102 protein-coding genes and 2 pseudogenes are annotated in these 115,343 nt (G+C 48.4%); 27 read left to right on the top strand and 77 right to left on the bottom strand.

Annotated elements, in window-relative coordinates:
- Window positions 1–96: 96 nt before the first annotated feature.
- From B4V02_RS11230 to B4V02_RS11145, 18 genes and pseudogenes are all read right to left on the bottom strand, one after another.
- Window positions 97–897 (bottom strand): discoidin domain-containing protein, encoded by an 801-nt coding sequence (locus B4V02_RS11230; protein WP_094154824.1) that lies wholly within the window; start codon window positions 895–897, stop codon window positions 97–99.
- Window positions 898–1,070: 173 nt separating this feature from the next.
- Window positions 1,071–1,386: pseudogene (locus B4V02_RS11225) on the bottom strand (NucA/NucB deoxyribonuclease domain-containing protein); the annotation flags it as partial.
- Between the two features lie 56 nt (window positions 1,387–1,442).
- Window positions 1,443–2,771, bottom strand: coding sequence for a type I glutamate--ammonia ligase (gene glnA, locus B4V02_RS11220; protein ID WP_007430682.1), 1,329 nt, complete (start codon window positions 2,769–2,771; stop codon window positions 1,443–1,445).
- Window positions 2,772–2,855: 84 nt separating this feature from the next.
- On the bottom strand, window positions 2,856–3,269 hold the full coding sequence (locus B4V02_RS11215) for a MerR family transcriptional regulator (protein ID WP_007430683.1): 414 nt from the start codon (window positions 3,267–3,269) through the stop codon (window positions 2,856–2,858).
- 83 nt (window positions 3,270–3,352) lie between these two features.
- The gene (locus B4V02_RS11210; RefSeq protein WP_094154823.1) at window positions 3,353–4,606 is read right to left on the bottom strand and encodes a methionine gamma-lyase family protein; all 1,254 of its coding nucleotides are present in this window, start codon (window positions 4,604–4,606) and stop codon (window positions 3,353–3,355) included.
- Between the two features lie 112 nt (window positions 4,607–4,718).
- Window positions 4,719–6,005 (bottom strand): GTPase HflX, encoded by a 1,287-nt coding sequence (gene hflX / locus B4V02_RS11205; RefSeq protein ID WP_010345913.1) that lies wholly within the window; start codon window positions 6,003–6,005, stop codon window positions 4,719–4,721.
- A 120-nt stretch (window positions 6,006–6,125) separates the two neighbouring features.
- Window positions 6,126–7,109 (bottom strand): AAA family ATPase, encoded by a 984-nt coding sequence (locus B4V02_RS11200; protein WP_094154822.1) that lies wholly within the window; start codon window positions 7,107–7,109, stop codon window positions 6,126–6,128.
- Between the two features lie 114 nt (window positions 7,110–7,223).
- Entirely contained in the window at window positions 7,224–7,919 is a 696-nt protein-coding gene (locus B4V02_RS11195) for a YdcF family protein (RefSeq protein ID WP_167383754.1), read from the bottom strand.
- Window positions 7,916–8,473 (bottom strand): ribonuclease FAU-1 family protein, encoded by a 558-nt coding sequence (locus B4V02_RS11190; protein ID WP_007430688.1) that lies wholly within the window; start codon window positions 8,471–8,473, stop codon window positions 7,916–7,918. The genes B4V02_RS11195 and B4V02_RS11190 overlap by 4 nt, the downstream gene beginning before the upstream one ends.
- Before the next feature lie 164 nt (window positions 8,474–8,637).
- Window positions 8,638–11,298, bottom strand: coding sequence for a penicillin-binding protein 1A (locus tag B4V02_RS11185; protein ID WP_094154821.1), 2,661 nt, complete (start codon window positions 11,296–11,298; stop codon window positions 8,638–8,640).
- A gap of 185 nt (window positions 11,299–11,483) precedes the next feature.
- Window positions 11,484–11,729, bottom strand: a complete 246-nt coding sequence (gene hfq, locus B4V02_RS11180; RefSeq protein WP_094154820.1) for an RNA chaperone Hfq — start codon at window positions 11,727–11,729, stop codon at window positions 11,484–11,486.
- Between the two features lie 20 nt (window positions 11,730–11,749).
- Complete coding sequence (gene miaA, locus B4V02_RS11175) at window positions 11,750–12,730, bottom strand: tRNA (adenosine(37)-N6)-dimethylallyltransferase MiaA (protein WP_094154819.1); 981 nt, start codon at window positions 12,728–12,730, stop codon at window positions 11,750–11,752.
- Window positions 12,714–13,565: a class I SAM-dependent methyltransferase gene (locus tag B4V02_RS11170; protein WP_094154818.1), complete on the bottom strand. Its 852-nt coding sequence runs from the start codon at window positions 13,563–13,565 to the stop codon at window positions 12,714–12,716. The genes miaA and B4V02_RS11170 overlap by 17 nt, the downstream gene beginning before the upstream one ends.
- A 12-nt stretch (window positions 13,566–13,577) precedes the next feature.
- Window positions 13,578–15,779, bottom strand: coding sequence for a DNA mismatch repair endonuclease MutL (gene mutL, locus B4V02_RS11165; RefSeq protein ID WP_094154817.1), 2,202 nt, complete (start codon window positions 15,777–15,779; stop codon window positions 13,578–13,580).
- 67 nt (window positions 15,780–15,846) lie between these two features.
- Window positions 15,847–18,681 (bottom strand): DNA mismatch repair protein MutS, encoded by a 2,835-nt coding sequence (mutS, locus tag B4V02_RS11160; RefSeq protein WP_094154816.1) that lies wholly within the window; start codon window positions 18,679–18,681, stop codon window positions 15,847–15,849.
- A 105-nt stretch (window positions 18,682–18,786) separates the two neighbouring features.
- A complete protein-coding gene (locus B4V02_RS11155) occupies window positions 18,787–20,052 on the bottom strand; it encodes a putative amidoligase domain-containing protein (RefSeq protein WP_094154815.1) in 1,266 nt (421 codons plus the stop codon).
- A 124-nt stretch (window positions 20,053–20,176) separates the two neighbouring features.
- The gene (locus B4V02_RS11150) at window positions 20,177–20,734 is read right to left on the bottom strand and encodes an outer spore coat protein CotE (protein ID WP_007430697.1); all 558 of its coding nucleotides are present in this window, start codon (window positions 20,732–20,734) and stop codon (window positions 20,177–20,179) included.
- A gap of 126 nt (window positions 20,735–20,860) precedes the next feature.
- Window positions 20,861–21,757 (bottom strand): LysR family transcriptional regulator, encoded by an 897-nt coding sequence (locus tag B4V02_RS11145; RefSeq protein ID WP_007430698.1) that lies wholly within the window; start codon window positions 21,755–21,757, stop codon window positions 20,861–20,863.
- Between the two features lie 115 nt (window positions 21,758–21,872).
- On the opposite strand from B4V02_RS11145, the gene B4V02_RS11140 reads away from it, so the two are divergent.
- Window positions 21,873–23,186, top strand: coding sequence for an amino acid permease (locus B4V02_RS11140; protein ID WP_094154814.1), 1,314 nt, complete (start codon window positions 21,873–21,875; stop codon window positions 23,184–23,186).
- Window positions 23,187–23,211: 25 nt separating this feature from the next.
- Here B4V02_RS11140 and B4V02_RS11135 read toward each other — a convergent pair whose 3' ends face one another.
- The 5 genes from B4V02_RS11135 to B4V02_RS11115 form a co-directional block, all read right to left on the bottom strand.
- Entirely contained in the window at window positions 23,212–24,168 is a 957-nt protein-coding gene (locus B4V02_RS11135) for an aromatic acid exporter family protein (RefSeq protein ID WP_094154813.1), read from the bottom strand.
- 230 nt (window positions 24,169–24,398) lie between these two features.
- The gene (locus B4V02_RS11130) at window positions 24,399–25,232 is read right to left on the bottom strand and encodes an ABC transporter permease (RefSeq protein WP_094154812.1); all 834 of its coding nucleotides are present in this window, start codon (window positions 25,230–25,232) and stop codon (window positions 24,399–24,401) included.
- An 8-nt stretch (window positions 25,233–25,240) separates the two neighbouring features.
- Window positions 25,241–26,017 carry an ABC transporter ATP-binding protein gene (locus B4V02_RS11125; RefSeq protein ID WP_094156985.1) on the bottom strand — a complete coding sequence of 259 codons (777 nt, stop codon included), beginning with the start codon at window positions 26,015–26,017 and terminating at the stop codon, window positions 25,241–25,243.
- Window positions 26,018–26,049: 32 nt separating this feature from the next.
- Window positions 26,050–27,135: an ABC transporter substrate-binding protein gene (locus tag B4V02_RS11120; protein ID WP_094154811.1), complete on the bottom strand. Its 1,086-nt coding sequence runs from the start codon at window positions 27,133–27,135 to the stop codon at window positions 26,050–26,052.
- A gap of 130 nt (window positions 27,136–27,265) precedes the next feature.
- Entirely contained in the window at window positions 27,266–28,783 is a 1,518-nt protein-coding gene (locus tag B4V02_RS11115; RefSeq protein WP_094154810.1) for a carboxypeptidase M32, read from the bottom strand.
- A 261-nt stretch (window positions 28,784–29,044) separates the two neighbouring features.
- Here B4V02_RS11115 and B4V02_RS11110 point away from each other — a divergent pair, with 261 nt between their 5' ends.
- The 4 genes from B4V02_RS11110 (at window position 29,045) to B4V02_RS11095 (ending at window position 31,341) form a co-directional block, all read left to right on the top strand.
- Entirely contained in the window at window positions 29,045–29,608 is a 564-nt protein-coding gene (locus B4V02_RS11110) for a beta-class carbonic anhydrase (RefSeq protein ID WP_094154809.1), read from the top strand.
- A 263-nt stretch (window positions 29,609–29,871) separates the two neighbouring features.
- Window positions 29,872–30,444: a PadR family transcriptional regulator gene (locus tag B4V02_RS11105; RefSeq protein ID WP_007430707.1), complete on the top strand. Its 573-nt coding sequence runs from the start codon at window positions 29,872–29,874 to the stop codon at window positions 30,442–30,444.
- A 156-nt stretch (window positions 30,445–30,600) separates the two neighbouring features.
- Window positions 30,601–31,059 carry a hypothetical protein gene (locus B4V02_RS11100; protein ID WP_094154808.1) on the top strand — a complete coding sequence of 153 codons (459 nt, stop codon included), beginning with the start codon at window positions 30,601–30,603 and terminating at the stop codon, window positions 31,057–31,059.
- A 3-nt stretch (window positions 31,060–31,062) separates the two neighbouring features.
- Window positions 31,063–31,341 (top strand): YxcD family protein, encoded by a 279-nt coding sequence (locus B4V02_RS11095; protein ID WP_094154807.1) that lies wholly within the window; start codon window positions 31,063–31,065, stop codon window positions 31,339–31,341.
- 94 nt (window positions 31,342–31,435) lie between these two features.
- Here B4V02_RS11095 and B4V02_RS11090 read toward each other — a convergent pair whose 3' ends face one another.
- From B4V02_RS11090 to araA, 11 genes are all read right to left on the bottom strand, one after another.
- On the bottom strand, window positions 31,436–32,290 hold the full coding sequence (locus tag B4V02_RS11090) for an STM4011 family radical SAM protein (protein ID WP_094154806.1): 855 nt from the start codon (window positions 32,288–32,290) through the stop codon (window positions 31,436–31,438).
- Complete coding sequence (locus B4V02_RS11085; protein ID WP_094154805.1) at window positions 32,287–33,714, bottom strand: STM4012 family radical SAM protein; 1,428 nt, start codon at window positions 33,712–33,714, stop codon at window positions 32,287–32,289. The genes B4V02_RS11090 and B4V02_RS11085 overlap by 4 nt, the downstream gene beginning before the upstream one ends.
- 46 nt (window positions 33,715–33,760) lie before the next feature.
- Window positions 33,761–34,543 carry an STM4013/SEN3800 family hydrolase gene (locus B4V02_RS11080; RefSeq protein ID WP_007430712.1) on the bottom strand — a complete coding sequence of 261 codons (783 nt, stop codon included), beginning with the start codon at window positions 34,541–34,543 and terminating at the stop codon, window positions 33,761–33,763.
- Window positions 34,536–35,876 (bottom strand): STM4014 family protein, encoded by a 1,341-nt coding sequence (locus B4V02_RS11075; protein ID WP_094154804.1) that lies wholly within the window; start codon window positions 35,874–35,876, stop codon window positions 34,536–34,538. Before B4V02_RS11075 ends, B4V02_RS11080 begins: the two co-directional genes overlap by 8 nt.
- Window positions 35,877–35,893: 17 nt before the next feature.
- Window positions 35,894–36,736, bottom strand: a complete 843-nt coding sequence (locus B4V02_RS11070; protein WP_094154803.1) for an STM4015 family protein — start codon at window positions 36,734–36,736, stop codon at window positions 35,894–35,896.
- Window positions 36,737–37,014: 278 nt separating this feature from the next.
- On the bottom strand, window positions 37,015–38,481 hold the full coding sequence (locus tag B4V02_RS11065) for an efflux RND transporter periplasmic adaptor subunit (RefSeq protein ID WP_094156984.1): 1,467 nt from the start codon (window positions 38,479–38,481) through the stop codon (window positions 37,015–37,017).
- 71 nt (window positions 38,482–38,552) lie between these two features.
- Window positions 38,553–40,070, bottom strand: coding sequence for a DHA2 family efflux MFS transporter permease subunit (locus B4V02_RS11060; RefSeq protein ID WP_094154802.1), 1,518 nt, complete (start codon window positions 40,068–40,070; stop codon window positions 38,553–38,555).
- Window positions 40,071–40,085: 15 nt separating this feature from the next.
- On the bottom strand, window positions 40,086–40,739 hold the full coding sequence (locus B4V02_RS11055) for an HlyD family secretion protein (RefSeq protein ID WP_094154801.1): 654 nt from the start codon (window positions 40,737–40,739) through the stop codon (window positions 40,086–40,088).
- Between the two features lie 357 nt (window positions 40,740–41,096).
- On the bottom strand, window positions 41,097–41,909 hold the full coding sequence (locus B4V02_RS11050; RefSeq protein WP_094154800.1) for a hypothetical protein: 813 nt from the start codon (window positions 41,907–41,909) through the stop codon (window positions 41,097–41,099).
- A gap of 20 nt (window positions 41,910–41,929) precedes the next feature.
- Window positions 41,930–42,388, bottom strand: coding sequence for a flavodoxin (locus B4V02_RS11045; protein WP_043891056.1), 459 nt, complete (start codon window positions 42,386–42,388; stop codon window positions 41,930–41,932).
- Between the two features lie 212 nt (window positions 42,389–42,600).
- On the bottom strand, window positions 42,601–44,082 hold the full coding sequence (gene araA / locus B4V02_RS11040; RefSeq protein WP_094154799.1) for an L-arabinose isomerase: 1,482 nt from the start codon (window positions 44,080–44,082) through the stop codon (window positions 42,601–42,603).
- A 333-nt stretch (window positions 44,083–44,415) separates the two neighbouring features.
- On the opposite strand from araA, the gene B4V02_RS11035 reads away from it, so the two are divergent.
- Entirely contained in the window at window positions 44,416–45,279 is an 864-nt protein-coding gene (locus B4V02_RS11035; protein ID WP_094154798.1) for a class I SAM-dependent methyltransferase, read from the top strand.
- Between the two features lie 8 nt (window positions 45,280–45,287).
- Window positions 45,288–46,034 carry an RluA family pseudouridine synthase gene (locus B4V02_RS11030; RefSeq protein ID WP_094154797.1) on the top strand — a complete coding sequence of 249 codons (747 nt, stop codon included), beginning with the start codon at window positions 45,288–45,290 and terminating at the stop codon, window positions 46,032–46,034.
- Window positions 46,035–46,164: 130 nt separating this feature from the next.
- Here the strand turns inward: B4V02_RS11030 and B4V02_RS11025 are convergent, their stop codons facing one another.
- From B4V02_RS11025 to leuC, 22 genes are all read right to left on the bottom strand, one after another.
- Window positions 46,165–47,667, bottom strand: a complete 1,503-nt coding sequence (locus tag B4V02_RS11025) for a DHA2 family efflux MFS transporter permease subunit (protein ID WP_094154796.1) — start codon at window positions 47,665–47,667, stop codon at window positions 46,165–46,167.
- The gene (locus B4V02_RS11020; protein ID WP_007430724.1) at window positions 47,651–48,136 is read right to left on the bottom strand and encodes a MarR family winged helix-turn-helix transcriptional regulator; all 486 of its coding nucleotides are present in this window, start codon (window positions 48,134–48,136) and stop codon (window positions 47,651–47,653) included. Before B4V02_RS11020 ends, B4V02_RS11025 begins: the two co-directional genes overlap by 17 nt.
- Window positions 48,137–48,357: 221 nt before the next feature.
- Complete coding sequence (locus B4V02_RS11015) at window positions 48,358–48,828, bottom strand: MarR family winged helix-turn-helix transcriptional regulator (protein ID WP_094154795.1); 471 nt, start codon at window positions 48,826–48,828, stop codon at window positions 48,358–48,360.
- A gap of 274 nt (window positions 48,829–49,102) precedes the next feature.
- Window positions 49,103–51,565 (bottom strand): DNA gyrase subunit A, encoded by a 2,463-nt coding sequence (gyrA, locus tag B4V02_RS11010; protein WP_094154794.1) that lies wholly within the window; start codon window positions 51,563–51,565, stop codon window positions 49,103–49,105.
- Window positions 51,566–51,587: 22 nt separating this feature from the next.
- A complete protein-coding gene (gene parE, locus B4V02_RS11005) occupies window positions 51,588–53,567 on the bottom strand; it encodes a DNA topoisomerase IV subunit B (protein ID WP_094154793.1) in 1,980 nt (659 codons plus the stop codon).
- A 98-nt stretch (window positions 53,568–53,665) separates the two neighbouring features.
- Window positions 53,666–54,655 carry an ABC transporter permease gene (locus B4V02_RS11000; RefSeq protein ID WP_007430728.1) on the bottom strand — a complete coding sequence of 330 codons (990 nt, stop codon included), beginning with the start codon at window positions 54,653–54,655 and terminating at the stop codon, window positions 53,666–53,668.
- On the bottom strand, window positions 54,648–55,724 hold the full coding sequence (locus tag B4V02_RS10995; RefSeq protein WP_094154792.1) for an ABC transporter ATP-binding protein: 1,077 nt from the start codon (window positions 55,722–55,724) through the stop codon (window positions 54,648–54,650). Before B4V02_RS10995 ends, B4V02_RS11000 begins: the two co-directional genes overlap by 8 nt.
- Window positions 55,721–56,671 (bottom strand): GDSL-type esterase/lipase family protein, encoded by a 951-nt coding sequence (locus B4V02_RS10990; RefSeq protein ID WP_094156983.1) that lies wholly within the window; start codon window positions 56,669–56,671, stop codon window positions 55,721–55,723. The genes B4V02_RS10995 and B4V02_RS10990 overlap by 4 nt, the downstream gene beginning before the upstream one ends.
- Before the next feature lie 206 nt (window positions 56,672–56,877).
- On the bottom strand, window positions 56,878–57,558 hold the full coding sequence (locus tag B4V02_RS10985) for a TIGR00266 family protein (RefSeq protein WP_007430731.1): 681 nt from the start codon (window positions 57,556–57,558) through the stop codon (window positions 56,878–56,880).
- A gap of 228 nt (window positions 57,559–57,786) precedes the next feature.
- The gene (locus tag B4V02_RS10980; RefSeq protein ID WP_007430732.1) at window positions 57,787–58,521 is read right to left on the bottom strand and encodes a CAP domain-containing protein; all 735 of its coding nucleotides are present in this window, start codon (window positions 58,519–58,521) and stop codon (window positions 57,787–57,789) included.
- A gap of 221 nt (window positions 58,522–58,742) precedes the next feature.
- A complete protein-coding gene (locus B4V02_RS10975; RefSeq protein ID WP_007430733.1) occupies window positions 58,743–59,204 on the bottom strand; it encodes a GNAT family N-acetyltransferase in 462 nt (153 codons plus the stop codon).
- Window positions 59,197–60,381 (bottom strand): formate-dependent phosphoribosylglycinamide formyltransferase, encoded by a 1,185-nt coding sequence (purT, locus tag B4V02_RS10970; protein ID WP_094154791.1) that lies wholly within the window; start codon window positions 60,379–60,381, stop codon window positions 59,197–59,199. The genes B4V02_RS10975 and purT overlap by 8 nt, the downstream gene beginning before the upstream one ends.
- Before the next feature lie 129 nt (window positions 60,382–60,510).
- The gene (locus tag B4V02_RS10965; RefSeq protein WP_094154790.1) at window positions 60,511–62,349 is read right to left on the bottom strand and encodes an ABC transporter ATP-binding protein; all 1,839 of its coding nucleotides are present in this window, start codon (window positions 62,347–62,349) and stop codon (window positions 60,511–60,513) included.
- Window positions 62,346–64,121, bottom strand: coding sequence for an ABC transporter ATP-binding protein (locus B4V02_RS10960; protein ID WP_007430736.1), 1,776 nt, complete (start codon window positions 64,119–64,121; stop codon window positions 62,346–62,348). Before B4V02_RS10960 ends, B4V02_RS10965 begins: the two co-directional genes overlap by 4 nt.
- A gap of 284 nt (window positions 64,122–64,405) precedes the next feature.
- Window positions 64,406–68,083, bottom strand: coding sequence for a dynamin family protein (locus B4V02_RS10955; protein WP_094154789.1), 3,678 nt, complete (start codon window positions 68,081–68,083; stop codon window positions 64,406–64,408).
- A 367-nt stretch (window positions 68,084–68,450) separates the two neighbouring features.
- Complete coding sequence (locus B4V02_RS10945; RefSeq protein ID WP_007430739.1) at window positions 68,451–68,723, bottom strand: hypothetical protein; 273 nt, start codon at window positions 68,721–68,723, stop codon at window positions 68,451–68,453.
- 58 nt (window positions 68,724–68,781) lie between these two features.
- Complete coding sequence (nth, locus tag B4V02_RS10940) at window positions 68,782–69,456, bottom strand: endonuclease III (protein WP_010345856.1); 675 nt, start codon at window positions 69,454–69,456, stop codon at window positions 68,782–68,784.
- A gap of 213 nt (window positions 69,457–69,669) precedes the next feature.
- Window positions 69,670–70,320 (bottom strand): GerMN domain-containing protein, encoded by a 651-nt coding sequence (locus B4V02_RS10935; protein WP_094154788.1) that lies wholly within the window; start codon window positions 70,318–70,320, stop codon window positions 69,670–69,672.
- A gap of 45 nt (window positions 70,321–70,365) precedes the next feature.
- On the bottom strand, window positions 70,366–71,865 hold the full coding sequence (locus B4V02_RS10930; protein ID WP_094154787.1) for an N-acetylmuramoyl-L-alanine amidase family protein: 1,500 nt from the start codon (window positions 71,863–71,865) through the stop codon (window positions 70,366–70,368).
- 301 nt (window positions 71,866–72,166) lie between these two features.
- A complete protein-coding gene (locus tag B4V02_RS10925; protein ID WP_094154786.1) occupies window positions 72,167–73,738 on the bottom strand; it encodes an N-acetylmuramoyl-L-alanine amidase family protein in 1,572 nt (523 codons plus the stop codon).
- A gap of 189 nt (window positions 73,739–73,927) precedes the next feature.
- Complete coding sequence (leuD, locus tag B4V02_RS10920; RefSeq protein ID WP_007430744.1) at window positions 73,928–74,530, bottom strand: 3-isopropylmalate dehydratase small subunit; 603 nt, start codon at window positions 74,528–74,530, stop codon at window positions 73,928–73,930.
- Window positions 74,531–74,551: 21 nt separating this feature from the next.
- Entirely contained in the window at window positions 74,552–75,976 is a 1,425-nt protein-coding gene (gene leuC, locus B4V02_RS10915) for a 3-isopropylmalate dehydratase large subunit (protein ID WP_094154785.1), read from the bottom strand.
- Between the two features lie 509 nt (window positions 75,977–76,485).
- Here leuC and B4V02_RS26115 point away from each other — a divergent pair.
- On the top strand, window positions 76,486–76,647 hold the full coding sequence (locus B4V02_RS26115) for a hypothetical protein (protein ID WP_007430746.1): 162 nt from the start codon (window positions 76,486–76,488) through the stop codon (window positions 76,645–76,647).
- A 41-nt stretch (window positions 76,648–76,688) separates the two neighbouring features.
- Window positions 76,689–76,823, top strand: coding sequence for a hypothetical protein (locus B4V02_RS26980; protein ID WP_279628273.1), 135 nt, complete (start codon window positions 76,689–76,691; stop codon window positions 76,821–76,823).
- A 228-nt stretch (window positions 76,824–77,051) separates the two neighbouring features.
- Here the strand turns inward: B4V02_RS26980 and B4V02_RS10910 are convergent, their stop codons facing one another.
- The gene (locus B4V02_RS10910) at window positions 77,052–77,168 is read right to left on the bottom strand and encodes a YjcZ family sporulation protein (RefSeq protein ID WP_094154784.1); all 117 of its coding nucleotides are present in this window, start codon (window positions 77,166–77,168) and stop codon (window positions 77,052–77,054) included.
- Window positions 77,169–77,525: 357 nt separating this feature from the next.
- Here B4V02_RS10910 and B4V02_RS10905 point away from each other — a divergent pair, with 357 nt between their 5' ends.
- The 7 genes from B4V02_RS10905 to hydF all read left to right on the top strand — a co-directional run bounded on the left by B4V02_RS10905 (window position 77,526) and on the right by hydF (window position 85,797).
- Window positions 77,526–77,888, top strand: a complete 363-nt coding sequence (locus B4V02_RS10905; RefSeq protein WP_007430749.1) for a Na-translocating system protein MpsC family protein — start codon at window positions 77,526–77,528, stop codon at window positions 77,886–77,888.
- Between the two features lie 128 nt (window positions 77,889–78,016).
- The gene (fdhF, locus tag B4V02_RS10900; protein ID WP_094154783.1) at window positions 78,017–80,182 is read left to right on the top strand and encodes a formate dehydrogenase subunit alpha; all 2,166 of its coding nucleotides are present in this window, start codon (window positions 78,017–78,019) and stop codon (window positions 80,180–80,182) included.
- Window positions 80,179–80,808 (top strand): 4Fe-4S dicluster domain-containing protein, encoded by a 630-nt coding sequence (locus B4V02_RS26975; RefSeq protein WP_094154782.1) that lies wholly within the window; start codon window positions 80,179–80,181, stop codon window positions 80,806–80,808. Before fdhF ends, B4V02_RS26975 begins: the two co-directional genes overlap by 4 nt.
- 34 nt (window positions 80,809–80,842) lie before the next feature.
- The gene (locus B4V02_RS10890) at window positions 80,843–82,354 is read left to right on the top strand and encodes a [FeFe] hydrogenase, group A (RefSeq protein WP_244188496.1); all 1,512 of its coding nucleotides are present in this window, start codon (window positions 80,843–80,845) and stop codon (window positions 82,352–82,354) included.
- A gap of 152 nt (window positions 82,355–82,506) precedes the next feature.
- A complete protein-coding gene (locus B4V02_RS10885; RefSeq protein ID WP_094154780.1) occupies window positions 82,507–83,097 on the top strand; it encodes a 4Fe-4S dicluster domain-containing protein in 591 nt (196 codons plus the stop codon).
- A gap of 56 nt (window positions 83,098–83,153) precedes the next feature.
- Window positions 83,154–84,542, top strand: coding sequence for an aspartate ammonia-lyase (locus tag B4V02_RS10880; protein WP_244188495.1), 1,389 nt, complete (start codon window positions 83,154–83,156; stop codon window positions 84,540–84,542).
- Window positions 84,529–85,797 (top strand): [FeFe] hydrogenase H-cluster maturation GTPase HydF, encoded by a 1,269-nt coding sequence (hydF, locus tag B4V02_RS10875; RefSeq protein WP_094154778.1) that lies wholly within the window; start codon window positions 84,529–84,531, stop codon window positions 85,795–85,797. The genes B4V02_RS10880 and hydF overlap by 14 nt, the downstream gene beginning before the upstream one ends.
- Window positions 85,798–85,928: 131 nt before the next feature.
- On the opposite strand, the gene hydG is transcribed toward hydF, so the two are convergent.
- The 3 genes from hydG to B4V02_RS10860 all read right to left on the bottom strand — a co-directional run bounded on the left by hydG (window position 85,929) and on the right by B4V02_RS10860 (window position 90,350).
- Window positions 85,929–87,341 (bottom strand): [FeFe] hydrogenase H-cluster radical SAM maturase HydG, encoded by a 1,413-nt coding sequence (gene hydG / locus B4V02_RS10870; RefSeq protein WP_094154777.1) that lies wholly within the window; start codon window positions 87,339–87,341, stop codon window positions 85,929–85,931.
- Window positions 87,342–87,393: 52 nt separating this feature from the next.
- Window positions 87,394–88,410 carry a [FeFe] hydrogenase H-cluster radical SAM maturase HydE gene (gene hydE / locus B4V02_RS10865; protein WP_094154776.1) on the bottom strand — a complete coding sequence of 339 codons (1,017 nt, stop codon included), beginning with the start codon at window positions 88,408–88,410 and terminating at the stop codon, window positions 87,394–87,396.
- A gap of 323 nt (window positions 88,411–88,733) precedes the next feature.
- Window positions 88,734–90,350 carry an alkaline phosphatase gene (locus B4V02_RS10860; RefSeq protein WP_094154775.1) on the bottom strand — a complete coding sequence of 539 codons (1,617 nt, stop codon included), beginning with the start codon at window positions 90,348–90,350 and terminating at the stop codon, window positions 88,734–88,736.
- Window positions 90,351–90,588: 238 nt separating this feature from the next.
- On the opposite strand from B4V02_RS10860, the gene B4V02_RS10855 reads away from it, so the two are divergent.
- The gene (locus B4V02_RS10855) at window positions 90,589–91,506 is read left to right on the top strand and encodes a LysR family transcriptional regulator (protein WP_094154774.1); all 918 of its coding nucleotides are present in this window, start codon (window positions 90,589–90,591) and stop codon (window positions 91,504–91,506) included.
- A gap of 290 nt (window positions 91,507–91,796) precedes the next feature.
- On the opposite strand, the gene B4V02_RS26110 is transcribed toward B4V02_RS10855, so the two are convergent.
- Both B4V02_RS26110 and B4V02_RS10850 read right to left on the bottom strand, forming a co-directional pair.
- Window positions 91,797–91,937: a hypothetical protein gene (locus B4V02_RS26110; RefSeq protein WP_167383753.1), complete on the bottom strand. Its 141-nt coding sequence runs from the start codon at window positions 91,935–91,937 to the stop codon at window positions 91,797–91,799.
- A gap of 119 nt (window positions 91,938–92,056) precedes the next feature.
- Window positions 92,057–92,218 carry a hypothetical protein gene (locus B4V02_RS10850; RefSeq protein ID WP_179032724.1) on the bottom strand — a complete coding sequence of 54 codons (162 nt, stop codon included), beginning with the start codon at window positions 92,216–92,218 and terminating at the stop codon, window positions 92,057–92,059.
- 261 nt (window positions 92,219–92,479) lie between these two features.
- Here B4V02_RS10850 and B4V02_RS10845 point away from each other — a divergent pair, with 261 nt between their 5' ends.
- Window positions 92,480–93,250, top strand: coding sequence for a YukJ family protein (locus B4V02_RS10845; RefSeq protein ID WP_094154773.1), 771 nt, complete (start codon window positions 92,480–92,482; stop codon window positions 93,248–93,250).
- 199 nt (window positions 93,251–93,449) lie between these two features.
- Here the strand turns inward: B4V02_RS10845 and B4V02_RS26575 are convergent, their stop codons facing one another.
- Entirely contained in the window at window positions 93,450–93,623 is a 174-nt protein-coding gene (locus tag B4V02_RS26575) for a hypothetical protein (RefSeq protein ID WP_244188494.1), read from the bottom strand.
- Between the two features lie 165 nt (window positions 93,624–93,788).
- Complete coding sequence (locus tag B4V02_RS10830; RefSeq protein ID WP_094154771.1) at window positions 93,789–94,607, bottom strand: carbon-nitrogen family hydrolase; 819 nt, start codon at window positions 94,605–94,607, stop codon at window positions 93,789–93,791.
- Between the two features lie 175 nt (window positions 94,608–94,782).
- Here B4V02_RS10830 and B4V02_RS10825 point away from each other — a divergent pair, with 175 nt between their 5' ends.
- The 8 genes from B4V02_RS10825 to B4V02_RS10790 all read left to right on the top strand — a co-directional run bounded on the left by B4V02_RS10825 (window position 94,783) and on the right by B4V02_RS10790 (window position 102,589).
- Window positions 94,783–95,964 (top strand): pyridoxal phosphate-dependent aminotransferase, encoded by a 1,182-nt coding sequence (locus B4V02_RS10825; protein WP_094154770.1) that lies wholly within the window; start codon window positions 94,783–94,785, stop codon window positions 95,962–95,964.
- Window positions 95,965–96,204: 240 nt separating this feature from the next.
- Entirely contained in the window at window positions 96,205–97,413 is a 1,209-nt protein-coding gene (proB, locus tag B4V02_RS10820) for a glutamate 5-kinase (RefSeq protein WP_094154769.1), read from the top strand.
- A gap of 12 nt (window positions 97,414–97,425) precedes the next feature.
- Window positions 97,426–98,718 (top strand): glutamate-5-semialdehyde dehydrogenase, encoded by a 1,293-nt coding sequence (locus tag B4V02_RS10815; protein ID WP_094154768.1) that lies wholly within the window; start codon window positions 97,426–97,428, stop codon window positions 98,716–98,718.
- A gap of 39 nt (window positions 98,719–98,757) precedes the next feature.
- Entirely contained in the window at window positions 98,758–99,624 is an 867-nt protein-coding gene (proC, locus tag B4V02_RS10810; protein ID WP_094154767.1) for a pyrroline-5-carboxylate reductase, read from the top strand.
- On the top strand, window positions 99,621–100,832 hold the full coding sequence (locus B4V02_RS10805; protein ID WP_094154766.1) for a 2,3-diketo-5-methylthiopentyl-1-phosphate enolase: 1,212 nt from the start codon (window positions 99,621–99,623) through the stop codon (window positions 100,830–100,832). Before proC ends, B4V02_RS10805 begins: the two co-directional genes overlap by 4 nt.
- Window positions 100,829–101,506, top strand: coding sequence for a 2-hydroxy-3-keto-5-methylthiopentenyl-1-phosphate phosphatase (locus tag B4V02_RS10800; protein WP_094154765.1), 678 nt, complete (start codon window positions 100,829–100,831; stop codon window positions 101,504–101,506). The genes B4V02_RS10805 and B4V02_RS10800 overlap by 4 nt, the downstream gene beginning before the upstream one ends.
- Window positions 101,507–102,163, top strand: a complete 657-nt coding sequence (locus tag B4V02_RS10795) for a methylthioribulose 1-phosphate dehydratase (RefSeq protein ID WP_094154764.1) — start codon at window positions 101,507–101,509, stop codon at window positions 102,161–102,163. It abuts the gene before it with no gap.
- Window positions 102,164–102,235: 72 nt separating this feature from the next.
- A complete protein-coding gene (locus tag B4V02_RS10790) occupies window positions 102,236–102,589 on the top strand; it encodes a winged helix-turn-helix transcriptional regulator (protein ID WP_043891072.1) in 354 nt (117 codons plus the stop codon).
- A 65-nt stretch (window positions 102,590–102,654) separates the two neighbouring features.
- Here B4V02_RS10790 and B4V02_RS10785 read toward each other — a convergent pair whose 3' ends face one another.
- Entirely contained in the window at window positions 102,655–103,182 is a 528-nt protein-coding gene (locus B4V02_RS10785) for an NAD(P)H-dependent oxidoreductase (protein ID WP_094154763.1), read from the bottom strand.
- Window positions 103,183–103,445: 263 nt separating this feature from the next.
- Window positions 103,446–104,606, bottom strand: coding sequence for an epoxide hydrolase family protein (locus B4V02_RS10780; RefSeq protein ID WP_094154762.1), 1,161 nt, complete (start codon window positions 104,604–104,606; stop codon window positions 103,446–103,448).
- Between the two features lie 111 nt (window positions 104,607–104,717).
- Here B4V02_RS10780 and B4V02_RS10775 point away from each other — a divergent pair, with 111 nt between their 5' ends.
- Window positions 104,718–105,572, top strand: coding sequence for a helix-turn-helix domain-containing protein (locus tag B4V02_RS10775; protein ID WP_094154761.1), 855 nt, complete (start codon window positions 104,718–104,720; stop codon window positions 105,570–105,572).
- Window positions 105,573–105,941: 369 nt separating this feature from the next.
- Here B4V02_RS10775 and B4V02_RS10770 read toward each other — a convergent pair.
- The 11 genes and pseudogenes from B4V02_RS10770 to B4V02_RS10720 all read right to left on the bottom strand — a co-directional run.
- A pseudogene (locus B4V02_RS10770) lies at window positions 105,942–106,077 on the bottom strand (transposase); the annotation flags it as partial.
- A 41-nt stretch (window positions 106,078–106,118) separates the two neighbouring features.
- A complete protein-coding gene (locus B4V02_RS10765; protein ID WP_094154760.1) occupies window positions 106,119–106,892 on the bottom strand; it encodes an acetoin reductase in 774 nt (257 codons plus the stop codon).
- A gap of 149 nt (window positions 106,893–107,041) precedes the next feature.
- Window positions 107,042–107,653, bottom strand: coding sequence for a flavin reductase family protein (locus B4V02_RS10760; protein ID WP_094154759.1), 612 nt, complete (start codon window positions 107,651–107,653; stop codon window positions 107,042–107,044).
- 157 nt (window positions 107,654–107,810) lie between these two features.
- The gene (locus B4V02_RS10755) at window positions 107,811–108,554 is read right to left on the bottom strand and encodes a hypothetical protein (RefSeq protein WP_094154758.1); all 744 of its coding nucleotides are present in this window, start codon (window positions 108,552–108,554) and stop codon (window positions 107,811–107,813) included.
- Window position 108,555: 1 nt separating this feature from the next.
- A complete protein-coding gene (locus B4V02_RS10750) occupies window positions 108,556–109,830 on the bottom strand; it encodes a multi-tm2 domain protein (RefSeq protein ID WP_094154757.1) in 1,275 nt (424 codons plus the stop codon).
- Window positions 109,831–109,875: 45 nt separating this feature from the next.
- Entirely contained in the window at window positions 109,876–110,343 is a 468-nt protein-coding gene (locus B4V02_RS10745) for a hypothetical protein (RefSeq protein ID WP_007430780.1), read from the bottom strand.
- Window positions 110,340–111,005 carry an RNA polymerase sigma factor gene (locus B4V02_RS10740; protein ID WP_094154756.1) on the bottom strand — a complete coding sequence of 222 codons (666 nt, stop codon included), beginning with the start codon at window positions 111,003–111,005 and terminating at the stop codon, window positions 110,340–110,342. Before B4V02_RS10740 ends, B4V02_RS10745 begins: the two co-directional genes overlap by 4 nt.
- 69 nt (window positions 111,006–111,074) lie before the next feature.
- Window positions 111,075–111,803, bottom strand: coding sequence for a DnaD domain-containing protein (locus tag B4V02_RS10735; RefSeq protein WP_094154755.1), 729 nt, complete (start codon window positions 111,801–111,803; stop codon window positions 111,075–111,077).
- Between the two features lie 3 nt (window positions 111,804–111,806).
- Window positions 111,807–113,102 carry an asparagine--tRNA ligase gene (gene asnS, locus B4V02_RS10730; protein ID WP_094154754.1) on the bottom strand — a complete coding sequence of 432 codons (1,296 nt, stop codon included), beginning with the start codon at window positions 113,100–113,102 and terminating at the stop codon, window positions 111,807–111,809.
- A 128-nt stretch (window positions 113,103–113,230) separates the two neighbouring features.
- Complete coding sequence (locus B4V02_RS10725) at window positions 113,231–114,427, bottom strand: acetate/propionate family kinase (RefSeq protein ID WP_007430785.1); 1,197 nt, start codon at window positions 114,425–114,427, stop codon at window positions 113,231–113,233.
- Entirely contained in the window at window positions 114,424–115,296 is an 873-nt protein-coding gene (locus tag B4V02_RS10720) for a 3-hydroxyacyl-CoA dehydrogenase family protein (RefSeq protein WP_068499573.1), read from the bottom strand. The genes B4V02_RS10725 and B4V02_RS10720 overlap by 4 nt, the downstream gene beginning before the upstream one ends.
- Window positions 115,297–115,343 lie beyond the last annotated feature (47 nt).

Here is a 115,343-nt window from a genome sequence, read left to right as displayed (position 1 = left end):
ACACCCTACCTGTCGGGGTTATTACGGTCCGATGTTCACGGAGTTTACCGTCTAAAAAAATCCCGCCGACCAATTAAGGTTAGCAGGGATTTCATTTTATTTAGAGTATTCACTTACTTCAAACGTCAGGATACGATCAAACAGCATATAGTCCTTCCGACTGCTGAATGGACCTTTATTGTTATCGTGCTTGTTGATCGCGTATGAAGATCCAGAACCAGCCTGCTTGCTTTCGTACCATGCAATGAAGTCATTGACTTCTTTTATACTTAGGTCAAATTCCTTCTCCAAGCCGGTAGTCATAGTAACTACCAGAATTGCACGGTCTCCGCTTGGAACCGGTTCAGTTGGCTCTGGATTAGGAGTGGAGCTTGATACCTTAGACATCATCTCTAATTCGCTAAGAGCTAGATACTGACTTCCATTGTTGGCTGTAATATTAATTCTATAATTCTTATATGAATTAGAATTAGAAAAAGAGAATTTTTTTGGAGTGCTATTTACCCATCCAGTTATATTTGACTGAGTGTCTAGAACGTTCCAAGTAATCCCATCATTTGAGCCTTCGAAAGTCCAATCTTTAGGAGCTCGGTCAGTCGCTGTCGTCTGTGGGTATATAACATATTGCTCAATAACTACAGGATTGGAAAAGTCATATCTTAACCAAGCAGAAGTTGTACTTGATGTCCACGCACTAGAAATAGTAACAAATCCCTTGTTAAATGCCTCATATGCGTACGAATACTCATTGCTTGCACTTGCCACTCCAGATGGCAAAGTGTTAGATGTCATTTTGGGAATTAAATTTTCTGAATACTCTGCTTCAGCAGCAAAAACATTTGATAACGGAAGAGATAAAAGGACTAAAAATAAAATTGTAATACATGTTTTCTTCATTAGGATAATCCTCCAATACTTTTAATAGAACTAAGAATAATTTAATTGAGGAATTGTGTTTAAACATAAACTTGCTAATCTATAAATATGACCCAAATATTTGCATATTTATTTTTTATTGGGTACGAAAAAAAGACTCTATCAGCCAAACACACCTGTAGAGTCCCTCATCCTTATTTCACTATGAATCTTACCTTTGTTCCATCTAAATATTTATCCAACTGATGGCTTTACCCATGATCCAGCTCCTCTATTATCTATAGGGCTTATGTATCTTATATCTGCACCTGCGCCACCCTCAGAACACATAGCCATCGGCCATTCGTCACGATCATATCCCTTTTTAGTCGGATAGCAATTCAAAGACTCTCTGCGATTCTCCTCGGCTCCATCCCGGTCAATCGTACATACCGCAGAATGTCCGGCCGCAATAGCATCCCTAATGTGCACTCCGGTTTCAGGGTAGCATGAACTTGGGAACTTTAGCATATCCCCCCCCAAAGCAAAAATCCCTCAACGCTTAGAGCGCCAAGGGATTCTACCTTTTAATACAACGTCAGATATTGATCACGTTCCCACTGGTGAACCTGTGTTCTGTACATGTCCCATTCAATTTCTTTAAGCTCGTAGAAGTATGCCAGAGCATGGTCGCCCAGTGCGTCAGAGATGACTTCGCTCCGAATGAGCTCCGACAAGGCTTCCTTCAAGTCTGCAGGCAGGCTTGGAATGCCTTCTTCGATGCGCTCTTCCTCGGACATAACGTAGATGTTACGATCAATTGGAGCTGGCAGAGGCAGTTGGCGTTTGATGCCATCCAAACCAGCTCTCAGCATCACAGCCAAGGCCAAATACGGATTCGCAGCCGGGTCAGGGTTACGAACTTCGACGCGAGTGCTCAGGCCACGAGATGCAGGAATCCGAATCATCGGGCTGCGGTTACTTGCGGACCAGGCAACATAACAAGGCGCTTCATAGCCTGGTACGAGACGCTTATATGAATTTACCGTCGGATTCGTGATTGCGGCCATTGCACGTGCGTGCTTGAGAATACCAGCCATATAGTGGCGGGCTGTTTGACTCAATCCGAGTTCGTCCGTTTCATCATAAAATACGTTCTCATTTTCCTTGAACAATGACTGGTTGCAGTGCATACCGGAGCCATTCACACCAAACAAAGGTTTTGGCATAAAGGTAGCATGCAGACCATGCTGACGTGCAATCGTCTTAACAACGAGCTTGAATGTTTGAATCTGATCCGCTGCTTTGATCGCATCCGCATATTTAAAGTCAATCTCATGCTGACCAGGTGCAACCTCATGGTGGGATGCTTCAATTTCAAAGCCCATTTCTTCAAGCTTAAGAACAATTTCACGACGGCAGTTTTCACCGAGATCCATTGGTGCCAGGTCAAAATATCCGCCTTGGTCATTCAGCTCTGTGGTCGGCTCGCCCTTTTCATCTGTTTTGAACAGGAAGAATTCCGGTTCAGGTCCAACATTCATCGAAGTGTATCCCAGCTCTTCCGCTTCCTTAAGTACACGCTTCAAAATACCGCGCGGGTCACCTGCAAACGGAACTCCGTCCGGCTTGTAAATATCACAGATCAAACGAGCTACACGATCTGAGGTTACCCAAGGGAATACAACCCATGTGTCCAAATCCGGATATAAGTACATGTCAGATTCTTCAATGCGCACATAACCTTCAATGGAAGAACCGTCAAACATCATTTTATTGTCCAATGCTTTTTCCAGTTGGCTAACTGGAATTTCAACGTTTTTAATAGTGCCCAGCAAATCTGTGAACTGCAAACGAATAAAACGAACATTTTCTTCTTTCGCAATCCGAAGAATATCTTCTCTGGTATAACTCACACTAACCTCTCCCTTTCTGTAGCGACAGTAATCAGCTGTTCCATAAATTCCTTAAATGATGAGTCCAAAATGTAGAATACAGTATTATCTTTTATTGAAAAACCGTGATAGTTCACCTTGGATCAGGGATACCTGTCCTGGTCTTTTGCCTGCCACAAGCTGTTGCTTCAACAAGCGGTGAAGCTGAGTATCAGACATTTCACGGCGTTTGACTTCCGTGTCTGCAGTAATAACCGTAGCCTCCTCCGATTCTTTGGTGACCGGATTCATGACTTGTTTAATTCCCGCAATGTTAACACCCTTTTCAATCAACGCCTTGATTTCAAGCAGTCGCTCGACGTCATTAAAAGAAAAAAGGCGTTGGTTTCCCGATGTACGGGCAGGAACTATCAAGTTATGCTGCTCATAATAACGAATCTGACGTGCTGACAAGTCCGTTAGCTTCATGACAATACCTATTGGAAATAAGGCCATATTTCTGCGAATTTCATCGCCCATTTGTCATCAACCTTCCAGTGATCTTTTATTCACCTTATTGTACATTTAGCTGATGCAAAGTGTCAATGACATGTTAGAAAAACTCACAATAATTTACGATCTTTCATCGTTTGCAGGGCCATAAGCACTCCATATTTCACATGAGAGTAGGTTAAGCCCCCTTGCATGTAACCAATATAAGGTTCACGAATCGGTGCATCTGCAGATAACTCCAAACTTCCCCCTTGTATAAATGTACCGGCCGCCATGATAACCGGATGCTCGTAGCCCGGCATATCCCACGGCTCAGGTACCACATGGCTATCCACGGCGGCAGCGCGCTGAATTCCCTGCACAAAAGCAATGAGATGCTCTGGTCCGCTAAAAGAGATGGCCTGAATCAAATCCGTGCGCTCCTCATGCCAAGCCGGCTTAGTCTCAAAGCCCATTTCTTCAAAAACCGCAGCTGCAAATACACTGCCTTTAACTGCCTGCCCGACCAGTGTTGGAGCGAGGAATAAGCCCTGAAAGATACCTCGCGTGGTCCCCAACATGGCTCCTACTTCTCCGCCAATTCCTGGTGCTGTTAGTCGATAGGCTGCCAGTTCCACATACTCTTGTTTACCACAGATATACCCACCGGTTTCGGCAATGCCGCCACCGGGATTTTTAATTAGTGAACCTGCCATCAAATCGACCCCGACCTGAGTCGGCTCCTGCTTTTCTGTAAATTCGCCATAGCAATTGTCCACAAAGACAATAACGTCCGGTTTTATCGCCTTAACACGCGCTGTCATTTCCTCAATGTCGGCTACACTAAAGGAAGCTCTCCAATCGTAGCCGCGAGAGCGCTGGATACCGACCACCTTGGTATTGGCATGGATTGCGGCCTCTACCGCTTCCCAGTCCACTTTGCCTTCTGCTGTTAATGCTGTTTCTCCATAGGTAACACCAAAATCCTGTAATGATCCTGTTCCGTCGCCGGGCTTGCCAATCACCTTGTGCAGCGTATCATAAGGCCGCCCGGTGATATACAACAGTTCATCTCCCGGACGCAACACACCAAACAAAGCAGTGGCGATTGTATGAGTGCCCGAAGCAAAATGCGGACGCACCAACGCTGCCTCCGCACCGAATACATCGGCATAGACCTCCTCCAGCACCTCACGTCCCCGGTCATTGTATGCATATCCGGTAGAACCTGCAAAATGAAAATCGCTTACTTGCTTCCGCTGAAAAGACTGAATAACCTTCCACTGATTTGTATCTACAATCTGATCTATATGCCGTATACGTTCCTGTATTTTTTGTTCTACCATTCCCTGAATTTGTTGAATTTCCGGACTGAAAACTACCATTTTCCCCTCTTGACCCTCTCTCTTACGCAGCCTTAGGCTATTGATGTTATATTATTGTTCGCTTTGAACGATGATCCTTATCATTTTATTGACCCAAAAACGTCATCAGATGTTAAGCTTCTGTGAACTCACTAAGCGCATGACCATATTTTTCATACTCGCCTCTTTGAATTTCCACCTCATATATGACGTCATTGCCGTCATACTCCGTCAGCAGCACATCCCCGATACGATAAAGCACCGATGTCAGGTCGCCACGTCCCGCAGGAATACGGAATCTCAGTGTATCACCGCTCAAATGCTCTTGAACCAGCTCACGGATGCGCAGCAAATCCCCTTCATCAAATGAACTGATTTTTAAATATCCCTCCCCGGAAGGAAGCATTTCCAACTGCTCAGGGGTACAAGCATCTTTTTTGTTAAATAATACAATCTGAGGCTTGTCCGCAGCACCCAGCTGTTGCAAGATCGTCTCTACAACTTTCATCTGTTCGTCACGCATATCGGAAGAAGCATCCACGACATGTAAAATAAGATGAGCTTCATTAGCTTCCTCCAGAGTAGCCCGGAAGGAAGCTACCAAATCATGTGGCAGATTTTGAATAAATCCGACCGTATCTGTAAGAATAACCTCTTTGCCACTCGGCAGCTCCATCGTTCTGGAAGTAGGGTCCAGCGTTGCAAACAGCTGGTTTTCAATATATACGTCAGCAGCCGTCAGTTGCTTTAACAGCGTTGATTTGCCCGCATTGGTATAGCCGACCAGCGCTACCTGTACAATACCGCTCTTTTGTCTGCGCTCCCTGTGCAAATAGCGGTGACGGGTCACCTCTTCCAGCTGGCGTTTCAGATCACTGATACGGTCACGGATATGACGACGGTCTGTTTCCAGCTTGCTTTCACCAGGACCACGCGTTCCGATTCCGCCCCCGAGCCGTGACAGGTTCTTACCGTGTCCGGACAGACGCGGCAGCAAATATGACAGCTGTGCCAGCTCAACCTGAATAATGCCTTCACGCGTTTTCGCACGCTGGGCAAAAATGTCCAAAATAAGCTGTGTCCGGTCAATAATCTTGAGATCCAGACTTTCTTCCAGATTTCGTACCTGAGCTCCCGATAGCTCCTGGTCAAAAATAGCTGTATTCGCTCCCAATTCCTCGGCAACCGCACGTAATTCCTCTACTTTACCTTTACCAATAAACCATTTGGAGTCTTTGGTCTCCCTATTCTGGGTCAGGACGCTCAGCACTTCAACTCCCGCTGTCTCAGCCAGCTTCACCAGCTCATCCAGCGAATATTCCGTATTGATGCCAGAACGTTTGACTTCATCTGTAATCAGACTGACCAGTACCGCCTTGTCCTGCATTTCGGTTTGTGTATCATGAGTGGAGTTCGCCATATTGTTTGCTCCTTTATTTTCATATCAACCCTCGAACAGAGACCGACCTGATATTCAGGCCGGCCCCGTTCAATGTCGTGCAATTCGATGTGATTCAGAGATTCAGATTCCTATTATCGCCTATCTTTTGTCCAATTTCAAATCCTCTGGCCGCAGCGTCATCAATTCTTGCTTTCCGGGCTGCCCGCTTCTGTACTGATTGAGGAGTCTGACGGCCTGATGCCGAATCGCTTTTTCAATCACGTTACGGACATAACGCGCATTACTGAATGCATGAAGACTGTCATTGCGCTCGTTCAGCAAATGCTCTTTCATTTTGAGTATGGATTGGGGCATAAGAATATAATCCCGTTCCTTAGCCATCATCTCGGAAATTTGGATAAGCTGATCGACGGTATAGTCGGGAAAATCCAGCTGGATCGGAAAGCGAGAAGGCAGACCTGGATTTGTTCGCAAAAAAAAGTCCATTTCTCCTGAATACCCAGCGAGAATCAAAATAAATTGATTTTTTTGGTCTTCCATAGCCTTTACCAAGGTATCAATCGCCTCTTTGCCGAAATCCTTTTCCCCTCCGCGTGCCAAGCTGTAGGCCTCATCAATGAACAGCACACCGCCTAGAGATTTTTTAACCAGATCCCGCGTTTTTTGCGCTGTGTGCCCAATATACTCCCCTACCAGATCAGCTCTTTCCACCTCAATCAGATGACCTTTGCTCAGTACTCCCATTTTTTGCAGCATTTTAGCGATAATGCGGGCTACCGTCGTTTTCCCCGTACCTGGATTTCCTTTGAAAATCATGTGATATACATGGGCATTACTCAGCAATCCCGCATCCGTGCGCATATGGGTGATTTGCAGAAAAGCATATACTTCAAATACCAGGTCTTTGATGTTATCCAAGCCAACGAGATGATCGAGCTCTTTCTGAATTTCCTGATAAAGACTGAGATACTGCGGTAGCGCCTGCGACTTGGTTGAAGCTGCTGCTTCCTTTTCGTCCACAATCACCGAAGCTGTCGGCTCCGGGCTACGCAGCACGACATTGATTTGTCTGGAAGGTCTCTCCTCCGACCGCTTGCCCGCGGCAATTCCCCGTCCGTTCATGCATCCATCACCTCAACATTTCTTCAGGCACAGCTTACCCTATTAATGTATTCGGTCCGGCATGTCCTTATTAGCACAAAAGCAACGGAATGCACACAGGGCATTCCTCCCCGTTCAGGCCAGCCAAGTTTGAGCGCTGATCCACCACCGTTGCAGCGTCCATTTAGCGTAAGCCAATACTTCTCTCGATTGATGAAGCGGCATATTCAATACTCTGGATTCCGTCAGAGCCATCTGAGGATGAGCGAAATTCAAAAATTGAGCGATCTCCAGCGCGCGAGGGCCATGATAGCTATGTGTAATGATCACAGTCGAGGTCCAGCCATACTCTCTCATGATTCGCTGGCTATACAGCAAATTTTCGTAGGTGCTGGTAGCATGGTTCTCCAGTACAATATGCTGGACAGGGATACCCCTTTCTACCAGATAGCGTTGCATTCCTTCGGCCTCTGTATACGGAAAATCAGGCTTATCCAGCCCTCCACTTACAATCAGACGCTTGACGGTCCCATTGCGGTATAGCCGCAAGGCTTCTTCCAGCCTCTCCTTTAATCCGGGGCTTGGCTCTGCACCCCACATGGAAGCCCCCAGCACGATTCCGATTTGTGCTTGCTGGAGCGGAGAGGTAGAGGCGGCTGTATTCATGTTCCAAACTCGGAAACCTGCCCATACCAATCCGATCAATATAACCATCAGCAAGCAAAGTACGAGACGCTTGAGCAAGATACATCTTTTCCCCGGGCGACTTGGCCTATTCTGAGGATCAGGGCATTTTGGCCCGATGTTACCCATCCACTGCAAAACATTCACCGATCCCTTTTGAAATCACCGTTATGAAACCATTCCGCACGGTGTTTCAGCGACATTTTAAAATAGGGGAACATGTGGGCATCTATCCGATGTAGCACATCAGCCGCTGTACGATTAGCCAATTCTGCCTCTTGCGTTGAGATATGCCCGCGTTGTAGCGCTTCCTCCAGCTCATCCTCATCCACCAAGAAGATTTCACCATTTTTGAGCACCACGACATCCAGATACAAATCGTCAAACCAAGGGACACCCTGATCGGTTACACCCTGATTTCGGCAGGTATCAATGTACCATTCCACGATCTGCTCCCGATTGTCAAACATAGCTGTCACCACATAATGCTCACCTTTTGGATAATACTGCAGCCAGGAATAACCTTTATCGGCTATGCAAAACGTATGACCACCGTAGCTTTTCCATAACGGCTCCTTGAGACTCAAAATGGTATACAGGGTCACATATCCTGTAAACGCGTCACTTTCTACATAGCGGCAAGCAAACTTGCGATTCGTTATTCTGCGCCAGTTGGCCCGGTCTCCGAATTTGCGCTTCATAATGATGTTCCTCTCCAACATTGGTAAAACCAGCTTACCATATTTAAACTGTACACTCAAAAAAGAGACCCCAAGCTACAACAAAAAAAGGTATTCTCAGACCGTAAAACGGTCTGAAAATACCTTAAGGTTAAAAACAAGCCAATTTACATAAAGCGAAGTTACTAATTCCGGTTGCGGTGTCCACGATTGGAGTTCGAATGGTCGTTGAAATTGTTTTCCTGACCTCCATCCCCCAGGGTTCCTGTAGTAGATGTACTGATATCATTCGGATTCACCGTTGTCTCACCATTGACAGTCCCTGTATCCGGTATAGTTGTCTGACCATTCCCCTGGTTCGTATCAATTCCGTTACCGGAGCTTCCATTGTCGTTGCCTGTACCCCCAGTGCCATTTCCACTGGTATCCCCAGGAGTCATCGGAACTTGATCCGTGCCAGTGCCGTTATCGGCGCCACCAGGATTTGTATTTCCCTGATCCGTACCATTTTGGCCATCTGTAACTCCACCGTTGTCCGGTAAGGTTCCATCCTGATTCGGATCAGTTCCCTGTTGTGGATCCACCGGAGTGGTGTCTGCCGGAACTTCCACACTAATTGTATTGGAACGTTCGGATTCCTTACCATCCGGTCCATAAGCGACTACATAATATTCATACGTATTTCCTGGCACAGGAGACGTATCTTCACCGCTTGTGCCCTTCATTGCCTCCATAATCGGCGTAAAGTCTGGATCGGAAGACCCTTTGCGATACACACGATATTGTACATTATCACCCGCCGATGCAGTCCATGATAGAGATACAATTTGCGTATCCTGACTATAAGATCCGTTCAAACCGCTTGGAGCAGTAGCCTGAACAGTCTCAACCGGTTTCTCAACTACCGGCGGCTCATATCCCTTCGGCTGAGAGAATTGCGTAACCGGATGTCCCTTGAGCGCATCGCCCATGACTCTGCCGAAAAAGGCTGCCGACTGTCCGCTGTAGTTCCTCAGCATATGCTTGCCGTCAGGCTTGTCATATCCCATCCATACGGCTCCGGTATACTCCGGCGTATAACCGACAAACCAGATGTCCCGGTTGCCGCTGTTACCGCTGATTCCACTTTGCGTCGTACCTGTCTTACCGGCTACAGGCCAGTCAATACGCGCTTTGCGGCCTGTGCCACTATTGACTACATTTTGCATCATCTGTGTCATTTCATAAGCTGTTTTCTCACTCATTACAGGCTTGAATGCCTCTTCATGAGTATAAATCACTTGATCATCACTATTATTAATTTGCTTAATGGAATAAGCCTTTTGGAATTGTCCCTTATTGGCAAAAGCGCTGTACGCCTGTGCCATTTCAAGGGTATTTGTCCCTTTGCTTAATCCACCCAATGCGATAGCAAGCGAGTGATCATTCTTATCCATCGGAATGCCCAGGCTTTCCGCGAACTGAACCCCTTTTTCCACGCCGATTTGGTTCAGCAACCATACTGGCGGGATATTTTCAGACTTTGTAATCGCATCGGTCATACTGATGGTCGAAGAGTAACCATGCAAGTTTTTCGGGCTGTACCCATTAAAGCTCTGCCGTTCGTTACTTAAAGGGGTATCCATCGTAAATTTGCCGGATTCGAGAGCCGGCGCATACGCCGCAATAGGTTTAAAGGCCGAGCCTGGCTGTCTGCGGCTTTGTGTTGCACGGTTAAAGGTTCCCCTCTTGTAATCCCGTCCGGGTGCCATTGCGGCTATTCCGCCCGTTTGGTTGTTAATAATAACCATAGAGGCTTGAACAGGCTGATCGTCCGGGCTTTTTTCGAACATATCATCATCTGCCATCGCCTGATCCAGTGCATTTTGAGCCTGAGCATCCATGGTCGTATGAATTTGATAACCGCCAATGATCAGATCATTCCCGCTGACTCCTGGCAAGGCATCCTCTGCCTCATTCATCACATATTCCATAAAATTCTGATACTTTTGCACTTTTTCCGGCTGCTTGTAATCGTAATTTACAGCTTTGGCTGCTTCCATCTCCTGCTTGCCAATCATCCCCTGCTCGAACATCAGCTGAAGAACCACCGCACGCCGGGCCTTCGAGTCTTCCGGGTTACTGATCGGATTGTATTTGGAAGGTCCTTTCGGAATGGCGGCCAGTGTAGCAATCTGCCACAACTTTAATTGTTTTAAATCTGTCACTCCAAAATAACCTTCCGATGCTGCTTTAATACCGGAATACGAACGTCCAAACCAAATCCGGTTTAGATAAAGTGTGATAATCTCATCTTTTGTCAAATTCCGTTCCAAAGCCATGGCAATAGATACCTCGGTCGCTTTACGGAAAAAGGTTTTGTCACGCGACAAAAACAGGTTTTTGGCCAACTGCTGGGTCAGCGTACTGCCGCCCTCCACCGCTGAACGGGCTACGATATCCTTGACAGCCGCCCGCCCAATGGACCAAATATCGACACCCTGATGCTCGTAAAATCGTTTATCCTCCGTTGCTACAAAAGCTTTTTTAAGCAAATCCGGAATTTCTTCACTTGTGACAGGATCGCTTTTTTGTACAGACAGCTCACCCATAAGCACACCGTTGCGGTCATAAACCTTCGATGTCCCATTCACGTTAATTTTATCCTTGTTGGCTTTGTAAATCTGCTCGCCATTGACCATGACGAACAAGTATCCGGCAAGTGCGCAGAATATGGCTAACGCTGCCGTAATAAACAGCGTCCATCCAATTCGCTTACCTGTAATTTTCTTTTTCTTGCCCTTCGGCTTCTCTTTAGGTGTGTTTCTATTGCGATTGCCGGATCTGGACAATGAATCGTTTGGCATTCCCCTGACTCCCTTTCGCGAATAATCATATGTTGCCGAACATGTACCTTGCTTTCGGTAACATGAAATCAAAACGGAATGAAAAGAACAACCCTGTTCAGGTTGCTCTCGGTCACATTCCTATACAGTTAGACGAGACGGACGCTCGAAAAGTTTCATCAACCTGGCGACCGTCAAGCCTCTAATCAGTTATCGCCGATATGATCCTGTTGCTGTACAAGCGATACATTACGTTGCGGTGTAAAGGTGGATATAGCATGCTTGTAAATCAGCTGTTGCTTCCCATCGGAATCAATAACAATTGTGAAATTGTCAAAGGCCTTAATCGTTCCCCGCACCTGAAATCCATTGATGAGGTATACCGTGACAGGTATAGAATCCTTCCGCAATTGATTCAGAAACGTATCTTGGATATTAATAGACTTGTTCATTTTAGCCGTACCCCCAATAATCATTTGGATTGTTTTGAAGTATATTCAAGGTCTGTTCGGAACTTTCCTGCTATAATTTCGTGTATTTGGGCTGCATGAGCAGAAAAATTTCCGAAATCAGTGACATCTACCCACTGGATATCCTTCATATGGCGAAACCACGAGAGCTGTCGCTTCGCAAAATGACGCGTATCCCGTTTTAGCCAAGTCACCGCTTCTTCCAAAGACACCTCTCCCCGCAGGTAGGAGGATATCTCTTTATAGCCTAGACCTTGCATGGAGATGGCATCGCTTCGCACTCCCCGTTCTATTAAGGAGGCTACCTCAGCAACAAGCCCTTGATCGAGCATCCCGTCGATTCGGTCTTCAATACGTTTATAAAGCATTTGCCTATCCATTGTCAAACCTACGATGCACAATTGGTAGGGAGACTCCTTCTTTTGACTGGCCAGTTGCGAGCTAAGTGTCCTTCCGCTAACATGGTAAATTTCCAATGCCCGAACGACACGACGACGATCATTAGGGTGCAGACGAAGCGCACTTTCGGGATCAACCGCCTGCAGTCGCGCATGAAGCGCTTCGGCCCCAAACTGTTCGGCAAAATCAAGCTGTTCCTGACGAAAAGCTTCATCAGCTCCTACCTCGGAAAACTGGTATTCATAGCAGACCGATTCCACGTATAAACCTGTTCCGCCTACGATAAACGGCAATTTTCCTCTGGAATGAATATCCGGTATGAGGCGACGGCAATCTTCCTGAAATGCAGCTACTGAATATGGGTATTCAGGCTCATGAATATCAATTAAATGGTGCTTGATTCCTTCCATTTCCTGTTTGGAAATTTTGGCTGTTCCAATGTCCATATGACGGTACACCTGCATGGAATCACCGGAAATAATTTCCGCGTCCCATTGCCGTGCCATCTCAATGCTTAGTTTCGTCTTGCCGACTGCAGTCGGGCCAACAAGAACAAGTAATTTAGGCTTAGATCCCGCTGTCAATATCAATCACTCCGTACACTGTTTTCGTTGTGCCCCGTTGCTCCACACGGAAGCCGAGGCGGGCAAATTCCCCGCTGCCCCGTTTTTCCTTCAATACAATTGTTTTCCGTGCAATCCGCTTGGCCTGAACAATGCTTTCCTCAGCTAATGCGTCCGGGTTAGCCAACCCTCTCAATGGACCGATTGCGCTGGAATCGAGCAACGGATCACGGAACATCGGGTCAAAATAAACAATATCTATACTGCGATCCGGCAAGCTGCGCAAAAAGTCCAGATGGTGACCAAAACAAACATCAATGCTGGAAAATGCCTCATCCACCGCGGAGTTACCGGAACGGTAATGCCTCATTCCATCCTTGATTAACGCATAGACGGGAAAAGAACTTTCCACAGCCGTTACTTGTCCAGAACTTCCCGTTCCAATGGAAAACAGGAGGGAATCCGTTCCGAGTCCTGCGGTACAATCCAGCACGGTATCGCCCGGAACGAGCCTGGCGGCAGTCAACATCGGATCAGGCTCACCTTTTAATACCCGCTTGGCACGAATGAAGCCCATACTCGGGTGAAAAGCCATCGTTGTCTGCTCCGGGCCAATCAGCCTCACTCCACCCTGCACCAGTACCAGAGCCTGACGGACTCTATGAGCAGCGATTAGCTTAGCTACTGATATGCCACGACGGGGGGCGTACAGCACCCCCAGCTCGGCTGCAAGCAGCTCCGCTCGCTGCACAACCTCAGCCGAGGGAGCATCCCCTGTCGTCACCAGTAATTCAGCTTGCTGCTCACGAAGCGTCATCTGCTTTTCTTCTTCACGGTTTTCCCAATCCTGCAACATATTTATACTCCCTTACATTACTCTTTTAAACAACTTCTCCAAATCATATGTGGAAAAGGAAACGACGATAGGACGCCCATGGGGGCAAGTGTACGGTTGTTTGCACGCTGCCAAACGCTCCAGCAGGACGACAGCCTGTCGATCGGTCAGCTTCTGATTGGCTTTAATCGAAGCTCTGCAGGAACACATAATCGAGGCCGCCTCGCGCAGCTTGGCAAGATCAATGGCTTTTTCCTCCAGTACCCATCCGGCCATTTCCTCAATGACATCCGCTTCTTCCCCTTTCGGGAGCCAATATGGATAAGAGCTGACACGGAAGGTTTGACCGCCAAAATGCTCCAAGTACACTCCCGCCTGTTCAAACCAGTGTAGCCTCGTTTTTAACTTTTCCGTCTCAGAAGGCGTAAAATCGAGTGTAATCGGCAGGAGGAGTTCCTGCGATACGGACTCGGGATTGCCGAATTTCTCATAATAAAACTCGTAATTGACCCGTTCATGCGCAGCATGCTGATCAATTAAATACAAGCCCTGATCGTTCTGCGCAATCAGATAAGTTCCATGATGCTGACCGATCAAATTCAGCTCAGGAAAAGTAGGCAGCTCGGGAGCTTCACCAGACATCGCTGCCAGCTGCTCGGCATTCAGGCGTGGCTGACGAGGCTTCTCGTCGGCGAAATAGCGCGAGTCCGCAGCATTTCCTGCACTCGGAGCCATAGAAGAGCGATAGGCGGCAGAAGCGGCCGTTTCCTGAGCAGCTTCGCTGTAAACAGAAGATGTGCCTACTGCAGCCTCGTCTCCTTGCACCTCTTGAGCACCGGACGACTGCCTATGAGCACCAGGGAGTGACATACCTCCGCTCCCATTGTTTTCATCCACAAAATCTGCATTCAATTCCTCATCGCTGACACTTGTCCCTGAAAGAGCGCTTGCCCGGTCAATGGCAGTTACACCCTCCCTGCGCGTACGTTGTTCACGCTCCGAGCTAACCCTGCGGTTCTCTTCATTCCCGTTCAAACGATTGGATTGACGCGGGTCCTGCCCCTTTAGAGAGGCCACGGAAAGCGGCTCTGCCAGTCCCCGGTCTTCGCCGGAAGAAACAGCACCTTCCGTTCTATTTCCCGTATCATATCCAGTATCATGTCCCTTCGAAAAGTGAAACTGCTCCTGTACAAACGAGCCACTATCCTTGCCGCCGATTTCGCGCTTGACGGCCTTCGGAATCAGCACCTGCTGCCCCAAAACAGCTTTTATCGAATCCTCAACCAGCTGAAACAGTTCGGTCTCCTTGCTGAACCTCACCTCCAGCTTGGCGGGATGAACATTAACATCCACCAATGAAGGATGCATTTCCAGCTGGATCACTGCCAGCGGAAAACGATTAATCGGCAGCAACGTATGATATGCCTTAAGCAGCGCCTGATTGAGCCCGTAGCTGCGCACAAAGCGACCATTCACTACGGTTGAAATCGCATTCCGATTCGATCTGGTCCACTCCGGTCGACTGACAAAGCCGCTAATGCGGTAATCGAGGCTCTCTCCTTCCAGCGGCAGCATGGACTTCGCCGCAGAAGTTCCGTAAATCGCGGCAATCACCTGCAGCAAATCTCCATTGCCCAGCGTTTGCAGCAATGTATTGCCGTTATGTCGCAAGGTAAACGCAACTTCCGGGTGTGAGAGCGCCATCCGGTACAGCACATCCGAAATGTGCCCCAGCTCCGTCTGGATCGTTTTCATATATTTCAGCCGTGCCGGCGTATTATAAAAAAGCTCCCGAACGGTAAAATCCGTGCCTTGCCGGGCGGCCGCATCCTCGTGAAGCATCAGCTTGCCGCCCTCAATCACCAATTTACGCGCACGCCCATCGTCTCCGGCTGCCGTAAGCAGCTCCACTTTCGATACAGCGGCGATACTCGGAAGCGCCTCACCCCGAAAGCCCAGACTCGTAATCTGAAACAGATCGCGGCCATGTCCGATTTTGCTGGTTGCATGGCGATAGAACGCCGTTTCCACGTCTTCAGGCTCAATACCGCTGCCGTTATCCGTAACCCGGATACTTTGCAGCCCGCCTTCTTCAACAGATACGTCTACACGCGTACCGCCTGCATCAATCGCATTTTCCACCAGTTCCTTCACGACGGAGGACGGACGTTCCACAACCTCGCCAGCAGCAATCTGGTTCGCAATATGCTCATCCAGTACCCGAATTTTAGACATCCTTTGCACCTCCTCCTGACTTCAAAGTGTGATGAAAAACAAGAAACTAATCACGTCATTTATTTTACTACAGGCCGTTGGCCTTGTTTTTTAATTCGTTTAACAGCTGCATCGCCTGCAAGGGAGTCATGTTCATGACATCAGCATTTTTCACCTTGCGCAAAATTTGGCGTACAACCGGATTAGCCTCAGCCGTCTCTGACTCGGACTGCGACTTAACGGGAGCAAGCTCCTGCTCTCCGAAAATAGACAGCTGTATCACTCCGGTCGCCCCCTGCTCTAACACACTGGAATCTTCCGCAGCCTGTACAGTATCCTCTTTTACAAGGGTGGCTTGCTGCGATAAAGGCTGGGCTTGTGATGCAGCTGCTCCCTGTTCTCGCAACATCTGGGGTGAATTGTCCCGGTTCTCCGTGTTCAGAGAAGAAGCGGCTCCTGTCCCTGAGCGTGTACGATGGGCTGTTGCTTCCTTCGCTCCCGCTACGTTCTCAGTGCCTGCCGTTACTTGGGCTGCCGCTTGTTCAAAGCCATGCAATAGCCCATTTGCACGCTCAATAATGTTACTTGGCAGCCCTGCCAGGCGGGCACAATAAATGCCATAGCTGCTGCTAGCCGCGCCCTGTATGAGCTTGCGCAGGAAATTTACCTTGTCGCCGCTTTCCTGAACTGCCATGGAATAATTCCGCAGCGAGGACAGACTTTGCTCCAAATGAGCCAGCTCATGAAAGTGCGTAGACACCAGTGCTTTACAGCCGATGATATCATGGACAAATTCGATAACCGCCTGCGCAATCGCCATCCCCTCACTTGTGGACGTACCGCGTCCCAGCTCATCGATAATGATCAAGCTTCGCGGGGTTGCCTTGTCCGTCATCACTTGGATATCAGCCATTTCCACCATAAACGTACTCTGCCCACCGATGAGATCATCCGCTGCGCCGATACGTGTGAAAATACGGTCCAGCATCGGTACTTTTGCACGTGCAGCCGGGACGAAGCAACCAATTTGAGCCATAATTGCAATGAGTGCAACCTGACGCATATACGTACTTTTACCAGCCATATTTGGACCCGTGATCAGTAAAATATGCGCATCCGATTCCTCCAATGCAGTGCCGTTGGCGATAAAACTGCCATCCTTCATTACAGCCTCCACAACGGGATGCCGTCCCTGCTCGACCACAAAATCGTAGCCCGTTGTCAGTTCAGGCTTCACAAAGCCGCGCTCTGCGCTCACGGATGCCATGGACTGATATACGTCAATTTCAGCTACCTGCTCTGCCAGCTTTTGCAGACGGGGAATTTCAGCGTTCAGCTTACTGCGCAGCTCGGAGAAAAGCGTGTACTCCAGATCGACCATTTTATCTTCAGCTTCCAAAATCAAGGATTCCTTTTCCTTCAGCTCTGGTGTAATATACCGTTCCGCATTCGCCAGCGTCTGTTTGCGCTCATACCGCCCTTCCGGTAATGAGGCCAAATTGGATTTGGTCACCTCGATATAATAACCAAATACTTTGTTATATCCGATTTTGAGCGACCGGATGCCCGTTGCAGCACGTTCCTTGGCCTCCAACTCGGCGATCCAGCGCTTGCCGTTCACACTCGCCTCCCGCAGCTCATCCAGACGCTGATGGTAGCCTTCCTTAATGATCCCCCCGTCCCTTACGGAGATTGGCGGTTCATCCGCTACCGCTTCCTCGATCAACGCACACAAATCTGTACAGCTATCCAGCGTTTGGGCAATTCGTCTCAGCGTCTGTGAAGGCGATTCGGCGCACAGTTCGCGCAAACCCGGAATCCGGGCCAGCGACAGCTTAAGAGCGATCAGATCGCGTGCATTAGCGCTGCCAAAGGCAATTCGTCCAACCAGTCGCTCCAGATCGTAAATCTCTTTGAGCTGAGCACGCACATCTTCACGGAAAATGAACTGATGGTATAGCCTGTCCACTGCCTCCAGCCGCTCCTCGATCATATGACTGTTCAGCAGCGGCTTGTCGATCCAGCGACGCAGCAGACGCGCTCCCATCGATGTCTCCGTCCGATCCAGCAGCCACAGCAGCGAGCCTTTCTTCGAGCGTTCACGGACCGTCTCCACCAGTTCCAGGTTCCTACGGGTAAATGGATCCAAAATCATAAAATGGTTCGGCTCATACACCGAGATTTGGGTTAACTGGCCGAGCGATCTTTTTTGCGTTTCATTCAAATAAGCAATCAGACGCGATACACACTGTCTGCGTTCTTCTGTAAGCCTTGCCCACGCAGCCTCGCCAAATTGATCTCGCACAAGATCATCCTTGGACTTGTCCCAAGCGGTATAGACAACACGCCGCCCAACGGGCGACAGACGGGACGTCACGAAATCGAGCAGATGACCGTCCCCTAGCATTTCGGATGGCTCATAAATGTTGATTTCATCCAGCAGCCATTCTTTCGAATCTGGCACGGAGGTCACATACAGCTCACCTGTTGACAAGTCGCACGCCGCCAATGCCAGCATCCCGTCCGTCTCCGTAACACAGACCATGTAGTTGTTGGACTTGTCGCCCAGCGCCTTGCCTTCCATGACCGTACCCGGAGTCACAACGCGGACGATATCCCGCCGTACCATTCCCTTCGTAGCTGAGGCTTCTTCCATTTGTTCACAGATGGCTACCTTATAGCCCTTCTCAATAAGGCGCTGTATGTAATTTTCCGCCGAATGGTAAGGCACGCCGCACATCGGAATTTTTTCCGTGGCGCCACCCTCACGACCTGTAAGTGTAATTTCCAGCTCTTTGGATGCAAGAATGGCATCGTCAAAAAACATCTCGTAAAAATCTCCCAGGCGAAAAAACAAAAATGCGTCTTTGGCCTGCTCTTTTATAGATAAATATTGCTGAATCATCGGTGTATAATTGGACATCGTCTGCTAACCCCCACACTTTTCCGTTAAAACTTGCATTACCTATCATTATAACAAAAATGACAGTCGATAACATAAAAGCATCCCGGCCGTCGCCGACTGATTTTACGAAAGTTTCCAAAATGGACGCAGATCCCGCGACTCATCCCACTGCTTCCCCTTGTGGAGGCTATCCAGCAAAGGCCCGATATAAGCTTCATATTGCGGATATACCTCTAGTGAAACGATATCGGGAATAAGAGGCTCCATATACTTCTTAAGTAAAATCTGGTTTCCTTCATAAAAGGCTCGGTGAGCCTCCTCCTCATCCAGCGGTCTACGCTGTAAACGAGGGTATTGAGACGCGATAAGAAAAGCCATTCCAATCACACCTTTTGCCAGTTGGGGCGAGACCAGAAAGCTGGGCAGGGTTCGATATTCGAAGCCTCCGTACGACTGACGGCGAAAGTCTCCCAAATTGCCATAATGTGGTCTGCGCCGAGCCGCGCGCTTGTCTTCCAGCAGCGCCAAAGGCAGCGCCAAATAATTGTCCAGCGTCCGCAGCAGCGCCCCGTTTAGCGGCACCCCGCTAAAATGCAGATGTCCGCCCAGTGGAAAGCCCGGTTGTGGCATCCCGCCTGCCTGCCAGATGAGCGTTCGGTCGCCAATACGCCGGGCAGCTGTTGCAAAAGCTTGACGCAGGTGCTTCAGCAGAAGGGTCGGATCGCTGCTCGGTGCAGGACGTAGCTCAGCTACCGGATATAGCGTCCGTCCTCGGCGCGATACGGCATCGCAGCCTGCCACGCCAATGCGGCTCAAATACCTTGAGGCCGGAACTATCCGCCCCTCGGGCATCCGAACCAGTAAAAATTCGGGGTCCATGCCGATCAGCAGTCGGTTTCTCCCGCGTTCCGCTAGAAAGTCCTCCTCCTGAGCCTCTTCTTCACGCGCTGCAGCTTCATAAAGCGCATCCAAGCGTCTGTCGTTCAGCCATGGCTGTGCCGCAACATCACGCACCTGACAGCTGCGTTCCCCCAGCAGCGTCAGCACTACCTCACCGCTGTCCAAACCAAGTGTGTACAGCGTACGCACTGCCAGCCGCTCCATCCGGATATATAGCTGTGAATTACGATCCAGCGCAGACGGATCATATGCGCGGACTTCGGGACGGCCTTCATGGAAACGGTCTTCATGGAAACGCCCTTCAATGATACGTCTTCGAATTTCCAGCACCTGCAATTGATGGATTTGTACTGCATAGCCTATCGCAAAATCCGCTGTGCTGCCATCCATCCAACGAACCGATATACCCGAACGCTCCAGCCTGCGCTTTTTTTCATCATTCGGCATCTGTCTAAAGCGTCTGAGCGCCTGTCCCGGCTGCTGCATCATGCTTCCCTCCCTACGGATTACGTATGGATTATGTCTGCATAACAACAAAAAGGAGGGCCTTTGCCCCCTGCGCAGAATCAGACCGGCGCAAAGAGTAAAGCGGCCCTCTTTTTGTTTACCTCCGTCAGAGCTCGTCGTCAATGAGGTCGGGGTCGAGCTCCTCATAGTCCCCTTCTTCCGCTCCAAAATCATAATCCTTGTCAAAATCATCACTGCTGCCATTCGGGAATACTTCCACAACAATTTTCGTTTCCGCCACCAGCTCCACCGCAAATTCCCGCTCGACCCGGATCATTACGCTGCCGCCCCCGGAAGATACACTGGCCTCAACGCAGCTCGGCTCCTGTGTAGCTTCGGCGGATACTTCCACTGTAGATGCCCGATGCTTCGGATCAAGATACGAAAGCGGCACATGTTCCACGTACGACACCGTTTCCTTAGCCACATCGGTCTGCGAGTTTTTATCGTATGAGTACCAAATATTGATGTCATACGTCCCGACGACCTCAATGCCGTCCCCGGCCGCCACAGCTTCATACTGGTGGTTAATAATCCATGCCCCCAAAATGCTGGTTGGATTATTGGGCGGAGTTACGGTATGGGTTACGGTAGAGAATCTGCGACCTTTTCCACAGATCGCTTTAGTAATAATCTCTCTACGATTTTTATGACTCAATGCCATTCTTGAACCTCCTCCATACAATCAATCATTCCATACATATGTATGCAGGTTGTGGGCGAATGTTGAGTGAATAGGCGAAAAGGAAAAAATATTATTTGTATAAGCTTATGCCGCAATGGCTTGAACTCATGCACGCCAATGTGCTACGTGCTGCTCTACAATCTGTAAAAATTCGCTGAGAGCCGGAGATCTCCATTTTTTCGTATGATAAGTGACCTGAGTAGCCACCTGTTGCTCACTGTCATCCCACGCTAAGCGTGTCATTTTCCCTTCACGCAGCTCATTTTGTACCGTGACCAGCGGAAGCAGCGCAATCCCCAAGCCTGCCATGACACATTGCTTGATGGCTTCAATGCTCCAAAACTCCAGACTCGGGTCCGCAAAAATACCGTGTCTGTTCAAATACTGCTCAAACAGAATACGGTACGTACAGCCAGACTCCGTATGCAAAATAGTTTCATCCTTTAAATCACAAGGCTCTACCCTTGAATAAGCAGCCAGTGAATGCTCAAGTGGCGCAACCAGTGCCATCGGCTCGTGGATGAGCGTGGTCACATGCAGCTCCCTGTCCTCCGTCTCAGGCTGAAGCAAAAAAGCCAAATCCAGCTCGCCGGAGCGAACCATATCGCGCAATTCCCAGCATTCGCCGGGCTTAAGGACGATTTTAACCTTCGAATACCTCTCCCTGTACTCACGAATCAAACCCGGCAATCGAAAAGCAGCCAGCGACTCCGGTGCTCCAATTTTCAGCGTACCAGTCAGCTCCGATGCTGAACAAAGCGCATCCTTGGCCATCGCATGCATCTTGGAAATTTCCTGCGCATAGGGCAGCAGGCGTCGTCCGGCGTCCGTCAGCATAATTTTCTTGCCGATACGGTCAAATAGCGGCGTACCCAGCTCGGCTTCCAGCGATTGGATTTGAGCCGTGATACTTGACTGTGCATAATCCAATATACGCGCCGCTCGTGTAAAACTGCCGGCTTCCACCACATTTAAAAACGTAAATAAATGGCGCGATTCCATAATCCGCTCCTTCCATCGTTTTTTTCGATGCAATCTATCATTATATTCCGTTTTTCCGATAGATTGATTATCTGATAAGCTGGAGGAAATGACAAGAGAAAGAAGGATTTTCTGCATGACAAGTCAACACAAGCTGCAATCCACCATTGGTCTTCCACAGGCCATTGCGCTCTATATCGGAGCTGTGCTGGGTTCGGGCATATTGATTGTACCCGGTCTTGCCGCCCAAATGGCGGGGCCGGCATCACTGCTGGCATGGGGCTTTATGACCCTGCTCATCTTGCCAATGGCACTGTCCATGGGCCTCCTGTCCGCTAAATTTCCGAATGCAGGAGGGGTATCACATTTTGTCACGCTGGCCTTTTCACCACGTGCCGGTTCATATATTGGATGGTTTTTTCTCATGTCCGTTCCGATCGGGGCACCTGTTGCCGCACTCACCGGAGCTGGCTATATGACCGCTGCCATGGGCTGGGGAGAGGAAAACCGCATTATGCTAGCCGCTGCCATGCTGGCTGTGGGACTGGTGATCAACTGGATCGGCATGAAGGTGGCTGGACGCATTCAGATTGCTGTCGTCATTGCTATTGTAGCTGTCCTTATTTTCGCCATTGCCGCAGCACTTCCCGAGATGAAAACCGTGCACTTCATCCCCTTCGCTCCTCATGGCTGGCTCCCTGTCGGTCAGGCAGCCGCGATTCTGTTCTGGTGCTTCATCGGCTGGGAGGCCGTATCCCATATGTCAGAGGAATTCACCAATCCCCAGCGGGCGGCTGTTAAAGGTGTAACCATTGCAGCTATCATCGTTGGGCTGCTGTATTTCCTGACTGCATTGGCTACGATCGGGACACAAAGCTACCTTGCGGGAGGGTCAGATGCTTCCCTTGTATGGGTGATCAGCCGAGCTATCGGTCCATGGGGCGCAGTCATCGCGGGCTTGACGGGAATCTTTATTTGTACTGCAACGATTATTGCTTATGTTGGTGCCGCTTCACGGGTCGCGTATGCTTTATCCCGACAAGGACACGCCTTCGGCTGGATGGGGATATTATCCCGGCGTTTCCATACACCTATCGGGGGCATCGCTTTTCTTGCCGTTTGCTTCGTGATCATTATGTCTCTGTACAGTAGTGGCGCCGTTTCACTCACCAACCTCATCCAGTTCCCGAACGCCACCTTCATTCTGACCTATCTCGGCGGCTGTGCGGCGGGAATTAAGCTTCTACGAGGCAGTCGCTGGGGTGTCGCGATCAGCTCAGTGTCATTCTTCTCAACAGCGGCCGTTTTTCCCTTTGTCGGGTGGGCCATGCTCTATCCTGGACTGATCAGCATTGCCCTATGGATCACAGGACGTATTCGGCGCAAGCATTCCCTGCCTGCTACGGCCTCTGCCGTTATTGAACAAGAAAAGGCCACTGTCCATCACTAGACAGCAGCCGCTCAAGGCTTTTACTCTAATTTTTCACCGGAGTAGGGGCCTTGTCCTTTTTGGCGATTTTCAAATACTGGTACAGCTCATGCGTAAGCTGCAAGAGTGCCGAACGAATCTCGAACTCCTCCCTTGTCGCGGGAAGCTCCATTTCTTTAAATTCCTCACGAACCTGTTCCAGCAGCTTCTCGGTCTGACCTGTATAATGTCCGGCCAAAACGTCATGGCTAAGCTGGTCGAACAGCTCGGCCAGAAGCTTGGCCTGCGGCATGTGTTGGTACATTTGCGCGATCAGCTGCATCATATTTTGAATCGAATCCAGTTGCTCCCTGCGCATATAAAAATACACATTCCAGCCCTCTTGGGGACGGAGCATCTGATTTTCCAATGAACGCCCCGCTTCGGTCACCCCCTTGGCGATGATACTGTTCGCTTCGATAACTTCCTTGCCATCCCATATGTATGCCGGACTACGCAGTGTATTGGCTATGTTTCTGAATATGACGGAAAATGTCCGATCAACCTCGTGCCGAATTTGCTGCATCGTGTTATCGGAACGCGGCATATAGGCCAAATTGACGACCATGGCGGAGCCCAGTCCAATAACGAGCAGAGCCAGCTGGGTCAGAAGCACCTCCATATCAATCACACCGCCGCTAAATACACGGAAAACAACAACCGATCCCGTGACGATCCCTTCCTTAAAGCCTACGCGTACAATGACCGGGAACGCCGTCAAAATATATAATGCCAGAACCCAATCATGGAATCCGAAAACAACAAACAAAACACAAGCAAAAAGAAGCCCCACAACGGATGCAAAAAATCTCGCTGAAATGGTACGGAGGCTTCTCTTGCGTGTGACATCCACCCCCAAAATAGCCAAAAGTCCTGCCGAGGTAGCTCCATGAATGCCAAAACCATCCGCAATGAGTACGGCCATTAATGCGGCAATAGCCGTTTTAATTGTACGAAAGCCCATGAAAAAACTCTGTCCTCTCTAGGTGAAATCTGTGTCAGCATTCTGCATTGTTCGATTTCCGACACTCAAAAGAACAATATCATAGATGAACTAAACCGTTCCACTCTATATATTGCAGATTTAAATCGCTCTTTGGATTTATGCAAAATGCTCGTTTTCATAAATTTTAAGTAATTTCATTTTCATGGTACTTTATTTTCACGTTTTACACAAATATTCAGAAATTTATATTACCGATGAGGACGACCGGACAACAGACGATGCTCGACATACACAACCGCCTGATACATCAGTGTAGCTACGATGGCAATGATCAGCAGACTGGACATCACCAGCGTAAAATTGAATACCTGAAAACCATAAATAATCAAATAGCCCAGCCCGTTTTTGGCCACCAGAAATTCACCAACAATCACACCAATCCATGCCATACCGACATTGACTTTCAGCGTAGAGACGATAGCGGGGAAGGATGCAGGCAAGATCACCTTTTGGAACGTATCACGCCGCGATCCCCCAAACGTCCGTACTACCTTGATCAGATTCGAGTCAACTTCCTGAAAGCTGTTATACACGACCAGCGTCGTAATGATGACTATAATGGAGAGAGTCGTCATAAGGATAGCCGTAAAGCCCGCCCCAAACATGACGATAAAAATCGGACCCAGTGCCACCTTGGGCATACTGTTGAACACGACCATATAGGGGTCCAGCACCTTCGACAAAAACGGCGACCACCAAATAAGTACAGCCAGCAGTGTGCCTAACAGCGTTCCGAGTAAAAAACCTGCTATAGTCTCTCCCACCGTAACGCCGACATGCCCCCATAGCTCACCACTGATCGCATCCTTGCCAATCTGAGTGAATATTTTGCTCGGGTAGCTGAACAATAGTACATCAATCCACTTCATCCGGCCCGCAATTTCCCATAGTACAAATAAAAGCAATAAAATAGCTGTCTGTACACCTGTCACCAATCGCCGCTGCGAACGCCTGCCACGCCGATACTCCTGATGCAGCTCTTGAATCCAGCGTTGCTCAAGCCGATCCGCTTCATCCCTCATGGTCTAACTCACTCCTTTACTCCCGAAGCCTCCAGTTCACCCCATATTTCATGAAAAAGCTCATTAAAGCCCGGCTGATCACGTGCATAAAAAGGTTGAGCTTCTCGAATGGATTTTGGAATGTCGAAGGTACGCCGAATGTGGCCGGGATTACGGCCCAGCACAATGATCCGGTCGCTGACCGCAATCGCCTCGGCCAAATCGTGTGTAACCAAAATAGCCGTCTTCCCCCGCTCGCGCAAGGTTTCGGCAATCAGGTCTTCCAACTGCAGCTTGGTCTGATAATCCAGCGCAGAGAACGGCTCATCCAGCAGCAGCAGTCCCGGATTGGTCGCCAGCGTTCTCACCAGCGCCACACGCTGGCGCATTCCTCCGGACAGCTGGGACGGATGCAAATGCTCCTTGCCTTCCAGGCCCATGCTCTCCAGCAGCAGACGTGTCCGCTCGCGCGAAGCCTCATTTACCCTCTTGCCTAGCTCCAGACCCAGCAAGGCGTTATCCATAATCGTCCGCCATGGGAACAGATAGTCCTGCTGCAGCATATAGCCGACCTCCGGGCTCGGGCCGCTCACTGGCCGTCCTTGCAGCAGCACCTGGCCCGCTGCTGGCCGCAGCAGCCCGGCGATCATGGACAGAATCGTCGTTTTGCCACAACCACTCGGGCCGACCAAGCTGACGAACTCCCCTGTCGCCACGGAAAAATCAATATTTTCAACCGCCAGCGAAGCTTCCCGATCCGTTACATACACATGCGTTACTTGCTGCAGCCTCACCATCGGGACCATTACATCCGAAGGAGATCCGCTTCGTGCCCCGATCATGGCGAACCTCCGGTGTTCACATCTGCATCCGTAGTTTGGTTTGTGCTCGCTTTCGCAGGCGAGTTGGTGTTATTGGTAGATGCCGAAATTGCCTGCTGGGCAAAGCTCGCATTCACCAGCTTACCCAGTACAACGGGACTTTTCAGCTCTCCTGCCGAGGTCATGATATCCTGTAAATTCTTCCATTCCTTTTCTTCAATCATCGGGTTCAAAGCATAGGTACCTTGTTCCTTGTAGCGCTTGATGCTGGTCGTCAGAATCGCCAAATCTATATCCTTAAAATAAGGCGTAATCGCCTCAGCAATCTGTTCAGGTGAATGTGCAGCAATCCACTGCTGGGCCCGGTATACAGCGTTTGTAAATTTTTTCGCGGTCGCGGCATTCGTGTTCAGATAGCTTTGTTTTGCCATATATACCGTATATGGCAGCTCGCCACTCTCCACACCAATGGAGGCAACTACCCGTCCACGGCCTTCCTTTTCAAAAATAGATGCCTGTGGCTCAAACAACTGTACATAATCCCCTGTCCCGGAGCCGAATGCAGAGGCCACGTTGGCAAAATCAATATTTTGAATCAGCTTCAGATCCTGATGAGGATCAATGCCGTGCTTGCGCAGGCTAAATTCCAGCGACATTTGTGGCATTCCGCCCTTGCGTTGACCTAGAAAATTTTGCTTTTTCAGCTTTTCCCAGTCAAAGCTGCCCTGCGTTTGACGAGCAAACAGAAACGTTCCGTCCTTCTGTGTCAGTTGGGCAAAATTAATAACGGGGTCCTCCGCCCCTTGCTGATACACATAAATGGATGTTTCCGCGCCGATCAGTGCAATATCCGCCTGATTCGACAGCAACGCCGTCATTGCCTTATCACCTCCAGGAATGGTCGCCAATTGGACATCCAGTCCCTCCTGAGCAAACATCCCCTGGCTCAAGGCTACATACTGCGGCGCATAAAAGACCGTGCGGGCTACCTCGCCCAGTCTGATCTCAATCATCTGCTCTCCTTTGGGTGCGCACCCGCTGAGCAGCAGCAATCCGAGCAGTGCAGCAGCCACCACAGCTTTGCAACGAGCGCCGGTTTTCATCCTTGTTCCCTCCCCACCTTTTACATCGTTGACTTCATATATTGTTATGCAACTGTCTATATAATGGTTAATCGCATACAAAAAAACCGCGTTCACCCAGGAACGCGGGGCAGATGCACATGCAATCACATTATAGTTTGTATATGGATATATATTTTTCTTCCAGATAGTCGGCGAGATAATCCGGGTTCAGATCCTCACCCGTAATAGCTACAATCAGCTCGGACGGCGTCCGGCTCTTGCCATAACGGTAAATCCGTTCGGTCAGCCATTGCTTGATCGGCTCAAGTTCTCCGGCAGCAATCAGCTCATCCAGGTTCGGCAGCTCCTTGCGCAGCGTCGCCAAAATTTGCGCCGCATACATGTTCCCCAGTGAGTAAGAGGCAAAATAGCCAAAATCACCACCGGACCAGTGAACGTCCTGAAGTACGCCCAGCCCGTCATTCGGCGGGACAAGCCCCAGATACTCCTTATATTTCGCATTCCATACCTCTGGAAGACGCTTCACATCCAGCTTTTCATTAAATAACATTTTTTCAATTTCATAGCGGATAATGATATGTAAATTATATGTCAGCTCATCCGCTTCAATCCGAATTAATGAATTTTCCACACGGTTAACGGCCCGATAGAATTGCTCTGCCGTAACCTTCGCCAAGCGCTCAGGAAAATACTTTTGCAAGTCATCGTAATATCGATCCCAGAAAGCACGACTGCGTCCGATTTTATTTTCCCACAACCGGGACTGGGATTCATGAATCCCCATAGAGGTTCCTCCAGACAGGAGCGAGCCTGCCAGTTCAGGGGCAATATTTTGCTCATACAGTGCATGACCGCCTTCATGCAACGAGCTGAAAATAGCACTGGTCACCTCATCTTGCAAATAATGTGTTGTTATGCGCACATCACCCGGATTTAATCCTGTTGCAAAAGGATGTACACTTTCATCCAAACGACCTGCATCAAAGTCATAACCCATTTGTCTCAAAATAAACAGACTGAACTTCTCCTGCTGCTTGACATCAAACACACCGTCCAGAAAGCTCCTATCCGGCTGGTTGGGTGAAGCCTGGATTTTGGACAATAGCGGCACAAGGCGCTTTTTAAGCCGATCAAACACGGCATCCAGCTTATCAACGGTCATACCCGGCTCATATTGATCCAAAAGCGTGTCATATTCCGTGTCCTTGATTCCCCAGTAGCCGATGAACTCACGTTTCATATCCACGATTTTTGACAAATACGGTTCGAATCCAGCAAAATCGCTATGTTCCTTCGCTTCTTCCCATTTGCTCTCGGCCTGTGCAGCAAGCGTGCTGTATTCCCGGTAACGATCTGCCGGAACCGAACGATTCAGATCATAATTTTTACGGCATTCCTCCACCAATCTGCGATCATTGTCCTCCAATTGCTCCAACTTGTCCGCGGCGGCAAAAAATTGCAGCAATTGCCCTATTTCATCCGAGATCATCAGCTTGAACATTTCAGTGGACAGTATCCCCAGCGTTTCCGAACGAATGTCAACACCCTTACGCGGAGCACCTGTGCGTAAATCCCAGTGCAGCAGGCCCACTGCTTCGCCATAGCTGCTGATTTTGTGAGAAAGCTCCTTTAATGCCGTCAATTGATCTAACGTCTGTTGCTCCATTATTGAAGTCACCTCTTTAACTAAAAATGGATAAAACTTTACAATGCTTATTACTTGATGATAATGATAATAAAAAGTATAATCAACACACAACACGCACAGCCAGCTTCTGATACACATTTAAAAGTCGTCAGAACTACATATCCACCAAGGAGTAAAGCTTGATTTACGGCCTGTGCTGACCGGAAATTAGGCTTCTTCTATGCTGGTCTGTCGCCAATCATTATTCATAAAAATAAAATGTATACGGAGGGAACAATCGTGAATCACCTCAAAGAGATACTGGATTACAACCGTGTTTTCGTAGAAAACAAAGAATACGAGGCCTATCGTACAGGCAAGTTCCCTAACAAAAGAATGGTCATCATTACGTGTATGGATACACGGCTAACTGAGCTGTTGCCTAAAGCCATGAACCTGCGCAATGGTGATGTCAAAATTATTAAAAATGCGGGTGCGATTATCTCCCAGCCTTTCGGAAGCGTAATGCGTAGCGTACTGGTTGCCCTGTATGAGCTGGAAGCGGACGAGGTACTCGTTGTAGGTCACTATGAATGCGGTATGGCTGCGCTGAACGCCGACCATATGGTCAATGAAATGCTGGATCGCGGTATTTCGCAAGAAGTGTTGAACACACTGGAAAACTCGGGAATCAAACTAAACAAATGGCTGAAAGGTTTTGACAATATTGAGGAAGGGGTCGGCAGTACAGTAAAGCTTATTAAAAACCACCCGCTCCTCCCGCCCAATACACCTGTTCACGGGATGGTCATTCATCCGGACACCGGAGAGTTAACGCTTGTCGTTGACGGAAACCAGCAGTAAGCTTTTCAAAAGCCAGAAAATATCCTTCTCTAAATCAAAGGGGTGCCCTATAGCCATTTTTATGGCTTTTGGGGCACCTCCTTTTTATGAAAAAAGCGCATATGCAGGCCAAATGATCAGAGCAATTGGAGACTAATCTATGAACACTCTGTGTGAAAGTTGTCAAACCATACAGTTTCAGTGTACACTTTTTATGAAGCTGCAGAATATCTGCCACAGGGCTGTTACAACCGTTACTATAATGGATGAAGGAGATAAGATCGATGAATTTACTATCGTATGGTCTGTTGGGGCTTCTCGCCAGAGAGGAATCCTCCGGTTATGATCTGATGTTGCGTATCCAGCCTTTTTGGCAGGCCAAGCACAGCCAGATTTATCCGCTGCTGTCCCGTATGGAGAGCAAGGAACTGCTAGCCTCCCGCTGGATTCAACAGTCCGACAAACCTGATAAAAAAATGTATACCATTACCGACAAGGGAATCCATATGCTTCAGCAATGGTCTCAGGAATCGGTGGCTGCTCCAATCACACGGGATGAATTAAGTCTTCGACTGTTCTGCCTTTGGTTGACAGACAAAAGCAGTGCCAACCGCATGCTGGAGGAACGCAAACGCCATTTCATTCAGAAAATCCGGCATTTGGAGGATATACTGGAGCGCATTCCTGCAGAAGATTTACATTTTGGCAGTAAGAACTTTGGTGACTACATCTTAGTGCAAAAAGGTCTTATGAACGCCAAAGCAGGCTTGGAATGGTGTCAGTTAGTTTTGCGCATGCTGCTTGCCGGGGACGTCAGACCGGACACAAATCCGTTTGCGCTTAAATCGCAAGGCTGAATGGATTAGTCAATTCAAGCATGGGATTCAGGTATCGTTATCATTAAATTTTAAAAAATTCAAATTCTTTGAAACCCTTTTCCATTCATTGCGTAATACGGGTAAGCGGTTGTTTGACCTATTTCAAACCAATTTACTGAGGGGGATTATATTTACATGAAGAAGGCATTTACTTTGAAAAATATGATGATGCTGATGATGGCTTTTACATTGTTGATTGCCATGATTGCGCCGTCTACAGCTGATGCAAGGCGAGGTGGCGGATTTAAATCCGGACCAAGATCTTATCAATCTACACCAAGCAAGGCAAATGACAGCAGCAGCGGCATCAATAAGTCTGATAGCGGAACCAAATCTAGTGCAGCTACGGCTAACACAAGCAGAACCGGTGGATTTCTCGGCGGTGGCGGCGGATTCCTCAAAGGTATGATGCTGGGTGGCTTGGCAGGCATGCTCTTTGGCGGACTGTTCGGCAACATGGGTGCACTGGGCAGCTTGCTCGGCCTTGCCGTCAACGTTCTTGCCATATACGTCCTGATTATGGTTGGTGTAGGTATCTACCGTGCCATCAAAAACCGCCGCAGACCTGATGACTCCCGTGGAGGACGTTACTAAGCTATGATTTTGAGTATGGATGAAATTATTAACTCCATTTGTTTGCATATGGCTGAACGCAAGGGTGTTCAGCCCACCGATGTGGTTGTGGAGCTAAGCTGGGATGAGGATACAGGCTATACAGCCGAAGTTCATGTACAGGGCCGCAGTCAGTATCTGGTAGAGGCGAACATGATTGAGGCTATCCTGCGTTACCTGCATTCCGAATACAATATTCGTGCTTATCGCGAGCAGGTCAGATTGGATCTGGATGAAGAAATTACGGCTATTGTCCAGGTCTGAGCGTATATCGCACAGATTAGTTGTGCTAAGCACGTTATGCAACAGCAGAACCGACCTTCGCTTGATGCAAGGGTCGGTTCTTTTTTGAATTCATCTACCTGTGCGGCACCCTTTCGAGCAAGCCACGACCGTATATTTCCCGAAACGGCTGTTCCTCCATATGGATATATCCGATATAGCAGCCGCATTCCTTCATCCGGCACGGGCGCTTGGCGCTCAGACCTTCCAGACCATCCCTGTACAGGTGCCCAATCACACGTCGATCCTGATAGCAATGCTTAACTCGTCCATCGCCTTGGACATAAAATACATCCTCCCCGGCACGACATGCTCGCCCCAAGCTGCTGTAATCCTGCAAATTCCATTGAAAATAGGGGTCGATCACAGCCAATTCAGCCTTCTCGGCATCGGTATAATAATGGGGACGATCCTTGTAGGCGTTGATCCACAAATAAACATCCTTTGGAAGCTGCGATCGTAAGGAACGAATAGCCGGAAATGCTTGTCTTAATCCGACTGTACCGACACTATAGGAAATCCCAAGCTCATACAGCTTCATAGCCTGTGATATAAAAGCCTGCTCTTTCGTCTCTCCAGGGTGATATGTAGCCCACAGCGCAGCCGTTGCCGGATTCAGCTCCTTCGCCCAATCCAGCTTAGCCGACAGATTCGTCTGTACTGCCACTTTTTCCACATGCGCCATGTGGGAGAATTCAACCATGGTTCTGCGATACCAGGAATGAATCAAGGCTTCTCCATACGGATTAAAAAAAATGGAAAGTCGGTGCCCCAAAGCCCCCTGTTCCCGTACCCAATCGGCAAAACGCTCCAACTGGACCCGATCCTTGTCCAGCGTCTCCCGACTATCCACGTTTTTACTGAACGGACAGTAAGGGCAGGCATAGTTGCAGGAAGTCAACGAACCACGATAATATAGGGTTGCTCTCATGCTCCTGCGTACCCTTCCATACGTTCCCGTACAGCCGTGGAGATCATCCAGTCCCCAATCGCATCCGAATAGGCCATTCCTTCCTCCGTGAGCCGCAGCGAGCCCTCCTCAACGACCGCCATACCCGATTTCAGCAACAACGACATTCCTGTAAAATCGTCGGGCAGGGGTACACCAAAGCGCTCTGCGTAGGCTGATAAGTTCAAGCCTTCCCGATGGAGAAGCGCTTTTAGAATAAAACGCCGTTTGCTCTCATCCGCATTTAAAATAAAACCGTAGTCTGCCAGATCATGACGCTCCGCAGCAACGTAATCTGCAATAATACTGCGGGTAGCTGCGGCGCTAACACCGTATCGACTCGCATAGTGTACATTGCGCGTATAAGAGCGTGCACCACAGCCCAGACCCGCCATGCCTTCCTCCTGACAGCTATATGGCAAAAGCTCCTTGTCAGACGCACCCTCATTTTTAGCAAAACGGCGCATGGAATATTGTACATATCCTGCCTGCTTAAGTCTTTCGCGTGCTGCTTCATACAAACTTAGCCGGATATCATGCTCCAGCCCGGTATAACCCGGCTTCAAAATCGTATTTTCTCGAATATAAAGTGGATAGAGAAAAATCTCTCCCGGCGAGTAAGACAGGGCTTCCTCCAGGGAATACAGCCAGGTTTCCAGCGTTTGCCCAGGCAGTCCATAGATCAGATCCACATTTAGCAAAGGAAAATTATATTCCACCAGCCGTGCGAGCGCTTCACGCACAAGCTTGGGCTTCTGCGGTCGGTAAATGGCCGCACTCTCTGATTCCACAAAGCTCTGGATGCCCATACTGACACGGTCTGTCCCACGGCGCTTGAGCACCTCCAGCCGATCCTCAGTCACCGTATCGGGAGAGGTTTCCACTGAAATGGAGGCACGCTTAGGGTTCAGTCCCATAATATTCTCTGCAATGTCAAACAACCGTTCGACCAAAGGCGCCTCCAGTAAGGTCGGTGTGCCTCCCCCAATGGCAAAACGTGAAAAAGGCCGCCCGCCCATAATAGGCGCCCATTGCCGGGCTTGTCTTTCAAGCGCATCCACATACTCCTTATGTACATCCAGCCGCTTGTCTGGCAAGGTGAACAGGTTGCAAAATCCACAGCGAGCCGCGCAAAACGGAATATGCATATACAAAAAGTAGCTTTCCAGCTCCTCCTGCTCCCACAATTCCCGTAATGAAAGCGGAGTATCCAACGCCCGATAAGCTGTTTTGTGCGGGTAAGAATACAAGTAGGAGCGGTAGGGAGCTTCACGGATCGTACGTGCCCATTCATCAGGGTTCTCAGGCCACAAAAACCTGGATGATACCAGGCTTAGGTCCTTCCCCGAAGAGGTATCGGCAGTTGCTCCTGTTGGGTATGGATGATTTGGATTCATGGCTTTCATTTCTGCTCCCTCCTCGCGCTGGATTGATTTCTACATTTCTTTTGTCTTACAAAATAAATTCGCGATAAGGTACATTCCATACGACCTCATGTGCCAGACGATGCCCTTCGTAGCCATCCTCCCCGTAAGCCGTACCATGATCGGAAAAAGCCATACAAAACGTCTTGCCCCGCTTCCGCAAAGCATCAAACAAACGTCCAAGCTGCCCATCCACATACCGCAAGGCCGCTCGCTGGGACTCTACTGAATCCTTCACGGCACCCTCCACAAAATAATGATTAGGCCCATGAATCGCTGATACATTCAGAAACAAAAACAGTCGTTGTGCCGGGTCCGTCTTCTCCAGCAGCTTCAAGGCATGATTCACCTGATGCTCCGTCGAACGGGGATTCGTCACACCAAAGGTCATACGCCAGTAGCTTTCTTGAAAATACCCCGGCAGCACCTTGGCCAGCTTATTTTTTTTCGTAAAAAAAATAACGCCACCGATACAAATAGTCCGATAGCCCTCGTTTTCCAGCCCGGACACGATATCCGGAGCATCAAACAGCCAGGTGTTTGGATGTGTGCGCAGTCCTGTATCCTTGGTGTGAAACAATCGGATATGTGAAGCCTTATCCGTATTCGCAGGCGTTGGCAAAAATCCGCCAAAAAAAGCATGATGTGCGGCATAGGTAAAGCTGCCGGGTGTATGGCGTTTTTCCCAAGGTCCAGAGCCGCATAAATTCGGGCAGTTCTCTTCCTCCAGCTTCGCTACATCATATCGCAGCGTATCAAGCGTAATCATGACAATATCATGAGAGCCGACAATTTGGTTCATATCAGTCATCATCCGTCTTTCCTTTCAAAACCGCATTTCCATTGGTGAGCTGAAGCATTTCCCATTCATACGGATTCCAGCCCTGATGCTTCACCCGGTACAGCAAGTCACCGAACGGGTTTACGTCCAGAATGTAAGGATGACCGCCATGAGCCGGAACCAGCACGTCTAGTCCAGCGACGCTGGAAGCTGGAAAAACACTCATGGCGGCTTCCGCAGTAAGCTGGATCGATTCCACCGTACCCGGTGACAAGCCAGCCTCCTCCAGCAAAAGCCGCTCATTACGTAAATGCAGATTCGTGATGGGGCTGCGGCTCAAACGTAAAACCGCATGGCAAGCCTCTCCTCCGCACACGAGCTGGCGCACATCATACACGCGCCTGTTCAGGGTTGCTTTGGGAATCCAGCGCTCCACATGTACCCCTTCCATGCATAGCCAGCCCAGGATGGCATGAATGTCCTGCTTGTCCGTATAACGGCGCAGGCGTCCCGCATTGTAATATACACGCTGACCTTGAACAATTTCCGTTCCAATTGTGGTCACCGCCAGCTCTGCCTGTGTCTGGGGATGTATCTGATAAGCCATGACTCCAGATGCTCCGGAGCCACAAAATATTTTCACAAATACGCGGTGAAATCCGCTCACCTTCATTATCGTATGCAGATCGGCAGGGTCACAAAATGCTCCATCTGATGGTAAAAGCACTGGCGGGACCTTTATGCCCGCCTTGCTTAATACGACGCTGCAACGCCGCTTATCAAACATCACAGCCACTTCTGCTGGATCATTCATCCAGTGTGCCAAGGGCCAAAGCAGCGTCGCTTCATTCCGCAGCCAGGCCAGCAGACGACAATAGCCCCGGAACCATTGTGCCGGGTGCCAAATACGGCCGTGCTGCTCCTGCAGACACCGCGCTTCTGCCGCCGAAATCCTTTTGCCTTGTGTCCATTCCGAGCATGGCAACAGTGAATCATCCCCTTCAGCATCCGGGGCGCCAAGAGCGATCAGCTCACGCTCTACCTCAAAGCTTTCCCCTGGTGCATCCAGTCGGAGCAGCGGACTACTGCCCGCATGCCCCGCCAGTACTCGAACGAGGCTTTGTTGCACATACACACTGCCATGCACGTGATCTGATGTAGCTTGTGCTGCTATTTGAGCCATCAGCTCACCCAGACTGCGGTTCTCCCGAATGGCTCGCAGCACATCTCTATAGGAAACCTCCACCGCGGGTGGAAGCTTCAATTTGCTACGCGCCGCTTGTAGTCCCGTGGTCCGTCGATTTCCCGGATTTCCGAACAAAATAAACGGCTCGCTGCCACTACTGTCTGGTATCCTAACCATAAAGCCACCTCATCAGATTACTCGGTCAATGAAGGATAACGCCAATCATCTTCCTCATCTGCTTCCTGCTGATCATCCACGTTCACAGATAATCCAGAGTTTTTCCAACGCTCTACCATTTCACTGGACATATAATGATAGCTCAAATCCAGATGCTTTAGCCCCTTGATGCTTTCACTTGCCAGCAGAGCCTCTGCTCCTTGATCTGACAACGTACCCTGAGACAGATCCAGCACTTCAAGTTGTCCGATCACTGGGGCATTCGCTGCTGCAATCGCAATTTCATCCTGTATTTCGCTATCCTTTAGCCCCAAATATGTAAGCTTGGGAAAAGGATTGTTGTCCAAAAACGGTAAAACATCTTCCAAACCCCCGTCAAAACCGTATTCATCTACCCCCAAATACAGCTCCAGCTTGCGCAGCTCAGGCAGCTCGGCATGATATATTTGCTGAAGGACGCTGGCAGGCAGACCACCGCAAATAATTACCAATTCCTGAAGATGGCTATGACGAAGCGGCTCCAAGCTCAGGTCCTGGCTCCCTTTGACATAAAAAGACTCCAATGCTGGAAACGCTTCTAGCAGCGGGGACAGATTTGTTTGATTGATCCATGAAACCTCACACTCATCATATTCCATATCGCCGATAAACAGCTTGCGCAGCTTCGGAAATTGATCTTTATGCTGCACCAGCACCGGGATAAAATCCTCAGGCGAATTTTCATAGGCTCCGCCCCAATCCCCAATAATCAGATCTGTAATTTCCGCGCTATCCGGCTTGGCTGCCAGCTCTTCAATCAATTTAGCCATCGTTTGTCCACTCTCATAAGCATCAAAATCCACTACTAATTTTACTTCCATTTTTACAATTCCTCCGATCGTTCACCTGAGAATGTAATATACCCCTATCTAGTAGACTATCTATTTCCAATTTAGTCTATCCTATCATACCAATGTTCGTCAAAAATAGCCTCTTTCCGACATTAATCCTATGTAAAATATGCGTCATAACATAAAAACAGGACAGACCGATAAGCTGCATCGGTCTGTCCTGCTCATGTACTTCATCATAAATCTCTACCATTTATATAGTAAGAATATATAGTACGAAAAACAAAACTTAGATCTCAGAAACCAAGTTACTGGCTGATTGTAATTGGTGAATTGTCGGATAGCAGCGCCAGGTTATTCACAATTACATTCTCATCATTGCTCAAGCCGCTGGCAACCAGCGTTTGCGAGCCTGTCGTTTGAACGGTTTTCACTTCCTTGCGTTTTGCATGGTCTCCGTTTACAACATATACATATTCTTTACCTTGATCCTTTTGAACTGCTGCGGTAGGAACAACAATGCCTTCTTGCGCATTAGCAGCGACGAAGCTGATATCAGCCAACATACCTGATTTCAATTTCATATCCGGGTTCGCAACCGAGATTTTCACAGGGTAGCCTTTGCCGCTGGCATCTAGCGGGCTTACACTTTTAACTGTACCTGCTGTTACAATATTGGATGCTGCTACACGAACCTGTACCTTGTCACCCACTTTAACATTGTTGATCTGTTCAGCTGGAACATAGATCAGTGTATTGACTGTACTCAGATTGGCAATGACCAGCGCAGGAGCCTGAGCGGATACCATTTCGCCAACTTCTGCATTCTTTGTACCTACAATACCGTTAATCGGTGATGTAATTACGGTGTCGTCCAGTGCATCTTGCGCAATACTAACATTCAGTTGGGCCTGTTTGAGAGATTGCTGACTGGACTCAATGACCGCAGTATTTTGAGATACCTTAAGCTGATTTTGCGCATTGCTATAGCCGCTGTTGGCATTACTGTAGCTATTTTTTGCCGTATCATAGCTGTTGCGAGCTGTAGTGAGTGCCTTTTGGGCAGCTACCAACTGATCTTGAGCATTAGCTTGTGCATTTTGTGCATTTTCGTAAGCCGCTTGCGCGTTCACGACAGCTGTTTTTGCTTGTTCTAATTGAGCTTGCGTGCTTGCACCTGCATCAAACAGGCTTTGTGTACGTGTCACATTTTTCTGAGCATCTGCCAAAGCTTGTCGTGTTTGTTTCACCGTATTGGCGGCCGAGGAGACACCATGTGTCGCCTGTTCTACTGCTGTAGTAGCCTGATTAATTGCACCCTGCGCCTGATTGATTGCACTTTGGGATTGAATCACACCGCTCTTGGACTGTACCACGCCAGAGTTGGCTTGAACCAAGGATGATTCGTGGGATGCCTGAGCGCTGCTTACCCCGGCTGCCGCTGCTGCTGCTGCTGCACGGGCTTTCGCAACATTGTTCCGCATATCCTTATCATCAAGTTTGAACAGCACCTGACCTTTTTGGACCTCCGAGCCGATATCTACAGGCAGTTCAACCACTTTACCGCCTACTTTAGGCACGATATTCACCGTCTCCGAAGGTGTGACAGTACCTGTATAGATGTTCCCCTGTCCGATGATACCCTGCTGTGCTTGGCTGATCTTAACCGGAACAACCATGTCCTGCGCTGCTCCGGTATTACTGGAGCAGCCTGCCAGCACTGCGCCGCCGAGGACCAAAGCCGCTAATGTACTTTCTACTCTCAATATTTTCATGATAATTCCCTTTCTTTCTGTCCGTGGAAATAATGTAAGCCATCCAGTCGATATTTTTGTACTTCTCATGATTAAGCTTCCGGCTGTGTCTTTGCTTTCTTCCTTTGAATAAACAAAAAGATGAGTGGAATCGTGCAAAACAGCGGTATGGATGAAATGAGGAACGTATCCCCAATTCCTCTCGATGTAGCATCCAGTGTGATTAAACTACTGATGGATGACATCCATGAGCTGCCCAGTGTCGCTTGCAGCGTATGAGCCGAGTCTTGTGTAATGGACTCGGATATTTGCTGGGCGTGAGCTGCCGAGCGGCTTTGCATAATCGCGGTCAGCACCGCAATCGCCATAGATGCAGCCACGGTGCGAACCAGATTGGATGCTGTAGATGCATTGGCTACCTTGCTTGGATGAACAGCGTTCATGCCGACTGTGGATAACGGCATCATACAGATACCAATTCCCAGTCCCCGTAACGTCATGACCGTTTCCAGCCAGGCATGCGAAGTATCTGGGGTAAGCTGATGAAGGTGATACGTCATAAAGCTGGTTAGCGTCAGACCTACAAGACCCAGAGGCACAATACCGAACTTATCGAACAGCCGCCCGGCAATAGGCATCATTGCCGCCATGGCAATGGCCTGTGGAATGAGGATAATACCGGTATCAATCGGCGACACACGCTGAATATTTTGCAAAAATAGCGGTGTTAAGAACGTTCCTCCGTACATCCCCATCATGACCAGACTGGAGGCAATAACACTAATCGTATATTTTGAATTCTTGAATAATGAAATTTCAATTACAGCATTATCCTTGCCGCTTTCTATATAGATGAGAAAGACAAGTGCCCAGAAAGCAATAAACAGCAGGGACACAATTCCAAAAGAAGTCCAGCCATCACGCTGCCCGTTTGTCAATGCGTACAAAAGCGTGCCAGCGCAAGTTGCGGCCAGCAAAAAGCCCGGTAGATCAAACGGCTTCGGCTTTACTTTAGGCGGCTCTTTGATGAGGAGGATGACCATTAAAATGGCAAATAAAGCAACAGGCAAACTGACAATAAACAAGAAACGCCAGTTAAACCATTCAATTAAGTAGCCGCTCAGCGTAGGTCCTACAGCTGGTGCCGCCATTGCGGCGATCCCCCATATACCAAGGGACATCCCAATTTGTTCACGCGGCATGATTTTGTAAATAATCGTCATACTCAGCGGCATAATGACACCGCCGCCCAGACCAGCCAGTACACGCGCCGCGATCAGGGAAGAATCACTCCATGCAAAAATACATATTCCTGTTCCCAGCGAGAACACGCTGAGGGCAAGAATCAAAAACTTTTTGTATCCGATACGCTGCTCCATATATCCGGTAATCGGGACGATTACGCCGGATGCAAGCGTGTAACCTGTAATAACCCACTGAATACGTGTCGTCGTTGATCCTAAGTCCGTCGTCAATCGTGGAATGGCGACATTGATCAGACTGTTGTTCAGAATGGCGACAAAGGCGCCTAAAACGATAGCAAAAAAGGCAAGCCAGCGTTCTTTGGAAGAATCTGTCGAAGGAGCAGCAGCAGTTTCATTGGCAGCCACATGGACCCCTCCTTTTTAAGATGTATGAATTTTTACTTCCACGTTCGTTCCAGGAATGAGCTTCAAATCCTTTGGCTTGTTCACGGCAATTTCTACAGGCACACGTTGAGTGACCTTATTAAAGTTGCCACTTGTGTTCACAGCAGGAACGAGCGAAAACACTGCATTTGAAGCCTCGCCCACTTTGCGAACCTTACCTTGAATGACCTGGTCACCTGCTGCATCAAGCGTAATGTCAACAAGCTGCCCTGGTTTAATACGGTTAATATCGGTTTCTTCAATATTCGTGGACACATACAGGCTGTTCATATCAGCCATAGTCGCTACAGCACTACCCGGTGTTCCGATTTCGTGCTCCTTCGAATAAATCTTAATCACAGTTCCGTTAATCGGCGCACGCAGTACAGACTTGCTAATCATACTTGCATCCAGCCCCGATACATCCTGCTCGGCAATCGGTTCGTTGCGCTGCAGTACATCGCCTTCTTCCACATCAATGTGGCTAATCTCTCCGGAGATTTGCGGCATCACCTTATACTGATCGGCTTGAATACGTGCATCGTCACTTTTAACAAAGTGTGTTGCCTGATACCAATAATAGTAGCCAATAGCTCCGCCGCTCAGAATGAGCAGTACGATGAGAATCGGCAATACAGTTTTCTTACTCACTTGTTCCACCCCTGTTGTCCAAAAAATTTTTATTATTCAACGCTAATATTTTAAAATTGAAATATTAGGCCATTAAACCAAATTTAGAACGTAAAATAACGCATGGCTACATACCATGCAAAAGACAGGACTTATTTTATGTACATAAAACAAGCTAACCCATGCTTACAAACTGCCTTCTCTATATTTAAATATTTTCATATAACTATCGTACATTGAAATATTATAGATACATTTATCTATTCAGGCAATACAAATTTTCATTTTTTTCATAATTTTTTTCACAAAAAAAGAACCTTGTCCCCAAGGCCCTTTTCGAAATAAAATAATTTGAATTTTAAATATTTTCTAAGCACACTAAGAGAAAAGCACAGGCCCAAATGACCGTTCTTTGCGATTTTTAGACTCCTGCTCCTCTTTTTTGTTTTTGGTGGTTCCATTATCCCGGGATCGTTGCTGTCCCATGCAATTTCCGCAACGGCAGCGTGCTGTGCTCCTATGCACATCGTCTCTGGAATCACGCAAAAGCTGTACGTAGTCCAAAGATTGCTGCAAAGAAGCGGGCCCCGGAACAAAGCGAACCTTCTTGCCGTCCAGCAGACAATATACCTCAATAAGCTGTGGTAGCGCTCCAAATGCATAATGACAAAATACATTCGTCAAATGTTGAAATGTATGAATGACATTAGGATTATAGTCCACCATATACTTTTGAATCAGTAAGGAATCGGCACCAGCTGATAGCTGCCAGGCAGCCTGAACAATCAGCGAAATATCGACCTTGAGTTCAGGCACTGGCGTACAAAATTGTTCATACAGCATCACCGGCGTGAGCAGATCCTTGTTTAAGGCACATATTTTTGACAGCTCGCCTGACACTTTATTTTTGATATCCCAATAGTGGAACAACGATTCAAAGCCGTTTGCCTGCTTGGGCCACCATTTCTCCAGCACATACTGGACGGGGACTTCCCGCCGCACCTCTACTTCCATTCCAAAGTATTCGTTCAACGCATGGCCTACCGCATATTGAACCCGCTGCCGCCAATTCCAGCCCTCACGCCCGCGCTTTGCCTGTGACGGATGGATTGGCTGCGGCGTTCTCCACATCTCCTCAAGCTGATAGTCGTGCAGAAGAGGATAACCGCTTAAGCTATCGCTATTACGCATACCTATCCCTCACTCTCATCTCAGGAGACTCCAATACCCGCCTGTGCAAACTGTCTTCCATAGGCCCGGCAATTTTCCTTGTCATCATCCAATGGATTGAATTCAATCTTCAGGCTCTCCTGAATCACTGAGGCGCCGCGTTCTTTAACTTTTTCCTCCACTAAATCAACCGCACCACAGAATTGCTCATAAGAAGTATCTCCACTGCCAAATATAGCCGTCTTTTTGCCTGACAGATCAAGTTCGTCCATTTCCTCATAAAAATCTAAAAATTCATCAGGAAGCTCACCATCTCCCCAAGTATATACCCCTAACAGGAACCCATCATAATCGAGCAGCTCTTGCGCGTTGCAATCATATGAAGCCTTTAATTCTGCCTCATGTCCTGCTTGGCGAACGCCCTCGGCAATCAATTCCGCAATTTCCTCTGTATTACCGGTCAAACTGGCATAAGCAATCAATATTTTACCCAAGTTCATCCCTCACCTTTACTTGAAATATGGGATGCTTTCATTCCCTATTACTCAAATAATATTTGATAATGATTCTCATTGTCAAATATTAATTTCGAACAAGGCTTTTATCCATGGTAAAAACATACGCAAAACAGCCGCATCACATGCGGCTGTTCGCTGATCAAACCTATGAGTAAGCAGCTTTTATAAGGAGCCTGCTTATTGATCGTTTTTACTTATTGGTTGCGCCAGTACAGCTCATTCCATTGCAGCTCCTGGCGGAACTGGCGGATATTCGTGTTGTTATCAATAACAACAGCCTCTATGCCTGTCAATTCAGCATAATCCAACAATTGCTCAGTGGTTACAGCATAGGATAATACCGTATGATGTGCTCCCCCCGCATGAATCCATGCTTCTGCGGATACTTCGAGCGAAGGCTCTGGCTTCCACAAAACGCTGGCTACAGGCAGCTTAGGCATATTATTTTTATTTTCCACAGCCTGAATTTGGTTAATGATCAGACGGAAACGGCCTTTCAGTTCAACAATGGACGCTACAAGTGCGTTGCCTGGTTTACCTTCAAAAATGAGACGAGCCGGGTCGGCTTTACCGCCAATCCCCAATGGTTGAACGTCAATACGTGGTTTGTTTACAGCAATGGTAGGACATATCTCCAGCATATGTGAACCCATAATTAGTTCATTACCTGCTGCTAGATGGTAGGTATAGTCTTCCATAAAGGAAGTATCCACATTGTTAGCCATCAGCTTCATCAGGCGCGTCAATGCTGCTGTTTTCCAGTCACCTTCACCACCAAAGCCGTAGCCTTGAGCCATCAAGCGTTGAGCAGCCAAACCAGGCAGCTGCTTCAGTCCATGCAGATCCTCGAATGTTGTGGTAAAAGCTCCGAAGTCCCCCGCCTCCAAAAACTTCTTCATGCCTAATTCAATACGAGCCTGTTCCAGAATGGAATCACGAACTGCTCCTGGCTGCTTCGCTGCTGCAGACAATTCATACAATTCATTGTATTCTTCGAACAATGAACTGATTTCGCCTTCCGTCACGTTGTTAACGATTTCAACCAGATCACCCACGCCGTAGCCGTTGATCGACCAGCCTAATTGGGCTTGAGCAGTTACTTTGTTGCCTTCAGTAACCGCAACTTCACGCATATTATCACCAAAACGTGCTACTTTGAGATTTTGGCTTTCGCTATAAGCAGCCGCTGTGGACATCCAGCTACCAATACGTTTTTGGACCCCTTCTTCCTCCCAATAGCCAACAACGACTTTGCGCGCTACACCCAAACGGGCACCAATAAAGCCAAATTCGCGGTCACCGTGTGCGGATTGGTTCAGGTTCATAAAATCCATATCGATACTATCCCAAGGGATATCACGGTTAAATTGAGTGTGCAGATGCAGCAAAGGCTTCGCCAAACGAGTCAAGCCGGCAATCCACATCTTCGCTGGAGAAAACGTATGCATCCAGGTAATAATCCCTGCACACAGGTCATCCCCATTCGCATCAATGATCAAACGACGGATTGCGTCGGAATTCGTCAGTACAGGTTTCAATACAACTTCAAACGGCAGATGACCGCTACGGTTCAATCCTTCTACAATTTTGCGGGAATGCTCTTGTACCTGATCAAGCGTTTCGGGTCCATACAAATGCTGGCTTCCTGTAGCAAACCAAAATTTAAACGGTTTCATAATTCAAAATTCCTCCTGTCAGGAAATAAGTATAATTGCTTGCAGCTGTGTCATAAAAAAATTATTATGTACGTACAATCCATTCTATTTTTCATTAATGTACTGAAAAACGGAATAGTTGTACGTACAAGTGGGATTGACTTCATTTTAATATGGAAGCGCTCTAATTACAAGTACATCTGAAAAAAATATTTTTGTTCTGTCCCTCCGCCCTGCTACTTTGATGGAATCATTCGATTGTTGTTAAGCTTTGTTGTACAATAGATTCCATATGGGGATTTTGTGCAGCCTGCTGCCGTAATCCTGAAATGACTGCTGAAGGATGGATTGTACATGTATGTAGCACAAGGATGGAAAGACTATGAAGTTATGGATACAGGCGGTGGCGAAAAGCTGGAGCGCTGGGGCGATATTGTCCTGCGTCGTCCCGATCCGCAAATTATATGGCCTTTGACCCAGGAAACAGCCGAATGGCGCAATGTTCATGGGCATTACCGCCGCAGCTCTTCCGGGGGCGGCCAATGGGATATGAAAAAGCCTATTCCTGAGCGCTGGACGATCAGCTACGGACCGCTTAAATTCCACATTAAACCGACCAGCTTCAAGCATACCGGTCTTTTTCCGGAGCAAGCAGCGAACTGGAGCTGGATGATGGATAAAATCAAAGGAGCAGGCAGACCGATTTCCGTACTGAACCTGTTTGCTTACACAGGGGGAGCCACTACGGCCGCAGCGTATGCCGGAGCGAGCGTAGTGCACGTGGATGCTGCCAAAGGCATGGTACAGTGGGCAAAGGAAAATGTACATTTGTCCGGCTTGGCTGACCGTCCGGTACGCTTTATTACAGACGACGTGTTTAAGTTCGTGCAACGGGAACAGCGCAGAGGCAACCGTTATGATGCGATTATTATGGACCCTCCTTCTTACGGACGCGGACCAAACGGAGAAACTTGGAAGCTTGAAGAAAGCCTGTATCCGTTTCTGGAATCCTGCATGAACATCATCTCGGATCAACCGTTGTTTGTGCTGATCAACTCCTATACCACCGGTATTTCCCCTACCGTACTGCATAACATGCTGAGCATGACCATGCAACAAAAATACGGCGGGCAAATTAGCGCTGGTGAAATCGGATTACCAATCACACGCTCGGGATTGAATTTACCTTGCGGTATTCTCGGACGCTGGGAGGCTTAATTCCCTTTATGACTCCAGATGAACTTACCCGACACGGGCATGCAGAATCGAAGATTCCTGTTTTATATGAGGACAATCATGTTTTGGCAGTTGTAAAGCCCGTCAATGTTCCGACACAAGAGGATGCCAGCGGAGACCCTGATCTGCTATCGTTACTGAAGGAAGACCTTAAAATCAGACACAATAAGCCTGGCAACGTCTTTTTGGGTCTGGTTCACAGATTGGATCGCCCTGTAGGCGGAGCTATGATCTTTGCCAAGACGTCCAAAGCTGCTTCGCGGCTGTCAGAGTCGGTTCGAGGCCACCATTTCCGCAAAATGTATACAGCCGTCCTGAATGGTGTTCCCGCGGCTCCGCAAGGTCGTCTGACCCATTACCTGCTAAAGGATAGCCGTACGAATACCGTTCAAGCTGTTCGGCCCGGCACGGCAGGCGCCAAGGAAGCTGTTTTGGAGTATCGCGTGCTTGGGCAAGTAGATGGGCTCAGTCTGGTGCAGATTCAACTGCATACCGGACGCTCGCACCAGATTCGTGTGCAAATGCAGGCGATCGGCTGTCCTCTCTACGGGGATCAAAAATATGGCGGCAGCCTGAGCCGTCCCGGTCAACAGCTCGCACTCTGGTCCTTGCTTGCCGGAGCACCGCATCCAGTCAGCAAGGAGGATATGAGCTTTCACTCGCTGCCTCCCGCCCAATTTCCGTGGAGCGAGTGGCCTGTGTCGCTTTATGAGAGCATGATTATGCCTGGAAATTAAGTGGACAAGCTCTGTCCCATTTAGCTTTCGACATCGTCAAGCCATACGCAAAAATAACCCGCAGTGCATGTATCAAACAAACATGCATTGCGGGTTATTTTGTGCAAAAAATTTTCAGTAACTCTCATCCTTATGACGAGGAAGCCACGGTTTGCCCTTGCTTGCTGTTCACCAGTTGTTGGCGTGGTCGAGCGTTTTGAACATTTGTATTTTTGATGAAAAACGCTAAAATCAGAGCTGTCACACTCAGCAGAGTTGCAATAATAAAGGCCGAGTTAATACCATAAATCGTAGCCTGATTGCCTGCAGCCAGCATCTCCGCTTTGTTCGTAACGTTGAGTCCTTCGGATGCAACAATCGTTGTCAGACGGTTGCTGGTTTGAGTCGACATCACCGTCACCAGAATTGCCGTCCCTATGGAGCCGGAAATCATACGCAGCGTGTTGCTCATCGCCGTACCATGCGCATTTAATCGTTGCGGAAGCTGATTCAATCCGGCTGTCTGGATCGGCATCATCAGCAATGACATCCCAAACATCCGTACTGTGTAATTTATTAATAGTGCCAAATAGGTGGTTGATTCGGTTAACCGTGTAAACTCCCAAGTCGTTACAACCATAATCAACAGGCCAATGACAGACAACCAGCGCGCTCCGATTCGGTCAAAGATCACTCCCGTCACCGGAGACATAATCCCCATCAGAATCGCTCCCGGCAACATGAGCATACCGGACTGGAGCGGCGAAAAACCGCGAATATTTTGCAAATAAATCGGCAGCAATATCATACCAGCGTACAAAGCCATCGTCACAATGACATTAATAATCGTCGTCAGGCTGTACACATCGTATTTAAAAATACGGAACTCCAGCATCGGTTCATCGACCTTCAGCTGGCGGGCAATAAACAGGATAAGCGCAATCGTCCCAACGATAAGCGTAGACAACACCGGGATACTTCCCCAGCCTGATGTTCCCGCATCACTAAAGCCATATAACAATCCGCCGAACCCGAGTGTAGATAAAATGATGCTTGGAATATCCAGCTTAGGCTTAGACTGCTCCGTTACATTTTTCAGAAAAATAGCCCCAATGATCACTGAAAGGATTGAAATCGGCAAAATGATCCAGAATAATACCCGCCAATCATAATTTTGAACAATATAACCTGATAGGGTTGGTCCAATGGCTGGGGCAAAGCCCATCGCAATCCCGAGTGTGCCCATCGCCCGTCCACGACGCTCTATCGGAAAGATGTTCAAGATCACGACCATCATCAAAGGCATCATAATACCTGCACCCGCGGCCTGAATAAGCCGTCCGATCAGCAGAATGCTAAAGCTTGGTGCGATAGCACACAACAGCGTACCTATTGAAAAAATAATCATCGCGCTAATAAACAATTTGCGAGTGGAGAAACGGGCAATCAAAAATGCGGTCACCGGGATCAACACTCCGTTCACGAGCATAAAACCCGTGCTAAGCCACTGAGCCACGTTGGCATCTACATTCAGATCATTCATCATTTTGGGTAGAGCCACACTAATTAATGTCTGGTTTAAAATGGCAACAAACGCGCCAATCAACAGAGCGGCCACAATCGGTGCCCTGCGCACGTTACCTGCTAGTGTCATTTGAGGACTGCTCAAGTTGATTCATTCCCTTCGATGTCAGCTTCATAATCATTTGCTTGTGGATATCCAAGACCATGTCCAGTTGCTCCTTTGGAATATCCAAAATAGGCAGGATGCGTTCCATCCACATGGCATCCACTTTTTGCATGGTATCTTTTCCTTCGGGCGTCAGGGATAGCACCAATGATCTGCGATCATGCTCATCTCGTTCACGAGCGACATATCCTGCCTTCGCCAGACGATCAATCACGCCGCTCATGGAACTGCATCCCATACGAGCGATGTCCGCCAGCTCGGATAGCCCAATGCTGGGGCGTTCATTCAAAACTGACAGCACCAAATGCTGAATGGCAGTCAGATCCAAATGCCGTTCTTCATTCCAGAAGGCGTGAAATATCGTTTTGTTAACCTCCCTTATCGACTGAATAATCCGGTACACCTCAAGTCTTTCCTTCTCTCTGTCCTCCATTGGAACCATCCTTCTTCCCATTTCCCAGTCACATTCCATATACATAATCAAGCAACTATTCGTATACAAAATGTTATTAAGTTATAACTAATTTTATCACTTTCTATGTACATGTCAACTTTAACCCAATGCCCCCTTGTTTGTAGTACAAAAAATGCGGATAGGAATGCCCTGATGGACATATCTATCCGCACGGTCGTAATTGCTATCAGGGATGTGTGTTACTCTGCTTGCTCGATTTGTTCCTTTTCTCCCGCTGCTTCACTTGTCGATACTGTAGTTTTCGTCTTTGTTGTGATTTTACCCAACAAATAGACCAGCAAATTTTGATTATGCTGAGAAATCCGGTTTAGTGCGGAGCCCAAAAAATCATCACGGATCTGCAAACCGCGTTCCGCCTCTTCTCTGCCTTGATCTGATATGACAATCCATACAATTCTGCGGTCCTTTACGTCTCTGAAACGGGTGACCAGTCGATTCCGCTCCATTCGATCCAGCAGCATCGTAATCGCCGCAGGGGTGGTCGCCAGATACGGGATCAACTGAGACGGCTTCATGCGGCCGTATTCGTTCAGAACCTCCAGCACTGTGAGCTGAGCCTCAGTTAGTGATGGAGCCAACTGCTGCTCCATATGAACCTTGTAATCCTTAGCCATTCTGGACCAGATTTTCGCAAATTCGGTCGTTTGCATTTTGCCTCACTCCTTTGAATAACAGGATCGGTAAAAAAACAAAGTTACCGCATCGGCCACCGTCCGGATTGTATTTCATCACATTAAATTTTCGCCATTTCCCCCTGGTTTCCTGCTGTTTTTGGGGCATTCATTGAAAACGGGAAGGAAGTCTCACTCCGGTTTTGAAGGCTTTTCAAGGTTCGACAGCATGACGGCAAAAAGGTCCTCATTCGTGCCGGATTGGCACGTGAGGACCTCTCTTTTTCGAGCTAAACAGCGCTTGACTTCACAATTATTCTACGGACTGTGAAATCTGCGGCTCACTATGCTGCAGTTCATTCACAATTTCGTCTTTCTTTTCCACAGGAGCCAGCAGCTTACCCGTATCCTTGCGGTCGGCCAGCGGAGCTTTTTCTGAAAGGAACGACAGCATTTGTCCTTCTGCAGTGATGACCTGCAGTTGAACAGCTTCACGGCAATAGAAGGCAGCCACGATTCGAGTTCCGTTCGAACGCACCCGCTTGCCTTCCTTGAATTCGAAGGTGGCGATTCCTTTACCGCCTCTTCCCTGAGAAGGATAATCGAGCAGAAGCGTACGCTTGCCGTAACCGGATTCGGTCAATACCAGCACCTCTCCTTCATCCTCTTCCACCCACAGCGCTGCCACAATTTCATCGCCTTCCGCCAGTTGTATACCTTTGACACCAGCCGAGACGCGGCCCATGGCATTAACCTCTTGCTCCTTGAAGCGTATGCTCATCCCCGCACGGGTAATCAGCATAATATCTTTGGTACTGTCGCTCAACGTTACTGATATTATCTCATCGTCCCCTACCACCTTGCAGGCGGCTACGGCACTGGAGCGCTTTGTAGCATATTCTGCCAGTTCTGTTCGCTTGACTTGCCCTTTTTTGGTTACAAACACCAGACTTTTGCCGATTTCCTCCATGTTTTTGATCGGAATAACGCTTACGATACGATCTTCCTTCGATAGCGAAATAACATTGACAATCGGAGTGCCTGGCTCCTTCCACTTATACTCCGGTACCTGATGCACAGGCAGCAAAAAGTATTGTCCACGCTGGGTGAAGACGAGCAGCACATCCAGTGTATTCACGTCAAGGAATTGGGTAATGTAGTCCCCTTCTTTAACGCCGGAATTGGAACGCTCCCCGCCGGAACGAGTGAACGACAGCATACTTGTACGCTTCACATAGCCATCTTTCGAGAGGGTCAGCAGCACATCCTCTGCCGCAACCATGACCTCCAGATTTACCTTAATCTCTTCTACCTCACCCTGTATCTCGGAGCGGCGATCCATGCCGTACTTTTCACGAATTTCCAGCAGTTCCTTGCGGATCAGACTGATCAGCTTGCGGTCACTTTCCAGAATAGCGCGGTATTGAGCGATTTTTTTCTGAATGTCAGCCAGCTCTTTTTCAAGAGTGGTAATTTCGAGATTCGTAAGACGGTACAATTGCAAGGTCAAGATCGAATCCGCTTGACGTTCGCTAAAGCCAAACATCCATTGCAAATTATTTTGCGCATCCTGGCGATTTTTAGACGCCTTGATAGCCGCAATGACCTCGTCCAGAATGTTCAGCGCCTTGACTAAACCTTCCAGTACATGTGCACGGTCCTCCGCCTTTTCCAGTTCAAACTTGATACGGTTTGTGACAACTTCGCGCTGGTGTGCAATATACGCCTCCAAAATGGACTTTAATCCAAGCTGGTGCGGCGCTTTGTTCACAATAGCAACCATATTGAAATTATATGCCACCTGGAGATCGGTTTTTTTCAGCAGATACGCCAAAATCCCTTCCGCATCAGCTTCCTTTTTCAGTTCCACAACAATACGCAGGCCATTTCGTCCACTCTCGTCACGAACCTCAGCAATTCCTTCTACCTTTTTCTCCAGACGGATATTTTCCATTGCGGTCACAAGTCTGGATTTGACAATCTGGTAAGGAATCTCTGTAATGACCAGCTGCTGCTTACCTCCACGCAAGGATTGAATTTCCGTTTTGGAACGGATATAAATACGTCCTTTACCTGTTCTGTAAGCCTCCTTGATGCCTTCGCCACCCATAATCAGTCCGCCAGTCGGGAAATCCGGACCCTTAATAAAGGTCATAATCTCTTCCAGCTCAATCTCCGGCTTTTCCATCACTGCAATGGTGGCGTCAATGACCTCACGCAAACTATGCGTTGGTATCTCAGTCGCAAATCCCGCCGAGATGCCACTGGAGCCGTTCACCAACAGATTGGGATAACGGGACGGAAGTACAACCGGTTCCTTTGCCGAGTTATCAAAGTTATCCTTGAACAAAACCGTACGTTTTTCGATATCCCGCAGCAATTCCATAGCGATCGGAGACAGACGTGCCTCCGTATACCGCATAGCTGCTGCCGGATCATCATCCTGTGAGCCCCAGTTGCCGTGGCCATCCACCAGCACGTGACTCATTTTCCAAGGCTGTGCCATCCGCACCATACCATCGTAAATCGAAGCGTCACCGTGGGGGTGGTAATTCCCCATAACGTCCCCGACCGTTTTCGCAGATTTACGATATGCTTTATCCGGTGTATTGCCCGAATCGTACATCGCGTAAAGTATACGGCGCTGCACAGGTTTTAATCCGTCCCTTACATCGGGTATCGCCCGGTCCTGAATAATATATTTGGAATATCGGCCAAAGCGGTCACCGACCACTTCCTCCAGAAAAGCTGGCAAAAATTGCTCCGATAAGCTCATGTCTACACCTCATTTAATAGCACTACTCTACGTATTCCGTGAAATCTACGTTTTCCACGATCCAGCGCTTACGCGGATCCACCTTATCACCCATCAAGGTAGACACACGACGCTCAGCCTTAGCTGCATCCTCTATCTGAACGCGCAGCAAGGTACGTGAATCGGGATTCATCGTTGTTTCCCATAACTGATCAGGGTTCATCTCCCCAAGTCCTTTATAGCGTTGAAGCTCAAAATTCCGTCCAAATTCTTTCAAGTAATTTTCAAGCTGCTCATCAGTCCAGGCATAACGTACTGTTTCGAGTTTGCCCGACTTGCGTGTTATTTTATATAACGGCGGCTGAGCAATATATATGCGTCCTGCGTCAATCAGCTCTTTCATGTATCGATAAAAGAACGTCAACAGCAGCACCTGAATATGCGCGCCATCTGTATCAGCATCGGTCATAATAATGATTTTGGAATAATTGCTATCTTCGAGCGAAAACTCGGTTCCTACCCCCGCACCAATCGCTGCTGTAATAGCACGGTACTCATCATTTTTCATAATATCCGCCAGCCTGGATTTTTCCGGATTCATCGGCTTGCCCTTTAGCGGCAAAATGGCCTGAATTTTGGAATCCCGCCCCTGCTTGGCTGATCCCCCGGCCGAATCGCCTTCCACGATAAACAATTCATTGCGCGTAAAATCCTTGGACTGCGCAGGCGACAGCTTGCCATTCAGATTCGAGCTTTCACTACGCTTCTTGCCTGAACGCATTTCGTCCCGCGCCTTACGTGCAGCCTCGCGCGCTCTGGAGGCCTGAATGGCCTTCTTGATCAAGGTCTGCGCGATCTGCGGATTCTCTTCCAGAAAACGCTGCATCTGCTCAGATACGATGGCATCCACTGTACTCCGTGCCGAGGCGCTGCCCAGTTGGTCCTTGGTCTGACCGACAAATTCAACCTCCGCCATTTTGACACTGATGACAGCCATCATGCCCTCACGCAGATCATTGCCCTCCAGATTTTTATCCTTTTCCTTCAGCATCACGGTTCGGCGGGCATAGTCATTCATGACCCGAGTGTAAGCGGTTTTGAATCCTGTCTCATGCGTACCCCCGCCACGTGTCGGAATAGAGTTAACAAACGAAGCAATCGTCTCTGTATAACCCGCATTATACTGAATGGCAATTTCCACTTCAATGTCTTCTTTTTCAGCAATAAAGTGAATAACATCATGCAGTACATCCTTGCCCTCATTCAGAAAAGCAACAAACTGGCTTGCTCCACCCTCATAATAATATTCATCTGACTTCCCGCTGCGTTCATCTTTAAGCTGAATACGAAGTCCCGAATTCAGAAAAGCAATTTCCTGAAGACGCTCAGCCAGCGTATCGTAGTTAAAGTGAATGCCTGCCTGGAAAACGCGAATATCTGGTTTAAATGTAATTTTCGTGCCTGTCTTGTTGGTATTGCCCAGCACTTCAAGGCCTGTGGTCGGTTCTCCGACATGCTCCACGCCCTTCTTGTCCTGCCAATATTCAAACCGCTGACGGTGAATCTTGCCGTCCCGGTAAATTTCCACTTCAAGCCATTCCGAAAGAGCGTTCGTTACAGACGCACCCACACCGTGCAGACCTCCGGACTTTTTGTATCCCGAACCGCCAAACTTACCTCCGGCGTGCAAAATGGTGAATACAACCTGAGGCGTCGGGATTCCCGTTTTGTGCATTCCAGTCGGAATACCGCGCCCGTTGTCTGTTACCGTAACAGAACCGTCCTTATGCATTGTGATATCAATGCGAGAGCAAAACTTGGCAAGATGTTCATCCACCGCGTTGTCTACAATTTCCCATACCAAATGATGCAGCCCCGAAGAACTGGTGCTCCCAATATACATGCCCGGCCGTTTGCGAACTGCCACAAGCCCTTCGAGCACTTGAATGTCGTCCGCGCCATATTCTAAAGCTCCGTTCTGAGTGCCGGACGCTTCCGCAGACAAGTCGATTTTGTCGACCATTCATGCTCCCCCTTTGTCTAATCATAACCGTGTTTTGCCTTATTTCTGATGATTTTCACCAGAAATGCAAACAGATGTTTTCTTTTACCTTGTCCATTTTAATTCAATATATCCCGTTTCGTAAAGACGGCGAATGAAACAATCAACGCCGCTCCCCCCCAAATGCCCAGTACAGTTAAAGAAAAGGGCAAGGTCATTCCCTCAATCGGAGCGGGGCTTCCAGATAAATAATCGGTTAATTCGAGGTTAACCATAAATAAATATTTTGCGCTCTGCCAAGATGAAGCCATATTGGTTAAAATAGTGCCGGAAATAAGCGCAGCCATCATGACCACGATGCTTGCCGCCGTACTGCGTACCAAAACAGATACCATAAAGGCCAGCGATGCCACCACGAGACTGACAAACCAGATCAATCCGGCTTGCAGCATTAAATAATGCCATTGTGGAATCGCATGAACCGCAGATACATCCACCGTCTGGCCAACAATTTGGAAGCCGGTAAATACAGGCACGTTAAAACCGCGATAGCCAAAAAACAAGCCTGAAATGAGATAACTAATCACGAATACACTCAAAATGATGAGCGAAACGAACATATACAGTGTCAGCAGCTTGCTCAGCAATATTTTCCACCGCCTGACAGGACGGGTCAGCAGCATTTTTATCGTGCCTGTCGTCCGTTCTCCTGAAACCAGGTCCGAGGCAATCGCCATAATCAGCAATGGGACAAACAGATTAATGGAATTATCCATAAACTCTCTCGTAAAGGTTACGCCACTTGGCTCATTCGGATTCACGTCATTTTCGAGATAATATTGCATCTGCTGGACAAAAACCCGGCGGTAGGTCTTCCATTCCTCGGGAACCCGGTCGCTGCCAAGCGAGTTTTGGTTATCGGTAATCGCCTGACGCAGCTCCAGCCGCCAATCATTGCCGAATTTTTCACGATTATTTTCTGCTACTTTCAATTGAGCGTACGTAAAAATCGGCACTAACACAAGTAAAACAAGTAAAATGACATAAAATCGTTTTTTCTTGATAATTTTTAGTGTTTCATTTTGTATGAGCGGTAAAATGTTATTCAAGTATCTCACCTTCCGTCATTTTCAGGAATAGCTGCTCCAGTGTAGGGTTGATTTTGGTTACACCTTTAACGGAAATACCGGAAGCTATCATTTGTGAGACTAGCCCCGCAATATGCTCTTCATCCATTTCTGTAAAAATGGCCTTGTCTCCGCTGGCTGCAACAATGCTGTCATCAATTAATTCATCGGCATTTGTAATGATTCTCACAAATGGAGATTTTTGCAATAGGGCCAATCCCTGATCATAAGGTTCCAATTGCCATACGGCCATGCGCGAATGCGTTTCGACTAAATCCCGCACACCACCGACAGCCAGCACCTTTCCCCGACTAATAATAGCCACACGATCACACAATAACTGGATTTCGCTGAGCAAATGACTGGAAACAAACACAGCCATGCCCTCGGAAGCCAGCAGACGGATAAAAGCTCGCATTTCCTTAATTCCCTTGGGGTCCAGGCCATTCGTCGGTTCATCCAAAATAAGCAGCTTCGGTCTGCCAAGCAAGGCTTGAGCTATGCCGAGACGCTGGCGCATCCCCAGTGAATACGTACTTACCTTATCATGAATACGACGGTCGAGACGAACCAGTTCAACCACCTCGCGGATACGCTGTTCGTCTACATCAGGCTGCATCCGGGCAAAATGCTCCAGGTTCTCCCAACCTGTCAAATAGCTGTATACCTCTGGATTTTCCACGATCGAGCCGATATGCCGTAAAGCCTGCTCCGGATCACGGTTCACATTGTGGCCGCATACCGTAATCGTCCCTTCCGTAGGCTTAATTAAGTCGACCAGCATACGAATCGTCGTCGTTTTTCCGGCGCCATTCGGGCCGAGAAAACCAAAAATCTCACCCGCACGAACGTCGAATGTCACATCATGAATAATCATTTTACGTTTGATACGTTTCTTGACGTGTTGAACAGAGAGAACCGTTTCGTTGTCGCTTCTGCCTCGGTCTGCGCTGCCAGGCTGGCTAGCGGAATGGAGGCTGGACGCTGTATCTGTAGCTGTCGAATCCTGTGTTGCTTCAGCTCCGGTCTTGTCGACAGATTGGATGCTCATTCCTTGTTCCCTCCCTTCTTCACTTCAGCCGGCTGGCTGCTGGCGGATTGTTGTTCACGATCTGCTTGATCGGTATCTTTCGTCGCTGCAACTGCAAATCCCTGCGCTATCCGTTCAGCGATCGCCTGATAGCCCTGTCCGTTGGGATGAAAATGATCTGATGATAAATAGACTGAAAGATTTTGCTGGAATAAATCGAATGTTGGAATCAGCGTCATATTGCTGTTTTGGTTGGTAATAGCCATGGCTGCCAAATTCCATTCTGTTACAACAAGGTTGCCGGGCACCTTCATTTCAGGCAGATCACTGAATGGATTATATAAGCCCACATAAATAATTTTAGCTTTCGGATTGATCTTTCCGACCTTGGTCAGTACTTTTTGCAGACGTTTGGAGGCTTCAGGCAATGCTTTGCGCAAGCCGATAAGTGTTGGTGGCTCTTTACCAGTCTGGGCAGCTTGTGCACCCTGAAATAAATCATTGCCTCCAATCGAGACAATAATAACGTTAGCCTTCTTTAATACATAAGATACACCAGGCTCATCCAGCTTGGTTAATAGTCCTTGGGTCGTCAGTCCATTAATCCCCAGATTGTTGATGAGCTGCGCCTTATGACCTTCCTGACCATTTAACAAGGTCACCGATCGACGTACAAATCCACTGCCGGAATCATCACCCGTTCCCTTGGCCAGCGAATCGCCAATGGCAGCTACCCGAAACTCTCCCGTCTGAGTAGCAGCAGCTGGCGCAGCTGGTGTCTGCGATGAACCGGTATTTACAGGTGGAGTGCTAACCATCAGCTCTGGAGCTGTGATACTTCGCACTGCAGCAATAAATCCGTATAATAATAGCAGTGTAGCGGCGATGGAAATGGAACCGACAGACCGCCATATCCATTTTGATGAATTCACTCGTGTTCCCTCCTGATAGCTTAGTGAAATAAACATAAAGCTTCTCATATCATTTTGCAAATAAACCGTTCTGGGATTCATGAAGCACACCAGTGAAAAAAAAGAAAGGAACATCATTTGAGGTTCGATTGTGTGAAACTTTTGTGAATATCATTATATTATTTTTCCCAAGTATGTAAAAAAAGAATGGCAAATGCCATCCTTATCCGATGTCTGCTTGTTTGCACAGTAAAGACGAAAAACTATTTGCTATCAGGTATAAAGCTCTTGATCCATTGTCCAAAGCTGCCCGGATTCCGGCTCTGGATCAACACCGTTCCTTCACCGCGAAACCGGCATACAAGCGCTTCTCCACTCGTTACGCTGGACAGCCAGCCTTTCGATGCTTTCTCAATTTTATAATCCATATAGTCTGGCCATGCCACCAGATGAGCATTATCAATAATGCGCTCCTCTCCGGGTGCAACATACAGAGGATAAATAGCTCCGTAAGAGGACAGAAACACCGTACCCCGACCACTGATTTCAACGATAAAAAAGCCTTCGCCAGAAAATAGTCCTTTCATCAGGTTTTGCATTTTGGTACTGACCTCGATCCCTTCTGTACATGCCAGAAAACCGTCCTTTTGGACCAACAGCCTGTATGAGCCGTCCAGCTCCACGGCTTGTACATCTCCTATACTGGCTGGGGCGAGCAGCACTTCTGCCGGCCCCCGAGCTGCCCTCAGCTCTTGAAAAAAGAATTTTTCCCCACTCAGCATCCGACCCAAACCACGCAACAGTCCACCATCCACTGTTCCTTTGATGTCTACACTGGAAGACATGGAAACCATCGCTCCCATTTCTGCTTTAATGGTTTCTCCGGGGCTCAGTTGCACCTTGAGCATGGCAAAGGCGCCTTCATGCACGATTTCGTAGCTCAATTGTTCACCTGACTTTCTATAAGTAGTATGTTATCTATGCTGCTTGCTGCTATCATACTATACTTACATCCTGTGTGCCTGTTTTTGCATACAAGCAATGGTTCAATACTATTCGATAAATAATGAATCAAAGGCCCACTGAACGTGTCAGCAGGCCTTTAGATTAACGCGATGTCGCTATATATAAGTGCTACAAATGCGTCTTGCTATCGTTTTTAGTTATCGGTTTTAGTTACGTGTGAACTCCTGTACCCAATATCCATTGTAGTAAGCCACACCAATTTGCGTATATTCTGCCTTCAGAATATTTTCACGGTGTCCCTGACTGTTCATCCAGGCTTTCATTACTTCTTGCGGGTTTTTTTGACCCATTGCAATATTTTCACCTGCATACGTATAACTTACGCCAAATTTCTTCATCATATCAAATGGTGAGCCATAGGTCGGAGATGTATGATCAAAGTAATTGTTAGTGCTCATATCCTTCGCTTTAGCCAAAGCTACTTCCGTAAGCTTCGCGTCGGAAGTCAGTGGCTTCAGACCATTTTTGCTGCGCTCGTTGTTTACCAGCTTTACAACCTCTGCTGCAAATTGAGACTTGCTGAGCTGTGCACCCGATCCTGCGGACTGACCTGCACCAGAATTGGTGTTCTGAGCTTGATTCTGCTGCTTGTTAGCAGACTGTGAAGCGTTTTGGTTCCCCTGTTTGGTTACTTGCTTGCCCGAAGAAGGATTCCCTGTTTGAGTTTTAGCCTTGCCCTGTCCGAAACAATCAGTTACATTGTTCGTTACTGTCGTCGTCCCATTGGACAATTGAACAGAGTATCCGTTATTTTGTAGCCACTGTTGTAGTTGCGCTGTCAAATCGTCAGCCGGTGCTGCTGATGCCGGAACGATGAATCCTGCGGATAAAACGGCGCTTAGACTTCCCATCACCAGTGTTTTTTTCAACATATTCTTCATTTCGTCATCTCCTTGTTGTATAAATGTTTTGGTGCATTACATGTTCGCTCTGAACGTGCCCGGTTACAACTTTGTAATCTTTACTCTAGCAGTATATCATGTTTCCTAGCAGGATCAATGGTGTAAAAGTTGGTAAAAAAATAGCCCCGCTTGGCAATAGCCGACACGGGACTGATATACAGATAATAAGATTTTATATAATTTTAGCTTTCATCAGGCAGCTATCTGAGCTTTTTGCTGAAACGGTAACCTTGCTTCTCAAAGCCAATTCGATTGTAGAAGGCTCTGGCCTCTACCTGTTTGATGCGGTTATTCGCTCCAGTAATGAATAAATGATTGCATCCTTGCGCACGTCCCCAATCCTCACCACAAGCCACCAGACGTCTGCCAATGCCCTCGCCGCGACACTCCCCATTCACGACCAGCATGGTGATTTGTACAGCAGGATCAGGATAAGCCAAGCTTTGAGCCGTATGCATGCCGATTACTCCGACAACACGACCATCCATTTCTGCAACCATCATATTCGCTTGACTGTCCTCCTGCGTTGTTCCCATAACCTCTTTCATTACGCCACAAGTCATCGGATATCCGACTTCTCTTAGCAATCCAGTTACGGCTTCGCAATCGCCAAGCTCTACGGAACGAATTGTCAGTACTGGAATCATCACATTGTTAGACATGATTTACCTCCACTTTCAGCATATTAGCAGCCTCTTTGGCCGTCTTCCGTGCTGTCTCCACATCTCCTGCAGCGCTAAGCGCTACAGCCATCCGGCGTCCCGGCTTGGTTTCAGGCTTCCCGAACACTCGCACCTGTGTCCGGGGTAACGACAAAGCATCATCCATACCACTTATTGCGAAATCCCGTGTAGCCAATTCTGCCTTCAAGGTAGCTGAAGCCCCTGGTGTAAGCAACGTAACTGACGGCACCGGGAAACCGAGAATGGCCCGCACATGAAGCGCAAATTCCGACAAATCCTGCGTAATCATTGTTACCATTCCAGTATCATGCGGACGAGGGGATACCTCACTGAATATGACGCCATCAGCCGTTAAAAACAGCTCAACGCCAAACAATCCATAACCACCCAATTCATCCGTAATCGTACGTGCAATATCCTCTGCCTCTGAAAGCTGCTTGTCCGTCATGCCATGAGGTTGCCAGGATTCGACATAATCCCCGTCTTTCTGAATATGGCCAATCGGTGGGCAAAAAGTCGTACCTGAAACCGATCTGACGGTCAATAACGTAATTTCGCTCTCAAATGGGACAAAAGCTTCAACAATGACGCGTGTTGTTTTGGCACGTGCGCCTTCCAGCGCCGTATTCCAGCAGGCTTCTGCATCTTCAGGTGTCCGGCATACAGACTGCCCTTTACCTGACGAGCTCATCAAGGGCTTAACCACGCAGGGCGTACCAAGCTCATGAACCGCTGACCGCAACTGCTCAAAATCATCTGCAAAGCGGTAGGCGGCGGTCGGAAGCTGCAACTTCTCGGCGGCAAGCCTGCGAATGCCCTCCCGGTCCATCGTAAGACGGGCGGCCCGGGCTGTTGGTACTACGTGAAATCCCTCTTGCTCCAATTCTTCCAAAGCACCCGTAGCAATAGCTTCGATTTCAGGTACAATTATGTCGGGCTTTTCCTTGCGAATTAGTGCCTTCAACGCCTCAGCATCCTGCATATCCAGACAGTGAGAACGATGGGCCACCTGCATTGCTGGAGCCAATTCATACCGGTCTACAGCAATACACTCCACGCCAAGCCGCTGAGCTTCAATAATGACTTCTTTTCCTAATTCTCCGCTGCCCAGCAGCAGCATCTTCTTAGCGTTGGCAGAAAAAGGAGCACCCCACATCTTGAACTCTTCCCCCTCTGACGATATTGCTCTGATCTCTTTTCATCTTTATTTTCAGGGTTTAGCTTCAAGAATGCAATAGTGCTCGGCATTAAAATTTACAAAAAGCGCGATTTTTTGATCTTTTTTTTACAAAAATCTGAACTGTGCTTCCACCAGCCCCCGATATATTCCATGTTTTTTCATCAATTGCTCATGATTACCACTTTCCTGAATCTCTCCATGGTCCAGTACAACAATATGATCGGCATTCCGAATGGTAGACAAACGGTGGGCGACCATAAAAGACGTCCTTCCTTTCAGCAGAACCTGAAGGGCATCCTGGATTTTCAGTTCTGTTTCCGTATCAATGCTGGCTGTCGCCTCATCCAAAATAAGAATTCGCGGATTGGCAAGCAATGCCCGGGCAAAGGATAACAGCTGCCGCTGACCCATGGATAGCATACCGCCTCGCTCCTCCACCTCTGTTTCGTAGCCGCCCGGTAATTGAACGATGAATTCATGAGCATTGACCGCCTTCGCAGCCATTTCAATCTCCTCATCCGTTGCATCCAGACGGCCAAAACGAATATTATCGCGAATCGTACCTGAAAATATAAACGTATCCTGAAGCACAATGCTAATCTGGCTGCGCAAGCTCTCCACCGTCACGTCACGCACATCATGACTATCAATGGTAAGCCTCCCTGACGTAATGTCATAGAACCGGCTGAGCAGGTTAATGATTGTACTTTTACCTGATCCGGTATGACCCACAAGGGCAATGGACTGGCCCGCCTCGACAGAGAGAGTAATGCCTTTAAGCGCCTGACGTCCCTTTTCATATTCAAACACAACATTTTCAAATTGAATATCGCCCCGAATAAGCGGTAAATCCTTGGCTCCCGGCTTGTTCGCAATATTCGGCTGTTCATCCATAAACTCAAATATTCTCTCCGATGAAGCCATCGCAACCAGCAATTGATTGTACATTTGACCCAGGCGATTAATCGGCTCCCAAAAGTTCCCTACATAGTTGGCAAATGCAACCAGCAGACCAACGGTAAGCTGATCCGTCTGAATCAGATGCGCTCCGAACCAGAATAGCACCAGCGTACCCAGCCCTCCTGTAATATCAATCAGCGGACCAAAAACCTGATTCATAGCGGAGGCTTTATCCCACGACCTTTTGCTGGAGCTGTTCATGTCATCGAAAAAAGCCATGTTTTCATGCTCCTGCGTATAGGCCTGTGTCACACGAATCCCCTGAATGGACTCATTCAGATGAGAGTTGATGCGTGAGTTCTTCATGCGTACTTCCTGCCAGGCGCGACGGATACGCACGCGCAGCTTGGTTGAGATCAAAAACATGATGGGGACGGTCACAATGACTGCCAAGCCGAGCTTCCAGTTAATCAGCAGTAAAATGACAATGATTCCCATGAGCTGTACGCAGTCGATCAGGACATTCACTGCCCCATTCGTAAACAGATCCTGTAGCGAGTTAATGTCATTCGTCACACGTACTAATACAGACCCGGCCGGTCTTTTATCAAAGAAATTGAAAGAAAGCTTTTGAATATGCTTAAACAGATCTTCTCGCAGATCGTAAATAACGCGTTGACCGATAATATTGGTGAATTTAATGCGGTACGTATTGGCTGCCCATTGAATCAAATATAGCAATAGCACCGCACCCGTTATAAGCAATAGCAACTTCACGCTGGGCATTGCCGGCCATGCGGGAGCAATCGCCTTATCAATCGCCAGACTGATCAAATAAGGAACCGTCAGCTTGGTGATGGTACCGAGAATCATCATGACCAGAAGAATCGGCAGGATCTGACGGGCATAAGGCTTCATGTAGGCAAGCAACCGTTTAAATTCTGACCAGTTAAACGGTTTGTCAATGACATCATCATCCTGATACACAAAACGTTCATTTTTGGGCTTTTTTAACGGGTTGGCTTTTTCTGCTGGTATATTCATGGTCTCACCTGCCTTTCAGATACACCGTCTGGAGCCTGGTCTATGTAGTCGGCGTATTGAATATGATACACATCCTGGTACGGGCCTGGAGTGGCAATAAGCTGTTCATGTGTTCCTCGCTGGACAATTTCCCCTTCCTCAAGCACCACAATTTCATTGGCATGACGAAGCGACGAGATTCGATGAGCTATAATAAATGTCGTGCGTCCACGCATAACCTCTTGAAAACCGGTCTGAATTTCATGCTCTGTCTCCATATCGACCGCACTGGTGGCATCATCGAGTACGAGAATTTTTGGATTTTTGAGTAGGGCGCGCGCGATGGCAATCCGTTGTTTTTGTCCCCCAGACAGCCCCAGTCCACGTTCACCGACGACGGTATCGTAACCCAGCGGCAGCTCGGTGATGAATTCATGTGCCTGAGCCAGCTTGGAAACGCGTATGATGTCATCGATACTGACATGGCTTAGACCATAAGCAATGTTGTTGCGGATAGACGATGAGAACAAAAACGTCTCTTGAAACACAGAAGAAATTTGAGCACGCAAATCACGAATTTTCAAATGGCGTATATCCGTTCCGTCCAGCTTGATGCTGCCTGCGTCCACGTTGTAAGCCCGCATAAGGAGCTGAATAATGGTCGATTTTCCTGAACCTGTTCCACCCAAAATCCCAATGACGGATCCTGGTGGCGCATCCAGATTGACGTCAACAACAGCGGGTAGCTTATTCCCGTAAGCAAACGTGACATGTTCAAATGTAATATGTCCTCTCACCTGCTCAGTATGGAGCGCAAGAGCGTCAGGTTCATCGGTTACATCTACATGCTGATTCAATAGCTCCAAGACCCGTTCACCGGAAGCCTTAGACTGCGTATAGTTATTAATATGAAAGCCAATGCTCCAAATCGGACCGATAATATACCAAATTAAGCTAAAAAAAGCGACAAGCTGCCCCAGAGTCATCGACTTTACAATAACCAGATAGCCCCCCATCCCTAATAGAAAGACCACACTAACAGAAGCGATCAGCTCCATGGCGGGGAAAAAGCGACTCCACAAGGAAGCAGCCTGAATTTGATTGCTTTTATACTGTTCATTTCGTATTGAGAACTTTTCAACTTCATAGGATTCACGGGCAAAAGATTTGACGGTGCGCACGCCTGTTATATTTTCCTGTACCGCTGTCGTCAAGGCGCTGAGCGCAATCCGCATTTCCTGAAAGGTGGGATGAATTCGGGATTCAAACTTAAATGTGACGAAGAGCAGCAAAGGCATGCTGATCATCGTAAAGAGGGTGAGCTGCCAGTTGATATACAGCATCATCATAGAGCCGAATACGACCATCAGTACCACATTGAGGAGTTGGGCAAAACCAAACCCGATAAAGTTGCGAATCGCCTCCAGATCACCGGTCAGACGGGACATGAGATCCCCCGTTTTGGCAGTGTCATAGTATCTGAAGGACAGAAATTGCAGCTTTTCGTAACAGGCATTGCGGAGTCGATACGCCAGAAAGTTTCCTAGCCGTCCACCAAAAAAACCATGTAAAAATTGCATAAACCCTTTGATAATTACGACTCCCAGTACAGTCAGAGCCAGCACCGGGACTTTCTCGAAGTCACCAGGAATGATAGCGTTATCAATGAGCCTTTGGAGCAGGTTCGGATACACCAGTCCCAGGGCCGTCGCTATCGCAAGGCATAGAATGGAAAGAAACAGATAATGTCTCCTCTCGCGAAAAAAAACTTGCAGTTGCCTGAGCACTTCCATGTCAATGTCCCTCCATTAGTTGCACGACGTTGTTATATGGCTTAGTGAAGTTTACCATTCGCATTCCAAGGCGGCAAAGAGGATAACAGACCGTTTTCAGGCAGGTTCGCAATTGGCGGGGGATTAGGCAAATTAAATCGCTTTCTTATCATTGAATATGGCTATTTCCTCAGTTTTCCTTTCTTTTTGAAGCATGCTTAAAACACCGGGTTGTCCCACAACCCGGTGTCCTGAAGCCTTCCGCAATAGTGTATAGAGTTACATACATAATCATGTTGATGGCGTTACGTCAGCGTTTCTTCCTGCTCCAGCCTCGCAATAAGGGCTACCAGCTCTTCCCAAACCTGCGGCTGCTCGTCACCTGCGAGTGCATGCTCCATACCGCTAAGCGTTTCCAGCATCTGCTCACGAAGCTGTGCCGTCTGCCACGTTTGCTCCTCCTGCATTAGTTTAACGTAAAAAGAAGACATTCGTTCCCGCTGCACCTCAACAGCTTCGCCAACTTTCTCGCGTAGTATCGGCTCTAATTTGGATTGCAGATTCGCCCGACCATCCCCTTCAAAAAAGAGCTTCGGATTTTTAAAGGTGTTCCAATACTCCTTCCAAAGGACGGAATCCTGCAGCGAAATTTCAATCAGTTCAGGAACAGACCATTCTCTGGCTTCAGGTGCTGTGCAATCCAAACCTGTCAGCCGCTGGTTCATCTCTTCCGCACACCCTTGTATAGCCTTTCCTACCAAGGCTTTTCCCGTTTTTTCCAGCCGGAGTGTGGTTGCCAATAATTCCTGGGACAGCTCCAGCTCAAATAATCGCATCAGTTCACGACCACAAGAGGCAAAGGCTGAACGAAGATCCCCTGCTCCTTCGCGTAAAACAGACGGATGAAACGCCTCGGCCGTAAACTCTCCAATCCGGTAAGCAAGCCGCTGACGCACATGATACAGTAGTTCATCGGTTTCACCTAATAAAACAGCTGCACTGCTGCCGTCAGACAGGTTTTGGAGTAGCTGCTCCAGCTCGCTGCGAATGCCTTTTAATCGCTCTAATCGAATCGCGCGTTCTTCTACGCCATACCGGGCATCAGCGGCATGTTGCTCTATCCGGTTTCGCAGCCGCCCCAGCTCCTGCATCGCAGAAGCAATAGATAAGCCCGCCAGCTCATCAGCTGCGAATGCCGAAAAGTCTTTTTCAAACCCTTCAAAACGTGAAGCTGTACGCAGCGAGGGCTCTCCCTGTTCGGCCGCTTCCAGTGCGAGCATGCTGGACAACGGATAAATACGCGGCTTTCGGATTCCATTCGCCTGTAGCTGCTCCTGTACATGTCGGGTCACGGATTGCAGTTCTTCTTCGGATGAGGCCAAATCTGAGGCATTGACGATAAAAAAGGTCTGATCCAGTGCCAGCGTCTCTTTAACCCGGCCCAATTGGTTCAAAAATTGCCGGTCTCCTTGGGTAAACGCATGATTGTAATACGTGATAAATACAAGCGCATCTGCATGCTTCATATAATTGAAGGTCACGCCAGTGTGCCGGGCGTTCACAGAATCCGCTCCAGGCGTATCCACTAACACAATGCCCTGACGGGTCAGAGCGCAATCATAATAAAGGTCGATATGCTCCACGAAGCATGACTTGTGCTCGGACGCGACAAAATCCCGATATTGATCCAAATCGACCTGAAGCTGCTGACCCAGCAAGCTTTGAGCTTCTTCCCATCCGGCTGCAGCAGCCTTCAAAAAGCTGTAATGCGGTCTTCCGGCAGGGTGAATCCCTTCCGGGGATAACTCACGTACGGCTTCCTGCCAGCCTACTGTCTCCGGTTCCCCCAAGCCCAGTAACCGGAACGAATATTTGAGATCGTCCCGCAATGCGTCCACTGATTTCATGTGGACGTCAGCCGTGGCATGGCGCTCAGGGCTGGCTGGCGCCATAATACGGTTAATCGCCGCTGTCGTTGGATGCGGCGATACGGGCAACACCGCTTCGCCCAGCAAAGCATTGGCGAAGCTGGACTTCCCGGCGCTGAACGCTCCAAACAGCGCCAACGTAAACCGCCCGCCCTCCAGCGCAGCCGCGCGGGCATGTAAATCCCGTACCGTCGCCTGCATGGCAGGGTACGGACTTACCAAGGCAGCGGCGGCTTTCAGCCGAGCCGATGCTGCCTCCAGCCGCGTGCGGCGCCCTCCGGCGGCAGACTGTGCCGCCGCCATGCCCGCTTGCGGCAACGGCGATCCAGCGCGTGTGCCAGCGATAGCGGGCCGCGCCGGATCTGTTCGTGCTGCTGGAGCCATCGGGGACGCGGCGTCGGCTCCAGCAGCAAGCGCAGCCGCGCGGGGCAACGCGGCAGGCGCGGAGGCCTGCGGCAGCAGGCTGCGCAGCGCGGTGGCGTGTGCGGCCGCGGCGCGCACCCGTGCGCTGTAGCGGCTCGCCGCGTCAGCCTGCGCCAACAGCGCATGGCGAGCGGACGCAAGAGCCGCACGGCGGCCCTCGGCCTGCGCCGCAAGCTGGGCCAGCAGGCGGTCTGCCAGCTCCAACGCCTTGCGGCGACAATCTGCCGTGACTGCGGCGCGAAGATCCTTACTATAGTTCAGCGTATACTCCGGCGACAGCGCCGTTTCCTTGACCGTCTGCTCAATCAGTTGCCGATCCGTTACAGGACGAATGCCATCCAGCTTTTGCTCCATCGCAGCAGACCACAACCCATGACCTTCCCCCCACGCTCTCAGCAGCTCACGCACATGGGGGAGCAGTTGCCCCTCTACCTGATCGGTCAGCATCCGTGTCAGCCGTTCCAAGCGATGCTCCTTTTCTCGCTCCGTCTTCCCGCCGGCAAACCACAGTCCGATTTTAAAGCCGGGCTTGCGGCTCTCCAAATATTCACCCGCTGCTTCACGTAGCTCCGCTGGTGTCAAATGCGCATGCTCCAGTAAACGATCCAGCTCTTGCCGCAGCCGTGTGTGCTCTTGTTCCGGAAGCATCCGCCACTGCTCATCCTCTTGCTGCAGGGCTTTCTGCTCCATTTCCAGGCGGGAAATCGCCTCTTCTCCGCCCGCCTCTTCCAGCAGCATGCTCAGTTCCTCTTCTTCAGCTGCCTCCACTTCCTCCACATGCTGCTCTACCAAATGGTGCATGGAGGATACCAGGCTGTACGCCAACAGCTCCGTTTTGCGCTTCAGTAATTGCTGGATCAACGACGGCAGCTGTTGCCACTGGTTCCAAGGATGGTTCGACTCTTTTAAGGAAGTAAACAATATATCTGTATAATGGACCTGCCACGCATGAAAGCTGGCCTCTACCTCATTGCGGTAACGTGTAAATGAAAGCTCCCGCTCCCGGTGTTTATCAATTTGATTGATGATCAAGTATAACGGTTTGCCCCAATCCGATAAGCTTTTGGCAAAGGACAAGTTATTTTCAGATTGGACATGGTTGTAATCCATCACATAAAAAACGATATCTGCCCAATGTAGAGCTGAGTGTGTCGCCAGCGCATGCCCTTGGTCTGTGGAATCTACGCCTGGTGTATCCAGCAGCACCCCTCCGCCGGATAGCATCGGGATATCCTCCCATACCTGAATGGATTCATAGGCCCCGCCATTTTTACAATATTCAGCCAGCTCGGCTATGGAGGTTTCCATCACTTCTGGCTCGGGATTTTCCGATGTTCGGGCTGGATGAATGAGTGCTCTTGAATGTCCATGCCGGATGGACACCACATTAGCGCTCGTAGGCACGGGTCCGGAGGGCAGCACCGTTTTACCGCACAGACTGTTTATCAGGCTTGATTTCCCAGCCGAGAAATGTCCACAAAAGGCAATGGTCAGCTCGTCTGCATCCGCCTTCTCTAGTAGGTCTGCTAAAGCCTTGGCTCCCGCCCTGTCCCCTGCTTTATGCAAAGTATTCCGTATCTGTTCAATTGTATCTGACCACTTTCCGGCATTCCCTGTAATCGTTTGCATCATAAGCTACGGTTCCACTCCTTGTCTCTTGACAGCATCAAATAGCTATATTGTAGCACTCCTGTGCCACTGTGAGAATGATCACATTGAAAAAAACTAAACAGCGTTCCCCGTAAGCAGCTGACTTCGGGGAACGCTGTCTATTTGATCGAATATCCTGCCAAGGACTCAGGATGACGCTCATAAATTAAAGGAATAAGTATTTTGGCAACCGAATGCGTTTCATCAAAGCCCCTAAAGGGCAATAACAAAAGCAATATGTAAGCAACGGATGGTCTACAAGATTCGCGAAGGTCATGCGCCTTCAGGCTGGTCAGACCAGCCGAGCCGCCTACCGGAACATGCAGTGCATGTCGTTCGCTAATTACACTTAATTTGCTGCCGTCTCAAGAACTGGCAGCAAAATTTCAAATACTTGACCATGCTGCAAAATCGTAATTCCGCGGGATTTGTCCTTCATTACGACTACTTCTGGCTTTTGTGACATACGTTCCAGATAGTGTTCAGGTACATCCCCGGAATGGCTGACCGTAATCCCTTCAAGATCGCGCTCTTCATTTTCAGCAAACTCTGTGGTTACAATCTGCTCAAAAATATCAGAAAACGCCTCAAAATTGTCTGTATATACCGAAATGCACTTCATTACTCTTCATCCTTTTCTACACATAAATGGTTAAACCCTTTGCTAGTTCTATGGGTCTTTAAGCTCTACGTTCCTTATCTTTTCTGATAAGAGACGTTTTCATACGTTTCTTGCCCTCCCTGCATACATCAAGCAACGGACATACCTGACATTGAGGGTTTTGAGCCTTGCAATGGTAGCGACCGAAAAAAATAAGCCTGTGGTGGGTCAATGACCATTCATCCCTAGGTACTCTTTTCATCAGCTTTTTTTCCACCTCAAGCACTGAATCATCCCATCCTGCAAAGCCAAGCCGTTTGGATACACGCTCTACATGCGTGTCCACCGCAATTGCCGGTACATTAAATGCGGTAGATACGACGACATTAGCCGTCTTGCGTCCAACACCAGGAAGCTTGACTAGCTGATCATGCTCAGATGGTATTTCTCCCCCGTACTGGTCTATCAATATACGGCACAGGTTATGAATATGCTTGGCCTTGTTTCGGTACAAGCCGATTCTGCGAATATCCTGCTCCAGCTCCTCAATAGGAACAGCCAAATAGTCCTCGGGTGACTTGTATTTTTGAAACAGGTCTGCCGTTACTTTATTGACCATCTGATCGGAGCACTGAGCCGACAATAACACGGCAATCGTTAATTCAAAGGCATTGTCATGGTTCAACTCACAATGGGCATCCGGAAACATCGTACCGATGGTATCCAATATATGACGTGCGGTTGCTGCATTCACGGAATCCTACCTCCTACCAAAAAAAACGTCTTGATACGGGATAACCCGCATCAAGACGGTCACTCTAAATAATCATCCGGAAAGAAACGAATACTATTTGTGCATGACTGCCTGCATAGGCGAGAAACACACTCCTATATTATCATTATTTGTCACAAATTGCACGTGAAAAGTGTGCAAATTTCCGAGAAATTTTCATACAATCTGATCTGACTAGCGGCTCATTGGATGCTCCAAATCTACATGTCCCATTAAGGACTCCAGAGCTTGACCATCAACGAGCAAATCCAGTGTTTTGATTTCCTTGAACTGGAACATTGTTTTCTTCAAGGCATCAATCGCCAATTCCTCGCCGCCTGCACCCAGACGCGCTTCGTCCGGCAAAGAAATGTCAAGGGTCAATGCTCCGTTATCCAATTGGATCTTATGCACGGAAATTTTATCCGACCACAGCGGTACTAAAGCGGAATTCCCACTCTTTTGCAAAGCTTCAAACGCCTTTTGGTATTTTTCCAGCTCGCTCGGGTAGGTAATTTCTTTTTTCTCTTCTTTTAAGCCAGTCTCTTGAGTATCGGTGTAGTACACTGTGATCTGCTGCGTTTGGTGATCTCCTGATTTTCCTGTTTCCGTCTTGGTTTTTGTAGGTTCCGTTGACGGGGATGCAGGGGTCTGAGACGCCCCGTTATTTTCAGCAGACTGAGCCGATGAATCAGGAGTCGTTTGCCCAGGCGTGCTATTTGGCGCAGCAGGTGTTTGTGTTTCCTGAGTCGGAGCTGCCGGAGCAGCTGTCTGCTTGGAGGCACAGCCTGCGCCTGCTATAGCAAACAGTGCCAGCAGACCTGCGATTACGATTTTCTTGTTCATATGTCCCCCTCCTTGCTTGACGTTGGCAAGCGATTTGCTGAAGATTTATTTTACACCAAGATACTCTGTGATGCCATCTGCAATCCCCTGAGCTACCCGGTTTTGAAAATCTTCATCAAACAGTGTGGCTTCCTCTTTTGCATTACTCAAATATCCTACCTCAAGCAAAACGGCTGGCATAGTCGTTTCCCGAATCACATGGAAATTGCCATAACGAATGCCCCGGTCTGTCAAACCCGTCGCAGGAGCAAAGTACTTATGCATAACGTCCGCGAACGCTTTGCTGGCACTCCGCTGGTAATACGTCTCTGTACCGTTGGAAGCTGAACTGCCGCTGCTGTTAGCATGAATGGACACAAATACGTTGGCGTTGAGATTTTCAGCCACTTTTACCCGCTGTTTAAGCTCCAGGAATGTGTCGTCGCTGCGTGTCAATACGACCTCAAGCTTGGGATTCTGCTTTAAAATGCTTTCCACTTTCAAAGCCATAGCCAGGTTAAAGGTCTTCTCGTAATTTTTTCTTGAAGCCCCAACTGCTCCAGAATCTTTTGCTCCATGACCTGCATCAATAACAACGACCTTTTTGCCATTACTGTTCACGGGTGATGTCTGTGTATCATCTGGTAATGAACCATCTGGCAGCGTAGCGTCAGGCGTTGTATTAATTGAATCCTTGGATGCCAAATCGACGATGACATGATTGGATCCATCATTGTATGCAGTGTAGTTCATGGCATGTTTCAAATCAATAACAACCCGGACCGTTGAAGGCTCCTTTTGGAACAAGGCATAACGGATACCGGACACATCCGCTTCATTCTGAATGTCCAGTGAACCATTCAAGGTGTTATCCAGATTCTGCTGATCTCCAAAATTGTCAGCAAACGCAGTTGCCGGCAAATCCACAACAACCCGGTCAGGAGCTGTCATCGTAAACGCTTTTGGCTTGACTGTACCCGCGGTTGTGATGGTTAAGCGATTTTGGCTGAAACTGATTTCCTGCACCGGCGTAACACCTGTGCTCGCATTATTAGCTGGTGTAGTTACACTTCCTGTACTGGAACTGTTATTCCCGGATTTCGGAGGTGTAAATTCCCCGTTTCCAGACCCGCTGCTGCGGGTATATAATTTTACGGACTTGGAGCTGCTGTCCCATTTTACGTCCAGTCCCATTTGCTCCCCGATAAAACGAAGCGGTACAAGGGCATAATTGGAACGCAGCAGAGGCGAAGCATCCAGACTAATGTCGCTTCCATTGACAGTCGCCGTCTTGCTTCCGATGTTCATTCGGATCGAGGTACTGTCCTTCTCAATCGTTATGGTTCGCGCCTGCTGCTTCCATGTCACGTCATATCCTAAATTTTCAGAAATTACGCGTAGCGGAACCATTGTGCTTCCGCCTATCACTTGTGCCTTAGCACCACTAGGGACACTTAACTGTTGATCGTCGAGATAGATTTGTGTTCCACTCGAAGCCGCATGTCCATAACCCGGAACCGCCCACATGAAGACAAATAATAACAACAAAAAACCAAATTTCTTCATTCGTCACCCTTCCATTCATATTTTTTTTGCCACATGCTCCGGTGCGGCGACCTGATATACGCGCTTATGTAATATCAGACAACCTTTTAGACGTTATCCCACACCAAAAGTTGCGAATATATTCCATCATATCAGAAATATACGTGCCTAAGAACTATTTTTGTCGAATTATGACTAAAAAAATAGTCCTTTCGCTTTCCGTCAAAAGTCATCGTCAAAAAAATAAAAAAGCTGCTTTTCACCTCCATGAATTTCCATAGAGGTGGAAAACAGCTCTTTTTTAACCCTCTTAATTAATCACTTAGTTAAGCGATTCTGTTGTCACCGTTTCCGTTCCTAAATACTCCTTTAATCCATCGACAATACCTTGTGCAATCCTCTCCTGTGTTTCTTCTGTAAACATGGCTGCTTCATCAGACGGATTGCTCAGATAGCCGCATTCCAGCAGCACGGCCGGCATTTGCGATTTTCTGGTTACCAAATGGTTGGCTACCTTAATATCGTTATCTTTAAAACCGGTAGCCGCTACAAGATGCTTGTGCATCGTCGTTGCCAGACTCAAGCTTTCCTGACGTGCATAATAGGTTTCAGAGCCATTCGCTTTTCCGTTATTGGAGGCTGGCATACTGTTGCCATGGATGGAAACAAACACGCTCGCCAGTTGATCATTCGCCAGTTGGGCACGTTCATCGAGCGTCGGATACGTGTCTCCATCTCGGGTCATTACGACCTGAATAGCAGGATCATTTTGCAAAAGCTGCTGAACCTTTAAGGCTACAGCCAATGTAAACTCCTTCTCGCGTCGTCCAGTCACACTGGCTGCTCCAGGGTCCTTGCCACCATGTCCAGGATCAATTACAACAATTCGCCGTCCTTCGACATGAGTCGGTGTGACCACCGGATTCTCACTACGCTCACGCAAATGGAGGGTGAGTTCACCCCTGCTATTAGTTGAAAGCTCGTAATCACGTGCCTGGTTCAAGGCAATGACGACGCGGACGCCCCCATTTTGTCCATCTGCGGGAGCAAATCTGATTTCCTCCACATCCTCGCTGTCACTGTTCGTCAAAGCCTGTGTGCCATCCTTACGAATCGGAAACAGTTGGGAAAAATCAGACGCCAGCGAAGCCCCTGGTAAATCTACAACAATGCGGTCAGGCCCCGTCATTTCGGACACTTTTGGGGTTGCATCTTTGTTCAGAGAAATCTTTAATGCGTCACCCTCAAAAGAAATGTTTTGTACAAGCAACGCATTGGCTGTGGTCTGTTCTGCATTCTGCTGCTTGGATGGTGAAGATGCCGATTCCGTATGCTTGTCTACTTTAGTGGTTTTGGTTGTCGTCGCTGTAGTGGTAAACGGTTTTTGCGTGCTTTTATTACTTTCTGTTGACATTTGTGACGTTTTTTGGGATTGGGACTGTTGATCTGCCTGCGGAGTTGTCGTCTTCTGACTGAGATTTACGGATTTACTTTTATTATTCCAATCTACTTTTAGTCCCATTTGCTCCCCGACAAAACGCAACGGAACCATCGTCGAGTTGCCACGCAGCACAGGAGGCGCATCCAGACTAACTGTTTTACCATTCACATCAGCCGATGTGCGGCCTACGTACATAGCCATATCCGTGCTGTTTTTTTGAATTGAAATTTTATAGGCTTGTGGCTCCCACTTGAACTGATATCCAAGCTGCTCCCCAACTACTCGAAGTGGTACCATGACTTTGCCATTGACCATTTCAGGCCTGGCATCTGCAGGCGCCTCTATTCTTTTGCCGTCCAAAAACAAATCTGCTGCAGCCGCATTCACATGAGTAGAGGACGGCCACAACCAGACTAAGATAGCCGCCAGTATCACCCAACTGTATTTCTTCATCCTCATTCCCCTAACTTATTTATGTAATATTTTTATGCTCGTTGTATAGGCATAGTCCTCAACCATTTTACATTTACAATACCATGCTCAATCGAGCCGTCAACCCCTTATTTACCAATTTAATTCTAAAAATAACAAAAGCCCGCAGGCAAAAGAATTGCCGATACGGGCTTTCTGTTCAAATGATGATTATGCGCCTTGCTTGGCAGCACGCTTTTGTTCATAAGCCAGAATTTCAGCCTCATGCTGGAGCGTCAAGCCAATGTCATCCAAACCTTGCAACAGGAATTGACGACGATGCTCATCCAGATCAAAATCAATATGCAAACCATAATCGTCAGTAATTGTTTTTTCGTTCAAATCAACGTTCAATTGGTAGTTATCATGCTTCGCCGTGCGCTGAAATAAATCCTCTACTTGCTCTTCAGACAGCTTGATCGGCAGAATACCGTTTTTAAAACAGTTATTGTAGAAGATATCCGCAAAAGATGGTGCGATTACGCTACGAAACCCATAGTCCATGATCGCCCACGGCGCATGCTCACGGGAGGAGCCGCAGCCAAAGTTGGCGCGAGAAATCAGCACAGATGCCCCTGCATAGCGAGGCTTGTTCGGTTCAAACTCAGGATTGATATTGCCCGCCTCATCAAAACGCCACTCATAAAACAGAAACTGTCCAAAGCCTGTGCGCTCGATTCGTTTCAAGAATTGCTTAGGAATAATAGCATCTGTATCCACGTTCACCCGATCCACAGGCGCTACGATTCCTTTTAATGTTGTGAATGCTTCCATCGTAAATTCCTCCTCTGTATCCTAGCGGACTACTGCTTCCTTCTTGAATTTCCAATCCCGTACATCGACAAAACGTCCATGAATCGCCGCAGCGGCTGCCATTGCCGGAGATACGAGGTGAGTCCGTCCTCCACGTCCCTGACGACCTTCAAAGTTACGGTTAGAGGTGGATGCACAACGCTGTCCCGGTTGGAGCACGTCCGGATTCATCGCAAGACACATGCTGCATCCCGCTTCACGCCACTCGAATCCTGCTTCCTTGAAAATAACGTCCAGTCCTTCTTGTTCAGCCTGAATTTTCACACGACCTGAGCCTGGTACGACGATTGCCGTTACTCTGTCAGATACCTGATAGCCTTTGGCAACCTCGGCCGCAGCGCGTAGATCTTCAATCCGTCCGTTGGTGCAGGAACCGATAAATACGTAATCAATCGCAATATCCGTGATCGGTGTACCTGGCTTCAAATCCATATATTCAAGCGCTTTTTCAGCCGCTTTACGTTCGTTTTCTGTCGGCAATTCTGCCGGAATGGGTACATTCGAAGAAATATCTGTACCCATACCTGGGCTGGTGCCCCAAGTCACTTGTGGAATTAAAGAATCCACGTCAAACTCCAGCACAATATCAAACTCAGCGCCTTCATCTGTAACAAGCTCTTTCCACTCAGCAACTGCCTGCTCGAAAGCAGCTCCTTGCGGCACATGCTCGCGTCCACGCAAGTAATTGAAAGTCGTTTCATCCGGTGCAATCATTCCTGCTCTGGCTCCGCCCTCTATGGACATGTTGCACACCGTCATACGCTCTTCCATGCTCAATTCGCGGATGGATTCGCCTGTGTACTCAATAACATAGCCTGTAGCGAAATCTGTGCCGTATTTGGCGATGACACCCAAAATCATATCTTTTGCTGTTACACCCGGTTTGCGGCGGCCTACAAAACGAACTTCCATCGTTTTTGCCTTCGCCTGCTGGAGACATTGCGTTGCCAGCACGTGCTCTACTTCGCTTGTTCCGATACCAAAAGCAAGCGCCCCGAATGCACCGTGTGTGGAGGTATGGCTGTCACCACAAACAATCGTTTTCCCCGGATGAGTCAGACCAAGTTCAGGCCCCATAACGTGAACGACACCTTGATCAATGGTATCCAGATCATACAGTGTAACACCGAAATCGCGGCAATTTTGAGTTAATGTATCAATCTGCTGTTTGGAAATCGGGTCCGTAATATTGTAGCGATCAAACGTCGGTACGTTATGATCCATTGTCGCAAACGTAAGCTCTGGACGACGCACCTTGCGTCCGCTAAGACGAAGTCCCTCAAACGCCTGCGGCGAGGTTACCTCATGTACCAAGTGAAGATCAATGTACAAAATACTCGGCTTTCCCGCTTCCTGATAGATGACATGGTTATCCCAAATTTTCTCGAACATGGTCTTTTTACTCATCAACATTCACCCCTGTGTTTTTCGAACTAGTGGAGAGAAGCTATACGGCTCTCTTTTGGATGTCAACAATATACCACGACCTGTTTGATTGGTCTAAGATATGATATCTATAGAAGTGATAGCTTTGACCTATAAGACTGCAAAATCTATTCTCTACTATTACTATCTCGAAGTTCTTGTTTACGTTCGATGTCTGATAACATGTCAATCACTCCTCTATATAAACTATATACAAACGGATGTTCGATATTAAGATATAAAAATAAAAAAAGTTCTGCCGACCGATTAAGGTTAACAGAGCTTTGTAATTTATTTAGAGTTTATGACAAAGCTAATTCTTGTTTTGAAGATTTTTTGTAAGTGTCGAACATTTTAGTAGAGTTTATATGGGACATGGAAATCTATCTATTAGGTAATCGTTTCTTTTGGTTCTTAATAGATTCATGCTTATACATCCCTATCGCCACTGACATATAAATAGAGTATACCTTAGCAAAGGGGGTATGCAGATGATCAAAACAAGAGTAAAAACGTTCAAACATCGTGTCGGTAAAAACAAATTCCTGGTCGTTAAAATTTTCCAAGCCGCAGATGCCAGAACAAAAAATGGTAATGCGCTGGCCACCAACGCATTGAACATCAAAATATCCAAACGCAAAAAGCACCACTAAGACCATCCGTACCTTCATTCCTGTGAAGGGAGGTGATTTCCATGAGTAGAAGAAAACACCATGTAAAAAGAAAAAGCATATCGATCTGGTCAAAACAAAAAGCGTCCGCGCGTGCACAAGGCAATGCGCTGGCTGCCAATCTGTTCAACGTAAATGTCAAAAAGAAAAAACATTAATGTTTTCAGCAGGGCAAAAGGCATTGCTCCCTTTCATATCTTTTAGCAACAATCTTTACGAAAAGAGCCTAAAAATATTCCCCAGCTGACCATTTAAGGTTGGCTGGACTTTTTGCTATTCGAGTGTTTCGTTTTTTTGAATAAAATCCCCCAAATAACTGCAACCTCTATTATGGCAGAATCCGCCATGGTATTCAGCACTATTACCCAACAATTCTTTTCACAAAATTAAATCCAAAACGCTTTAGTGATAATAACCAAGAGGATAAACAACACCAGGATTGCACCTATAGAGCTATATCCACCGCATCCACCATAACCTGCTACACCTTCATATCCACTCATGGCTTGAACCTCCTTTACTTGTTCTACACCTTAATATATGTATAAAAATGTTCTGTGATAAGGCATTCAGGCAAACAAAAAAACACCCCGCCAGCGTAGCCAGCAAGATGTCACCATTGGCTTTCGAATTGCCCAGTCCTAATTAGTGCTTTCTAAACCATGTAAAATTTTGGTTCGGTGTAATGAATTTCACATCTTTCCAGGTCAACCTGTTCTACCATAAAAGAGTGATACGCCGTGCTGGGCAGACCACTATGTGGACGGGACGGTTACATCCTTTCCAGAACCAGCTACACAGGCTGTCCGGCATGCGCGGCAAGTACGCCTTTATTTTGATTCGAAGCGGAGTGTCCAGATGTGAATACCGAATGGGAATACCGTGAGCGCATAAGGAAGCTAGCCGTATGTATTGTTAAGCATTACCGGGGAAAAGGTCCGGATAACGTCAAGGTTTCTTTGGATTCGCCGCTCCGGATTACGGTAGAAATTCGAGGCACCTTGTCCAATCTGTCCGAAATTCTCGTTCATGAAGGGGCCGAGGACAAGGTCAGGGAATATTGGAACGTCCTTCGACCTTATCTGGAAAAAGAGTTTATGAGCGAAGCGGAAAAAACAATCGGCAGTCCCTTCACTTACACCTGGGAGGTCTGTCCCTCCGTCCATGGAGACGGACATATTATCATTACTCTTGAACTACAACACATACACCGGTTGGATTAGCGGGAAGGAGCTTGTCTCCTCGCTCGCGGATAAGCCAGTACAGGATGCAGCGTAAAGCGGCATTTTTGTATTGGCTTTTTTCATGTTACGAGTTTCATCTATTTCATATAAAAAGAGGTGCTGCACACATGGCAGACAAGGTATTAACGGTATGTCCCTACTGCGGAAGCGGTTGTCAGCTTCATTTGCTGGTGGACAAGGGGCAGGTAATCGGCGCAGAGCCGGCTGATGGTCGTACAAATGAAGGAACACTGTGCCTGAAAGGACACTACGGATGGGATTTTCTGAATGACCCGCAAATTCTGACTGCACGCTTGCGCAAGCCCATGATTCGCAAAAATGGGGTCATGGAGGAAGTGGAGTGGGAGGAAGCTATCCAATATACTGCCGAACGGCTGTCAGCAATTAAGGAAAAATACGGACCCGACTCCATTATGGGGACGGGCTCTGCACGCGGTCCGGGAAACGAAGCCAATTATGTCATGCAAAAGTTCATGCGGGCGGTCATTGGCACGAACAATATTGACCATTGCGCTCGTGTATGCCACGGCCCTTCTGTGGCAGGTTTGACATATTCACTCGGGGATGGGGCCATGTCCAATTCTATTCCTGAAATTGAACACTCTGATCTTTTATTCGTGTTTGGATACAACGCCCCTGAAACGCATCCGATCGTCGCCAGACGCATCGTAGCTGCGAAGCAAAGAGGTGCCAAAATTATTGTATGTGATCCGCGCATGACTGAAACTGGGCGTATTTCAGATATGTGGCTGCCTCTAAAAGGCGGCTCGAACATGGCTTTGGTCAACGCTTTTGGTCATGTGCTTGTGCATGAAGGACTGTACGACAAACGATATGTGGAAGCAAACACTGAAGGCTTTGCCGAATACGTAGACAGCATTAAAAAATATACGCCCGAATATGCAGAAGGCATTACGGGAGTCAAGGCGGCTGACATCCGGGCGGCAATGAGGGAGTATGCCAAGGCCCCTACCGCTACCATTTTGTACGGAATGGGCGTATGTCAATTTTCACAGGCCGTTGATGTGGTAAAGGGACTCGCTTCCCTTGCCTTGTTGACCGGAAATCTGGGCAAGCCGAATGTGGGCATCGGACCCGTGCGTGGACAAAACAATGTACAGGGCTCCTGTGACATGGGCGCATTGCCGAATGTGTATCCTGGCTATCAGGATGTAACGGATACTGCGGTTCGCAAAAAGTTTGAAAAAGCATGGGGGGTTGAGCAGCTGCCGCGTAAAAAAGGATATTCCCTTACAGAGGTACCGCACCTCATCCTGAAGGAGAACAAGCTGAAGGCTTACTATATTTTCGGCGAGGACCCTGTACAAAGTGATCCGAACGCCGCCGAGTTGCGTGAAGCGCTAGACCAATTGGAATTTGTCGTAGTACAGGATATTTTCATGAACAAAACGGCGCTGCATGCCGATGTCATCCTCCCTTCTACTGCTTGGGGTGAGCATGACGGTGTATATTCTTCGGCAGACCGTGGCTTTCAGCGCATCCGCAAGGCCGTGGAGCCACAGGGTGATGTCAAGCCGGACTGGGCCATTATTAGCGAGGTTGCTACCGCCATGGGCTACCCTATGTCCTATGCAAACACAGAGGAAATTTGGGATGAAATGCGCAGCCTCTGCCCGTTATTCGCTGGTGCCAGCTACCAAAAAATGGAGGACCAAGGCGGCGTCCAGTGGCCCTGCCCTACAGAGGACCATCCAGGTACTCCGTATTTGTACAAAGGCAATCAATTTTCCACGCCTAGCGGCAAAGGCCGATTATTCGCCTGCGAATGGCGTCCACCTCAAGAACAGCCGGATGCCAAATTCCCGCTAGTCTTATCTACCGTTCGCGAGGTAGGACATTATTCCGTGCGCACCATGACCGGTAATTGCCGTGCACTGCGTCAGCTGTCTGATGAGCCTGGCTTTATTCAGATTAGCCCGCAAGACGCAACGGATCTGAACATTCTCGATGGTGAAATTGTCGCCATATCCTCCCGCCGGGGGCGCATTATGGCACGGGCACAAGTCAGTGACCGCGTACAGCAAGGCGCGACCTACATGACCTATCACTGGTGGGTTGGAGCATGTAACGAGCTGACCGCCGATTTTCTCGATCCGGTATCTAAAACCCCGGAATTAAAATATTGCGCCATCCGGCTGGAGCGGATTGCCGACCAGGCGCAGGCCGAACGTGATGTACATGAATCGTACCAGCGGATTCGCAGACAGATGAACGTCCATGAAGCCGTTTTGGCTGATAAGGTGACAAGATGAGCGGCGCACGAAACATGCTGTACCGTCCAACGAGCAGAATGGGAGCAGCCGATAGAACAAGCGCTGTCGCCTCCTCCTTCGTAGTCGCAGACGGTGGGCAATGTATTGGATGCAAAGCCTGTGAACTGGCGTGCTTCGCCGTTCACAGCCAGGCGGGCGGCATAGGTGCTTCGGTCGGAACCGTCAGCGTGCCTGTCGTACCCAAGGTGTATGTTGTACGCGCTGGGGATGCGTATGTGCCTGTGCAATGCCGGCATTGTGAAAATGCCCCCTGTGCACATGCCTGTCCAGTGCAGGCCATTCGTCAGGAGGACGGCGTGGTCATGATTGATGAAGAACGATGTATCGGCTGCACCTCCTGTGTTTTGGCCTGTCCCTTCGGAGCCATTGAGGTGACTCCGGTTTATCGGGCAGGACACGTTGTGACGCAATCCGGATTGACTCGCCATGCCAATCGGGCCGCCCTCCCCCGCACTGCCGCAAGCAAATGCGATTTGTGCGCAGAAACGGCAGACGGACAGCCTGCCTGTGTAGAGGCCTGCCCAAACCAGGTGCTACGACTGGCCAAGGGTGCAGTCGACTCGCCTCCGGAGCGTCGGCGGGAAGTTTTTTTCCCACGCTTATAAGGTTAAAATCTCAGCCGCAGAAAGGTAGAATACCATGTCAACGACAACAGACAAGAGCTCGTCCCCTCCTTGTATGGAGGCGACTGATTCTGATTGTACAGTCCCTGTCATTCATATCGACCCTACGTTGTGCACGGGATGCAGACGCTGCGCAGGTGTTTGTCCGGTAGACGCCATAGAGGGATTGCCGGGAGAACCGCAAACCGTGAACGCAGACCGCTGTGTTTTTTGCGGTCAATGTGTACAAATATGCAGTGTATACGCATCAGATTGGGCGGATGCATCTCCACAGGAAGCCGCCATCAGACGGCAGGCGCGTATGCGTGAACGCGATATGCCTGCCGACATCGGCGAACCGCTATTTGCTGCCTATTATAGCTATAGCCTGAATAAGGTAACTGACATGATGACAAAACCAGGACAGCTTCGGATCGTTCAATGCGCTCCATCCATTCGCGTGTCACTCGCAGAGGAATTTGGTATGCCGTTCGGTACCTTGACGCCTGGCAAAATGGCCGCTGCCCTTCGCCGCCTCGGCTTTGATCGGGTATATGATACGAATTTCGGAGCTGACGTAACCATCATGGAGGAAGGCACCGAGCTGATTCGCCGCGTGACCGAGGGTGGACCGTTACCGATGTTCACATCCTGCTGTCCGGCATGGGTTCGTTTTGCCGAGATTGAATATCCCGATCTGCTGGACCATCTATCCAGTTGCAAATCGCCAATGCAGATACTGGGAGCGCTGGTCAAGACTTATGGTGCACAGCTGGACGAGGTGAAGCCTGCGAATATTTACAGCGTCGCAATCATGCCATGTACCTGTAAACAATTTGAATGCGATCGTCCCGAAATGGAATCCGATGGTTACCGTGATGTGGATGAGGTGCTGACAACGCGTGAGCTTGCGTACTGGATCAAGCAGCGCGGAATTGATTTTATGAACCTGCCTGATGAAGAATTCGATTCACCTTTAGGAAAATATTCAGGTGCTGGCACTATTTTTGGTGTGACTGGAGGGGTAATGGAGGCTGCTATCCGTACAGGTTACGAGTTGCTGACGAATGAGAAGCTGCCGAAGCTCCAGCTGGATTTTGTACGTGGCGAGGAAGGTATTCGAGTAGCCGAAGTTCAGGTTGGCGAGCTGCAGCTCAAGGTGGCGGTCGTCGCTGGGCTGCAACATGCCTATCAGCTGCTGGATCGTGTGCAGGCGGGCGAATGTGACTATCATTTTATCGAGGTCATGGGCTGTCCTGCTGGATGTATCAGCGGAGGAGGGCAACCCAAGCTCATGTTGGAAAAACAAAAAATCGAGGCTTATCGTGCGCGTAAATCGTCCATCTACGGACATGATGCTGCATCTCAGGTGCGCAAATCGCATGAGAACCCTTTTATCATCAAGCTTTATGACGAATTTTTGGGTGAGCCGCTTGGGCACGTATCGCACCATCTGCTGCACACGACCTTCCACAAACGCGGACCCGGCAGACAGAGCCGCAACAGTGATGTTTCCACCAACGGGAATAACGATTACTCCCTTCATTAAGTTCGGTAAACACATAAGAATATATAAGTTGAACTCGAAAGAAACACATTAAAACAGGGTAGCCAGAATGGTTCAATAGGTAACTTTTAAGCTCAGCTTATATAGCAGTAGAGATTATATTTTGTCGTTAGTTAGAGAGGAGTCGAATTGGTATGAATCGTTTTGTTTTAGCTGATCCCGATCAGTGTATCGGCTGCCGTACCTGTGAAATTGCATGTGTCATCGCACATTCGTCGGATAACCCTTTTATCTCGCCGGATGACGAGTTTCATTTTCACCCTCGGCTGAAGGTTATCAAATCATATGGAGTCACCGCACCCGTTCAGTGCCGTCACTGTGAGGATGCCCCATGCGCCAACGCTTGTCCGAATGGCTCCATTACGAACGCAGACGGCTGTATTCTCATTAACAGCGAAAGCTGTATTGGCTGTAAAACCTGTATGATCGCCTGCCCTTACGGCGCAATTACTATGGTGCCTCAGTATAGAGACGGGCAACCTGTCGTGCAAGATGGACTGTACACCAATATGTCAGGCCGTTTGCAACCCAAAGAACGCATGGTTGCCAGCAAATGTGATCTGTGCGAAGGTGTAGACGGCGGTCCGGCCTGCATTGGAAAATGCCCAACAAAAGCCCTCAAGCTGGTCGAGCCAGATCTGGTTCATGCCCGGGTTGAGGAAAAACGGGCTGCAAGTGCACGTCAGCTACTGCATATGACGCGCATTCCGGCGACGGGGCTATGACTCCCTCTCCTCCTCTAGCCAAAGATACGCGAACCGAGCGGGATGCGCTAGGAGACATGGAAATTCCTGCGGATGCCTTGTACGGTATTCACACCGCACGCGCGATGAACAATTTTGCAGTCAGCGGCAGGCCCGTGAACCAAAAACTGATTCAAGCGCTTGTGCTGGTCAAAAAAGCAGCCGCTCAAGTGAACGGTGAGCAGAAACGACTTCCCGCTCACCGTGCTGCTGCCATTATAAAGGCTTGCGATGAATTACTCGCCGGACGGTATCAAAATATGTTCACCGTCGACGCTCTGCAAGGCGGCGCAGGCACCAGTACCCATATGAATGTGAATGAAGTCATTGCTAATCTGGCCATCGTACAACTTGGGGGCCAGCCAGGACAATACGAGCTTGTACATCCGCTGGATGATGTCAACTGCTGCCAGTCTACGAATGATGTCTATCCTACAGCGCTCCGAATTGCAGCGATACGGCTGCTGCGGCCTTTATGTGACGCCATGTCTTCGTTACAGGAGGCTTTACAGCATAAAGAAACGGAATATGCCGACCTGCTCAAGCTGGGCCGTACACAGCTGATGGATGCTCTGCCCATGATGGCCGGGCAAGGCTTTGGCGCCTACGCCAAGGCCATAGCACGTGACCGCTGGCGGCTCTACAAAGCCGAGGAACGGCTGCGAGAAATCCCGATTGGCGGCACGGCAATTGGCACAGGTATGAATGCGCCTCGCGCTTACAGTTACCGGATGGTTGAACAGCTCGCGGACGAGACTGGCTTGGGGCTCTGTCGCAGCGACCACCCCATGGACCCGATTCAGAATATGGATGTCTTTGTAGAGGTATCGGGTCTGCTCAAATCCGCCGCCGTAAACCTGCTCAAAATATCCGGCGATTTTCGTCTGCTGGCCTCTGGTCCTTTTGGTGGTATCGGGGAATACACGCTGCCTCCGGTTCAGGCCGGCTCCTCTATTATGCCGGGCAAGGTCAACCCGGTAATGGCTGAAATGGCCGGATTGACCGCGATGCGCGTGATGGCGGAGGATGCGGCTATTACGATGGCGGCTGCCTCTGGACAGCTGGAGCTGAATGCGTTCCTGCCGCTGATTTCCGAATCGCTGCTGGAATCGCTGCATATTCTCAGCAATGCCGTTCGTCTGTTCGAGGAACGGTGTGTGCGCGGTCTGGTCGTACATGAGGAACGCTGCTCTGCAAATCTGCGCAGCTCAGCTGTGATGGCTTCCGCGCTGGTCGCGGACCTTGGCTATGATGAAGCAGCCTCCATTGCATCAGCAGCTATTGCGCAAGGCCGCACACCAGAGGATATTGCAGAGGAGCGCGGTCTACTGACACGCTCACGGATTGAGCAATTGTGCCATCCCTATACCGTAACCAAGCCCGGAATTCCCGGGCAGGAAGAAGGAACTCACCATGGGAATGAATGATACCCCTCGTAGCAACCGACCACATATCGTCCTGCTCGGTCGCCGCAACGCAGGCAAATCCAGTATTCTAAATGCCCTGACGGGCCAGTCCGTGGCTGTGGTATCTCCTATAGGGGGAACAACCACGGACCCGGTTTTTAAGCCGATGGAGCTGCTCCCTGCGGGACCTATTGTTCTGGTGGATACCGCCGGACTGGACGATGAGGGTGAGATCGGGGCGCTGCGTCGTGACAAAACGCTGCAAATACTTAACAGTACGGATTTGGCTCTGCTGGTTGTCGACGCTACGGTCGGCGTCAGTTCCTTCGAGCTTGAACTGCTCGACAAGCTCCGCACCAAAAAGATTCCTGTCATTGGGGTTTTAAACAAAGTCGATACCCTTGCTGAATCAGAACAAATGATCACAGCGCTGGAGGCTGAACTGGATCTCACCCTGATTCCTTTCAGTGCCTCTATGCTCCAGGGAGATACGGAACTGAAAAAGGCTATTACCAGTACGCTCCCCCACAACGAGGATCGTTTTCGCATTGTCGGTGACCTGCTGTCACCCGGCGATGTTGTCGTGCTGGTCGTTCCCATCGACAAAGCTGCACCAAAGGGTCGACTGATTCTGCCGCAGCAGCAGACAATCCGCGATACGCTGGAGAGCGATGCCATCGCAGTCGTGACCAAAGAGCATGAATTGCGGTTGACGCTGGAGCGACTGGGAAACAAGCCTCGCTTGGTCATTACTGATTCACAGGTTTTTATGAAGGTAGCGGCAGACACACCCAAGGATGTGCCCCTTACCTCCTTTTCCATCCTGTTCGCCCGTCATAAAGGAGATCTTGACGAACTGGTACGAGGCGCAAGAGCCATTGAGCGTCTCAAGGATGGAGACCGTGTACTCATAGCCGAAGCCTGCACGCACCAGTGCCAATCTGACGATATCGGCCGGGTAAAAATCCCCCGCTGGCTCCGTCAAACGATAGGCAAACGCCTCATTATCGAGCATGCATCCGGCCCCAGCTTTCCTGACGATCTAAGCGAGTATGCCCTGGTTATTCATTGCGGTGCCTGCATGCTCAACCGGCGTACAATGCTTCATCGACTCTCGGAAGCAAAAGCTGCAGGGGTGCCGATTGTGAACTATGGTGTTTTTATCGCTTATGTACAGGGTGTCTTCCCACGTGCCATTGAATGCTTTCCATCTGCTATGCTGGCATGGGAGCACGCCTTGGAGCCAACAGCTATTGCTGAAAGATCCCATCATTAATGTTTTTTCTTTCTAACACAAAAGCAGTCGCGCTGATCCCCAACGCGACTGCTTTTTACTTTCCGTTCCATTATTTCTACTATAATAAGAATGTCTATAGCGAGAAAGGATGTTATTAAAAATATAATTTGCTAAAAATACAAATCGCGCTCGCCTGCTTCCAGCCGGTCAAGCCGATCAAGCGTCAAACGGCGAGTCGATTCACGCGGTATACGCTCCAGATTCTCTCGCAGGGCGGCGGCTCCCAGCTCACGTGCCTCTTCATCCCCATAATCCAGCAGATATTCCTGGAAGGTCAGCAGCGAATTCGGCTGGCACACATTGTGGATTTGTCCAGATTTGGCAAGCTCCATAAAGCGATCTCCGGTCCGTCCCTCACGGTAGCAAGCTGTACAGTAGCTTGGCATATACCCGCCTCGGCACAGGCTTTTGATAATTTCCACCGGAGAGCGATGATCCCCGACCTCGAACTGAGGCTTGTCGTCCTCCTCTTGTCTTGCATATGCCCCTACACCGGTAGCAGAACCAGCACTGATTTGCGATACACCCAAACCAATGACACGGTCCCTGAATTCCGACTCCTCGCGCGTAGACAGGATCATTCCAGCATATGGTACAGCCAGCCGTAGAACCGCTACAATTCTCATAAAATCCTCGTCACTCACCAGATACGGATAGCGTTCTGGGTCCACATTTTCAGCCGGACGAAGTCGGGGAACAGAAACCGTGTGAGGGCCGCAGCCAAACACTTCCTCCAGATGCTCCGCATGCTTAAGCATCGCTACCGTTTCATAGCGGAAATCGTACAAACCGTACAACACACCGATTCCCACATCATCTATGCCTGCACGCATGGCCCGGTCCATGGCGGTCGTATGCCAATCATAGTCCCGTTTGGGTCCTTGCAGATGATATTTGCGATAGCTTTCGCGATGATACGTCTCCTGGAACAAAATATACGTACCGATCCCGACCTCCATAAGCTTCCGGTAATCCTCCTCCGTCGTTGCGGCAATATTAACATTAACCCGTCGGATGCTCCCGTTGTCCACCTTTATATCGTAGATCTGACGCAAACAATCGACGATATAATCAATAGAACAATGGACCGGGTCCTCCCCTGCTTCCAGTGCAAGCCGTTTGTGCCCCATTTCCTGCAGCACCCTAACCTCCTCGGCCAGTTCCTCCGGTGTCAGGCGGCTGCGGGTAAAGCTGTCATTGGTATGCTTGTAGCCACAGTATTCGCAGTTATTGACGCAGTGGTTGCTAACATATAGTGGAGCGAACAGCACAATCCGATTGCCATAAATCTGCTCTTTAACCGCTCGCGATGATCTGAACATCTCTTCCAATAATTCAGGATCTTCCACATGCAAAAGAGCCGCCGCTTCACTCGCATTCAGTCCCCGGCAGGCTCTCCCCTTTTCTAGAATTTCCAAAATCCGATTTCGATCTGTCGCCTCTTGCTTCCCCTGCTCCACGGCCGCCATAATCTCTGCTTCATTAATAAAATCCGCCGACACTTTCTCCCGTACTCCACTCACGTATACCCATCTCCTTATTTATGGTTACTGCAATGTTTCCGTTATAGTCTCTCTAGGTTTCCTGTCTCACGAACTGTCGCTGGGCCTTTATACTGTCCCCCCGTCCCATGTCCACTTCAAACCCGGCTCCACGGATTCGCAGCTCCAGGCAATGTCGGCATTGAGCAGACTCATCGCCCAAGCATATTTTATTTTCATAAATCGCATACTTGGGCCTCACCGCCAGCGGGGACAAATTGGGCATAACCACATTCGCCCCCGCCTGAAGGGCCTTCTCCCTGCCTTGGGGGTGAATGGTCCCCATCGCCGTAGACGCCGGAATGAGCGCATCCGGAACAACCAAGCGAGACAACGAGACCATATCCAGCGCCTTTTCCATACTCCCCTGGCTGGCATCACGCAGCGGCGTATTGCTATGCGGTAAAAAGGGGCCAATCCCGATCATATCCGGGTTCAGGCAATGCAGATAGACCAGATCATCTGCCAGCTCACTGTTGGTTTGTCCCGGCAGCCCCACCATACAGCCGGCCCCGATCTGAAAGCCGATTCGTTGCAAAGCCAGCAGACGACTGCGCCTGCTTTCCATCGTCATGGTCGGATGCAGCCTGGCGTACAATTGAGCTGAAGCCGTTTCATGACGCAGCAAAAAACGGTCTGCTCCCGCCTCGTATAACAGCTCATACGTTTCATCATCCCGTTCACCAATAGACAGTGTAACCGCCACATCTGGGAAGCGGCTTTTAATGTCCCGAATCAGTTTCGTCAATCGGGCTGTCGTAAACCAGGTATCTTCACCGCTCTGCAGTACAAACGTCCGATAGCCCAGATCATATCCCTCCGCACAGCAAGCCAGAATTTCCTCCGGCCTCAATCGGTAGCGATCTGCCTGTTTGTTCGAAGCACGCAGCCCACAGTACATGCAATCCTGACGGCATATACTGGAGAATTCAATTAAGCCCCGTAAAAAAACACCCTTGCCGTAACGCTCCATTTTGGTGCGAGCTGCCAGCTCTCGTAATTGAGCCCGCACGATCGGATCTTCATCCAGACGTGTCAGCAGCCCTGTCATTTCCGTATGCGTCCATTTCTTGCCGTCAGCCAGACGCAGTAATAATTCGTCCGTGACTCATCCCTTCTTCCCTTGTCCATCCGGACTTCAATTCGTCAGCAGCTTGTATCGTACATGTATAATTCTAGCAACATCAGCGGAGATATAACGTGATTAGTTTCACAAAATATCCCATTTTCTAATTCCTGCTCCGCCCTCTGCCTCAAAAAATACATAATTACCTAAGCACAAAAAGCGGCACAAAAAGCAGTACAAAAAGAGGCCAAAAAAGCTGTCTCCTCCTTTTTAGGGAAGAAACAGCTCTGTTGATCGTTCTGTTTATTTTATTGAATCAAATCAATCGCCTGCTGTGGTACAAAATAATCAACACCGTTAAACACAACTACACCGTTGAGCGTGGAATTTTTACCATTTAGCGTAGCGATGTTTTTGTATACCGGAAGCTCCAGCTTGGTGCTGCCCTTAGTCACCGTAATGACTTTCGTATCCGCCGTAAATTTGGCTCCTTTCGCTTCAAAAGCCGTTTTCGCAGGGACAAACAACTGCTTGCTAACCGTATCCAAGTCCAGTCCGAGTACACGTGTCATATATTTATTGACATCCGTGTTGTCGATTACACCGGATGGACGGTCTCCATTTGGCGCATACGTGTACAACACAACATCACCACCTGTATGTCCTCCTGTCGTCCAGCCAATATTCGCACGTTTACTGATCATCGGTCCGACGGCATAGTTCATGCTGCCTTCTTTGGCTTCTTTGATTGCTTTTACTTCTTCGTCCGTCAAATCCGTAATACCAAAATACGTCGACAACACTTCTTTAATGTTGCTGCGATCTGCATTCAGCTTGGCTTCCAATCCTTCGCCCGTCAGCTTCGCTTTTTTCAGTGGGTCTATAAAAGAAGCTAAAGGCGTTTTGTCATAATTGCCTGTGGTATTGCTGCTGCCAATCGTCAATCCACCGTTTCCGTGGTCTGTTACGGCTACAACAACCGTATTTTGGTTCTGCTTGGCGTAGTCCAAAGCGACCTTCACCGCATCGTCAAACGAAAGCACATCACTGATAATACCTGTTGGGTCGTTTGCATGCGCTGCCCAATCCACTTTACTGCCTTCGACCATCAAAAAGAAGCCTTTATCGTTTTTGGACAGCACATCAATCGCTTTCGTCGTCATTTCTGCCAGACTAGGCTCCTTCGAAGCATCACGATCCAGATCGTACGCAAGGGCTTCCGGAGCGAAGCTGCCCCAAAGCTTGCTTGAAGTTGATTTCTTTAACCCTTCAGGTGTTGTGACAAAATCATAGCCCTGGTCTTTAATTTGCGCAATCAAATCCTGCCCGTCCTTACGTTCGGATGCTTCCAGGAACTTGCCCCCGCCACCTAGCACAACATCAACACCGTTATAAGCTTGCTGCATACTGAGTGCATCATAATTTTTACGGTCAGGGTAATGGGCCGTGAAATCAGCCGGAGTGGCGTGCATAATCTCCGAAGTAGCAATAATCCCGGTAGACTTGCCTGCCAGTTTGGAAGCCTCGAGAATGGAGGCTACAGGCTTCTTGGCGTCGCCTGCTGCGATAGGCTGTTGTTCGGGCATGGTTGCTTCGTCCGGAAGAACACCTACATAGCCCGTATGTGATTTATGCCCTGTGGCAAAAGCAGTTCCCGCCGGAGCAGAATCTGCAATCGGAGCATCTGCAGAATGTGTGCGCACCATACCGCTTGCCATGCTGTCCAACGTTAAGGAAGAGCCTTTATACCATCTAGCCAGTGCAGTGGCGTCATTAGCCATACCATCGGGAATCAGAATAATTACATTTTTAATCGAGTTGTCTTTCTCAGCCGCCATCACCGTACCACCGCTAGCTGCTAACATCATCGTTGCTACGAGTGCAGCTACCGATTTTTTTGTATGTATTCCCCAACATTTTAGCATTCATTTTCCTCCCAGACCCTTTATTATCCAACCAGAACTAAGATTAAATGTATTTTGTCAAGAGAATGTTAAGGGAGCTGTCTATCTATATTAAAAGTCCTATTTGTGAAAATAACGCTTCATCTATATAACAGTTGTGACACATGAAAAGGATTGGGATTGGGAATTTGATTTGAATATTGTATAATCAGTCTATGATGTAATAGGTAAATCTTATAAGAAAAGGAGCCCAAAATCGATGGAGTTCAGACAGCTTCAATATACCCTGCAAATTGCAGCGGAAAAAAACTTCTCGCGCGCAGCAGAAAAGCTGCATATTGCCCAGCCTTCGCTGAGCCAGCAATTGTCCAAACTGGAAAAAGAACTCGGGGTGCTGTTATTTCAACGCAATACAAGCACGGTGGAATTGACGCATGCAGGCGCAAGCTTTGTAGAAAAAGCCAAAAAAATCGTCGATGCAGTCGAGCAGCTCCGGCAGGAAATGGACGATATTTCCCAGCTCCGCAAAGGGAAGGTCGTCGTGGGCAGTATGCCGATTACGGGCTCTCATTTGCTGCCACATGTATTGCCTGTCTTCAAAAAGGCTCATCCTGACATTGAAATCGTGCTGGTCGAGGATTCATCCATGAATCTGGAGAAAAAAACAGCCAGTGGAGATACTGATCTCAGCCTGCTGTCACTCCCATTAGTAGAGCCTACACTTTCCTATGTGCCTATCGGTGAAGAATGGATTGATCTCGCCGTTCCCCCGGGTCACTCTTTAGCCTTGCGTAAAATCGGTGACCAGCCACAGCCTGTGCATATGGAGGAGCTAAAAGACGAGCCTTTTGTCGTTCTGAAAAAAGGACAGGGATTTCGCAAGCTGACGATGGATTTGTGCCATCAGGCAGGCTTTGAACCTCATGTGGTGTTTGAAAGCACCAACATGGAGACCCTGCAATCACTCGTAGCAACAGGTATGGGAGTGACACTCGTCCCTCGTTTTATCGCCCGGGCCGCCAGCAGCGAATTTGTCCCGGCTTTACTGCCCCTGGCCAAACCGACACCAAGCCGTACCTTAGCCATTGCTTACCGCAACGGACGTTATCTGTCCAAAGCTGCCGAAGCTTTTATTGATACTTTCCGGGAAACGGTCAAGCAACTTTCTCAAAAGTAGCTGCGAATATGACAAGGACCGCCTTCCTCCCCGGCCAAAGCCAGAAAAGAAGACGGTCCTGGGGGCTCCCCCCTATTATTGCATTCCCAATATGAGTGCATGGGTTCAAAATAAATACTTCAACCTCGTTCAGCCTCGCCTGATTACCCTGCATTTGCTCGGAAACTCCACTTTATCCATCGCACATCACTTCTTTCCTTAAGGTCTCAAGCTCTGGTTTCCCAACAAAGTCCTACCTTAGTTCCAATGTGCTGTGTGATCCCAAAGTGCCTGTCCTCGCCTGTTCGTGATCAGGATTGCCCTAAATCAGGGGGACTTTTATCCTGAGCATAGCCCATTTCGTAATTGTTGCCGACAACCTGTCTGTTCAAACCTTTCGGCCGTGACAGGCCATCCCTGTTCGCCAGTTCGGATCTACTTTGGTTATCCATCGTTATCAACCTCCTGGTGTCGGGATACTATTATAGTACACCTATAATCTGTATCTGAAACAGGTGTCGACAACCTTTTTATCGGGAAGCACCAAATGCTTCCTGTATCTCGGCTTCACTCATCTGTGTCTTAAAGACCTGCTTTTCGTTACACTCAACACAAATTGAAGCTTGATCCTATCGGGCCCCGCTCCTCCCACAGGCGTAACATCCAGCACCTTCACATACGCCTGCTCACCGTTTGGACAATCTCCATACGCCTTGCTTGACCATTTGTTCATTCATTAGCTCTTGCAATTCCGTTGGCGACACCTGATCCCTCCACCTGGATCGTCTGGAGAAACAGGGGTAACCCTTAAATCGTGTTTTCCTATTTGCACTGTCACTATTGGACAGAAGGCATGGGGTTCCAGGTAAATCCAATAAAATGAGACATTTTTCTATTAATGTCAATTAAATCACACACAAATGCAATTGAATAATCCTGCTCACTACAGAGAAAAATATTTAGGTGCAATAAATCACATATTTGGAGGTAAAACATGTCTGATTCAAGAAGAAATTCGAGAAGAGGTTCAGGCTCAGGCGCAAATTCAAGATATGGTGTATTAATCGGCCGCGTCATTGACATTCGTAAAGATCCGGAAAGTGACCAGTCTCCCCACTACAATATCGTTGTCGAGGCGGATCATGGGAAAAAATATAAGCTCCCCATCAACGTTCAGTCTATCGATCCGGACCTTCCCCGGTCGCTTTATTACAGCGACGAAAACTATAATGCACAAGCCATTACCATTTTGCCAACGATGAACTCCGGTTTTCATGACATCAATTATCATCAGAATGTAAATGCAGACATTGCCGTCGATTTCATTCGCAGCGGGTTATTTGATCCCAATAAAATGGAGATTGTGCCTTTTACAGCTCCCGGTGAAAACAATGACTTATACGATTTTATTGATAAATACATGCACAAGGCGCTGAATAATGAGGATGCGACCATTTACGCTTATGGTACGCATTTTACGGGAAACGGCCTTGGCGTTCACAACATCCATATGAATCAAGGGAACAGCAAATATTCACCGGAGGAAAATGACATTTTCCATGACGGCTGTTTTCTGGTCCATTTCACAGCGGAAAATAAATGGATTGCTTATTTCTTGGCCTTTCAAAGCCAGTCATGGTGCACAGACGATCACGGGAAACCGCTGCAAGGTAGCATCGATCAAGACGGGCATCCTCTGGGAGCATGCAAATACAGTACTGTTCAAGTCGAGCTGCAAAGAGATGAGCCTGTCCCCGTAGGATAAGTGTCAGATCGCCATCACATCCTGAGGCTCTGCCCGTCATCATTTGCCTGCACCTCATATTCTGTATTGTCGTTCCTTATAAATTCAGTATGGAAGGCAGTATCCGGCACCACAATATGTTTTGGCACATACAAACAAACCGGAAAATCAGGAGCTTTAACCTGTATTTTGCCGGTTTCGTTTTGAGCATAGAGTTGGTTCACACAAAATTTTGCAACTTTGGAGTATTCAATTGCCAGATTATCAGCCGATTTTGTGTCAAAACCATCACTTCCTTTAAAGCCTTATCCAGCTCGCCAATCGACGTCAGCATAATGATCTGGTTGTTCAGGATTGTCGTGAGCATATCCGCCGCATTTTCCAGATAGACCAATTGGCCTCCGCCATAGACAGCGTTAACAACGCCTCCTGTACGGAACCCATGGCAAAACAATACCCGTTATAGGCGACATACAGCCCAAGTCAGACGGTGAAAAACTTGTTCCTTGAGCATGAAATGTTCCTTCTATTTATGCAGGACGACTAAACAGAACGACGTTTATCGGTCATACAAGGAGGGGCGACGATCCTCAAATACCGGGATACGCCCACGCACATCCTGCACCAGGGCTGACTCTATCGTTCCTGTAACAATCTCCTCCTGCTCTCCGCCCTCGGCAACAATCTCTCCCCACGGATCAATGATGAGGGAATGTCCAAAGAAATCGGTGTCTCCGCTGCGGCCAACCCGGTTACAGGCAATGACATACATTTGATTTTCAATGGCACGTGCGGTCAGCAGGGTACGCCAGTGATGGAGCCGGGGATGAGGCCATTCCGCGGGTACGATCATCAGGTTGGCGCCAGACAAGGCTAGACTGCGGGCCAGTTCGGGAAAACGGATGTCATAGCAGATCGAAGCACCAGCCTGAATCCCGCCATCTAGCGTGAACAAAACCTTTTCCTCACCAGACTGCAAATATTTTTCTTCCTCCATCAGACGGAATAAATGAATCTTGGAATACGAAGCCACCTCGGCTCCTGTCCGGTCAAAAACAATCATTGTATTGTACACATGACCATCGCTTTTTTTCTCTGCAATCGACCCGGCGACCACGTTCACCTGATGGGCCGCGGCGAATGCAGCTATCCATTCCCGGGTCTCTGCCCCTTCCTTGTCCGCCAGCTCATGAATGCGATCCAGGGCATAGCCCGTGTTCCACATTTCCGGCAGGATCATCAGATCCGGCTTGTCTGCGGCTGTTGCCGCCTGTTCCATTAAAGTACGCATATGACTACGGTTTTCTGATGGATTTCCAAGTTCAATATGAGCCTGTATAAGTGCAACACGGAACGGCTGAGCTTCATGATTCGTCAAAATCGTTCATCCTCCCTGTAACCGGAGCATACGATGACTGCTGGTCCGGTATTTTCCCCCATCATAGCCCGATCTCGCTTTAGCACGCAACCATATAAACTCAATTCCCCCTATACAACTCGGTAAAATCATGATAGATTAATCCTCAAACTATTCCAAAAGGTCGTGTGAATGCATGAGTCATTTTTCCATTCCCTCCGCGGACGTGATGAAACAGCTGCCCACTCAATTTTTTGCCACACTCGTACAAAATGTAAACCGTGAAATTGCGGCGGGGCATGATGTCATTAATCTCGGACAAGGGAACCCGGATACACCCACCCCGCCTCATATTGTAAAAGCCTTGCAGGAATCAGCGGACAACCCGCTTTATCATAAGTACTCGCCTTTTCGCGGCTATGGCTTTCTCAAAGAAGCTGTAGCCCAGCGCTATCAGGAGGATTACGGTGTGACGCTCGACCCGGAAACCGAGGTCGCCATCTTGTTTGGCGGAAAAACAGGCTTGGTGCAATTGCCGCAAATCTTGCTCAATCCTGGCGATGTATGCCTCGTGCCTGATCCCGGCTATCCGGATTACTGGTCTGGCGTAGCCTTGGCTAAAGCGGAGATGTCTTTTCTTCCATTGAAGGAAGAAAACCGTTTTCTGCCCGATTACGAAGCGATCTCTGAAGAAGACCGCCGCCGTGCCAAGCTGATGTTCCTTAACTATCCGAACAATCCGACCTCGGCAACTGCCCCGCTTTCCTTCTACGAGGAAACGGTCGAATTCGCACAGCGCAACGGGATTGTGGTTGCCAGTGATTTTGCTTATGGTGCGATCGGCTTTGACGGCGAACGCCCGGTCAGCTTTCTCCAGGCCGAGGGGGCCAAGGACGTAGGCATTGAGTTTTATACTTTGTCCAAAACCTACAATATGGCGGGCTGGCGCGTCGGCTTTGCACTCGGCAATGCCGAAATCATCTCCATGATTAACCTGCTGCAGGATCATATTTATGTCAGCTTGTTTGGAGGCATTCAAGCAGCAGCGGCAACAGCTCTGACATCCTCGCAGGATTGCGTAGGCGAACTGGTGGCCCGCTATGAATCGCGCCGCAACGCTTTTTACGATGCACTTGAGCACATCGGCTGGAAGGCGAAGCGCCCACAGGGCTCCTTCTTTAGCTGGCTGCCTGTGCCGCCGGGCTATACTTCAGCCTCCTTTGCCGATCTGCTGCTGCGTGAGGCCAAGGTAGCCGTCGCACCGGGGGTCGGCTTCGGCAGTGGAGGCGAAGGATATGTGCGGGCAGGGCTGCTAAGCTCGGAAGCCAGGCTGTCTGAAGCGGCTGAGCGAATCGGCAAGCTGAATCTGTTTCGTTAAGCCGTATTTTCCAGCGACAACTTCTTTGCCAAACTCGACCTTTTCGTGGTATTCTGTATCCAATATCATTTAGCGCGTTGAAGGGATTATTAAGAGAGGCCCATCCTGTTCAGAGAGTAAATTCCGATAGGCTGCAAGAATTTACCTGGATTCTCTCCCAACTCCTACCCCCGAGCGCCCTGCGCAATCAGGCGGTCCCTGCCGTTAACAGGTCTCAAGTGGGATGATCATGAATCATCAATGAAGGTGGTACCGCGGAAGTATAAACTTTCGTCCTTTGCATACAAAGGATGGAAGTTTTTTTGTATTACAAAAAGAGCACAGATTAAGGAAGTGGACGTCTTGTCGACACGTATCGTCATTAAAATCGGAAGCAGCTCCCTGACTGGAGTGGAAGGTGGCTTGAACCGGGAGGCCATCGCCTTTTTTGCCCGGGAAATCAGCTTGCTTCGTGCAAAAGGCCATGAAGTGCTGCTGGTCACATCAGGCGCGGTAGCCGCCGGGTTCCGGGAGATCGGGTACCCGTTTCGCCCTAAGCTGCTGCATGAAAAACAGGCGGCAGCGGCCGTTGGTCAAGCACTTCTCATGCAGGCCTATCAGCAGGCTTTTAAAGATTTTGACCTGGTAAGCGCGCAGATTCTGCTGACCCGCAGTGATTTTTTGAGCCGCAAACGGATGAACAATGCCGGAATGACCGTGGAAGAGCTGCTGCGCCAGCAGATTATCCCGATCTTTAACGAAAATGACACCGTATCGATTGACGAATTGAAATTCGGCGATAACGATATGCTGTCTGCACTGGTTGCCAATCTGGTCAAAGCCCAGCATTTGATCATCATTACAGATACTGATGGCGTATATACGGCAGACCCGCGCAAACATCCGAACGCCGTACGCTTTGAACGTATCGACGAAATTACGGAGGAGATTTATGCACTCGCTGGAGGCTCCGGCTCAGCAGTAGGTACGGGCGGCATGCGATCCAAGATCGAAGCTGCCAAGGTAGCTACGCGTGGTGGTGTGCCTGTGTATGTAGGACGTGTCAGTGCTAACGGCGATCTGGACGCAGCCGTCGAAGGACACGGGCCGGGAACTTATTTTGACACCCACCTCTCTTCACTGCCGATGAAAAAGCAATGGCTTGGTTTTATGTCCACCCCTCTGGGTACAGTGCATGTAGACCATGGGGCTGAGGAGGCGTTGGTACACGGGGGACACAGTCTGCTTCCCGTTGGCGTACGGCGTGTCGAAGGCAGCTTTCATGCCGGGGATGTCGTAGAGGTGCTGGGGCCGGAAAATAAGGTGTTAGGGCGCGGCATCGTCAATTATGACGATGAACAGCTTCGAATCGTACAAGGATTACCCAGCGGCGAAGTTGTGGGCAAAATCGGTCCCATTCACCGGCTTGAGGTGATCCACAGGGATGAATGGATTACACTATATATGTAGGGAGGCCATAACATGAGTAAATTAACGACGAACACAGCTGCAACAGAGGAAAACCAGTTCAGTGAAGTACGGGCCAAAGCGACTTTGGCCAAAAAAAGTGCCGGAGCCATGAACCGACTGACAACAGCACAAAAAAATAAAGCATTGCTCGCTATGGCAGAGGCATTGGTGAGCCATACGGAAGAGCTGATTGCAGCGAACAGTGACGATTTGCAGCGTGGACGTGAATTGGGAACGTCGGAATCGCTGCTCGACCGTCTCAAGCTGACCGAGGAGCGAATCGGGGCTATCGCCGAAGGACTGCGCCAAATTGCCGAGTTGCCGGATCCAGTCGGTGACATGCTGGAACAGATCGAACGTCCTAACGGTCTACGGATTGAGAAAATACGTGTGCCGCTGGGTGTCATTGGCATCATATATGAAGCCCGTCCGAATGTAACGGTAGATGCTGCGGGCCTGTGCCTGAAAACAGGCAATCCGGTTGTGCTGCGCGGTGGTTCGGCGGCCCTCGCCTCCAACCGCAAAATCATTGAAGTGCTTCAGCAGGCGCTGGACACAACAGCCGTACCCCGCGAGGCGCTTCAACTGATTGAAGATTCAGACCGCGCCTCCGTCAACGAAATGCTCACCTTGAACGGTCTGCTGGATGTGATTATCCCACGTGGTGGGCGTTCGCTCATCCAAAACGTGGTTCAAAACGCTACTGTGCCTGTCATTGAAACCGGCGCTGGCGTATGCCATACGTATTTGGACGCTACGGCGGATACACAGATGGCGGAAGCCATTACGCTGAACGCCAAGGTGCAAAGACCGTCTGTGTGCAACTCGATGGAAACGCTGCTCGTCCACGCCGATTTTGCACAAGCACACTTAACAAGCTTGGCAGAACGCTTCCGTGATGCTGGCGTTGAGCTGCGCGGCTGCGCACGGACGCGTGCACTGGTTCCCTGGGCTGTTACAGCCACGGAGGAGGACTACGGCACAGAGTACAATGATTACATTATGAACGTCAAGGTGGTAGACCATCTGGACGAAGCACTTGAGCATATTGCCCGTTACGGCACGTTGCACTCGGAATGTATTGTCACCGAGGATAAAGCCCATGCCGAACGTTTCCTTCAGGAAGTGGATGCAGCAGCTGTATATCACAATGCCTCCACCCGCTTCACAGATGGCTTTGAATTCGGGTTTGGCGCTGAGATCGGGATCAGCACCCAAAAATTGCATGCCCGCGGCCCTATGGGCCTGCCTGCGCTGACTTCAACCAAATACCGTGTGTACGGTACTGGACAAATCAGGGAATAATATTATAAATCAATCCGTATTCTTGGAGGTTATGAATTCATGTGTGAATCACAGTCAAAGTTTTTAATTAACGAGCAAATTACGTTTTTCGGCGCAGGCTCCATGGCAGAGGCTATCATTCGCGGAATGACGGCTCGTTCCGTTGTCAAACGTGGCGGCATTACTGTCATTAACCGCAGTAATCAGGCGCGCCTTGAAGAACTCCAGCAGCAATACGGGGTGCTGTTCCAGACAGAGGAAGCCGCGAAAACCGAGCTGCTGCGCCGTTCTCCAGTCATCGTGCTTGCCATGAAGCCCAAGGATGCTGCCGCGGCACTGGGACAGCTCGGCCCGCTCCTGTCAGAGGATCAGCTGATCATTTCGGTCATCGCCGGATTGTCCATTCGTACGATGCAAACACTGCTAGGCCGCAAGCAGCCGATCGCACGGACGATGCCCAACACCTCCAGCTCGATTGGGCTGGGAGCGACAGGCATCAGCTTTTCCAAGGAGATCAGCGAAGACCAGCGTAAGAATGTGCTCACCATGTTCGAGTCTGTAGGTACGGTGACTGTGATAGAAGAAGAGAAAATGGATATTTTGACCGGGATCTCCGGAAGCGGTCCTGCCTATATCTACTATTTGATGGAAGCCATGATTGCGGGTGGAATTCGTGGTGGCTTGACCCCTGAGCAAGCGCACGAGCTGACAGTCCAAACCGCGCTTGGGGCGGCACGTATGGTACAACAAACCGGAGAGGAGCCTTCTGCTCTGCGTCACAAAATCATGTCGCCCAATGGCTCGACGGTGGCCGCTTTGGAGACACTGGACAAAGGAGATTTCTATGAAACCGTAATTGCGGCAGTGCAGCGTTGTGCTGAACGATCCCGTGAGATGGGAGCTGTACTAAAGGAGGGAATTGAATGAGCTATTGCTTGGCGACCTACCGGGTATACGATGACAAAGCCGATTTTAATAAAAAGGCCCAATCCATTGCCATCGGCATGACGGTGGGCAGCTGGACCGAGCTTCCGCAAGCCAAGCGGGATGAGATGCAAAAGCATCTGGGCTCGGTTCAATCCGTGGAGGTTCATGATGGAGGCCCCGGTGAACGTTATGCCGATCTGACCATCGCTTACCCGGACGTCAATTTCAGCCGGGATATTCCCGCGCTGCTGGTGACCGTCTTCGGCAAAATTTCGATGGACGGTCGAATCAAGCTGACGAAGCTGGGCTTCTCGGAGACGTTCCGTTCCGCTTTTCCGGGACCGAAATTTGGCATTGAGGGCTTGCGTGAGCGACTCGGCGTGTTTGATCGCCCGCTGCTTATGAGCATTTTCAAATCGGTGATCGGTCTGAATCTGGACGAGCTGAGCGAGCAATTTACCCGACAGGCTCTCGGTGGCGTTGATCTGATCAAGGATGACGAAATTTTGTTCGAAAATGCCTTGACACCGATTGAAAAACGCGTCGAAGCCTGCATCAAAGCCGCCGAGGCGGCTGAGCGTGAAACCGGTAAAAAGCTGCTGTATGCAGCGAATTTGACCGGACCCACCTCACAGCTCAAGGCGCAGGCCCTCAAAGCTATCGACGCAGGCGCGAACGCGCTGCTGTTCAACGTGCTGGCCTACGGCTACGATGTACTGCATGAGCTCAGCAGCGATCCTGCTGTCTCCGTCCCCATTGCCGCCCACCCTTCATTGGCGGGTGCTGTCTATCCGTCGCCGCATTACGGTATTTCGGCGTCCGTGCTGCTCGGTCAGCTGATGCGGCTGGCTGGCGCTGACCTCGTGCTCTTCCCTTCTCCTTACGGCTCAGTGACGATGCCGCGAGAGGAAAACATGGCGATCCGCGATGAGCTGATCACCCCGGAGCTGTCGCTAAAGGCCAGCATGCCTGTTCCCTCCGCAGGAATTCACCCCGGCCTGGTGCCGTTCATTGTGCGTGACTTTGGCACGGACGTTGTGGTCAACGCCGGGGGTGGCATTCATGGTCATCCGATGGGTACCGAAGCTGGCGGACGCGCTTTTGTGCAAGCGATTGAGGCGGTGCAGCAGAATGTACCGCTGGCAGAATACGCCCGCTCTCATGCTGAGCTGCAATCCGCACTTGATGTGTGGGGAGGCGAACAATGAGTTCATCCAAGAAACCCGTCATTTTTTGCGACTTTGACGGGACGATTACGAATAGCGACAATATTGTCGCTATCATGAAGCATTTTCAGCCTGCGGGCTATGAGCCCATCATGCATCATATCGTAAACGGACATACCTCCATTCGTGAAGGCGTAGGTGCCATGTTTGCCCTCATGCCTTCGGTGCAAAAGGACGAAATCATCTCATATGTACTTGGACAAGCGGGTATACGCGAGGGCTTTGCACGTTTTTTGGACTATGTACGGGAGCAGCAGATTGAATTTTTTGTCACCAGCGGCGGCATCGATTTTTTTATTGATCCATTGCTTAAACCCTTCGATATTCCGCAGGATCACATCTTTTGCAACGGAGCGGATTTTTCCGGGGACAATATCCAGATTACGTGGCCGCATCCATGTGAGAAGCCGTGTACAAATGACTGCGGCATGTGCAAAACGACCATCATTCGTCAATACCCTGCCGAACAGTACGAACAGATCTTGATCGGCGACAGCCTGACGGATTTTGAAGGAGCCAAAATTGCCGACCTCGTGTACTCCCGCTCGCACCTGACATTAAAGTGTCAAGAGCTTGGCGTACCGCATGTACCCTTTGAAACATTTGACGACATTATCGAGGATTTAAAGCAAAAACAGAAGCAAGGGGTGCTGTAAATGAGCTTTAGCTGGACAGACATTACATTGGAAGAAAAACGCCGCGCATTGGAAGAACTCGCCGATGTCAAGGAGCTATTTGCATCTCGCAACTGGTTCCCCGGCACGAGCGGCAATTTGTCGATCCGCATCGGTGATTTTCAGCCCGAACAATTTTATTTTGCAGTTACCGCCAGCGGCAAGGACAAGACAAAGCGGACAGCGGAAGATTTTCTGTTTGTTGACCCATACGGGAAAGCCGCCGAAGCAACCAACCTCAAGCCGAGTGCCGAAACACTGATTCATTGTGAAATTTACCGCCTGACAGGCTGCGGAGCCGTTTTCCATGTGCATACCGTGTTTAACAACCTGATTTCCGAGTATTACGGGGAGCAGGGCTCTGTACCTGTGCAAGGAATCGAGCTGATTAAGGCTTTTAACATTTGGGAAGAAAATGCTGCCATCCACATTCCTGTGCTGCCGAATTATGCCGATATCGCCTCGATTGCCAAGCTGGTGCCGGGTGTGCTGAATGAGCGGGTTCCGGGGATTTTATTGCGTAATCACGGCATTTATGCGTGGGGACGTGATGTATTTGAAGCTAAAAAGCATCTGGAGGCGTTTGAATTTTTGTTTGAAACGACGTATCGCTCCCTGCTGCTAAAAAGTTCAAGATGAAAAATCCCCCCCCTGCGACATAATGTCCTCTCCGCTTCATATCCTATTCTTATCGAAAGGAGAGTGTAGCTTGTGCCTGAAACCTGTGTTCCCACTGGCGTGAAACTAAAAGATACTGGCTTTGGATACACGTTATCCTTAATAGGCGGTAAATATAAAATGATCATTATGTATTGGCTTTCCGAAAATAAGGTTATACGATTTAATGAACTGCAGCGATGTATCGGTACCATTTCCTTTAAAACGCTAAGCCTCATGCTAAAAGAACTGGAGGCAGATGACCTGATCATACGCACGGAATTTCCCCAGGTACCTCCTAAAGTTGAATATTCATTATCTGAACGTGGTCTTTCGCTAATTCCTATTCTAGACATGATGTGTGAATGGGGTGAAAAAAACGCAGACCTTGATTTAGACACGATATGAAGAATGAATAATAATTTCACAAAAAAAGGAAGCACCCTATACGGATGCCTCCTTTTTTTTGTTATTTACATGTGATCGATGAAGTTTAAATAGGCTTGTGCACTTTTTTCAATTGTTTCAGCCGTGGGTTCAAATTCAGCACCGTATGAAGCAAAGAACGAACGGTAGTCTGCTTTACAATAAATAGCGGTTGTTTTGAAAGGTACTAAAATTTCCTCCAAGGTATGCTTGCATCTACCGTTCTCGCTGTAATCTTCACTTTTTACACCAACTGATACAGCCAAAGCAATCTTACGATCTTTTAGTTTATCTCCTTTCGATCCGTAAGCCCAGCCGTAAGTAAATACATCATCTAACCACTTTTTAAGGAGTGGAGGGCAGTTAAACCAAAAAATAGGGAACTGCAAAACAAGTTTATCATGACTCTCAATCCATTTTTGTTCTCTTTCCACATCAATATTTCCATCAGGGTAAGCCTTATACAATTCGTGAACTGTATACTTTTCCGGGTATTTTTTGAGCTCTTCTACCCAGCGTTTATTAATGATAGATGTCTCTATACTTGGATGTGTTACGATAACAAGAGTTTTCAAAGCGATGTCCTCCTTGAGTTCTATTTATTTGTCCTCTTGAGTATAGAGGTCACACTATAAATAAAAAAGTACGCACTTTTATTACAGGTACTATCATAAAGGTAAGTATCACTTCATTGTATTGAACCGATGAGGGTAACTGCTTATCGTAGACCTAGGAAAGTGCGACGCAAATGGTCGACCCACTTGTCCGGAATATCCTAGGGTATGAAACGTCCCTATTATTAAATCCAGTCAATGTGTGGTTGGATCTTGATTAATTATTAATTTTTATTTTTCGCTCTAAAAGGCTTGTAGAAGGCACGAATCTCCTGGGCTAAAAGCTCTGGCTCTTCCATGGCGGTAAAATGTCCGCCACGAGCCATTGAAGTCCAGCGAGTTATATTTAGGTTGCGTACTGCCCATTCTTTAGGCGGTAACAATATATCTGCTGGGAATAATGCAATTCCGGTAGGTACTTCTATGTAGCCCAATGGCGGCAAAGAATGTGAATTTTCATAATACATACGTGTTGATGATCCAATTGTGTTAGTAAGCCAATAAACCATTATATGCGTAATCAGCTCATCCTCGCTAAATATTTGCCGGAGGTTACCATTACAATCACTCCAAGCACGGAATTTTTCAATAATCCAGCCAGCTAAGCCTACTGGTGAGTCAGAAAGTCCATAAGCAAGAGTCTGGGGGCGTGTCGATTGAAGTGACATGTACCCCCCCTCAAGGGAAATCCATTCTAAAGCATTTTTCTTGTATTGCAGCTCTTCTTCTGAAAGTGTTACCTGCTCATGTGATGTGAGGAGATTTCTTATAATACCAATATCAGTTAGGTGGATTCCAAATAAAAGTTCAGGATGGTTTGATGCCAGATATCTTGTAACACCGGAACCAATATCCCCACCCGCAGCAGCAAATTTTTTGTATCCTAATTCTTTTGTCATTAATTTAGCCCACATCTCGGAGACACGAAAATTGTTGACGCCAGAATGGTCAGGGCGACTGGAGAACCCAAATCCAGGCAATGAAGGGACAATTACATCAAAAGAGTCCTCAGGGTCACCGCCGTGGCTGACTGGATCAGTAAGAAGAGGGATGATTTTTTGGTAACGAAGGTAACTGTCTGGCCATCCGTGAGTAAGAATGATCGGCAAAGGGTTAGGTCCTTTACCACGCTCATGAACGAAGTGCACATCAATCCCATCGATATTGCAGCAAAACTGGGAAAAGCGGTTCAACTGAGATTCTTGTGTGCGCCAATCATACTGGTCCCGCCAATACGAAACGAGAGATTTCAAATAATTTAATTCAGTTCCTCGATCCCAATCCGAGTCTTCTAATTGATCTGGCCAGCGGATGTGATGTAGTCTGTATTTTAGATCATCAAGGATTTCATCAGAGATGTGAATATGAAAACGTTCAACTGCCATAACGTTTCTCCTCCTTTTTTGTTGTGTTGCATCGTAATGATATCCCTTGAACTTCTGTGGTACAATGCTATAAATGAAGCATCTAACTATACTATTTGATAGGTGACTACTATGCCACAAATTGACAGGTATAAAAACCGTTCCGTGAATATTGAATTTGTCGCAGTGGAGGACTTTAGTAATCTTCCTTATCCGGGGCGTTTTACTCTAATTTTAGTTACGTCTGGAACAATGAGTGGGATATTAAACGAACATCCAATATCTATTGTCGCTCCGGGTGTCCTTTGCTTGGCTGAAGATGATGATATACAAGTCATTGAGAAGCATAACGTAGCTGCGCAATCCTTTAGTTTTCACCTAGAATTTCTTAACACAATAACTCTTTCCGAAACGCAGGGTTACTTTCCAACTGGTCCGAGAATACAAACAGGTCTTTCACTTTTTCAACGTGATCATCTATATTTTGGTGTACCTCGTGTAACGGAAAAAGCATATCCACATTTATTTGAATGGTTTTTTGTACTTGGTACAGAAGTACAGGCGCAAAGCGATACACGCTGGGTATGCAGAATAAAAAAGTACCTCATCCAAATTTTGGGGTTGCTTGAGGATCTAAATCGGAATAGTGAACGGTCGTCCGTTGATTTAGCGTTAGAATATATACACGCTAATTACCTAAGAAAGATTTCTTTGGAAGATTTGACGAATTGTGCTCATTTGAACCGTGTAACTCTTAATAAATTATTTCAGGAAAGATGTGGAAATACAGCAATAGGTTACTTACTTTCATATCGTTTGAAAGTTGCGTGTGATCTTCTAACACATACAGGTATGAAGCTTAATGAAATTGCACGCGCTACTGGATTTGAGTATGACACTTACTTTATCAAGCAATTTAAAGCTAAAAAAGGGATCTCACCTACAAAGTATAGGACCATCTCTCGTAAGTTTGCCACTACTCAATAGAAGATAAGGACTGATCTATTTATAAACTTTTCATGTGAATCATTGTTCTGGGGAATATTAGCTGCAGTGACATTCGTAATCTACAGTATCTAGCCGCAGAGATTAATGAGGAAGTTCGATACACTGTTAATACGGCATGGGGAATGCTTATTAGGGGTAGCATGCTATTTGTTGTTTTCAGACCTTGGAATCTAAATGGACTGAGCAATATGTATGCTTATATGACAATGGGTATCATTGTTCTATTTGGAACAATACCATCTATACATTTTTTTGAGAGGGAATTAAGAGAATCGGTGCAACGAAAGGAAGCCTTTTATCTTCAATTGAACCACCGGGAATGACACATAAGAAAGGATTATGGATGTCATGTTTGGCGAAGATCATGAGGGCACTCTTCCCCTTGAGGTATTCCATGAAGCTCGATACGCTCATCTTCGGTGGAATGCTCCCAGCATATGAATATGATCTGGCATGAAGCGCCCTCGATGATCTCTACACCTTTCTCTTTGTGAAAGCAAATTCGATATTTTAAAATCTAATGTATCAACGATAAACCAGACCACCATCCGTGAGAATGGCTTGACCTGTAATATAATCCGAATCATCCGAAGCCAAGAAAGATACTAGATTGGCGACATCTTCAGGCGTTTGATATCTTTTGAGGGCAATTTCCGAAGAAAACTTCTCAAATGCTTCCCCCGGTTTTAGGTCGTCGCTATACTTAACCATTTCTTCGTCAATCCGATCCCACATCTTCGTTTTTGCAACACCGGGACAATATGCATTTACTGTAATTTTATATTTAGCCAGTTCCTTAGCGGCCGAGTGGGTAAAGGATTTCACAGCATGCTTGGTCGCAGAATATGTGCCGAGCATTTCAAAGGATTCGTGGCCTGCTATACTACACGCATTAATGATTTTTCCTTTGGCTGCTTGCTTAATAAATTGATTGGCGGCGGCTTGAGTACCAAAAACGACGCCATTTACGTTGATTTTGAATAGTCTGTTCAGTTGTTCTTCTGTAATTTCCAAAAACGGAGCAACCGCGTCGATTCCCGCATTGTTAACAAAAACGTCCAAACGACCAAATTGATCGACCGCTTCTTTGACCAGATTGAATTGGTCCTCACGTTTAGATACATCTCCTTTAACTCCGATAACATTAAAGTTCTTTCCTTTGAGTTCAGAAACCGTTTCGTTCAGCAACGCTTCATTGATGTCATGAAGTACAACACTGAAACCATCTCTGCACAGCCTCTCTGCGATACCTTTTCCTAATCCGCCTCCAGAATCCGTAACGATTGCAACCTTGCTCATAACCAAGATCCTCCTTTGATGAGAAAATTGTATTACGAACTTCCCACATTAACTATAATACTTGTTCAAAAGAAAAGTATTCGGACTATATTTATACGCAACAATGGACAGAGTATTCACTAGTACTTAATGCTATAAAAAAACGCCCCCTATTGGGGACGCTCCAGCTTGAATTGCTCACCCAGCTTCGCATAGTCGTTTCCGGCCAATCGGCTCACCGGACGCAAATTTTTGGCAATGACATAGGTGTTTTGATACGCTTCCTCGGATAAGTGATACTGCACCACGCGCCCGATCAGCAGATCACAGGCCGGTGCGTTCTCCGTACCTCCCAGCGGTATTGCCCGCTCCAGGACACATTCCATCCGTATTTTCGCTTCGCTCACACCCGGAACCGCAATTTTTGTACTTTGGATCGGCGTTAGTCCTGCTAACATAATTTCACTCTCATCCGGCGACAGACGAGAAGCCGTCACATTCACTGCGCCTACATTGTCCTCATCTGTGATATGTACGACAAAAGCTTTTTGCTCCATCGCATTGCGCGCTGTATCTTTGGACACTCCGTCCACACGTTGTACGGATACGGACAGAAGCGGCGGCTCGGAGGCTACGATGGAAAAATAACTGAACGGGGCTCCATTCAGCACTCCTTCGCTGCTCAACGTCGTTACAAAGGCTACCGGCCTTGGGATAATGCTTCCGCTTAACAGTTTATAATTTTCACGCGCTGTAAGCGTATCAGGATTTAACGATATCATGTTTTTCCTCTCTTTCCAGGTACATTCGTAGTTGTATTCAATTCACTTACTTCAAGTTTACCCTAAGATCACATACACTGAATGAATCCACAAGGGCTTCTCCTTTAAAGTATCGCTTGAATGATGCAGAATGTAAAGCTGGAGCCGGAAGCACTCCCTATTCCCCGATAATATTCCCATGGCTATCACGTACAGTAACCGCAATTCCCTTGGGAACTGCAATCGTAACGTCAAGCTGCTGCCGATCCTGCATAAAACGTGTCGGAATTTGGCCGAGCAGCACATATAACGTATCTCCAATTTGCTTTGTCTGATATAGCTCTTGTCCTTTGAATTCGTTCACGTTGCCTGTATATACATAGCTTCCAAACACATGCACCTCTGGTGAGGTGGTTGCATCAATTTTGACCGCATACGGATTTTCTCCCTGCACAATCACCTTGGTCACACCGGCAGGCATTTTCTCATGCCAATCAGGGAGAAGCCTTGTTTCCTGCACAGAACCCATCATTTCCCTGACTTGAGTAGTAAGTCCCAGTGAGCTGACCAAAGCAAATCCGATACAGAAAAAAACCAATACGGCCGTAATGAACATACTGAACAAATCATAACGAATGCGCTCACGTGTCCCTTTCCACGCTGTATACATTAAAATCTCCAATCCCAGCAAAACAAATACGACAGGCCACCAGGTCAATATCTGCTCCAGGGTGCCTGCTCCCCAAAACTTGGAGGCACACGTTATGCCGCCTAACAGGACAAGAAAAAGTCCCATTGAAAGCCTCCCGACCTTCCATACCCCTGCTGAAGCAGTTGATGTCTTGTTAGAGCTTGTCCCGTCACTAGGAGAATGATGGACTCCCTTCATGGGAGCCTCACTCTTTGAAAATTCAGTATCCATTCTATCGCTTCTCCTTTGCCCGTTTCGTTTTGGAATTACCGATCATCATCCAAATACCACCGCCGATCAACAAGAAGGATACAATAATTGTTCGTAAATATGTGTCGACGATATTGTAAATCTGCCCTTCTGGAAACAGGCGATCCAGCACAGGAACCAGGATGTTAATCAGGATGTAATAAGCACCCAGCGCCAGCAATCCCAAGCCTACCCACCGATGATATTGTGCAAACATGCCGATGACAGGCTTGTCAATCAGTGGTTCCCGACCATAACGGCTTACTTGCTGCAACGCATCAAAAAAGCTGTAAAACCAGATGACCGGAATCAGGAACAAAAAGAGCGAAAGATGCAGCACATCCAGCACATAGATTCCTCCTAAAAACAGCAGCATGAGCTGAAGCCCCCGTTTTTGCAGACCGATATACATATGACCGGCACCGGGAAATACGGATAAAATGGAAGCCAGCATTTTACTGCGCCGCCCCTCAACTCTTCCATGCTCCAGTTCCTCAAACAAAGTCCGGTCCTGAAGAATTTCTCCTGCTTGCTTGCGATGTACAAGCTGCACCGCATCAAACATGCAATACAGCCAAATAATCGGCAACACGCCTGCAAACGCCATAAATCCAGATTCGTTTGTAACACTGGTAATAAAGATGAGAATCACTCCAAAGCCAAAGAAGGACATCAGAAAAGACAAGCCACGCTGCATTAGCCCCAGATGAAGGTGCCCCAATCCCGGGATGAACGATAGCAATATGGTGAAAAAACGTTCATTATCCGACCCTTTTGGGTAAGCGGGCGAACCTGGCGCCCCGTAGTATCCTTGCTCATAAGGATTATAACCTGGACCATAGCCTACTCCTGCTCCCGGTACATCCGTATTTGTATCTGTTGCACCTTCCGATGCTTCTCCCGCCAAGCCTTCACCTTCATAAGATACATGCTGAGCGTAAAAGCCATACGGGTTCGGACCTGTATGAGAAGGATGCGGAGGATATGGAGCAACAACTGTACGAGCATCATTACGCAATAAGCTGATCATGATATGCAGCATACTCAATCCCCACACAAGAGTGGCCACAAAAATACTAGCCAAAAAAGGCCCTTCGTCCCTCGCTACCACCGCAAGAAAAAAACCTCCCGCCAGACATCCAAAAAACAAAATGGTATATACAAACGCATTGGCTTTGCGCTTCCAGTAATAGTGTCCTACACCAGGGATGATATTCAGCAGAAATGCCAGCAGTTTGCTTCGTTCTGTATAAGGCACAGCTACACTTCCTTTCTAATCTTGGGATATTGCCAAATCCGAATTTTAGGGTTTTAATTTGTCGAGCCAGCTTGTCGTAGCTCGCATGACCTCTTCACTGTAAGAGACGCGTTCTTTTGAAGGAATCGGCTTTCCGTTGTTTTGCAGCATTTTGTCAAAAGCACCACTGGACAGCAAGATCAAGGTCAGGCTTGCCGCTATAACATAGTGAAACACAGGCTTTTCAAACCAGCGACGCTTGTTAAAAATGACTTGACTCGCTTCTGCGTCTATATCGGAAAGAACGGCCATGACTCTGTCTGTGAAGTGCTCCGCATTTATCTGGGCAACATGATCTTCTAAGGTCGGTTCCAGTTGCTCCAGTGCAGCAAGATATACATCCAGCGCCTGTTCGTCTTCCAGCAAAAGCTTTTCCAGCCGCTCAGACTCTTCTAACGTGCAAGTTCCTGTTATATAAGCATGCCAATCCTTTAATTGCCCTTCCATCCACGGTTTATCCTGTTGTTCAGTCATTGCCATTCCTCCTCCTTCCAGTGATTTCGAATCCATTGCCGTGCCCGGTAAAGCCTGGACTCTACCGTTTTTAAAGCTACCTGCGTCTCATCCGCAATTTGGTCATAAGTTTTGCCCTGCATATAATAGGCTCGAATAATATCCCGATGCTGCTGGGGCAACTGGGCGATTTTTTCCGATAGTTCTACATTGCGTTCCTCGCGGATCAGGCGCGACAGCATATCCTCATCCCGGGAAGGGAACTGTACGAGCGTTTGTGCAACGTCTACGAGCTCTGTGGGCCGCCTGTCCTGTTTGCGCTTGATATCCAGCGCTTTGTGGAGCGCAATTCGGCTCAGCCACGTTTTGAAACCTTCGTTCCGGTACTGGGGGAGAGACTTATACACCTGAACGAACGCTTCCTGTGCGGCATCTTCCGCTTCCTTACTGTCATGCAATACCGAATAGGCGATATGAAACACATGCTTGCTGTACAGTTCTACGATCTCACGGAACGCCTGCCGATCACCAGACCGGATTCGCTCAATGATTCTCTCTATATCAATGACGCTCTCCCCCTTCCCAATACTATAGACGTCAGAGAATTTTCTCCCCCTGCATATTTTTTTAAAAATATTTAAAAAGGACACACCCTCCAACCGGAGTGGTGTGTCCTCTATCATTAAAGCCTGCTTGCTCGCTTTAATTTTCTGCTTAATTGTTATGCACAGGCGATGACACAGACCGCTGCTTTAGCTGCGTCCGCCACCACGGAATCGCTGGGCGTATTCTTTGGCATCCTGTGCATTGCGCACACGGTTTCGACTCCACTCCAGCAATATGCGGTCTATATATCGGAAGTGCACCTTTCCTGCAAACACCGCTTCCTTCAAAGCCAGCAAAATCAGCTCTTCGGGATAACGATCCTGATCCATCCAACTGTTGATCGTCTCGTATTCCATCGGTGACAGCGGCCGACCAAATTCTTTCTCGAAAATCGTGAACAAATTTCGTTCTTCTGTAGGCAAAGATTGCGTTGTTCCATTCTGAATCTCAGGTTGCCCGGCAAACAAAAAGTCGTCCTCATCGTCTGGCTCCGTACGCTCGGCAATCATACACTCCGCCAGCTTACGATACAGTCCCGTCAAATTGTAGCGTTCAAATTGTACGGATGAGCTACGGTCCTCCACAGAATCAATTCGCAAAAAGCCTTCTTTCGTCAGCTTGCTGAAATAGAGCGCGATTTCGTTCGCAGTACATCCAAGACGGGCCTGTAACTGCTCCCATGTTGGAAATTCATTACGTTCCGCCTGTTTAAAAGCAAGTAGCTGCATCAGCAGCAGCATTTCACCATCCGTCAGCCGAAGCGTCCGATAATGCTTGAGCAGGGCGTAGGGAATCTGGACCATTCCGGCTTCCATAGCAAAGGCTGCTCCCTCCGCCCACCCAGCCGCAGATGTCTTGTCGAATGATCCGGTCATCGGTTACGGATACAGACGATACAGCATACGTGGGAACGGAATCGTTTCACGTACATGATCGAGCCCGCAAATCCAGGCTACTGTACGCTCCAGTCCCAGTCCAAAGCCGGAATGCGGAACGCTGCCATAGGTGCGCAGATCCATATACCACTGGTAAGCTTCGCGTGCTAGGTTATGCTCGTTAAAACGCTCTTCCATCAAGGCCGGATCATCAATCCGTTGGGAACCCCCGATAATTTCGCCGTAGCCTTCAGGAGCGATCATATCGGCACACAAAACAACCTCTGGACGAGTTGGGTCGGGTTTCATATAAAATGCCTTAATGTGAGCCGGCCAATGTGTAATGAATACAGGCTTGTTGTATTTGTCGGCAATAGCCGTTTCATGAGGAGCGCCAAAGTCTTCACCCCAAGGAATATCGAATCCTTCACCTTGGAGGAACGCAATCGCCTCATCATACGTGATGCGCGGGAATTCGCCTTGAATTTGCTCCAGCTTCGAAACATCGCGTCCAATCGTTTCAAGTTCCTTTGCACAATTTTTCAGAACAGACTGTACGATATGGCTTACAAACTGCTCCTGGATGCGCAAGGATTCTTCATGATCCACAAAAGCCATTTCCGGCTCAATCATCCAGAACTCAATCAGGTGACGACGTGTTTTGGACTTTTCCGCACGGAACGTTGGGCCAAAGGAATATACCTTACCCAAAGCCATCGCTGCCGCTTCCATATACAATTGTCCACTTTGTGTCAAATATGCATCTTCGTCAAAATATTTGATGTGGAACAGCTCTGTTGTGCCTTCTGCGGAAGAAGGCGTCAAAATCGGCGGGTCCACCTTCGTAAAGCCGTTGCTATTAAAAAATTCCTGTACAGCACGGATGATCTCTGCCCGTACGATCAGAACAGCACGTTGCTTGGCGGAACGCAGCCACAAATGACGGTGATCCATCAGAAAATCTACCCCATGCTCTTTTGGTGTAATCGGGTAGTTTTCAGTCAGATGAATAATTTCAATGCCTGTAACCGTTAATTCAAAGCCTGATTGGCTACGCGGTTCCTCACGCACGACTCCAGTCACATACAGGGAGCTTTCTTGAGTCAAGGATTTGGCATCATTCCAAATGTCCTCGGACACTTCGCTTTTTACGATAACCCCTTGAATATATCCGCTACCGTCACGCAGTTGCAGAAACTGAATTTTACCGCTAGATCTTTTATTGTTTACCCAAGCGCCGATTGTAACCGTTTCCCCTACATGGCGGCCTACTTGGGCAATCGTACTTTTATTCGTCATGAACGTCTCTCCTCTTAACCGAAAATCAAACAGCCCTTCCCTAGGGTCAGGCTGTTTGTTCTCAACTGGTTAATACATACATGCTAAAGTATGTATGTATGCATAAAATTCATTTTATTTCAGCTAAGTTATTGTACCAAACGGAACGTGTCACGGGCAATAACCAGTTCTTCGTTCGTTGGAATAACCAATACTTCTACCTTGGAATTTGCCGTTGTAATCCGACGAGGCTCACCAGAGCGAATAGCGTTCAGTGATTCATCCAGCTCGATACCGAGGAATGTCAGTTGCTCCAACACTCTCTTACGCAGAACAGCGGAATTTTCGCCTACACCTGCTGTAAATACAATCACGTCTACCCCGTTCATTGCCGCAGCATACGAGCCAATGTATTTACGCAGACGGTATTCATACATTTCGAATGCCAATGTAGAATTAGCTTCGCCTTTTTCCATACCTTCTGTGACTTCACGCATATCACTGCTGATACCGGAAATCGCTAAAAGTCCACTGTGCTTGTTCAGCATGGAGTTAACTTCATTGACCGTCAATTCTTCTTTGTTCATAACATAAGGCACGATTGCAGGGTCCAAATCACCACTACGTGTACCCATCATAAGTCCTTCCAGTGGAGTCATACCCATGGAAGTATCTACAGACAAGCCACCTTGGACTGCTGTTATACTACCGCCATTACCGATATGACAAGTAATGATCTTCAAATCTTCCAGAGGACGACCCAGGAATTTGGCAGCTTCCTTACTAACAAAATCATGGGAAGTACCATGGGCACCGTAACGACGTACCTTGTACTTATTGTACAACACCCGTGGAATAGCGTACATGTAAGCTTTCTCAGGCATCGTTTGGTGGAACGAGGTATCAAATATTACAGTCTGCGGCACATTCGGCATATTTGCTTCTGCGGCTCTAATCCCCATCATGGAAGGCGGGTTATGCAGTGGCGCAAGGTCGAACAGGCGACGGATTTCACTTTTTGCTTCAGGCGTTATAAGTGCTGACTGCTTGAAGATTTCTCCTCCATGAACCACGCGATGGCCTACAGCCTCAATTTCGCTAACGCTGGAAATCACACCATGCTCCGCATCTGTAAGTGCATTGAGCACTTTACGGACCGCTGTGGTATGCTCCAGAATTTCGCTAACTTCAGTATATTCTTCTTTGCCTGTTGGCTTATGCGTCAGGATAGAGGAGTCCATACCGATACGCTCTACCAGACCTTTCGCCAAAACGGACTCATCCGTCATATCATACAGTTGGTATTTCAGGGAAGAACTCCCTGCATTGATTACGAGAATTTTCATATCCGGTCACCATCCTTGTCGTACTTAAAGAACCCTTCACCCGATTTTACGCCCAGATTACCTGCACGCACCATTTTCTTCAAGACGATGGACGGACGATATTTCAATTCGCCGAATTCGCGGAACATCCGCTCCAGAGCGGCCAAAACGGAATCCAGACCAAAGCGGTCAGCCATTTCCAAAGGACCGTTTTGGAAGCTGTAGCCGATTCGCATAGCATCGTCGATATCTTCAGCGGAAGCTACGCCCTCTTGAAGCACATGTGCAGCTTCATTGATCAGCAAGCAAATGATACGGCTTGTTACGAAGCCTGGGGATTCATAGATCATAACCCCTTTTTTCTCTACTACTTCTTCAACAAACATTTTAGTGTTCTCAAACGTATCGTCCGAAGTTTTCAAGCCACGAATAATTTCTACAAGATCAATGCGGGATACCGGATAAATAAAGTGCATGCCAATCACACGCTCTGGATACTTGGTCGAGCTCGCAAGCTCGGTCAGGCTCAGCGTGGATGTATTACTTGCAAGAATAATGTTGCTTGGACACACATGGTCCAGCTCTTGGAAAACAGCTTTCTTCTCATCCAGGTTTTCTGTAATGGTTTCAATGACCATATCACAACTGCCCAGCTCTGCCAAATGGGATACTTTTTGAATGCGGGATAAAATCAATTTTTTCTCCGCTTGTGTGATTGCCCACTTTTCCAGCTGTTTGTCCAGACTCGTTTCAATCATATTGTAGGCGTAGTCTAGTTTCTCTGGTGTCTGCTCTACCAGCAGCACATCGATTCCTTTGGACGCGAGCATTTCAGAAATACCTTGGCCCATAGTACCGCCGCCGATGACGCCGATTTTTTTAAATTGCATAATTCTTAATTCCACCCTTTCCTGGTCACTCTCATATATTGTATCCT

Source organism: Paenibacillus kribbensis, assembly GCF_002240415.1.
In the GTDB taxonomy this organism is placed as follows: domain Bacteria; phylum Bacillota; class Bacilli; order Paenibacillales; family Paenibacillaceae; genus Paenibacillus; species Paenibacillus kribbensis.
Note: the sequence above shows the minus strand (reverse complement) of the source record. Positions and strands in the feature narration are given on the sequence as shown.

Coding starts and splice junctions, on each gene's coding strand:
- B4V02_RS11230 (WP_094154824.1), bottom strand. CDS start 897: ATGAAGAAAACATGTATTACAATTTTATTTTTAGTCCTTTTATCTCTT.
- B4V02_RS11215 (WP_007430683.1), bottom strand. CDS start 3,269: ATGGGCGATGAAATTCGCAGAAATATGGCCTTATTTCCAATAGGTATT.
- B4V02_RS11210 (WP_094154823.1), bottom strand. CDS start 4,606: ATGGTAGTTTTCAGTCCGGAAATTCAACAAATTCAGGGAATGGTAGAA.
- hflX (WP_010345913.1), bottom strand. CDS start 6,005: ATGGCGAACTCCACTCATGATACACAAACCGAAATGCAGGACAAGGCG.
- B4V02_RS11200 (WP_094154822.1), bottom strand. CDS start 7,109: ATGAACGGACGGGGAATTGCCGCGGGCAAGCGGTCGGAGGAGAGACCT.
- B4V02_RS11190 (WP_007430688.1), bottom strand. CDS start 8,473: ATGAAGCGCAAATTCGGAGACCGGGCCAACTGGCGCAGAATAACGAAT.
- B4V02_RS11185 (WP_094154821.1), bottom strand. CDS start 11,298: ATGCCAAACGATTCATTGTCCAGATCCGGCAATCGCAATAGAAACACA.
- hfq (WP_094154820.1), bottom strand. CDS start 11,729: ATGAACAAGTCTATTAATATCCAAGATACGTTTCTGAATCAATTGCGG.
- B4V02_RS11170 (WP_094154818.1), bottom strand. CDS start 13,565: ATGTTGCAGGATTGGGAAAACCGTGAAGAAGAAAAGCAGATGACGCTT.
- mutL (WP_094154817.1), bottom strand. CDS start 15,779: ATGTCTAAAATTCGGGTACTGGATGAGCATATTGCGAACCAGATTGCT.
- mutS (WP_094154816.1), bottom strand. CDS start 18,681: ATGTCCAATTATACACCGATGATTCAGCAATATTTATCTATAAAAGAG.
- B4V02_RS11155 (WP_094154815.1), bottom strand. CDS start 20,052: ATGATGCAGCAGCCGGGACAGGCGCTCAGACGCTTTAGACAGATGCCG.
- B4V02_RS11150 (WP_007430697.1), bottom strand. CDS start 20,734: ATGGCATTGAGTCATAAAAATCGTAGAGAGATTATTACTAAAGCGATC.
- B4V02_RS11145 (WP_007430698.1), bottom strand. CDS start 21,757: ATGGAATCGCGCCATTTATTTACGTTTTTAAATGTGGTGGAAGCCGGC.
- B4V02_RS11140 (WP_094154814.1), top strand. CDS start 21,873: ATGACAAGTCAACACAAGCTGCAATCCACCATTGGTCTTCCACAGGCC.
- B4V02_RS11135 (WP_094154813.1), bottom strand. CDS start 24,168: ATGGGCTTTCGTACAATTAAAACGGCTATTGCCGCATTAATGGCCGTA.
- B4V02_RS11130 (WP_094154812.1), bottom strand. CDS start 25,232: ATGAGGGATGAAGCGGATCGGCTTGAGCAACGCTGGATTCAAGAGCTG.
- B4V02_RS11125 (WP_094156985.1), bottom strand. CDS start 26,017: ATGGTCCCGATGGTGAGGCTGCAGCAAGTAACGCATGTGTATGTAACG.
- B4V02_RS11120 (WP_094154811.1), bottom strand. CDS start 27,135: ATGAAAACCGGCGCTCGTTGCAAAGCTGTGGTGGCTGCTGCACTGCTC.
- B4V02_RS11115 (WP_094154810.1), bottom strand. CDS start 28,783: ATGGAGCAACAGACGTTAGATCAATTGACGGCATTAAAGGAGCTTTCT.
- B4V02_RS11105 (WP_007430707.1), top strand. CDS start 29,872: ATGAATTTACTATCGTATGGTCTGTTGGGGCTTCTCGCCAGAGAGGAA.
- B4V02_RS11100 (WP_094154808.1), top strand. CDS start 30,601: ATGAAGAAGGCATTTACTTTGAAAAATATGATGATGCTGATGATGGCT.
- B4V02_RS11095 (WP_094154807.1), top strand. CDS start 31,063: ATGATTTTGAGTATGGATGAAATTATTAACTCCATTTGTTTGCATATG.
- B4V02_RS11090 (WP_094154806.1), bottom strand. CDS start 32,290: ATGAGAGCAACCCTATATTATCGTGGTTCGTTGACTTCCTGCAACTAT.
- B4V02_RS11085 (WP_094154805.1), bottom strand. CDS start 33,714: ATGAAAGCCATGAATCCAAATCATCCATACCCAACAGGAGCAACTGCC.
- B4V02_RS11080 (WP_007430712.1), bottom strand. CDS start 34,543: ATGACTGATATGAACCAAATTGTCGGCTCTCATGATATTGTCATGATT.
- B4V02_RS11075 (WP_094154804.1), bottom strand. CDS start 35,876: ATGGTTAGGATACCAGACAGTAGTGGCAGCGAGCCGTTTATTTTGTTC.
- B4V02_RS11070 (WP_094154803.1), bottom strand. CDS start 36,736: ATGGAAGTAAAATTAGTAGTGGATTTTGATGCTTATGAGAGTGGACAA.
- B4V02_RS11065 (WP_094156984.1), bottom strand. CDS start 38,481: ATGAAAATATTGAGAGTAGAAAGTACATTAGCGGCTTTGGTCCTCGGC.
- B4V02_RS11050 (WP_094154800.1), bottom strand. CDS start 41,909: ATGCGTAATAGCGATAGCTTAAGCGGTTATCCTCTTCTGCACGACTAT.
- B4V02_RS11045 (WP_043891056.1), bottom strand. CDS start 42,388: ATGAACTTGGGTAAAATATTGATTGCTTATGCCAGTTTGACCGGTAAT.
- araA (WP_094154799.1), bottom strand. CDS start 44,082: ATGAAACCGTTTAAATTTTGGTTTGCTACAGGAAGCCAGCATTTGTAT.
- B4V02_RS11035 (WP_094154798.1), top strand. CDS start 44,416: ATGTATGTAGCACAAGGATGGAAAGACTATGAAGTTATGGATACAGGC.
- B4V02_RS11030 (WP_094154797.1), top strand. CDS start 45,288: ATGACTCCAGATGAACTTACCCGACACGGGCATGCAGAATCGAAGATT.
- B4V02_RS11025 (WP_094154796.1), bottom strand. CDS start 47,667: ATGACACTAGCAGGTAACGTGCGCAGGGCACCGATTGTGGCCGCTCTG.
- B4V02_RS11020 (WP_007430724.1), bottom strand. CDS start 48,136: ATGGAGGACAGAGAGAAGGAAAGACTTGAGGTGTACCGGATTATTCAG.
- B4V02_RS11015 (WP_094154795.1), bottom strand. CDS start 48,828: ATGCAAACGACCGAATTTGCGAAAATCTGGTCCAGAATGGCTAAGGAT.
- gyrA (WP_094154794.1), bottom strand. CDS start 51,565: ATGAGCTTATCGGAGCAATTTTTGCCAGCTTTTCTGGAGGAAGTGGTC.
- parE (WP_094154793.1), bottom strand. CDS start 53,567: ATGGTCGACAAAATCGACTTGTCTGCGGAAGCGTCCGGCACTCAGAAC.
- B4V02_RS10995 (WP_094154792.1), bottom strand. CDS start 55,724: ATGAGCATCCAATCTGTCGACAAGACCGGAGCTGAAGCAACACAGGAT.
- B4V02_RS10990 (WP_094156983.1), bottom strand. CDS start 56,671: ATGTTTATTTCACTAAGCTATCAGGAGGGAACACGAGTGAATTCATCA.
- B4V02_RS10980 (WP_007430732.1), bottom strand. CDS start 58,521: ATGAAGAATATGTTGAAAAAAACACTGGTGATGGGAAGTCTAAGCGCC.
- B4V02_RS10975 (WP_007430733.1), bottom strand. CDS start 59,204: ATGTCTAACAATGTGATGATTCCAGTACTGACAATTCGTTCCGTAGAG.
- purT (WP_094154791.1), bottom strand. CDS start 60,381: ATGTGGGGTGCTCCTTTTTCTGCCAACGCTAAGAAGATGCTGCTGCTG.
- B4V02_RS10965 (WP_094154790.1), bottom strand. CDS start 62,349: ATGAATATACCAGCAGAAAAAGCCAACCCGTTAAAAAAGCCCAAAAAT.
- B4V02_RS10960 (WP_007430736.1), bottom strand. CDS start 64,121: ATGGAAGTGCTCAGGCAACTGCAAGTTTTTTTTCGCGAGAGGAGACAT.
- B4V02_RS10955 (WP_094154789.1), bottom strand. CDS start 68,083: ATGATGCAAACGATTACAGGGAATGCCGGAAAGTGGTCAGATACAATT.
- B4V02_RS10945 (WP_007430739.1), bottom strand. CDS start 68,723: ATGAAGTGCATTTCGGTATATACAGACAATTTTGAGGCGTTTTCTGAT.
- B4V02_RS10935 (WP_094154788.1), bottom strand. CDS start 70,320: ATGAACAAGAAAATCGTAATCGCAGGTCTGCTGGCACTGTTTGCTATA.
- B4V02_RS10930 (WP_094154787.1), bottom strand. CDS start 71,865: ATGAAGAAATTTGGTTTTTTGTTGTTATTATTTGTCTTCATGTGGGCG.
- B4V02_RS10925 (WP_094154786.1), bottom strand. CDS start 73,738: ATGAAGAAATACAGTTGGGTGATACTGGCGGCTATCTTAGTCTGGTTG.
- leuD (WP_007430744.1), bottom strand. CDS start 74,530: ATGGAAGCATTCACAACATTAAAAGGAATCGTAGCGCCTGTGGATCGG.
- leuC (WP_094154785.1), bottom strand. CDS start 75,976: ATGAGTAAAAAGACCATGTTCGAGAAAATTTGGGATAACCATGTCATC.
- B4V02_RS26115 (WP_007430746.1), top strand. CDS start 76,486: ATGATCAAAACAAGAGTAAAAACGTTCAAACATCGTGTCGGTAAAAAC.
- B4V02_RS26980 (WP_279628273.1), top strand. CDS start 76,689: ATGAGTAGAAGAAAACACCATGTAAAAAGAAAAAGCATATCGATCTGG.
- B4V02_RS10910 (WP_094154784.1), bottom strand. CDS start 77,168: ATGAGTGGATATGAAGGTGTAGCAGGTTATGGTGGATGCGGTGGATAT.
- fdhF (WP_094154783.1), top strand. CDS start 78,017: ATGGCAGACAAGGTATTAACGGTATGTCCCTACTGCGGAAGCGGTTGT.
- B4V02_RS26975 (WP_094154782.1), top strand. CDS start 80,179: ATGAGCGGCGCACGAAACATGCTGTACCGTCCAACGAGCAGAATGGGA.
- B4V02_RS10890 (WP_244188496.1), top strand. CDS start 80,843: ATGTCAACGACAACAGACAAGAGCTCGTCCCCTCCTTGTATGGAGGCG.
- B4V02_RS10885 (WP_094154780.1), top strand. CDS start 82,507: ATGAATCGTTTTGTTTTAGCTGATCCCGATCAGTGTATCGGCTGCCGT.
- B4V02_RS10880 (WP_244188495.1), top strand. CDS start 83,154: ATGGAAATTCCTGCGGATGCCTTGTACGGTATTCACACCGCACGCGCG.
- hydF (WP_094154778.1), top strand. CDS start 84,529: ATGGGAATGAATGATACCCCTCGTAGCAACCGACCACATATCGTCCTG.
- hydE (WP_094154776.1), bottom strand. CDS start 88,410: ATGACAGGGCTGCTGACACGTCTGGATGAAGATCCGATCGTGCGGGCT.
- B4V02_RS10860 (WP_094154775.1), bottom strand. CDS start 90,350: ATGCTAAAATGTTGGGGAATACATACAAAAAAATCGGTAGCTGCACTC.
- B4V02_RS10855 (WP_094154774.1), top strand. CDS start 90,589: ATGGAGTTCAGACAGCTTCAATATACCCTGCAAATTGCAGCGGAAAAA.
- B4V02_RS26110 (WP_167383753.1), bottom strand. CDS start 91,937: ATGGATAACCAAAGTAGATCCGAACTGGCGAACAGGGATGGCCTGTCA.
- B4V02_RS10850 (WP_179032724.1), bottom strand. CDS start 92,218: ATGAACAAATGGTCAAGCAAGGCGTATGGAGATTGTCCAAACGGTGAG.
- B4V02_RS10845 (WP_094154773.1), top strand. CDS start 92,480: ATGTCTGATTCAAGAAGAAATTCGAGAAGAGGTTCAGGCTCAGGCGCA.
- B4V02_RS10825 (WP_094154770.1), top strand. CDS start 94,783: ATGAGTCATTTTTCCATTCCCTCCGCGGACGTGATGAAACAGCTGCCC.
- proB (WP_094154769.1), top strand. CDS start 96,205: ATGAAGGTGGTACCGCGGAAGTATAAACTTTCGTCCTTTGCATACAAA.
- B4V02_RS10815 (WP_094154768.1), top strand. CDS start 97,426: ATGAGTAAATTAACGACGAACACAGCTGCAACAGAGGAAAACCAGTTC.
- proC (WP_094154767.1), top strand. CDS start 98,758: ATGTGTGAATCACAGTCAAAGTTTTTAATTAACGAGCAAATTACGTTT.
- B4V02_RS10805 (WP_094154766.1), top strand. CDS start 99,621: ATGAGCTATTGCTTGGCGACCTACCGGGTATACGATGACAAAGCCGAT.
- B4V02_RS10800 (WP_094154765.1), top strand. CDS start 100,829: ATGAGTTCATCCAAGAAACCCGTCATTTTTTGCGACTTTGACGGGACG.
- B4V02_RS10795 (WP_094154764.1), top strand. CDS start 101,507: ATGAGCTTTAGCTGGACAGACATTACATTGGAAGAAAAACGCCGCGCA.
- B4V02_RS10780 (WP_094154762.1), bottom strand. CDS start 104,606: ATGGCAGTTGAACGTTTTCATATTCACATCTCTGATGAAATCCTTGAT.
- B4V02_RS10775 (WP_094154761.1), top strand. CDS start 104,718: ATGCCACAAATTGACAGGTATAAAAACCGTTCCGTGAATATTGAATTT.
- B4V02_RS10765 (WP_094154760.1), bottom strand. CDS start 106,892: ATGAGCAAGGTTGCAATCGTTACGGATTCTGGAGGCGGATTAGGAAAA.
- B4V02_RS10760 (WP_094154759.1), bottom strand. CDS start 107,653: ATGATATCGTTAAATCCTGATACGCTTACAGCGCGTGAAAATTATAAA.
- B4V02_RS10755 (WP_094154758.1), bottom strand. CDS start 108,554: ATGGATACTGAATTTTCAAAGAGTGAGGCTCCCATGAAGGGAGTCCAT.
- B4V02_RS10745 (WP_007430780.1), bottom strand. CDS start 110,343: ATGACTGAACAACAGGATAAACCGTGGATGGAAGGGCAATTAAAGGAT.
- B4V02_RS10740 (WP_094154756.1), bottom strand. CDS start 111,005: ATGATAGAGGACACACCACTCCGGTTGGAGGGTGTGTCCTTTTTAAAT.
- B4V02_RS10735 (WP_094154755.1), bottom strand. CDS start 111,803: ATGACCGGATCATTCGACAAGACATCTGCGGCTGGGTGGGCGGAGGGA.
- asnS (WP_094154754.1), bottom strand. CDS start 113,102: ATGACGAATAAAAGTACGATTGCCCAAGTAGGCCGCCATGTAGGGGAA.
- B4V02_RS10725 (WP_007430785.1), bottom strand. CDS start 114,427: ATGAAAATTCTCGTAATCAATGCAGGGAGTTCTTCCCTGAAATACCAA.
- B4V02_RS10720 (WP_068499573.1), bottom strand. CDS start 115,296: ATGCAATTTAAAAAAATCGGCGTCATCGGCGGCGGTACTATGGGCCAA.